General features: G+C 49.2%; 92 protein-coding genes, 2 tRNA genes, 1 pseudogene and 2 riboswitches. Of the genes and pseudogenes, 66 read left to right on the top strand and 29 right to left on the bottom strand.

From position 1 onward, the window contains the following. Positions 1-111: 111 nt before the first annotated feature. The gene (locus tag CGZ75_RS09565; protein ID WP_089523959.1) at positions 112-1,119 is read left to right on the top strand and encodes an alpha/beta hydrolase; all 1,008 of its coding nucleotides are present in this window, start codon (positions 112-114) and stop codon (positions 1,117-1,119) included. An 81-nt stretch (positions 1,120-1,200) separates the two neighbouring features. Here CGZ75_RS09565 and CGZ75_RS09560 read toward each other — a convergent pair whose 3' ends face one another. From CGZ75_RS09560 to CGZ75_RS09545, 4 genes are all read right to left on the bottom strand, one after another. Continuing rightward, positions 1,201-2,505, bottom strand: a complete 1,305-nt coding sequence (locus CGZ75_RS09560; protein WP_089523958.1) for a 6-phospho-beta-glucosidase — start codon at positions 2,503-2,505, stop codon at positions 1,201-1,203. A gap of 2 nt (positions 2,506-2,507) precedes the next feature. Next, a complete protein-coding gene (locus CGZ75_RS09555; RefSeq protein ID WP_089523957.1) occupies positions 2,508-3,515 on the bottom strand; it encodes an N-acetylglucosamine kinase in 1,008 nt (335 codons plus the stop codon). Continuing rightward, positions 3,512-4,525 carry a LacI family DNA-binding transcriptional regulator gene (locus CGZ75_RS09550; protein ID WP_089523956.1) on the bottom strand — a complete coding sequence of 338 codons (1,014 nt, stop codon included), beginning with the start codon at positions 4,523-4,525 and terminating at the stop codon, positions 3,512-3,514. Before CGZ75_RS09550 ends, CGZ75_RS09555 begins: the two co-directional genes overlap by 4 nt. Positions 4,526-4,843: 318 nt before the next feature. Further along, entirely contained in the window at positions 4,844-5,866 is a 1,023-nt protein-coding gene (locus CGZ75_RS09545) for a LacI family DNA-binding transcriptional regulator (RefSeq protein WP_089523955.1), read from the bottom strand. A 317-nt stretch (positions 5,867-6,183) separates the two neighbouring features. Here CGZ75_RS09545 and CGZ75_RS09540 point away from each other — a divergent pair, with 317 nt between their 5' ends. The 10 genes from CGZ75_RS09540 to CGZ75_RS09495 all read left to right on the top strand — a co-directional run bounded on the left by CGZ75_RS09540 (position 6,184) and on the right by CGZ75_RS09495 (position 16,894). Then, positions 6,184-7,518 carry a DUF4832 domain-containing protein gene (locus CGZ75_RS09540; RefSeq protein WP_089523954.1) on the top strand — a complete coding sequence of 445 codons (1,335 nt, stop codon included), beginning with the start codon at positions 6,184-6,186 and terminating at the stop codon, positions 7,516-7,518. 7 nt (positions 7,519-7,525) lie between these two features. Next, positions 7,526-8,824: an acyltransferase domain-containing protein gene (locus CGZ75_RS09535; protein ID WP_176444744.1), complete on the top strand. Its 1,299-nt coding sequence runs from the start codon at positions 7,526-7,528 to the stop codon at positions 8,822-8,824. Positions 8,825-8,836: 12 nt separating this feature from the next. After that, the gene (locus CGZ75_RS09530) at positions 8,837-9,916 is read left to right on the top strand and encodes a DUF4832 domain-containing protein (RefSeq protein WP_089523953.1); all 1,080 of its coding nucleotides are present in this window, start codon (positions 8,837-8,839) and stop codon (positions 9,914-9,916) included. A gap of 57 nt (positions 9,917-9,973) precedes the next feature. Beyond that, complete coding sequence (locus tag CGZ75_RS09525; protein WP_089523952.1) at positions 9,974-11,251, top strand: Gfo/Idh/MocA family protein; 1,278 nt, start codon at positions 9,974-9,976, stop codon at positions 11,249-11,251. A gap of 13 nt (positions 11,252-11,264) precedes the next feature. Continuing rightward, the gene (locus CGZ75_RS09520; RefSeq protein ID WP_089523951.1) at positions 11,265-12,188 is read left to right on the top strand and encodes an ABC transporter permease; all 924 of its coding nucleotides are present in this window, start codon (positions 11,265-11,267) and stop codon (positions 12,186-12,188) included. A gap of 2 nt (positions 12,189-12,190) precedes the next feature. Further along, positions 12,191-13,084, top strand: coding sequence for a carbohydrate ABC transporter permease (locus tag CGZ75_RS09515; RefSeq protein WP_245850759.1), 894 nt, complete (start codon positions 12,191-12,193; stop codon positions 13,082-13,084). A gap of 55 nt (positions 13,085-13,139) precedes the next feature. Beyond that, entirely contained in the window at positions 13,140-14,606 is a 1,467-nt protein-coding gene (locus CGZ75_RS09510; protein ID WP_089523949.1) for an ABC transporter substrate-binding protein, read from the top strand. A gap of 199 nt (positions 14,607-14,805) precedes the next feature. Continuing rightward, entirely contained in the window at positions 14,806-15,684 is an 879-nt protein-coding gene (locus tag CGZ75_RS09505) for a GNAT family N-acetyltransferase (protein ID WP_089523948.1), read from the top strand. Between the two features lie 134 nt (positions 15,685-15,818). Further along, the gene (locus CGZ75_RS09500) at positions 15,819-16,115 is read left to right on the top strand and encodes an antibiotic biosynthesis monooxygenase family protein (RefSeq protein ID WP_089523947.1); all 297 of its coding nucleotides are present in this window, start codon (positions 15,819-15,821) and stop codon (positions 16,113-16,115) included. 14 nt (positions 16,116-16,129) lie between these two features. After that, on the top strand, positions 16,130-16,894 hold the full coding sequence (locus tag CGZ75_RS09495; protein WP_089523946.1) for a DUF3891 family protein: 765 nt from the start codon (positions 16,130-16,132) through the stop codon (positions 16,892-16,894). Between the two features lie 61 nt (positions 16,895-16,955). On the opposite strand, the gene CGZ75_RS09490 is transcribed toward CGZ75_RS09495, so the two are convergent. Continuing rightward, positions 16,956-18,038, bottom strand: coding sequence for an AI-2E family transporter (locus CGZ75_RS09490; RefSeq protein WP_089523945.1), 1,083 nt, complete (start codon positions 18,036-18,038; stop codon positions 16,956-16,958). A gap of 211 nt (positions 18,039-18,249) precedes the next feature. On the opposite strand from CGZ75_RS09490, the gene CGZ75_RS09485 reads away from it, so the two are divergent. The 4 genes from CGZ75_RS09485 to CGZ75_RS09470 all read left to right on the top strand — a co-directional run bounded on the left by CGZ75_RS09485 (position 18,250) and on the right by CGZ75_RS09470 (position 21,110). Next, positions 18,250-18,915, top strand: coding sequence for a PspA/IM30 family protein (locus CGZ75_RS09485; RefSeq protein WP_089523944.1), 666 nt, complete (start codon positions 18,250-18,252; stop codon positions 18,913-18,915). Between the two features lie 87 nt (positions 18,916-19,002). Then, positions 19,003-19,509: a DUF4178 domain-containing protein gene (locus tag CGZ75_RS09480; RefSeq protein ID WP_089523943.1), complete on the top strand. Its 507-nt coding sequence runs from the start codon at positions 19,003-19,005 to the stop codon at positions 19,507-19,509. A gap of 134 nt (positions 19,510-19,643) precedes the next feature. Further along, a complete protein-coding gene (locus tag CGZ75_RS09475) occupies positions 19,644-20,369 on the top strand; it encodes a metallophosphoesterase family protein (RefSeq protein ID WP_089523942.1) in 726 nt (241 codons plus the stop codon). Between the two features lie 27 nt (positions 20,370-20,396). Next, positions 20,397-21,110 carry an HAD family hydrolase gene (locus CGZ75_RS09470; protein WP_176444743.1) on the top strand — a complete coding sequence of 238 codons (714 nt, stop codon included), beginning with the start codon at positions 20,397-20,399 and terminating at the stop codon, positions 21,108-21,110. Between the two features lie 41 nt (positions 21,111-21,151). Here CGZ75_RS09470 and CGZ75_RS09465 read toward each other — a convergent pair whose 3' ends face one another. Next, a complete protein-coding gene (locus CGZ75_RS09465) occupies positions 21,152-22,324 on the bottom strand; it encodes a GGDEF domain-containing protein (RefSeq protein ID WP_089523940.1) in 1,173 nt (390 codons plus the stop codon). Positions 22,325-22,490: 166 nt separating this feature from the next. Here CGZ75_RS09465 and CGZ75_RS09460 point away from each other — a divergent pair, with 166 nt between their 5' ends. Continuing rightward, a complete protein-coding gene (locus CGZ75_RS09460; RefSeq protein ID WP_089523939.1) occupies positions 22,491-23,633 on the top strand; it encodes a glycosyltransferase family 4 protein in 1,143 nt (380 codons plus the stop codon). Here CGZ75_RS09460 and CGZ75_RS09455 read toward each other — a convergent pair. Then, complete coding sequence (locus tag CGZ75_RS09455) at positions 23,630-24,679, bottom strand: YkvI family membrane protein (protein WP_089523938.1); 1,050 nt, start codon at positions 24,677-24,679, stop codon at positions 23,630-23,632. The two genes, CGZ75_RS09460 and CGZ75_RS09455, sit on opposite strands and share 4 nt — an antisense overlap. 151 nt (positions 24,680-24,830) lie before the next feature. Between CGZ75_RS09455 and CGZ75_RS09450 the strand changes: the two genes are divergently transcribed. The 5 genes from CGZ75_RS09450 (at position 24,831) to CGZ75_RS09430 (ending at position 26,864) form a co-directional block, all read left to right on the top strand. After that, the gene (locus CGZ75_RS09450) at positions 24,831-25,403 is read left to right on the top strand and encodes a xanthine phosphoribosyltransferase (RefSeq protein WP_089523937.1); all 573 of its coding nucleotides are present in this window, start codon (positions 24,831-24,833) and stop codon (positions 25,401-25,403) included. Positions 25,404-25,521: 118 nt separating this feature from the next. After that, a complete protein-coding gene (locus CGZ75_RS09445) occupies positions 25,522-25,851 on the top strand; it encodes a hypothetical protein (protein WP_089523936.1) in 330 nt (109 codons plus the stop codon). A 140-nt stretch (positions 25,852-25,991) separates the two neighbouring features. Then, positions 25,992-26,213, top strand: coding sequence for a hypothetical protein (locus tag CGZ75_RS09440; protein ID WP_089523935.1), 222 nt, complete (start codon positions 25,992-25,994; stop codon positions 26,211-26,213). A 22-nt stretch (positions 26,214-26,235) separates the two neighbouring features. Beyond that, complete coding sequence (locus CGZ75_RS09435; RefSeq protein WP_089523934.1) at positions 26,236-26,682, top strand: hypothetical protein; 447 nt, start codon at positions 26,236-26,238, stop codon at positions 26,680-26,682. 95 nt (positions 26,683-26,777) lie between these two features. Next, positions 26,778-26,864 (top strand) — tRNA-Leu (locus tag CGZ75_RS09430). Between the two features lie 55 nt (positions 26,865-26,919). Here the strand turns inward: CGZ75_RS09430 and CGZ75_RS09425 are convergent. Next, positions 26,920-27,348: an SRPBCC family protein gene (locus CGZ75_RS09425; protein WP_089523933.1), complete on the bottom strand. Its 429-nt coding sequence runs from the start codon at positions 27,346-27,348 to the stop codon at positions 26,920-26,922. A 346-nt stretch (positions 27,349-27,694) separates the two neighbouring features. Here CGZ75_RS09425 and CGZ75_RS09420 point away from each other — a divergent pair, with 346 nt between their 5' ends. After that, a complete protein-coding gene (locus CGZ75_RS09420) occupies positions 27,695-28,093 on the top strand; it encodes a RidA family protein (protein ID WP_089523932.1) in 399 nt (132 codons plus the stop codon). Positions 28,094-28,204: 111 nt separating this feature from the next. Here the strand turns inward: CGZ75_RS09420 and CGZ75_RS25155 are convergent, their stop codons facing one another. Together CGZ75_RS25155 and CGZ75_RS09410 are read right to left on the bottom strand one after the other, a co-directional pair. Continuing rightward, positions 28,205-28,792, bottom strand: a complete 588-nt coding sequence (locus CGZ75_RS25155; RefSeq protein ID WP_089523931.1) for a hypothetical protein — start codon at positions 28,790-28,792, stop codon at positions 28,205-28,207. Between the two features lie 121 nt (positions 28,793-28,913). Then, entirely contained in the window at positions 28,914-29,780 is an 867-nt protein-coding gene (locus tag CGZ75_RS09410; protein ID WP_089523930.1) for an AraC family transcriptional regulator, read from the bottom strand. Between the two features lie 82 nt (positions 29,781-29,862). On the opposite strand from CGZ75_RS09410, the gene CGZ75_RS09405 reads away from it, so the two are divergent. The 3 genes from CGZ75_RS09405 (at position 29,863) to CGZ75_RS09395 (ending at position 35,192) form a co-directional block, all read left to right on the top strand. Beyond that, complete coding sequence (locus CGZ75_RS09405) at positions 29,863-32,616, top strand: glycoside hydrolase family 78 protein (RefSeq protein WP_245850758.1); 2,754 nt, start codon at positions 29,863-29,865, stop codon at positions 32,614-32,616. A gap of 454 nt (positions 32,617-33,070) precedes the next feature. Further along, positions 33,071-34,261 carry a NupC/NupG family nucleoside CNT transporter gene (locus CGZ75_RS09400; protein ID WP_089523929.1) on the top strand — a complete coding sequence of 397 codons (1,191 nt, stop codon included), beginning with the start codon at positions 33,071-33,073 and terminating at the stop codon, positions 34,259-34,261. Between the two features lie 244 nt (positions 34,262-34,505). Continuing rightward, complete coding sequence (locus tag CGZ75_RS09395) at positions 34,506-35,192, top strand: polysaccharide deacetylase family protein (protein ID WP_245850826.1); 687 nt, start codon at positions 34,506-34,508, stop codon at positions 35,190-35,192. Positions 35,193-35,299: 107 nt separating this feature from the next. Here CGZ75_RS09395 and CGZ75_RS09390 read toward each other — a convergent pair whose 3' ends face one another. Next, positions 35,300-36,022 carry an SDR family oxidoreductase gene (locus CGZ75_RS09390; protein ID WP_089523927.1) on the bottom strand — a complete coding sequence of 241 codons (723 nt, stop codon included), beginning with the start codon at positions 36,020-36,022 and terminating at the stop codon, positions 35,300-35,302. 124 nt (positions 36,023-36,146) lie between these two features. On the opposite strand from CGZ75_RS09390, the gene CGZ75_RS09385 reads away from it, so the two are divergent. The 11 genes from CGZ75_RS09385 (at position 36,147) to CGZ75_RS09335 (ending at position 46,702) form a co-directional block, all read left to right on the top strand. Next, the gene (locus CGZ75_RS09385) at positions 36,147-36,530 is read left to right on the top strand and encodes a winged helix-turn-helix transcriptional regulator (protein ID WP_089523926.1); all 384 of its coding nucleotides are present in this window, start codon (positions 36,147-36,149) and stop codon (positions 36,528-36,530) included. A gap of 58 nt (positions 36,531-36,588) precedes the next feature. Continuing rightward, positions 36,589-36,672 (top strand) — tRNA-Leu (locus CGZ75_RS09380). Between the two features lie 118 nt (positions 36,673-36,790). Beyond that, positions 36,791-38,656: a cache domain-containing sensor histidine kinase gene (locus CGZ75_RS09375; protein ID WP_176444742.1), complete on the top strand. Its 1,866-nt coding sequence runs from the start codon at positions 36,791-36,793 to the stop codon at positions 38,654-38,656. Positions 38,657-38,819: 163 nt separating this feature from the next. Next, a complete protein-coding gene (locus CGZ75_RS09370; RefSeq protein WP_089523925.1) occupies positions 38,820-39,584 on the top strand; it encodes a response regulator transcription factor in 765 nt (254 codons plus the stop codon). Between the two features lie 129 nt (positions 39,585-39,713). Next, positions 39,714-41,015 (top strand): ABC transporter substrate-binding protein, encoded by a 1,302-nt coding sequence (locus CGZ75_RS09365; protein ID WP_089523924.1) that lies wholly within the window; start codon positions 39,714-39,716, stop codon positions 41,013-41,015. A gap of 30 nt (positions 41,016-41,045) precedes the next feature. Continuing rightward, positions 41,046-41,735, top strand: a complete 690-nt coding sequence (locus CGZ75_RS09360) for a hypothetical protein (protein WP_089523923.1) — start codon at positions 41,046-41,048, stop codon at positions 41,733-41,735. Further along, positions 41,716-42,648 (top strand): carbohydrate ABC transporter permease, encoded by a 933-nt coding sequence (locus CGZ75_RS09355; protein WP_089523922.1) that lies wholly within the window; start codon positions 41,716-41,718, stop codon positions 42,646-42,648. The genes CGZ75_RS09360 and CGZ75_RS09355 overlap by 20 nt, the downstream gene beginning before the upstream one ends. A 40-nt stretch (positions 42,649-42,688) precedes the next feature. Next, positions 42,689-43,495: a carbohydrate ABC transporter permease gene (locus CGZ75_RS09350; RefSeq protein ID WP_245850825.1), complete on the top strand. Its 807-nt coding sequence runs from the start codon at positions 42,689-42,691 to the stop codon at positions 43,493-43,495. A gap of 47 nt (positions 43,496-43,542) precedes the next feature. Further along, a complete protein-coding gene (locus CGZ75_RS09345; protein WP_089523920.1) occupies positions 43,543-44,886 on the top strand; it encodes an FAD-dependent oxidoreductase in 1,344 nt (447 codons plus the stop codon). Positions 44,887-45,268: 382 nt separating this feature from the next. Next, positions 45,269-45,910 (top strand): hypothetical protein, encoded by a 642-nt coding sequence (locus tag CGZ75_RS09340; protein ID WP_089523919.1) that lies wholly within the window; start codon positions 45,269-45,271, stop codon positions 45,908-45,910. A 63-nt stretch (positions 45,911-45,973) separates the two neighbouring features. Next, positions 45,974-46,702 (top strand): hypothetical protein, encoded by a 729-nt coding sequence (locus CGZ75_RS09335; protein ID WP_089523918.1) that lies wholly within the window; start codon positions 45,974-45,976, stop codon positions 46,700-46,702. A gap of 243 nt (positions 46,703-46,945) precedes the next feature. Here the strand turns inward: CGZ75_RS09335 and CGZ75_RS09330 are convergent, their stop codons facing one another. Then, positions 46,946-47,542 carry a TetR/AcrR family transcriptional regulator gene (locus CGZ75_RS09330; protein ID WP_089523917.1) on the bottom strand — a complete coding sequence of 199 codons (597 nt, stop codon included), beginning with the start codon at positions 47,540-47,542 and terminating at the stop codon, positions 46,946-46,948. 98 nt (positions 47,543-47,640) lie between these two features. Here CGZ75_RS09330 and CGZ75_RS09325 point away from each other — a divergent pair, with 98 nt between their 5' ends. The 3 genes from CGZ75_RS09325 (at position 47,641) to CGZ75_RS09315 (ending at position 50,469) form a co-directional block, all read left to right on the top strand. Then, positions 47,641-49,074 carry an MDR family MFS transporter gene (locus CGZ75_RS09325; protein WP_089523916.1) on the top strand — a complete coding sequence of 478 codons (1,434 nt, stop codon included), beginning with the start codon at positions 47,641-47,643 and terminating at the stop codon, positions 49,072-49,074. A gap of 96 nt (positions 49,075-49,170) precedes the next feature. Next, complete coding sequence (locus CGZ75_RS09320) at positions 49,171-49,542, top strand: c-type cytochrome (protein ID WP_089523915.1); 372 nt, start codon at positions 49,171-49,173, stop codon at positions 49,540-49,542. 36 nt (positions 49,543-49,578) lie between these two features. Further along, complete coding sequence (locus CGZ75_RS09315) at positions 49,579-50,469, top strand: divergent polysaccharide deacetylase family protein (protein WP_089523914.1); 891 nt, start codon at positions 49,579-49,581, stop codon at positions 50,467-50,469. On the opposite strand, the gene CGZ75_RS09310 is transcribed toward CGZ75_RS09315, so the two are convergent. After that, on the bottom strand, positions 50,434-51,159 hold the full coding sequence (locus CGZ75_RS09310) for an N-acetylmuramoyl-L-alanine amidase family protein (RefSeq protein WP_245850757.1): 726 nt from the start codon (positions 51,157-51,159) through the stop codon (positions 50,434-50,436). The two genes, CGZ75_RS09315 and CGZ75_RS09310, sit on opposite strands and share 36 nt — an antisense overlap. Before the next feature lie 134 nt (positions 51,160-51,293). Here CGZ75_RS09310 and CGZ75_RS09305 point away from each other — a divergent pair, with 134 nt between their 5' ends. Then, entirely contained in the window at positions 51,294-51,476 is a 183-nt protein-coding gene (locus CGZ75_RS09305) for a YqzE family protein (protein WP_089523913.1), read from the top strand. Here the strand turns inward: CGZ75_RS09305 and CGZ75_RS09300 are convergent. The 3 genes from CGZ75_RS09300 to CGZ75_RS09290 form a co-directional block, all read right to left on the bottom strand. Next, positions 51,473-52,486: a hypothetical protein gene (locus CGZ75_RS09300; RefSeq protein ID WP_089523912.1), complete on the bottom strand. Its 1,014-nt coding sequence runs from the start codon at positions 52,484-52,486 to the stop codon at positions 51,473-51,475. The genes CGZ75_RS09305 and CGZ75_RS09300 overlap by 4 nt on opposite strands. A gap of 229 nt (positions 52,487-52,715) precedes the next feature. Then, entirely contained in the window at positions 52,716-53,666 is a 951-nt protein-coding gene (locus CGZ75_RS09295) for a YqhG family protein (RefSeq protein ID WP_089523911.1), read from the bottom strand. Further along, a complete protein-coding gene (locus CGZ75_RS09290) occupies positions 53,663-55,483 on the bottom strand; it encodes a DEAD/DEAH box helicase (protein WP_245850824.1) in 1,821 nt (606 codons plus the stop codon). Before CGZ75_RS09290 ends, CGZ75_RS09295 begins: the two co-directional genes overlap by 4 nt. 261 nt (positions 55,484-55,744) lie before the next feature. Here CGZ75_RS09290 and CGZ75_RS09285 point away from each other — a divergent pair, with 261 nt between their 5' ends. The 3 genes and pseudogenes from CGZ75_RS09285 (at position 55,745) to CGZ75_RS09275 (ending at position 60,840) form a co-directional block, all read left to right on the top strand. Further along, entirely contained in the window at positions 55,745-58,459 is a 2,715-nt protein-coding gene (locus tag CGZ75_RS09285) for an adenosylcobalamin-dependent ribonucleoside-diphosphate reductase (protein WP_089523909.1), read from the top strand. Between the two features lie 143 nt (positions 58,460-58,602). Further along, a pseudogene (locus CGZ75_RS26460) lies at positions 58,603-58,743 on the top strand (hypothetical protein); the annotation flags it as partial. Between the two features lie 885 nt (positions 58,744-59,628). Further along, positions 59,629-60,840 (top strand): IS701 family transposase, encoded by a 1,212-nt coding sequence (locus CGZ75_RS09275; protein ID WP_089522685.1) that lies wholly within the window; start codon positions 59,629-59,631, stop codon positions 60,838-60,840. Between the two features lie 143 nt (positions 60,841-60,983). Here CGZ75_RS09275 and CGZ75_RS09270 read toward each other — a convergent pair whose 3' ends face one another. Further along, entirely contained in the window at positions 60,984-61,484 is a 501-nt protein-coding gene (locus CGZ75_RS09270) for a DinB family protein (RefSeq protein ID WP_089523907.1), read from the bottom strand. A gap of 53 nt (positions 61,485-61,537) precedes the next feature. Further along, a complete protein-coding gene (locus tag CGZ75_RS09265) occupies positions 61,538-62,347 on the bottom strand; it encodes a helix-turn-helix domain-containing protein (RefSeq protein ID WP_089523906.1) in 810 nt (269 codons plus the stop codon). A gap of 182 nt (positions 62,348-62,529) precedes the next feature. Between CGZ75_RS09265 and CGZ75_RS09260 the strand changes: the two genes are divergently transcribed. Continuing rightward, the gene (locus tag CGZ75_RS09260; RefSeq protein WP_089523905.1) at positions 62,530-63,339 is read left to right on the top strand and encodes a phytanoyl-CoA dioxygenase family protein; all 810 of its coding nucleotides are present in this window, start codon (positions 62,530-62,532) and stop codon (positions 63,337-63,339) included. Then, positions 63,317-64,249, top strand: coding sequence for a sugar phosphate isomerase/epimerase family protein (locus CGZ75_RS09255; RefSeq protein ID WP_245850756.1), 933 nt, complete (start codon positions 63,317-63,319; stop codon positions 64,247-64,249). The genes CGZ75_RS09260 and CGZ75_RS09255 overlap by 23 nt, the downstream gene beginning before the upstream one ends. Positions 64,250-64,802: 553 nt before the next feature. On the opposite strand, the gene CGZ75_RS26165 is transcribed toward CGZ75_RS09255, so the two are convergent. Continuing rightward, the gene (locus tag CGZ75_RS26165) at positions 64,803-68,591 is read right to left on the bottom strand and encodes a DUF7948 domain-containing protein (RefSeq protein WP_176444741.1); all 3,789 of its coding nucleotides are present in this window, start codon (positions 68,589-68,591) and stop codon (positions 64,803-64,805) included. 448 nt (positions 68,592-69,039) lie between these two features. Between CGZ75_RS26165 and CGZ75_RS09240 the strand changes: the two genes are divergently transcribed. Beyond that, a complete protein-coding gene (locus tag CGZ75_RS09240) occupies positions 69,040-71,469 on the top strand; it encodes a family 78 glycoside hydrolase catalytic domain (RefSeq protein ID WP_089523902.1) in 2,430 nt (809 codons plus the stop codon). A 653-nt stretch (positions 71,470-72,122) separates the two neighbouring features. Here CGZ75_RS09240 and CGZ75_RS09235 read toward each other — a convergent pair. Beyond that, positions 72,123-72,737, bottom strand: coding sequence for a hypothetical protein (locus tag CGZ75_RS09235; protein WP_089523901.1), 615 nt, complete (start codon positions 72,735-72,737; stop codon positions 72,123-72,125). A gap of 226 nt (positions 72,738-72,963) precedes the next feature. Here CGZ75_RS09235 and CGZ75_RS09230 point away from each other — a divergent pair, with 226 nt between their 5' ends. The 3 genes from CGZ75_RS09230 to CGZ75_RS09220 are packed head-to-tail and all read left to right on the top strand — an operon-like array spanning position 72,964 to position 75,510. Further along, a complete protein-coding gene (locus tag CGZ75_RS09230) occupies positions 72,964-73,980 on the top strand; it encodes a methionine ABC transporter ATP-binding protein (RefSeq protein WP_089523900.1) in 1,017 nt (338 codons plus the stop codon). Then, positions 73,973-74,635: a methionine ABC transporter permease gene (locus CGZ75_RS09225; protein ID WP_089523899.1), complete on the top strand. Its 663-nt coding sequence runs from the start codon at positions 73,973-73,975 to the stop codon at positions 74,633-74,635. Before CGZ75_RS09230 ends, CGZ75_RS09225 begins: the two co-directional genes overlap by 8 nt. Before the next feature lie 32 nt (positions 74,636-74,667). Continuing rightward, positions 74,668-75,510, top strand: a complete 843-nt coding sequence (locus CGZ75_RS09220) for a MetQ/NlpA family ABC transporter substrate-binding protein (protein WP_245850755.1) — start codon at positions 74,668-74,670, stop codon at positions 75,508-75,510. Positions 75,511-75,588: 78 nt separating this feature from the next. On the opposite strand, the gene CGZ75_RS09215 is transcribed toward CGZ75_RS09220, so the two are convergent. Next, positions 75,589-76,275 (bottom strand): DUF6273 domain-containing protein, encoded by a 687-nt coding sequence (locus CGZ75_RS09215; RefSeq protein WP_089523898.1) that lies wholly within the window; start codon positions 76,273-76,275, stop codon positions 75,589-75,591. Positions 76,276-76,607: 332 nt separating this feature from the next. Here CGZ75_RS09215 and CGZ75_RS09210 point away from each other — a divergent pair, with 332 nt between their 5' ends. Continuing rightward, complete coding sequence (locus tag CGZ75_RS09210; protein ID WP_089523897.1) at positions 76,608-80,696, top strand: carbohydrate-binding protein; 4,089 nt, start codon at positions 76,608-76,610, stop codon at positions 80,694-80,696. A 461-nt stretch (positions 80,697-81,157) separates the two neighbouring features. Here CGZ75_RS09210 and CGZ75_RS09205 read toward each other — a convergent pair whose 3' ends face one another. Beyond that, a complete protein-coding gene (locus tag CGZ75_RS09205) occupies positions 81,158-81,823 on the bottom strand; it encodes a universal stress protein (protein WP_089523896.1) in 666 nt (221 codons plus the stop codon). Between the two features lie 388 nt (positions 81,824-82,211). After that, positions 82,212-82,406, top strand: a riboswitch (cyclic di-AMP (ydaO/yuaA leader). A gap of 155 nt (positions 82,407-82,561) precedes the next feature. Next, positions 82,562-82,723: riboswitch (cyclic di-AMP (ydaO/yuaA leader) on the top strand. A gap of 114 nt (positions 82,724-82,837) precedes the next feature. Here CGZ75_RS09205 and CGZ75_RS09200 point away from each other — a divergent pair. The 6 genes from CGZ75_RS09200 to CGZ75_RS09175 all read left to right on the top strand — a co-directional run bounded on the left by CGZ75_RS09200 (position 82,838) and on the right by CGZ75_RS09175 (position 90,215). Further along, entirely contained in the window at positions 82,838-83,260 is a 423-nt protein-coding gene (locus tag CGZ75_RS09200; protein WP_089523895.1) for a hypothetical protein, read from the top strand. Positions 83,261-83,396: 136 nt separating this feature from the next. Then, entirely contained in the window at positions 83,397-83,477 is an 81-nt protein-coding gene (gene kdpF / locus CGZ75_RS26455; RefSeq protein WP_141136745.1) for a K(+)-transporting ATPase subunit F, read from the top strand. A gap of 25 nt (positions 83,478-83,502) precedes the next feature. Then, positions 83,503-85,170, top strand: a complete 1,668-nt coding sequence (gene kdpA / locus CGZ75_RS09190; protein ID WP_141136744.1) for a potassium-transporting ATPase subunit KdpA — start codon at positions 83,503-83,505, stop codon at positions 85,168-85,170. A 31-nt stretch (positions 85,171-85,201) separates the two neighbouring features. Then, on the top strand, positions 85,202-87,229 hold the full coding sequence (gene kdpB, locus CGZ75_RS09185) for a potassium-transporting ATPase subunit KdpB (RefSeq protein ID WP_089523892.1): 2,028 nt from the start codon (positions 85,202-85,204) through the stop codon (positions 87,227-87,229). A gap of 31 nt (positions 87,230-87,260) precedes the next feature. Then, positions 87,261-87,833 carry a potassium-transporting ATPase subunit KdpC gene (kdpC, locus tag CGZ75_RS09180; protein WP_089523891.1) on the top strand — a complete coding sequence of 191 codons (573 nt, stop codon included), beginning with the start codon at positions 87,261-87,263 and terminating at the stop codon, positions 87,831-87,833. 66 nt (positions 87,834-87,899) lie between these two features. Further along, a complete protein-coding gene (locus CGZ75_RS09175) occupies positions 87,900-90,215 on the top strand; it encodes a histidine kinase (protein WP_089523890.1) in 2,316 nt (771 codons plus the stop codon). Between the two features lie 83 nt (positions 90,216-90,298). Here the strand turns inward: CGZ75_RS09175 and CGZ75_RS09170 are convergent, their stop codons facing one another. Beyond that, the gene (locus CGZ75_RS09170; RefSeq protein ID WP_089523889.1) at positions 90,299-90,784 is read right to left on the bottom strand and encodes a hypothetical protein; all 486 of its coding nucleotides are present in this window, start codon (positions 90,782-90,784) and stop codon (positions 90,299-90,301) included. A gap of 215 nt (positions 90,785-90,999) precedes the next feature. Between CGZ75_RS09170 and CGZ75_RS09165 the strand changes: the two genes are divergently transcribed. The 4 genes from CGZ75_RS09165 (at position 91,000) to CGZ75_RS09150 (ending at position 95,327) form a co-directional block, all read left to right on the top strand. Beyond that, the gene (locus CGZ75_RS09165) at positions 91,000-91,899 is read left to right on the top strand and encodes a carbohydrate ABC transporter permease (protein ID WP_089523888.1); all 900 of its coding nucleotides are present in this window, start codon (positions 91,000-91,002) and stop codon (positions 91,897-91,899) included. Beyond that, a complete protein-coding gene (locus CGZ75_RS09160; RefSeq protein WP_089523887.1) occupies positions 91,899-92,729 on the top strand; it encodes a carbohydrate ABC transporter permease in 831 nt (276 codons plus the stop codon). The genes CGZ75_RS09165 and CGZ75_RS09160 overlap by 1 nt, the downstream gene beginning before the upstream one ends. A gap of 18 nt (positions 92,730-92,747) precedes the next feature. Then, positions 92,748-94,097, top strand: coding sequence for an ABC transporter substrate-binding protein (locus tag CGZ75_RS09155; protein ID WP_089523886.1), 1,350 nt, complete (start codon positions 92,748-92,750; stop codon positions 94,095-94,097). A gap of 186 nt (positions 94,098-94,283) precedes the next feature. Continuing rightward, positions 94,284-95,327, top strand: a complete 1,044-nt coding sequence (locus CGZ75_RS09150) for a LacI family DNA-binding transcriptional regulator (RefSeq protein ID WP_089523885.1) — start codon at positions 94,284-94,286, stop codon at positions 95,325-95,327. A gap of 21 nt (positions 95,328-95,348) precedes the next feature. Here CGZ75_RS09150 and CGZ75_RS09145 read toward each other — a convergent pair whose 3' ends face one another. Further along, on the bottom strand, positions 95,349-96,110 hold the full coding sequence (locus CGZ75_RS09145) for a DeoR/GlpR family DNA-binding transcription regulator (protein WP_176444740.1): 762 nt from the start codon (positions 96,108-96,110) through the stop codon (positions 95,349-95,351). 243 nt (positions 96,111-96,353) lie between these two features. On the opposite strand from CGZ75_RS09145, the gene melA reads away from it, so the two are divergent. The 5 genes from melA to CGZ75_RS09120 are packed head-to-tail and all read left to right on the top strand — an operon-like array spanning position 96,354 to position 101,532. Beyond that, a complete protein-coding gene (gene melA, locus CGZ75_RS09140; protein ID WP_089523883.1) occupies positions 96,354-97,655 on the top strand; it encodes an alpha-galactosidase in 1,302 nt (433 codons plus the stop codon). Positions 97,656-97,659: 4 nt separating this feature from the next. After that, a complete protein-coding gene (locus CGZ75_RS09135; RefSeq protein ID WP_089523882.1) occupies positions 97,660-98,601 on the top strand; it encodes a carbohydrate kinase family protein in 942 nt (313 codons plus the stop codon). 38 nt (positions 98,602-98,639) lie between these two features. Then, a complete protein-coding gene (locus tag CGZ75_RS09130; RefSeq protein ID WP_089523881.1) occupies positions 98,640-99,701 on the top strand; it encodes an SIS domain-containing protein in 1,062 nt (353 codons plus the stop codon). 18 nt (positions 99,702-99,719) lie between these two features. Next, positions 99,720-100,589: a class II fructose-bisphosphate aldolase gene (locus CGZ75_RS09125; RefSeq protein ID WP_089523880.1), complete on the top strand. Its 870-nt coding sequence runs from the start codon at positions 99,720-99,722 to the stop codon at positions 100,587-100,589. After that, the gene (locus CGZ75_RS09120) at positions 100,579-101,532 is read left to right on the top strand and encodes a 1-phosphofructokinase family hexose kinase (protein WP_089523879.1); all 954 of its coding nucleotides are present in this window, start codon (positions 100,579-100,581) and stop codon (positions 101,530-101,532) included. The genes CGZ75_RS09125 and CGZ75_RS09120 overlap by 11 nt, the downstream gene beginning before the upstream one ends. A 145-nt stretch (positions 101,533-101,677) precedes the next feature. Here CGZ75_RS09120 and CGZ75_RS24470 read toward each other — a convergent pair whose 3' ends face one another. The 4 genes from CGZ75_RS24470 to CGZ75_RS09105 all read right to left on the bottom strand — a co-directional run bounded on the left by CGZ75_RS24470 (position 101,678) and on the right by CGZ75_RS09105 (position 107,448). Beyond that, complete coding sequence (locus CGZ75_RS24470) at positions 101,678-102,172, bottom strand: hypothetical protein (RefSeq protein WP_141136706.1); 495 nt, start codon at positions 102,170-102,172, stop codon at positions 101,678-101,680. A 162-nt stretch (positions 102,173-102,334) separates the two neighbouring features. Next, complete coding sequence (locus CGZ75_RS09115) at positions 102,335-103,894, bottom strand: right-handed parallel beta-helix repeat-containing protein (RefSeq protein WP_245850754.1); 1,560 nt, start codon at positions 103,892-103,894, stop codon at positions 102,335-102,337. Positions 103,895-104,134: 240 nt separating this feature from the next. Next, positions 104,135-105,661, bottom strand: a complete 1,527-nt coding sequence (locus CGZ75_RS09110) for a choice-of-anchor Q domain-containing protein (protein WP_245850753.1) — start codon at positions 105,659-105,661, stop codon at positions 104,135-104,137. 251 nt (positions 105,662-105,912) lie between these two features. After that, positions 105,913-107,448 carry a choice-of-anchor Q domain-containing protein gene (locus tag CGZ75_RS09105; protein WP_245850752.1) on the bottom strand — a complete coding sequence of 512 codons (1,536 nt, stop codon included), beginning with the start codon at positions 107,446-107,448 and terminating at the stop codon, positions 105,913-105,915. Positions 107,449-107,925: 477 nt separating this feature from the next. Here CGZ75_RS09105 and CGZ75_RS09100 point away from each other — a divergent pair, with 477 nt between their 5' ends. Then, positions 107,926-111,246: a DEAD/DEAH box helicase gene (locus tag CGZ75_RS09100; RefSeq protein WP_089523878.1), complete on the top strand. Its 3,321-nt coding sequence runs from the start codon at positions 107,926-107,928 to the stop codon at positions 111,244-111,246. A gap of 57 nt (positions 111,247-111,303) precedes the next feature. Here CGZ75_RS09100 and CGZ75_RS26450 read toward each other — a convergent pair. Beyond that, positions 111,304-115,343: beta strand repeat-containing protein (locus CGZ75_RS26450; protein WP_425436460.1), on the bottom strand; the 4,040-nt coding region annotated here is incomplete at its 5' end.

Here is a 115,343-nt window from a genome sequence, read left to right as displayed (position 1 = left end):
CCAACCGCTCTTTCTGCGGTTGGCTTTTTTTGATCGAATACATTGATATAATGAGACTAATACGGTGATCGGCAACTGATCACGGGACCAGTAGAAAAGGAATGGGAACCGATGGCTGACTGGCTCATATGGATATTAATTGCGGTTGTGACGTTGGTTGCGTTATTGACTGCGGCAAGCTTTTATTTTTATCACATGGCGGTGAATCGTTCACCAAAGGATTATCTGGAGGATGACCCTGATCTCCCTAAGCTGCAGGAATCGGGAGCAGGAGCGGTCGGCATCCAAGGTTTGTCCGAGAACCAACTGTGGCTCCACAGCCGCAATCCGCAGAATACAACTTTGGTCTCCGGTGATGGACTAAAGCTGCATGCTTACTGGCTTCCAGCGCTTGGCGGTAGCCGCCGCACGGCCATACTGGCACATGGTTATTCCGGCGATGGGACCCAAATGGCGGGAATCGCGCGTTATTATACGGAGAAGCTCGGCTGGAATGTGCTGTTGCCGGATGCGCGCGGGCACGGCCTCAGCGAAGGTAGCTACATCGGCTTTGGCTGGCATGAGCGCAAAGATTATGTAGACTGGATCCGCTGGGTGATGAAACGTACAGATGAGGATAAGGCAGAAATTATTCTGCATGGAATATCGATGGGCGGAGCTACAGTTAGCATGGCTTCCGGCGAGAGTTTGCCACACCAGGTTAAGGCCATAGTAGCAGATTGCCCATACACGTCCGCGAAAGATGAGCTGCGTTTCCAGTTGAAGCGTATGTACAAACTGCCCGGCTTTCCTTTTCTTCAGACGACGAGTTTATTAACAAAGCTGCGGGCGGGTTATTATTTCGGTGAAGCTTCGGCGCTTGAGCAAGTGCGCAGGGCCAAAGTTCCCATGTTGTTCATCCATGGTGATGCCGATACTTTTGTGCCGACATGGATGGGTGTAAAGTTACATGAAGCCTGCTCTCAGCCGAAGCAACTGCTGTTAGTTGGGGGTGCGGAGCATGGGGCTGCTCGCCAAAAGGACCCAAATGGCTATGATACCGCCGTTTCCGCATTTTTGGAGCAATGGCTGCCCGGTACACTGCCTTTGCAAGCCGTGACTGCCAGGTCGGTGACCTGATCTTATCTCACCAAAAAAGCTTCCCTATCGGCGTGTTGGGCCGTTTGGGAAACTTTTTGCTCATACGAGGTTGTATACGGGTCAGGAACGGAAAAATTGCGGCAAGTAAGCTCGATTAGCCTCCAGCATTTCCTCCAGCAGCGCCTTGGCGACACTTACGGATGGAACGAGTGGATGATGGACCATCGCTTGTAAAGCGAGGCTGCGGTCTCCTGTCACAGCGGCTTTAATTGTCAGCGCCTCATAGGTTTTGACCGCTTGGATAAGCCCGCGCGATGGCTCTGGAATCGCTGTCAGCTGCAACGGCACGGGACCTGCCGAAGTTACGACACAGTTGACTTCGATGCAAGCATCATCCGGAAGGAAAGCGAGAATGCCGTTGTTTGGCACATTGAGCGTCTGCACATCCCCTGTACTGTTGTAAAGAGAGCGCATTAGATTGACGGCTGCCTCGGAATAATAAGCGCCGCCGCGTTGTTCGAGCTGCTTCGGCTTCTCTTGAAGATCGGGATCGCTGTACAGCTCGAACAGTTCCTTTTCAACACGTTTGACAACTTCGGCACGGTTGCCGCTTTGTGCGATGGCAGCCTGTTGTTCAGCGAGCATGGCATCCGTCATGTAAAAGTATTTCAAATAATAGGACGGTAAGGCCTGCAGTCCCTCGATGAATTCCGGGTCAAAGTCGGAGCCGGATACGTTTTTGGCCGCGAAGCTGTCTTCTCCAGACAGCAGCTCCGGCAGGCGGTCGACGCCGTCCACGAGGACACGGCTGACCCAATGCAGATGATTCAGGCCGACGAATTCGGCGTGGATGCGGTTGGTCGGCGTGTTGTATTTTTCAGCCAGCCATTTGAGCAGCCCGATAGGAGCGTTGCAGAGGCCGATGCTTTTGACCGTGGAATGTTTATGGATCGCTTCAGTGACCATGCCAGCTGGATTAGTAAAGTTGAGTAACCAAGCATTCGGTGCCAGTTCCTCCATGTCACGGCAAATGTCGAGCAGCACAGGGATGGTGCGCAGCGCTTTCATCATTCCGCCCGGCCCTGTCGTCTCTTGGCCGATGACTCCGTATTTTAGCGGGATAGCCTCGTCCTGCCCGCGCGCTTCAAGCATGCCAACTCGCATTTGCATGCTGACAAAGTCCGCGTCCTTAATTGCCTCGCGGCGGTCGGTCGTCAGATGGATTTCGATTGGTAAACCGGAGCGCGCCACCATCCGTTTGGCCAACTCACCGACGATATTGAGCTTCCAAAGCCCAGGCTCAATATCGACGAGCCATAACTCACGAACAGGCAGATGTTCATAATAGCGGATGAAGCCTTCAACCAGCTCTGGAGTGTAGGAGGAGCCCCCTCCGATAACGGCGATTTTTAAGCTTTTTGCCATGATCAGTCCCTCTTTTCGTTGGAAGTGTTTATCGGAATGTCACAGAACTCTCGGTATTCTCGCATGCGCGCGTACATCTCGGTTGTTATTTCCACTTTGTCAGCATCAAGAGCACCCCAGATTGCGCCGACAACGGGCTCAACATCGAGCTTGACGAGAGTTGCCTGCGGTGCGATTCGACTTAGTGTGGATGCGATGGGACCACTGATCCAGCCCCTATCGCCGCGAGTGAGCAGACTGCCAGCCAAGACGACATCAAAGGCAATGTTCCCCATGCCAAGCCGCTCGATTACGGCTTTGACAGAGAGCGCCAGCTCCTCTCCTTGATGTCTCAGAATGCGGATCGCTACAGCATCACCTTCGGCAGCCGCGCGGAAAAGCAGTCGAACGGCATCTGTAGGCACGCTTAGGTTGCGGTCCAAATAATCGTGGAACATCTCCTCAACAGAGCTGTAGCCGAGCATCTCCAGCAGCATCGGGGTCAGCAACGTCGGCTCTTCGCGGCCGTCCCAGGATCGTATAACAGAGCGAAAGACTTCAATACATAATCCCCCGCCGCCGCCGTAATCGCCGTACATATAGCTGAAGCCGCCACATTGATAGGTCTCACTCTGCGGATTTGTGCCTGCACAGTTGACGCCGGTGCCGCAGATGACCGACACCCCGTAAGGATGCTGTGTTCCGGCACGCAATCCGATAATCGTGTCGCATACAATCGTATAACGATTTTTGAAGCCGATGCTCTGGATGAGCGGATGCAGGATGTCAAAATCGGTTGCCCGGTCAGCTCCAGCCAAGCCGAAGTAGGCATGTGATACATCAGCAATGCTGAGGCCAGCCTCGCTGAGCGCTTGGGAGACGGCGGTATCCAGATTGCCCCGCGCGTCTTCATATCCATTCTGGTGATTGCCGTTCTGGGCTGTTCCTTTGCCGAGCGGCCGTCCTTCGACATCCGTGATAAGGGTGAAGGTTTTTGTTCCCCCGGCATCAACGCCAAGGTAATAGCTCATAGTGGACTCTCCTTTGAAAAGGATTGGGATAGCGCGGTGCTTTGCCTTACGATAAGCTCCGGTTGTAGTACGACCGGCTCAGGAGATGGCTTTCCTTCTAATTGCGCAAGCAGTGCCTTTACCGCGCTGCGCGCGATCGGCAGCACCGGCTGCGCGACAGTAGTCAACATCGGACGGAAGAGAGTAGCCAGATTCTGGTCATCATAACCGACGAGCGACAGATGGCGCGGCACAGACAGACCAGCCTCTTGGAGCGCATTCAAGACGCCAACTGCAATATAGTCGTCACCGCAGAAGACGGCTTCGGGAAGTCGGTCCTCGTTAATCCATCTCTTTGCTGCGTTATAACCAGTCTCCATTGAATAGGGGCCTTCTTCTATAAACAGGGGATCAAGGCCACTATCGGCAAGAGCTTTCAGGAAACCGTTCATGCGATCGATCGTGCTTTTATAGGCGGCGGGGCCGCTAAGATGTGCGATGGAAGTATGACCGAGCTCGACCAAATGCTGACCTGCGGCGTATCCGCCGGAGTAATGTCCAACCTCAATCGCCGACTTATCATAGGCTGGATTCTGATTGTCGATAATCACATAGGGAATTTCCTTTTGCTGGAGCTCAGGCACCAATGTGTCCTCCCAAGTAGGGGAAAGGACGATGATGCCGTCAACCCGATCCTTCTCCATCAAAAAGCTGCTGCCCGGCTCGCGATCGCTAGGGGATACCGACAAGGCGAGGAAATAGCCGTGCTCGGCCAACTCGTCATGCACTTCCTTGACGATTGCGTCAAACACGGAATCCTGCAGCGTAGAAATCAGCAGGCCGATGACTCCGGTTTTACCTTTGGCAAGAGACTGAGCCGCAGCATTGGGGCGGTAATCCAGCTCTTTCATCGCTGCCAGCACTCTTAGGCGATTCCTCTCCCGAACATTACCGGAGCCGTTCAGCACACGGGATACCGTGACAACGGACAAGCCGGACTTGTTGGCGACATCAAAAATACTCGGCTTCAATTCAGGGCCGCCTCCGATCTAAATCAAAAGTTAAACCGCTTAAACTTTTATGTAAAAAAAGAGTAACTTAAAATTATAACAGTGAAACTCGCTGCGCGAACTAATGAAAGTTAAAGCCCTTTAACTTTATGCTTTTATCTTATCTTAACGGTTCAAGTTTGACAACGCTCTCTTGATTGAATTTTTACTGACCGAGCTTAATCAACGTGGACTACAAGTGTTCCACTCGATGGACTACTTGTAACCACGCTGAAAGCCGGGTTCGCCACGAAGCTGGAACGCCCCCAACGTCGAATTAATTCGGTCCAACAGTTCCCCTCAAGTTGAGCTCCGCTCGATCAAACGCGTAGGTAAAATGACCTTCTTAGGAAGCATGCTATTTCTGTTAATACGGTCTAACAAAAGATCTACAGCTACGATCCCGATTTCATTGGTTGGCACATCAATTGTTGTTAGGGGTGGATTAGAGTATTTAGATACTTCAATATTGGATAAACCGATAACAGCTACTTTATCCGGCACCGAGATCTCATTGTTATACAAGTTGTTAAGGGCCGCCATAGCCATTAAATCACTCGCAACGAAAAAAGCAGTTGGCAAATTATTTGTTTGACATAAATGATTAACTATTTCGGTACAAATATCCTCGTCCCAAAAGCAATTAATAACCCAATCGGGATTTACGGACAATCCGGCAGCATGCATGCTAGAGTAGTAGCCGCGATAACGCCTGCTTTCTTTCAAGTTGCTCGAAGCGGCGCTTCCACCGATAAATCCAATATTCGTATGGCCTTTTTCGATCAAATGGTTAACAGCCAGAGAGGCAACATTGTAATGGTCATAACCTACATTGTCGATTTCACCACGTTCTGTATCAATGCCTACGATATGTGGAACCTGATTGCGCAAGTATTCATAGGTTTCGCTTTTTAAGGACTCCATAATAATAAGGCCCGTTATTGATTCATTAAAAGTATTAAACAAGATTTTTTTATCATCCAATTCAGGCCCCGTACGAATAAAGGCAATCGAATGCCCCGTATGAAGCAGTCTTTCCTCGATACCGGATAATATAGACATAAAATAGGGATCATTATATTTATTTTTTGTAACGCTTAATACACAACCTATTTTGATAGTTGTCTGCGAAGTAGAATCATCCTTGGCCCCTGCTTGACGTTTAGGACTTGAAGTAAGTTTATAGTTAAGCTGTGTAACAGCCTGCCAAACTCTTTCACGGGTTTTATCTGTAATTTTATAGGTTGTATCGTTGTTTAAAACTCTAGATACAGTAGCCGTCGACACGGTTGCTAGTTTGGCAACATCTCTAATCGTACTCATAAATAGGTACAGCTCCTTTAATAGGCTAATAGCGGTCATGATACGCTGTGAACGAGATTTGTTGCGTAAACGCTCCTAGCCGTTCGTTAATACATAAACGTAACAGGCGTATTAACCTATATAGTACCATACGGATAAGGTAGTATGTCAGGTGAACTAAACATTTAAATTTTTTAAAATTGGCTTGCAGCATGGAATTAAAGTGGTATAATTGCACCATGAATTACTAAACAAATCATTATTTAACGTAACAATCCACGTAACAAAATTCGGGTGTTGTTCACTGTAGAGTAGACATGGTTGGGAGCTGATAAGGCATGAATAAAGCAGTTACGGTATACCCTGCGATCATTGATGACTTAATAACGAATCCTGGCATTGGTTTTACTACAGCACCTGGGCTGATGAGCGACGTAGACGATGTGTATGACAATCGTGGGGAACAGGTAGAGAAGTATAAATTTACGCAAGACAGCAGAACGTACAATCATCCCGATAGTAAAGTCTATTTTTGCAGTGCACGTTGGAGAGATGTAGAAGTTGCCAAGGGTGAATACCGATGGGAAGTGTTAGAGCAGAAGCTGGATTACGCCAAATCCCTGGGTTGTACAGCTGTAGTACGATGTTCGCCATATGCACTAAACCAAGAGGATGATATTCCCGAGTGGTTCAGAACAGAAGTTCCAGAGGAGCCCGAATTTCCCTTCTGGAGAGTAGATCCCCATACAACACGTTATGTGGAGTATTGGTCCGACTTTATTAGTGCTTTTGCCGAAAAGTACGATGGTCATCCCGTTATTAGCTCTATTGATTTGACAATTGTAGGTGCATGGGGGGAAGGCGGAGGTACGGAGTTCCTGCAGCCAGAGTCAATTCAGCGCATTACAGACGCCTATCTAGATGGATTTAAAACAACACCGCTTCAAGCACTTTTGCATGATCCGCTGTCTTCAAGGATTATCAAGGACAGAAGAGCCAAAGTAGGCTTCCGCGTTGATTGTTTAGGAGATATGGGTGGTTTTCATGGAGAAGAATGGTCGCATATGAATGATTTTTATCCTCAAAATATACAGAACTTTCAAATGGCTGACGCCTGGCAGAGAGCGCCGATTTTATTTGAAGCTTGCTGGCATATGAATGATTGGCATATTCAGGGCTGGGATATTGAGTACATCATTGAGGAAACACTCAAGTGGCATATTTCTTCTTTTAACAACAAAGGGACTACCGTTCCGGAGCCATGGAAAGATAATATTGAACGCTGGCTGAAGAAGATGGGATATCGATATGAATTAAGAAAATTCACTTATAGTTCCGAAGTTAAGGCGGGCGGGGAGCTGGACATTGCTTCTCTATGGGCTAATGTGGGGGTTGCTCCGATCTATAACCAATATCCGCTTGTGCTGAGGCTAAGAGGCAAGAACGGGATATATACGCTTTATAGCAAAGAAGATATAAGGGAATGGCGGCCGGATGAGGATATTGCGTGGGAAGAAAGCTTCTCCATACCGAGCGAGGCTGCTGCAGGAGAGTACATGTTGGAGATTGGCATCGAAACCGGTGTAAAAGAAATTGGTAATATAAAACTTGCGATTGAAGGTTATACGGACGGATATTATCCAATGGGAACAGTAGTCATCGAAAGGGGATAAACATCGAATGGATAAGGAAGTTCGGCTGGATTTTAAAAAATCGGCTGAATACTGCAATTTTGATTATTTGCCCGAAGGTTTAGAGAATAAATGTAAGCGTTATCAATTAAATGAAAATAGCCATTTAATTCCACGCGAGTTTCTGTCTACTATTTTGGCTCAATATCAAATTCCTGAGCATACAGGGCAGTTGCTTGTTAACGGGCTTGAAGCTATTGAAAATGATGAAATTTTATTTCGTTTTACACAATTTTTAGTCCAGGATATGTGCACAGCGCGTATGCGCTGTGATGAAAGCTTTTATACAAATATGACTCCGGGATGCATGGGGCAGCATAGCGACTTATATTCATTTCTCTTGTTGCTTGCGTGTGTTGCTCCTTCCATGAAATTGTTGGAGGAGCGCGGCTTTCCCAAAATGTATTACGAGAACATACCGCATCAACCTCTCAAGGGCCAACTCGAAAAATTAGTTTTACACGGCGATGGTAAAGTGCAGGACTTTCCGTGGGATATGAATTTCTATACCTGTTCGATATTCCGATTGGATCGTTTCCTGTTTATCCCGCATCGATTCGATGATGAATTTACGGCTTATCGTCATGTGCAAACGCAACAAGTTATCGCGCTTCAGCATGGCGGATTAAAGTTCCGCAGTGATGGGCAACGGGATGGAATTAATGAGGTGTTTGATCATCGCAGTCCGTTCCTATCGGCTTGGGAAGAAACTGACGATGCGATCACTGCCAATCGAATCAATCCTATGGGATTCACCGAAAGAACAACGACAGTTATAAACAAGAGGGATTGGAATCCGGTTTTGCAAAGTGGAGATATCTTGTTAGCGCTCCATATCCCGGCCGGGCCCGGTTATACACCAGAGAGGCTAAAGAACTCTATGGCTATGGCCGTCGATCTATTTTCCAAATATTTCGCTGAGATACCTATCAAAGGGTTCTGGAGTGCAAGCTGGCTGTACGATGCTAAGTTATCACTTCTCTTGGACAATGAAAAAAGCAATATCGTGCTCGTTCAAAGACAGTTTTATAATTATCCAACCTTTGATGGAGATGGCATGCTGCGTTATGAGTTGTTTAAAAACCGAGAGGGAGATCCCGGTGATCATGCGGAACGATTTACGACCTCTTTGCAAAAGGCAGCTTGGACGTATATGGGCAATGGCTCCCGGTTCAATACAATCAGCATGATTGTATTGAAGGAAGAGATTGAAGGGATAGGAAACATGCCTTATATAACAGCCGCAGATATGGAAGATTTCTCTGAAACCGTTGACAGCCATTTATAGGGAGGCAATTGGATGGGGAGATATTCGCTTGAAAACTACGAAAAGTATAAAACGATAAAAATTCGACCTCATCCATTGCCTAGCAATGAAAATCATCAAAAAAATGGACAGTTCCAATATGTAACATGCTCATGGAAAGAGCTTGAGCCAACGAGAGGGGTATATCGGCTCCAGGAGATTGAGAAAGCTCTCCTTGCAGCCTCCAATCCAGTACTTGTACTCCAGCCGGATATTCCCCTTTGGGTAAAAGATCATCCCAGTGACTGTTTTGCAGCTTTTATAAGAAAAGTCGGGAGCTATATCGATTCAGAAGGGCGATTGGTTGGCGTTGTAATCTCGACTCTGGCTGACAGCAAGGAGGAATGGAATGCTTATATCGATTCTTTTGAGCATCAGAACCTCCTTGCTGATTTGCATAATGATATATTAATTCGTTACTTAAATGGCCGTAGATTTGGCTTGTTAGTAAAGTGCAACGAAGAGAACTGGATGAGATGCTGTGAGGCATTCGCTAAACAAAACCTACAGCATGTTTGGAAGGGAAGTCCGGTTGTCCTTCATGTAACCGATGATGGTTGTGGTCCTCATATTAGACGCGAGGCGTACCGATGGCACGCAAGTCATGCCAACTCCAACGCGGGGCTGGGATATAACCTTGCTTTGCGGAGGCTGACCCATCCAGAAACAGTATCCAGCAATGGCAGCTTGCCGCTTCGCTTCTGGTTTGTTAATACGGGCATCTCCACCATTTATGATGATTTTAGCCTATGGGTGAAGCTAGTGAAAGGGAATATAGCTCATGAGTTCCCCTTACAAGCGGCAACGGATTCTTGGTTAACAGGAGACTTTGTCCATAACGAAATTATACAATTACCGGTTATGCAGCCGGGAGAGTATACACTAAGCTTTGCCCTCTTTTTCAACAATCGAACCCATCTACAGCTGAATATTGGAGCCAAGGAACAGGGTGGATACTATGAGGCAGGCACGGTGAAGGTCGAAGTAACAAGTGTAGATCCACTGTTAAATATATGGGATTCATATTATCCAGAAGGATATTACCCATTGGAAGACCCTAAAGTTCCGGAATAGGAATGGAATAGGAATACATCGTCTGAGACATACACTACAGTGCTGGGGGTAGATGATTTGAAATTAGCATTAATCGGTGCAGGGCAAAGAGGGATGATTTATTCGGAATATGCTGCGCTAAGTGTAGACATTGTTGCGGTAGTTGAGCCGGATGATTGGAGACGGAAGGTTGCGGCAGAGAAGTTTGGGATTCCTTTGGAGCGACAGTTTAAATCGGTAGATGATTTTTATAAACTAGGCAAAATCTGCGATGCAATTATTATTGCTTCCATGGACAGAGACCACTTCGAGCAGACGATGAGAGCGCTTGATATTGGGTATGACATTCTATTGGAAAAGCCCATATCACCAAGTCCAGAGGAATGTTTGAGAATACAACAAAAAGCGAATGAAAAAGGCCGTAAGGTAATCGTGTGTCATGTCCTTCGTTATACAAACTTTTTTGCCGAAATAAAAAAAATCATCGACAGCGGAGAGCTGGGCAAGATCGTTACGATCCAGCATACCGAGAATATTGGGAATTTCCATATGGCTCATTCATTTGTAAGGGGCAACTGGAGAAGAAGCGACCTTGCAAGCCCCATTATTATGCAAAAATCCTGCCACGACATGGATATTCTCACCTGGCTGGTGAATAGCGATGCAAAGCGGATTTCTTCTTATGGTGACCTGACTTATTTTAAAGAAGAAAATGCACCGGCGAATAGTGCGGAGCGATGCTTGGATTGTGAAGTGGCCTCGGATTGCCGATTTGATGCACAAAAAGCGTATATGCCTGTGAGAGGACAGTGGCCTGCTACAGCTGTTACGGGGGATCAGACAGAAGAGGGATTATTAAAGGCATTGGAAACGAGCCCTTACGGACGCTGTGTTTATCGAACAGATAATAATGTTTGCGATCATCAGGTTTCGTTAATTGAGTTTAAAAATGGCGTAACGGCAACCTTTAATTTAAGCGGTTTCACAAATAAAATGCATCGCACGATGAAAATCATGTGTGAGCATGGTGAAATTACAGGAGATGACGACTTAAATGTAATTGAAGTAACAAAGTTTACTTCTAATGGCGCCCAGCAATATGAGCAAACGGTCATTCGGCCTGGTGCTGTAAATGGCGCGCATAATGGCGGCGATGTAGGGCTGATGAACGATTTCCTAGAGCAATTGGGAACCTCTGATTTCAACAGCAGATCCTCCATTAATCGATCTGTAGAAAGTCACATTATGGCCTATGCAGCCGAAGAAGCAAGAGTGAGCGGTGTCGGGATTGATATCGACCGTTTAAAGGAAGAACTGCAACAATCCTTACAGAATGATAGCTTGATAATTATGTAAAGGTAGTGATGCAATGAGTTCAGCTGTGAAAGGGTTTCTGTCTGAGATCATGAAAAACAGGCTGTTGTATCTCATGTGTTTGCCTGCTCTAATTGTGTTGCTTATGTTCAGCTATATTCCTTTTGCCGGAATATGGATGGCGTTTACCGATTTTAACGTCGTGGATGGAATATTTGGCAGTAAGTTTGTTGGACTGGATAATTTCAAATACTTTTTTTCTAACAGCATGGGCTGGAAGGTTATCTACAATACTTTGTACATTAACTTTTTCGGCATCATTTTAGGAATAATTGTTCCTGTTGGTATTGCCATTTTATTAAACGAAATACGACATGATTCATACAAACGGGTAGCTCAAAGCATGATGTTTTTCCCGTATTTTATCTCATGGGTTGTTGTGGGCGCTATTCTTTATGGTATCTTTTCGACGGATGTTGGTGTTGCCAACAATATATTAAAGTTCTTCGGCGCAGAACCAATCAGTTGGTATTCAGAGCCGAAGTACTGGAAGTGGATCATTATTCTTGCGAGTGTTTGGAAATGGAGCGGATACAGCTCTATTATCTACATGGCTGCAATGGCTAACTTCGATGGAAGTTTATATGAGTCGGCTAAAGTAGATGGCGCCAATAAACTGCAAAGTATTTTCTATTTAACAATTCCTATGCTTAAACCGACTATCATTGTTTTAACTTTACTGAGTGTGGGCCGGATCTTTTATGGTGACTTTGGCATGATTTACGGAATTGTTGGCAATAACCCGGTATTAGCTGACGAAGTAACGGTCATCGATACTTACGTTTATGCATCCATGCGATCCTTGGGCTTTTCTTACTCTACGGCAATTGGATTATTCCAGTCGGTTATGGGATTAATTCTAATTACTGCAGCCAATAAATCGGCCAAGAAAATGAATGATGGGGAGGGACTATTCTAATCATGGGAACCAATCGATTAGTTGGAGATAAACTGGTGATAAGCTTGGCCTACTGCTTAATTGGCCTGTTTGCACTCGTTTGTCTTTACCCTCTCATATTAACGTTAAGCGTTTCCTTTTCGGCAGAGCAGGAGGTTACAAGGAACGGATACTCCATCCTCCCTCAAAGCCCTACCATTGATACGTATAAGTATATATTTGTGAACAGTGGAGCAAAAATACTCAAATCCTACGGTGTTACTATCTTTATAACAGTAGTAGGTACGATAAGTGCATTGCTGATTACAAGTATGATTTCATTCGCTATATCGATCAAAAAGCTAAGATATCGCAATATAATTGCGTTTATCAGTAATTTCACCATTATTTTTTCAGCAGGCTTGATTCCATGGTATATGGTTAGCGTCAATTATTATGGCTTGAAAAACAGTATTTTAGCTTTAATAATTCCTTCTGTTTTTAGCGTTTGGAATATGTTCCTGATGCGAACCTTTTTTGCCAGCATTTCACCGTCTATGTATGAAGCCGCGGAGATTGATGGAGCTAATTATTTCACCATATATGTTAAGATAGCTCTTCCTCTAAGCAAAACAGCGCTACTGACGGTTGGTCTAATGTATGCGCTTAATTACTGGAATGATTGGTGGAATGCGCTTATTTTTATCAACGAGAAAGATTTATTTCCACTTCAATACTACCTCTACAGCATTTTATCCAATGTAAACGCGATCAGCTCAGGCCGTATTCCAACAGGAGCATCTGGAAGCATAACGTTGCCCGCAGAAACCGTTAAGATGGCTGTTACCGTCATCACCATTGGACCTATCATTTTCTTGTACCCTTACATTCAAAAATACTTTGTACATGGCATTATGGCGGGCGCAATAAAAGAATAAGGTTGTAGGCCTATCAAGGCTCAACATATATAGCCATTAAAGGGGAGGGTATTCAATGAAAAGGAGTAAAATGCTTATCTTTATGGTTGCAGCGTTATTATTAACGTCTATTTTAACAAGCTGCAGCGGTGACACGAAAGAAAGCGGCGGTGCAAAGCTCGAAAAACTCACTATATTGTACCCAGGCGATGAAAGCGAGCGAATGACTGATTTTCTTAAAAATGAATTTGCCGACAAGATGGCAACTGAGCTTGGCTTAAAGGTCGATGTTATATTTGTTCCATGGGCTCAATATTGGGAACAAAAAGATATTATGCTAGCTGCAAATGAACCCATTGATCTCTACTGGGATGGTCTGCCTGACCTTGCTGCAATGGTTAATAAAAAGCAAACTCAGCCGCTAGATGAATTAATTGAGAAGTACGGCCAAGATATGCTCAAAGTGTTGCCGATGGAGCAATTTAAAGGTGCCATGCTCGACGGTAAAATACACGGTATCCCATCCTCGTATGCCCCGTCCTCGGCTATGTATCAGCTGGTAGCCGTACGTCAGGATATACTTGAGGCAGTTGGTATGAGCGAAGTGAAGAGTGCTGATGATTTGAAAAAGTTTGCCACGCTTGCCAAAGAAAAGTTCCCTCAAATGAAAGGGCCTGCTGATATTGTCTTTAAGCCGCTAACTAGAAATTTTGCAGAAGAGCAATATAACTTTATTGCGGTAGAAGATTTGATCGTATTCGGCGAAGACACCAAAAAAGCCTATAGCTACTATGAAACAGAAGCTTTCCAGGAAGTGGCGAAGTTTAACCGCAGCATGTATGAAGCCAAACTTTATAACGAAGATTTAACGATTAAATATAATGAAAGAGATACACGTATGCAAACAGGCCTATACCTGTGGGTGGAAGGATCGCTAGGCAAGGAAATGGAAATCATTAGTTCTATTAAAGCTAATGCTCCGGAAGCAAAAGTTAAAACGTATCTATTGGCCCCGGAAAAACCGCGATATATTACAGCAACAGGCGGAGAGGTTTTGAGCGTGCCTGCAACGGCTCCAAACCCAGAAGCCGCGATCAAGTTTGTGAACTGGTTGTATAAATCGCAAGATAACTATCAATTTGCACTTTATGGTGTTGAAGGCAAGGATTTTGAAGTTGTAGATGGAAGAATTAAAAAGCTGACTGCTAATGAGTTTTTCTATGAATGGATGTTTAGAAACAAAAATTATCAATTGTTTGGACCGGATGTTGCACAAGAATCCATTGATAATTATAAGAGCTGGGATGACAATGCTATTGTATCCGCTTCACTTGGCTTCCGCTTTAACAATGAAAAAGTAAAATTAGTCGAAACCGCGCTTAAAGAAGTTGCAGGCAAGGACATGGCTGCTATCCGCTCAGGCTTTGTTGATTTTGAAACAGGGTATCCTAAGGCGATTAAAAAGCTGAAAGCAGCGGGAATTGATAAGTATGTAGCTGAGGTACAACGTCAGTTGGATGAGTTTTTGGCGAATAAGAAATAAGTGACAATAAGAGCATAAAATAAAGGCGCCACCTATTACGATTTTCTAATAGGTGGCGCTTTTATTTGTTTCGCAAAGAGCGCTTGGACTTAAAACTTAACAGCGAAACTCGCTGCGAGAACCCATCATTCTTCGCCTAATAAATGGTAGACTGGTGAAGAGATAGGGACACTTTCAGGCTAACAAAAGGAGCTTCACAATGATAAAAGATGCTCATGTATTGCAAGAAGAAGATGCGGCCCTTGCCGAACAGGCAGAGATCCAGGCCATGGTTGACCGGCTGCAAGCCGTGAAAGAGCGGCCGGGCAACCCCGAAGGGGTAGAAATTGAGCGAGCCGGAAGCGCAACGGCTTTGTACAGTACCGGTATGCCTTGGCCGCAGTTCAACTGTGTGAAAGGTGTACAAGAAACAATAGTGTCCGAGCTTGACCACTTGAAAGCTTTTTATCGCGAGCGTGGGCGACCGGTTAGGCTGGAGCTGAACCCGCATCAAGCAACGGAGGGATTGTTGACTGAGCTTGGTCGGCGTTGTTACAAGTTGATTGGACATCATGCCGGTATGTACAAGCGTTTTGGGCCAGTTGGGAATAAGGGCATTGACGGAACTAATTCAGAACGGAATGAAGGCGCATCGACACGCCCCTATCATTTCCCCGGAGAGTTGACCATCCGAAAAGCTTCCCGAGAAGACGCTGATGTCTACGCGCGTATTCATTGTTTGTCGACTGGACTTGGGGAAAAGGGTATAACTCCAGTTCGAACGAATAATGAGATGCTGATGGATTGTCCCGATTGGAGTTATTGGATCGGGGAACTCAGTGGCAACCCCGTTTCAGTTGGCGTTATGCATATGAAAGATGAGCTAGCGAATCTGACTTTTGCAGGTACGCTGCCGGAGTTCCGTGGGCGAGGGTTTCAGCAGGCACTAATCCAAGCTAGATTGAATGAGGCTGAGGCGCAAGGCTGTTCGCTGGCGGCAAGCCAGTGCGTTCCTTATTCCGGAAGCATGCGCAACATGCAACGGGTCGGTATGAACCTCGCTTTCATCCGTTCGATTCTTCTTTTACCGGTGGACTGAAGCTCTTAATGCGAACCTGAAATAGGTAGGGTCAGGGGATTTATGGTAAGATATTGGCATTCAAAATCTTACAAAACACGCCGATCTTACAGTTCTAATCCGACATTATTAATTCCACTAGTAGGAGGCCTATTATGATTCTCGAGCAAGCATTACTGCATGTCATCGCTGGACAGGAAGCGGAGTTTGAGCGTGATTTCCGCACGGCTTCCGCAATTATCTCCTCGATGCCGGGTTATATCCACCATTCGATTTCCCGTTGCATAGAACATAAGAGTAAATATTTGCTGCTTGTGGAATGGGAGACGCTTGAGCATCACACGGAGGGATTCCGCGGCTCGCCGGAATATCAGCAGTGGAAATCTCTTTTGCATCACTACTATGATCCGTTTCCCGTTGTGGAGCATTATGAAAAAGTCAGTTTGGACTAAGGAGATGAGAGCACATGATCGTGCGCAAAACAGAGCAGGCATTCATATTAATTCATCAGCATGACCATGCGGCTCTCTCGGAGCAGTTGGCCCGCTCGCTGGCGCCGGAGCTGCTGCCAGAGGGGTCGCGCCGGGCTGAAATTATTTATGCGGCAAGCCAGCATGATCGCGGCTGGATAAGTCTGGATGAGACCCCGGTATGGAATGATGCGGCCGGAAGGCCGTTCACGTTCGAGGATTATCCGCTTCTGCCAAAAATCGCTTTTTACAAGCGGGGCATCGATGAAGTTGAAGCCGTAAGTCCGTATGCGGGACTGCTTTGCAGCCTGTTTTACAGTGCTTTTTTTGTCCATATGGAGGGCGAGGCTTGTGAGGAGTTCCTGCGTCGCGAGGAGATACGGCAGCATCGGTTGACGATGAATTTGCGGACGGAGCAGCAGGAGCTCGATCGCGATCTAAAGCTGCTGCAACTGCTCGACAGCTTGTCCTTGTATGTGTGTCTGAACGAGCCCGGAGCGGCTGGAGAGAACGAGCATCCTTGGTATCGTGAAGGCTTCCCTGGTACGGAAGAGCTGATGCCTTCCGGTCGGAAGCTCAAGGCGTCCTGGCAGACCAAACAGCGCCTTCTCCTGTCGGAAAAGGCGCTTCAAGGTCCGGTATACACAACGCTACGATTCAAAAGAGTGCCGACGAGCCTTATCGAGGATAAAGGCATTGACATTGCCTATCGGCAATGCCCCATCGAAACGGCGGAATTGGTTTGGGACAGCTCTTCCTGAGAGCTGTCCTCCACTGAAGCTACCGACTGAAGCTATCCACTGAAGCCGTTGACTGACGCAATCATAAAACGCTGGCGTCCGGCTGCGATTTTCGCTCAAAGTGCTCGGCAATCTGCAAAATGATGATTTTGCCCATCATGTATACCGGAATCGAGATCATAATACCGACTATGCCGCTGGTCGCTCCGGCGATGAGCACAACGACAATTGTCGTAAGCGGGTGGATATCCATCGTTCTGCCATAAACGAACGGTGAAATGAGATTGCCCTCCAGTTGCTGCGCCAGCAGAAGAATGACCAGCACCCATATCGCGGTGCTGAAGGAATCCGTAAAGGCAATCAAGATTACTGGAATAGATCCAATAATCGACCCGATATACGGGATCATGTTCAGCACGCCGACAATGATCGCAAGCAGCAGCGAGTAAGGAAGGTCCACGAGCAGGAAACCGATATAGGCGAATGCCCCAAGTGCCAGGCAGCATATAACGCGGCCAATGACGAATTCGCTTAGCATTTTATCAATACGATTGAAGATCTCGATGGCGTCAGCGCGATACTTGGTCGGTGAAAACCGAACGAAGGATGTATATCCCTTGCGGTCTTCCTTGAGCATATAGTACAGCAAGACGGGGACTGTACCTACGACCAGACTCACTGTGGTCACGATGGAGACGGCGTTCTGCACATAAACGGAAGCATAGTTGATGGCTTGCTCAAGGTATTCCGACACCTTGGAGGATAGGTCGATTTCTCGCAGGCTGAAACCTCCAAAGCGTTGCTCTTGCAAATAGTCGATCTGGTCCTGCACTCCTTTTGCCAGAACGGGTAAATTCTCGACAAAACCCACTGTCTGCGACTGCAGAGTAGGCCATACGAGCACGATGAGCAGGGCAACAAGGGTGGACATGGCGATGAACAGCACAAGCACGGCAAGCCATTTGGGCAATTTCCACTTATGTAACTGAGTAACTAGCGGCCGTAACAGGTAATAGAAAAAGAAAGACACAACAAAGGGAAGAAGCAGGATGTTAAATGCAAGCATTACCGGCCGATACAGAAATTCCAGCCTAGAGAGCAAGTAAAGAATGACGAGAACAAGAATGATACTAATGCAAACCTGATAGAACCTTCCGATTTTCAACCCCAATGACCTCCGTTCGCAACATGTTTCTATTATTCTATGTATACCCTGGGATCATCCGAACCAACCCTAATTCGCATCTTTTTGGGAAGGAGTCTGAAAATGTAGAAACTTCCCCCCGTGGTCAGCGTATAAGGGGAAAGAGTCAAAGCATTAGTGTATAGTTATTTACAACTAAACTAAAATGGAAAATTTCGAGGAGGAATTTTGAATGTCTTTATTCAAACGCCTGCGCGACCTGACCCTGTCCAATGTGTACGCCTTGATCGACAAGGCAGAAGATCCAGTGAAAATGACGGATCAATATATTCGAGATATGGCAAGTGACTTGGAGGACGCGGAGAAGGCGGTTGCCGCCCAGATCGCCCTTGAGAAGAAATTTAAGAAGCTTTACGAAGAGCAGGAAGCTCTTGTAGAAAAACGTCTCCAACAGGCGCATGCTGCAGCGGAAGCCGGCAATGTAGACCTGGCTCGCAGAGCGCTGGAAGAGAAGAAAGCTGCTGAGTCGAAGCGCGACGAATACCGTGTTGCCTATGACACGAACAAGGCATCTGCGGACAATCTGCGTGATAAGCTGGCACAAATGCAGAAGCAACTGACCGATCTGAAGAACAAACGTGAGACGCTTGTCGCTCGTGCCAATGCCGCGAAGGCTCAGGTCCAGATCAACAAGTCGATGAACGGCTTCGGCTCTGACACCGCGATGGCAGGCCTTAAGCGCATGGAAGATAAAGTGCTCGGCTTGGAGTCCCAGGCAGAAGCCAGCAATGTGATGAATGACAAAGGGAAGTCGCTGGATGAGGAATTCGAGACTCTTGGCCGCGATAAAGCCGTCGAAGACGAACTGGCCTCCCTGCTGAAGCAATACGAAAAGTAATCTACTCCAGGGGCAGGCTCGCAGCAAAACTGCGGCTGCCCCTTCTACCTATGGTTTTTGCAACTTTCGGAGCAAGGGGGAAGAGAGATGAGCTTATTCAAAAGGGTGGCCAATTTGGTTCGCAAGCCTGAGCCGCCTAAGCAAGAGAAGAGTATTTTGACGGTAGGACCCGGCGATATATGTGAAGTTTCTCTTATTACTTACGAGGTTATCGGCCACACGCGGAATTTCCGGCGTAAAGAAACGTTTCTGACGCTCCAAGATGGAGCGGAGCTCCGTTATCTTCACATTGAGGATCGCGAGCAAACAGAGTACACGCTTTACACGCCGATTGACGGCCGGTTAGACTCCATCGAGGAAGTCCCTTCCACCATGGAGCTGGACGGCACGAATTATTATCTTGAGGAGCAGTATTCAAGCCCCGTTTCGTCACAAGGAAGATCCCCTCATGGGCCGTCCGGAGAGCTCCATATATGGCAATTCCAGTCCGATGACCGTAAACTTCTGCGTATTGAATGGCAGGAGGGAAGGTTTTTGATGTACGAAGGGGAGACAATCTTGTCCGCCGATGTTAAGGTGCTTAGAGGCGGATAGGTGGCGTGGATTGGTCCTTCTCGGAAGAAGGATTGGCTAGCGGAGCGAGTTCCGCTATTAAATTTCTAAGTTCAGCTTATATCTCAACCTTTTGCTCATATACGTGATAGTATCCGCTTGCAAGGAGGGATTCAATGGTTCGGATCGCGATCATATCCGACATTCATGGCAATATGCCGGCTCTGCGGGCGGTGCTGGACGATATCGACTCCCGTGGCATCGGCCGTATTTTCTGTCTCGGGGATCTGGCAGGCAAGGGTCCGGATTCAGCAGAAGCGGTAGATATCATCCGAGAAAGATGCGAGCGGGTCATTCGTGGCAACTGGGACGAATTTCTTGGCAATCCAACAGACATTGAGACGCTCAAGTGGCATCAACGTCAGCTCGGTGAAGAGAGGCTGCGTTATTTGCAGGAGCTTCCCTTCTGTGTGGAGCTTCAGCTGAGCGGGCGTTTAGTCCGGCTTGTTCATGCCTCACCTCAAAGCGTTTATCGGCGCATTCAACCCTGGCATTCGCTGGAAGACCGTCTCTCCTTATTCGAGCCCCCGGAAGCTGGCGGACAGGTTGCCGATGTGCTCGGTTATGGCGACATCCATCAGGCTTATTCACAGCATCTTGGGGGTCGTTTATTGTTCAACACGGGAAGCGCTGGCAATCCACTGGATCTCCCCCAAGCCTCTTACGCCATTTTGGAGGGCGTGGAAAACTCTTTACAGGCAGCTTCCTTTTCGCTACAGCTAGTCCGTGTCCCCTATGACATAGCGAGTGCCATACATGCCGCTGAGGAAGCCAATATGCCTGAGCTTGAGCTTTACCGACAGGAGCTGCTGACAGCGCGTTACCGTGGGTTGCCTTCTTAGGCGAATCGAATGGGAGGGGGACAACTGATGATTCGAGCCATATTGTTTGACTTGGACGATACGTTGTTAGACCGGGCAGAGGGCTTCCGCGAATTCGCAGAGCGATTAGCCGATCGATACGCCGACGTTTCTCCCGAAGAGCGGCCACAATGGATCAAGCGCTTGATTGAGCTGGATGAGAGGGGTTATAAAAGCAAACCACAGCTATTCCGCGAGCTGTTAGAGCAGTTGCCCTGCCGCAGCAATGCGGGATGGGAGGAGCTCTACGCTTTTTATGATCAGGAGTACGTCAGCAGCTCCCGGTTAATGCCAGGGGCTCGAGAATTGCTGGCGGCATTGCGGCCTTTTTATCGGCTCGGAATTGTGACGAACGGTCGGGACTGCATTCAGCGCGGTAAAATCGAACGAACCGGCATCGGCGGTTGGTTTGAAACGATCACTATATCGGAATCGGCAGGCTGCAAAAAACCTCATCCAGGCATTTTTGCTAGAGCTCTAAGCCAGCTTGGATCGTCACCTGAGCAGACGTTGTTTGTTGGAGACCACCCTGTAAATGATATTCAGGGAGCTTATTTCAGCGGCATGAAGTCAGTGTGGCTGAAGCATTCCCAGCCTTGGCCGAATGAGACAGCGATGCTGCCGGACGCCGTCATCACGGAGCTGTCGCAGCTGCCCGCGGCGATTCGTCTTGTCTCCGGGCAAACGGCTGCTTCCGAATACGGCCTGAGCAGCGGTGCTTAGGCGAACTGCTCTCACTCACCTAGCAAAAAGGCATCTCCCGATCAAACGGGAGATGCCTTTTTGCTTCTTGGACTGCGCGTCGGTGCATTCACGATCGTGACGCGATTTTTGCCAGTGGTTTTGGAGCGGTACATTGCCTCGTCCGATTCCTGCACGATTTGGTCTAAGCTAACTCCTTGGCGGGAGAAGCTGACGCCGATGCTTACGGTGACGATCGTCTCCTCCTCGATGCGCCGCCGCAGCGTCTCGGCAAGCTCTGCAACCTTCTCCTTGGTGCTCACTACAAGCAGCAGCTCTTCGCCGCCATAGCGGCCAGCGGAACCAATGCCTTGCACAAGCTCGCGCATCATCTCGGCGATCTGCTCCAGTACACCGTCCGCTCGATGATGGCCCTGTGTATCATTAAGCTTCTTGAAGTTGTCTATGTCGCAAAAGATAACGGCAATTCCCATGCCGTGTCGCATCAACTGCTCAGCCTTCTGATTAAAGTGCCGGCGATTGTAGAGCCCGGTAAGGCCGTCTGTAATCGAAGAACGGTAAGTAGTCAGCAAGCGCTCAACCACCCACTCGAACAGAAGCAGGAACAGCAGCGTAAAATAAACGACAGGCAGCATCCGCGAAATCATGAGCAGCAGCGGCAAGCTGCCCTGGAACACGTACCGATCGGTTACTAGCGCAAGATCCGCTGCAAAATAGAGAATCAGGCTGGCGGAATATTTGGTGCGCAGCTCGACGCCGCGGGTATCTAGCAGGATCAGGAAATTGACCAGAATGCCGTAGAAATCCAAGGCAACGAGCGGCATGATGCCATTGCCGGCCGCGCTGTTCAGCAGAATCGGATTCATCAGAATCTCAGCTCCGGCAATCAGAAAGGCCAGAGAAGCCATGATTACGAACGGTGTTCCTCGCAGCCTCGCTCCCGGATGGCTATATAATTTCATGAAGACAAAGTTTATAATAATAAAGGAAAAGATGCCGAGCAAACGAGTAGCCAACTGCAATATCGGCGGTGAATCGCTCTGGTCCATGCCGGTGAGCAGCATAAGCTGCCGGATCATAAGCAAGGACAGAATGAAAATGAGCAGCCGGTAAACCGGATGGCGGCGGTAGCTGCGGTAAAGCTTCACCCCCATGAAAATCATCAAAGCTAGCACGGTAATCGTGCTGGAAGAAGCGAACAGCTGGATGGCCGAAGTCTGAGGCCAATTGGTCATGGGAATACACTCCGTCTACTCAGCATGGGCTTGACATTGCAATGAATCTTGCAGGCGCGGCAGCGAGAATTGACCGCCATTAGCATATCGGCTGTTCACGCTTCCTTCATGAGAGGGAACATTTGTTCTATTATAACATGGCGAAGCTTTTAAGGAGACAGGTAAGATGGAAATATTACAGGCTTTATTTTTCCCTCCGGAGCAGCCCGGGGGCGTATCTTCGATGGTTCCTTATATGCAGGACCGCTTCAACAAGGTCGGCTGGCCTACAGACCTGTTTTCGCTTCCCAAGCGCATCAGGGGCAAGGGAACGGAGGAGGTTAAGCTCCATACCTTTGATATAGAGCTGTACCGGGATAATCCGATTGCCGCCAAGTATTTGCAGACGTTAAGCGACTATTTATGGTGGACGAAGATGCGGATTAAACGCAAGTATGATCTTATCCATGCCCATCATCCAGTGGCAGCGCTAGTTATGAAACAGGTGTTTCCAGACACTCCGCTCATCGTGACTATTCATTCCAGCTATGAGCGCGAGTTGATTTTGAACGGTAAAATTCAGGAAGGCGGGATCGAGCATCAATTCCTGACTTCGATCTATCGGGAATTGGAGCATGCAGCCGACCGGATTTTAACGGTGTCGGAATCGTTCAAGCTATACATGACCCCTCATATGGATCATCCTGAACAGGTCGGTATCATCGCCAACGGCTTTGACGAGCGGCGCTTCAAGCCGATCAGCCATGAGAATGAAGTTCCTCAGCTCATAACGGTATGCCGGCTTGTGCCGGCGAAAGGGCTGGATATTCTGTTCCGGGCATGCGCTGAGCTGAAGCAAAAGGGCCATCCGTTTGTGCTTCATATTATAGGCGACGGTCCGATTCGCAAAGAGCTAGAGGCGCTTGCGGTTGAACTGAACCTGTACGACGATATCATTTTTTACGGTTACATGCTTCATCCGGAGGAATTCATGCCGTTCTTCGACGTCTTCGTATTGCCTTCCCGCGCCGAGGCTTTCGGCAGCGTATTCGCCGAAGCCGCGTTATGCTGGCTTGCGCTAGTTGGCACCGATGTCGGCGGCATTGGTGAACAGATCGAAGAAGGTGTGAACGGTCTGCTTGTGCCGCCGGAAGATGCTGCGGCGCTGGCGCTCGCGCTGGAGCGTCTCATCGTAGATCCGACGTTCCGCTATCATCTGGCGCGGGCCGCCTGGGACAAAGCCAAAAAAGCCTACTCGCTCACGAGAGTAATCTCGCAATTGAAGCAGGTTTATCTGGATACGGCACCGGAGGCGGCAGGGGGCAATTAGCTCCCTCTTCTTTTTCCGGTTTTTTTGAGCATCATGAGCACAAGCCAACCTAGGCTGAACAGTCCGAACAACGGATAAAGGGTAGACACGAGCGGTCCAAAGCCAATCTGGCTGAGAAGATAACAGATGACAAGGATAATGAGCAGCAGCAGATTGCGCGGAATTGATACTCGTTGCTGAAGCTGCAGTGCCAGCCCATAAATATCGGCGATTAGCGTGGTGAAAATTTCCGAGAAGATGAGGAAAATGTAGATGAACTGGATGGCGTAACCCAGCTGCCGCGCGACGCCGCCCATTGGAATTTCAAATTGTTGGACTCCTGGCATATGCGAGGACAGAGCGATATGACCTGCAAGTAGCATGAAGCCGATGCCTATTCCGCCAAACAATGAACCCCAGCGGATTGCTTGGCGATCCTCTATTTGCGCTCCGAGCGGGACGAGGACGGCTTGCGCCATAGCAAGGTTGAAGGCGGTATAAAGCAGCGGTGCACTCCATATTCGCAGCAGTGAATCATCGGTGGTCATCGTTATCCAGCGATCCGCGCCGGGTGAGTTGAAGGTGTTGTAGAGCAGGATCACGGTAAACAGCAGCATGAAAGGGACAACGATGCTGTTTACGGTTAGAATTGCATTCATGCCGCGGCGCAGCATCAGGAAGCAGGCAATAAGGGTGACGACAAGACCGGTCTGGTAGGAGATGTTCCAGTTTTCATAAAAGATCGTCCCAGCTCCCGCCAACATGACAGCGTTGACGCCGAGTAGGACGACGAGCATGAAGTAGCTGACAAGTTGTCCGATTTTTGGCCCGAACAGTGCTTTGTTGAGGTCTTCGTATGATTTGGCGCCGATCTCACCGGCGAGCAGCATCATTTTGGCGCCGAGCCAGATGAAGAAAAAGGTAGAAAATGCGATCGTTAACACGGCCCACTGGCCGTAACGGGTGAAAAATTGCAGGATTTCCTGTCCTGTGGCGAATCCAGCACCGACTACGGTGCCCATGTACGTAAATCCGATTTGCAGCACGCGTCCTGTACGTCCCGGCATAGCTTCGCCCCCGATACTCGTAAGTCTGTCCTTACATCCTATGTCCGTTCGGGGACAGGCATGCCTTCAAGGCAAAAAGGCATGGCTTGCAGGAATCGCCAAGCTGTGATAATTTAACGAAAAGAATTCGGATGAAGGGACAAGGGTTGTTATGGAACTGTTGAAACAAAGGATCTTGCAGGAGGCGTCCATTATGTCCAGCGACGTTGTGATGCTCGATGCCATTCTCAACCATCAGGTTGACCCTGCGCTCACGATGGAGATGGGCCGCGAGTTCGCACGTAGATTCGCTGAGGATGGAGTGACCAAGGTCATTACGGTTGAATCTTCGGGCATTCCGGTGAGCTTCGCTACGGCTTTAGAGCTGAATGTCCCCCTATTGTTCGCAAGGCGCAAAAAAACATTGATTGCTGATCCCGATCATTATTCGGAGCGGGTTCCTTCTTTTACCAAGGGAATCGTGACCGATCTGATGGTATCAAAATCCCTTCTGTCGCCGGATGACAGGCTGCTGTTCATCGATGACATTATTGCCAATGGCGATGCAGCGAGAGGTCTCGTGCGTATTATTGAGCGCTCTGGAGCGCATCTGGTCGGACTCGGAGTTGCCGTGGAAAAAAGCTTCCAAGCTGGCGGCAGAACGCTTAGGGAAAATGGCATTCGAGTGGAATCCCTGGCCCGGATCAGCTCGCTGGACAACGGCCGGATTACTTTCGAGGATTAGCAGAAGGTTTGCCACGCTGGTGCTGTCCATCCAGGGAATGTAATTCTACCCTTTCCCGTTAGATACATTTACCCTATAATGGGGAAGAACAGAGATCTTCAAGGGGAGGCATAAGGCGATGGAAAACGTAAATCCCGGTTTCTTTGAAGCCAAGCTGTCCGCTGCCAAAATTCACTTCGAGCGTGCGCTCGATTGCAAGCATACTGAGTTTGACGATCTGTATCCGTACATGATCGAGCATCCTCAATTTTTCTGGTATAAGCGCTATGTAGCTTGGTCGGAACTGCTGACGATCGTTAAGCTCTGTGAAGAGCTGAGGGTAGAGTGGAACGGTCTGTTCACAGAGCGCCAGTCCGACTACATCTCCAAGCGAGTTATGAGTTCTCGTGTTCTAGATGAGTGGTACGAGACGAATGATACGAAGGAGCATGTCGGCAACGCAGAATAATCGCATAGCGCGACCTCCAGATATGCCCGGGGCAGGGCCTGGAGGTCTTTTTTTCATATTAGAGACAGTATTGCTTCATGTTATTGGTGTAGCCGCTCTGATGCTCGGAGATTGAAAATGTACATAAAGGGGTAATTGTAATGAATAACAACGTCGAAGAATCGCTGCTGGACGAATATCGCCAGTCGGGAGAGAAAGTCAGGGTTGTCCGGGATGAGATGGAGCAGAACGATGTCGTTGGCATCGTAGTGGCTTGGGATGACGATTCCGTCATGATCCGCAGGCCGAACAAAAGAGTCGTTAAGCTGAGCCGCAGTTATGTTTACCAGCCTGCATCATCTCCCCGTATCGTTCAATCCTGAACGACCAAAGGAGGTAATAAGTATGATGGTATGTCCGGAAGATTACGCAGTCATGAATCATGCTGAGCATAATGGAGTGACGATGGGCAAGTGTCCGATCTGCGGCATCGTTGTCATCGAGGATGAAGAGGGACGGCTGACAAGTGATGAGGGATTATATCCGTCGTCAGAGGAAGGCCGCGAGTTGAAGTTGCATGATTTGCCTTACGGCTCGTCGGCTCCTTCAAATGAGGCTGACGTAACTGCCTCAGTAGGGCAAGGATATCAATGTTATGGAATGCCGCAGCAACTGCCTCAGACGGCAGCTATGCAGCCATATGGCTATGTTCCTGAGAAGTACAGCAACAATACAGAAGACCAAGAGCAGGAAGAGCTGGCATATGCAACTGCGCCGGGTTACGGTGCTAAGGCCCCATCAGTAGAAGGCGATGGAGCGCAATACCGGGCTAATCCGTACTTCGTATTCTGAATTATGGAACTTTTCCCAGCGACATTGACTTGTCCTTCAGCCCCATGATAATATAATCAACGTTGCAGCGAAGACATCTTCGCAGCTTACACAATGCGGTCGTGGCGGAATTGGCAGACGCGCTGGCTTCAGGTGCCAGTGGTAGCAATACCGTGGAGGTTCGAGTCCTCTCGACCGCACCATATTTTATAATTCAACCCCAGAGATGTCTGGGGTTTTTCTTTTTGTTTGGCTATGTTAAAATTTACGTTTATGATAAGGGATACCTTCGCCATCTTCACAATAGGATTTGAGACTATAAAGGAAAATAGCCCAGTTGTAGTTACAGGAACGATAAAATGGCGTTACTTCTTTCCAGTTCGTATGACGCAAAGTAATCAAAGACTTCCCGTTCTTCTCTTGAATTTCAAAGGAAATAATCGTACCAATCCATTCTGGATCTGAATCTATACACTGCCAAACGACTTTTTTATTAGTGATCAATTCCTCTATTCTCATCTTAGTTATGTCATCGCTGCCAAATCGAAATTCATTAATAAAGCCAATCTGATTATTAATAATGAGTTCATTGGTCCATATTTCTGACAATCCTTCAGCGGTGGTCAAAGTTTCATACACCTTCGACGCTGGAACATGTACGGTTTGCAAGTGCTCGATATTTGCCATGTCGTACTCCCTTCTAACTGCAATAATTTAGGTTTGATGCTTATGATAACATATGATGGATATAAGAATTTCTTTTGGATTGCTATGTTGCAGTTATTGCAATTATTTGTTCAACTAAAGTTGCGTAACGAGCTTAATTTAGCTAGAATTATTGAATATCAAAATTTTGTCATTTCAAGAGAGAGGGGTATCCAGCCAATGAAAAAAAGATCCCTACTGTCCCTGCCTTTAGGATATGGATACTCCACTGCTGTTTTTTTCTAGAAGCCGTTGCAAGGGTGAAGTCTGTCCAAATTTCATCTTCTAGGAAGAACTGCAGAAAATTCTAAAATGGCGAGGGATAACAATGGAAAACGGAAAAATCACTAGAAAAAACCCATCAAGCATGCCAGCACCAGTAGGGAATTACACGCATATCACTAAAATTCCTAGAAATACGGAGCTTTTTGTGACATCCGGTCAAGTGGGTGTAGATCAAGATGGACAATTCCCGAATACATTAAATGAACAAGTTACTAATACGTTTATGAATATAAAAACGGTGTTGGGCTCTGAAGCATTATGTGCTGAAAATATTATAAAAGTGAACATATGGGCTACCGAGGAAATAGATTGGGAATTTTTATATTCAGAGTGGGATCAATTATTTAGCAATGATTATCCGGCAATGACAATCGGTTATATTGCGGCGTTAGGTTTGCCGGAGATAAAAATTGAAGTAGAAATATGGGCGGCTAAAGTATAAAGCTCAGTTGATTAAAGCCATGGAACGTCTGAAAGTAGACGTTCCATGGCTTTTTATTCTGACGATAAACGGTTAGAAAAGAGCTATCGCAAAGCGCTAGTAGTGCTTAAGCTAAGCTGTTCCAGCATGTCTTTGGATAAACGAGCGTAGGGCCATTAGACGGTAGGACAGCCGCTGCAACAAAATGCTTATATGCAGTTTTTCTTCATAGCCGGCCAGATAATACCGTCCCAGTAAATATTCTTCAAATTCTTTTTGCAGCTTATTGTCATATAAGAGCAGCGTTTTTCCTAGCACAAACGAAGTTTTCTGATTCCTTTTTTCGAGATACGCATCCATGGCTTGTCTGGATGCCTCTACATTTCCTAGCTGTCTTTCCACCGCCGCCAAGGTCAAGTATCTCCCCCATTGATTCAGTGAACGGAGAGATTGTCGAATCAGATCCGGCGCTTCAGACATTCTCGAGTCGCTCATATAGTAAGTAAAGCCGAGCAATCCTTGCCGCATAGCTTCCATATTGGGATCAAGCTTTCCTGTGATTGATAAGAGCACCGCGTTGGAAGCTTCATATTCACCTATGTTGCAGAGAAGGGAGGCTCGAAAAACCCGAACCTGGTTCAGCGCTTTAGGTTTGTTCCGGAATTTATGCTCGTGCTTGTCCAGTTCCTGAAAGGCTTGCTCGGTTTTGCCTGCAAGCAATAGTCGGTTGTACTTGAACGAACTGTAAATGAGGAAAAGAAACGAAGCGGGATCGCTTTAATTTTACAGCATCCGCATAAATATCCTGTTGATGGTAAGTGTAAACGCTGCAGGAAGCAGCTTATAAACTGCCTTGGCGTACCAATTTGCGATAGCGTCCCGGAGGACAACCGACAACTCGCTTGAACAAGGCGGTGAAATGGGCTGGGTCCTGATAGCCTACAGCCGAGCTGATAGCGGTTAACTTCCAATCGGTTTCCCGTAGCAGTCGGCAAGCTTCCTGGACGCGAAGCGTCTGCAAGTAAGCAATCGGCGACATGCCAGTGTGTTTGGCGAACAAGCGCTGGAATTGACGCTCACCGAGCCCAGCTTTTGCCGCTAGTGTACTCGTTGAGAGCGAGAGCGCGAACTGGCTATGGAGCAATTGCAGCGTTTCCTTCAATGCACCCGGCGATGGAGCTATGCTTCCAGGCTGCTCCTCTTGGAGCCGATGCAGGTGAAGCAGAAGCTCCAGCAGCACGGCATAAAGCGCTGCTTCCCATGCAGGCCGGCGGGCTGCATATTCGTAATGCAGACGCTGGAATAGCTTGCCGCATTCTCCATCTCTATCGCGGAAGTTGCGGATATGGACATGGGAAAGCAGTGCTTTTAGTGGAGCTCCACCAGGAAAGCCTTGTAGAAAAGGAGCCATTTTATCCGTATCTATGAGGCAATTGCGAACGACAAGCGGCTTGGACGGAGAGGGCGATGAAGGTCGGAACACATGGGAGACACCAACTGGAATCAGAATAATATCGCCTTGCGATACCTGGATGGAGCTTGCTTCCGTGTAATGAACGCCGCTTCCTTCAGATACATAGGAAATTTCCAGAAAATCATGGGTATGCTCGAACATCCCGAAACTCTCAACCGCCCTATTGATGTAGACTGGCAGGCTGCCTTCAAAAAAAGAGGAGCCTTGCAAGGAACCGATAACACGCTGGACCAAAGTGGCATTAGCTCCTCTCGATGTCGCATTCCCCCGTATCTAATGTCGGAAATACCTCGTATATGGGGATGGTATCCATTATATGATGAAAGCGATTACGATTGCTAGAAAAGCCCGAGAGGAGCTGAACGCTGTGACATTGACTGTAAAAGGTTTGACCTGTGAATATCGCAAACAGCCGCTTGGTATTGATACGGTGCATCCAAGGTTTAGCTGGAAGCTGGAAAGCACGGAGCGCGGAGCTCTGCAAACTGGCTACCGACTTCAAGTGACGACAACTCAAGATGGTTTCGAGAAGCCGCTCTGGGATACTGGACAGATCACTAACGGAGATTCGATCCAGATTCCTTATGAAGGACCAGCTCTGCGTTCTAGAACCCGATACTATTACCGCATACAGGTATGGGACAACAACGGTCAGCCGTCCCCCTGGAGCGAGACGGATTGGTGGGAGACAGCGCTCCTGTTCGCTGATGAATGGCAAGCCGAGTGGATTTCAGCGGACCCGCTGCTGCATGACCCGGATGATGAAGCCTCGCCGCTGCTGCGCAAAGAGTTCGAAGTGGTGGGAGAAATTGCATCGGCGAGGCTATATGCGACAGCGGCAGGCGTATACGAAATCCATCTGAACGGTCGCCGAGTCGGCGAAGACCTGATGACTCCGGGCTGGACCAGCTACAGCGACCGGCTGCAGTACCAGACCTACGATGTGACCGAAGAGCTGCGTCAGGGTGCCAATGCGCTCGGTGCATCGCTCGGCAGCGGCTGGTACAAAGGCGAGCTGGTTTGGGAAAATTCCAAAAATCACTATGGTAACGTGAGGGCTTTACTGCTTCAGCTGCATATCATTCGAACAGACGGCAGCGAACAGTTCATTACGAGCAATCCTTCCTGGAAAGTCTCTACAGGAGCGTTGCTCGCATCTGAAATTTATCATGGTGAAGTGTATGATGCGAGGCTTGAGCCTCGAGGCTGGCATAAGCCGGGCTTCGACGACTCCGCCTGGAGCTCCGCGGTTGAAATTGTGCCTGGAGTAGGCAAACTTGTCGCGCAGGAGAATTTACCGGTGCGAGTGACGGAGAGAATCTCGCCGGTCTCCCTGATCCAAACGCCTAACGGCGAAACGGTGCTCGATTACGGACAGAATCTCGTTGGACGGATCCGCCTGCAGTTGGACCTTCCGGCAGGAACAACGATAACTTTATATCATGCGGAGATTCTCGATCGAGATGGTAACTTTTATACAGGCAATCTGCGCTCAGCGAAGCAAATGCTGACTTATACGTCGGCAGGTAATGCGAAGGAAAGTTATGCTGCAGCGTTCAGCTTTTATGGATTCCGCTATGTAAAATTAGAAGGGTATCCGGGCCAGGAGCTGGGAGAGGTTTCTCTGGAAGGCTTCGTCGCCGAAGTGATGCATACCGACATGCCGGAGACGGGGCGGTTCGAATGCTCAAGCGGGCTGATCAATCAGCTTTTCAGCAATATCCAATGGGGCCAGCGAGGCAATTTCTTGGATGTTCCGACGGATTGTCCTCAGCGGAATGAACGGCTCGGATGGACGGGAGATGCGCAGGTGTTCGTGCGCACTGCGGCATTCAACTACGATGTCGGATTATTTTTTGCCAAATGGTTGAGGGATCTCAGGGCGGATCAGCAGCCGGATGGAGGCGTTCCGTTCATCATCCCGGATGTGCTCCATCAGCATTCATCCTCGGCTTGGGGCGACGCTGCGGTCATCTGTCCGTGGACAATTTATCAATGTTACGGAGACAAGCGGATGCTGGAGGAGCAGTTCGACAGCATGAAAGCATGGGTCGAGTATATTCGCAGACAGGGCGAGGATGAGTACCTCTGGAATACGGGTTTCCATTTCGGGGACTGGCTTGGGCTGGACGCCAAAGAAGGCAGTTATGTAGGAGCAACGCCAAGTGATCTGATCGCTACAGCGTTTTATGCCTATTCGGCTTCGCTTGTGCGGGATGCTGCTGTTGTGCTTGGCAAAGCGACTGAAGCGAAGCGTTATGCGGAACTGGCGGAGAGGGTGCGTGCAGCATTCAGCCGGGAATTTATTACACCAGGTGGAAGGTTGGCTGCTCCGACCCAGACGGCTCATGCGCTCGTGTTGGCGTTTGGATTAGTTGAAGGAAGTGCGCGCGAGCGGACGGCAAAGGAGCTTAACAAGCTGGTGACGAATCAGGAATTCCATCTGACAACTGGTTTTGTCGGTACGCCTTATCTTTGTTTTGCCCTTTCCGATAATGGCTATCATGAAACGGCGCTGAAGTTGCTGCTGCAAGAAAGCTATCCTTCCTGGCTCTATTCCGTCAATAAAGGTGCAACGACGATCTGGGAGCATTGGGATGGCGTGAAGCCGGATGGAACGTTCTGGAGCGACGATATGAATTCGTACAATCACTACGCTTATGGCGCGATTGGGGAGTGGATGTACCGTCGTGTGGCCGGTATTGACATGGATGAGTCACAGCCGGCTTATCGTGCTATCCGCATTGAGCCTTTATTCGGAGGAGAGAAGCTGACCTATGCCAAAGCGGAGCTGGATTCACCATATGGGCTTATCCGTTCCGAATGGCGCAGGGAGAGCGGCAAGCTTGGTCTGGAAATTGAAGTTCCGGTGAATACAACCGCGACGGTTCGGCTTCCAGTTGCCGATGCCGGCAGCATTCTGGAAAGCGGCTTGCCGATTGGCGAAGCGGGGGGCATCGAGCTGATGGAGAGCGAGGAAGGTTTTATTTCTGTTCGGGTCGGCTCGGGCTGTTACAGCTTTGTTTTGAAGGATGAAGCTTTAGCTGCTGAGGTGCAGAGCGTTTCATAGGCCTTTAGTGAGATCATCGTTGACAACCTTATAAAAATAATGATATATTATTATTTCTGATTGCGCTTTCATGGCGGAATTGGCATACACGCTAGCTTCAGGTTCCAATGCCAGCAATGGCATGGAGATTGTAGAAAATAAATGATTGGGTTTATCAGAAAGCCGGTTGCACTGGAACTTTCAGCGCAACCGGTTTTTTGCGTGAAAGGAGAGAGGTATGGGGAAAACTAATAGCTCTTGCCAGTCGGAAGCTATTGGATAGATATGCATCGATAAATTGCTGGGAGTAATAGAGGCGATGGGCTGGGCGAATACGATTGGACCTATTGCTGCAAATTATAAGGAAGTTTGCGCGATGTCTAAAATGTACATGATGACAGTTACCGCCGGTTTCAGAGACACGGCCCAAAACATATGCAAAATGCTTTAAAAGCGAATTCAGGAGGTACTTAAAGTGAAATATTTGATTGTTATTGCTGGATTGTTAACCGTATTTGGATTGAGCTACTTGGCGAGCAAGGATCGGGGCCGCATTCGCTATCGGCCACTGGCGCAATTAATTATATTGCAAGTTATTCTGGCGTTTGTACTGTTGAACACAACAGTCGGTGAGACGTTGGTTCGTGGATTTTCTTCCGTGTTTGAAGCGCTGCTTGGTTATGCGGCGGAAGGCATCAATTTTGTGTTCGGCGGAATCGTGAACGAAGGCCAAGCCACACAATTTTTTATGTCGGTGCTACTGCCAATTGTGTTTATTTCTGCGCTGATCGGCATTTTGCAATATACAAAAATACTGCCGTTTATTATTAAATATATCGGCCTTGCACTCAGCAAGGTAAACGGCATGGGTAAGCTGGAATCGTACAATGCGGTTGCTTCCGCTATTTTGGGGCAATCCGAAGTGTTTATTTCCGTCAAGAAGCAGATTGGTTTGCTGCCGGAGCGCCGTATGTATACGTTGTGTGCATCCGCGATGTCGACGGTCTCCATGTCTATCGTTGGGGCGTACATGACGATGATCGAGCCGAAATATGTCGTAACGGCGCTTGTACTGAACTTGTTCGGCGGTTTTATTATCGCATCGATTTTGAATCCGTATACCGTGTCGAAGGAAGAAGACATTCTTGAGGTTACCGATGAGCACAAGCAGTCCTTCTTTGAAATGCTGGGCGAGTATATTATGGACGGCTTCAAGGTGGCAATAGTGGTCGCTGCGATGCTGATCGGTTTTGTCGCTCTAATTGCGATGATCAACGGCCTGTTCGGAATGTTGTTCGGCATTACGTTCCAGGAAATTTTAGGCTTTATCTTTGCGCCTGTCGCCTTCCTTATGGGAGTTCAATGGAGCGAAGCCGTTGAAGCGGGCAAAATCATGGCCACCAAATTGGTGTCCAATGAATTCGTGGCGATGCTTGATTTGGCCAACATCACAAAAGAAGGCACAATGTCCTCACGGACGATTGGCATCGTTTCCGTCTTCCTCGTCTCGTTTGCAAACTTCTCTTCGATCGGCATTATTGCCGGTGCTGTAAAAGGGCTGCACGAGCAGCAGGGGAATACGGTTGCCCGCTTCGGTCTCCGGTTGCTGTACGGGGCCACGCTGGTCAGCATGCTTTCGGCCACGGTCGCCGGCGTGTTCCTTTAAGTAATTCCAACATCTTTGTCAGATGTGAAAAGCAAGGGCTTATTACGATGCTGCATGTTTGGTGCAGCGTTGTGATAGGCCCTTTTTTTGAGTATGAACTTTCTTCTACCCACATAGTTCAAGTCTCTAAAAACCATACTAATGATGTATTTTTAGACATCAGCCGTATTTTAAGTAAAGGGGGATTCTCTTGTCATCGAAATCAATTAGGCTCCTTATGCTCTGCTTTGCGTGTTTTTTTATAATGAGCGGTTTTGCCGGTGGTCCCAATAAACATGATCGTAGTTATTATGAAGCCCGTGGAGACGTAGTATGGGAAGTGCCTATGGATGAAAAGTGGATAGCCTTGACATTCGATGACGGGCCGAATCCGAAAACAACACCACAAATTCTGGATTTGTTGAAACAATATAAGGCGAAATCCACTTTTTTTGTTATCGGATACCGGCTTGATAAGTATCCTGAAATTGCCGCACGTGAAGCTGCGGAAGGACATGAAGTGGCCAACCATACGGATACTCACGTTTATTTCAAGAGTGGGATCAGCGAGAAAACCATTGTAACCGAATTGGACAACGTTCAGAAAAAAATAAAAGCCATAACGGGACAATCTTGTCCATGGTTTCGGCCACCGGGCGGTTATTATAACGATACGGTCATTCGAATGGCTAAGCAAAAAGGCTATACGGTTGTATTATGGTCTTGGCACCAGGATACGAAGGATTGGAGCAGCCCTGGAACAGGCAGAATAGTCAATAAGGTTCTTAATAATGCACGTAATGGCGATATCGTGCTGCTGCATGATCATGTCCACGGATCCACACAAACGGTTGAAGCTTTGAAACTCATCTTGCCTGAGCTGAAAAAGAGGGGTTATCGCATGGTAACTGTCTCGGAACTGATGGCACATAAGAAGCAAGTAGAGAAGTGAACTCTCTTTTGACCGGAGGAAACCATCCTAACCTATCGGGACATCTGTTAAAGAAATACAGGCGCTGACCTCAGCAGAGGACAGCGCCTATTTGTTGGGATGATTCTTTAACCCACTTGCATCGTAGGAGCCAAAACAATCTCGCGGATGTTTACATTTTGTGGTTGGCTGAAAGCAAAATAGATCGTTTCAGCCACAGTCTGAGGAGAGAGTCCTCCTTGAATGGAATTTTTCCATTCATTATAGCCACTTTTGATTTCTTCATTAGTTGTATGACCAAGCAGCTCTGTCTCGACAACCCCAGGAGCAATTGTGATAACACGCACATTGTGCTTTGCAACTTCTTCCCGGATGTTCTCACTCATGGAATGAACGGCAAACTTGGTGCCTACATACGCTGCGTGATCTGTAAAGGTTTTTTTGCCCGCGATGGAGCTGATGTTAATAATCGTTCCTGTTTTACGCTCAATCATAGAAGGGAGAACGGCTTGCATCCCTTTCAACAAACCAAGCACATTCACGTCGAACATATCCTTCCACTCTTGACTGTTCTGTTTACTTACGTCGCCGAGCAACATAAGTCCTGCATTGTTAATCATAGCTTGAATGGGGCCAAACTTATCTTCTGCTTGCTGAATTGCGCTTTTTAGCGCTTGTTCGTCAGTTACGTCCACTTTGGCTTTCATGACCCGCTCATCTTGAAAATGATCCAGACGCTCGATTCGCCGGGCAATCAACAGAACGTTATGGCCTTTTTCCAGAAAATATTGTGCGGTCGCTTCTCCGATGCCTGAGGACGCCCCGGTAATAGCTACAAATCCTGTTGTCATGTGATCTAACTTCCTCTCTACTTTTCATGTTAACTTAAGTGTATAATGTAAACTCTTACGAGAACAGTATGCACTTCTAGGTTACTAAGTAACCTGTATGTGCATTAGGTAGGAGGAGTTACAGATGGAAAAACAGGATGATGCTCAATTAAATGCAGCGCCGAGCTATAAATATTTAAATGAATTTGATGCAACTATGCAAATGATTCAGGGCAAATGGAAAGTGATGATCCTTTATGAGCTGCACGAACAATCTGCAAGACGATTTGGGGAACTACTGAAATACATTCACGATATCTCCCATAAAACGTTGACTAACCAACTCCGTGAATTAGAAGCCAATGCACTCATTATCCGGACCGTTTATTCTGAAGTTCCGGCACGTGTTGAATATAAACTTAGTGATAAGGGCCGCTCGCTGATTCCTCTGCTGGAAATGATCTGTGACTGGGGTTTGACTCATGTTGACCGGAATGAAATACAGCGTTTGTTATGTGATGATGAGTAATGAGTAATTTTCGTTGACAAGCCTATCCAAGACATGGTATATTCTTTCTTGTGATTGCGCGGTCATGGCGGAATTGGCAGACGCGCTGGCTTCAGGTGCCAGTGGTAGCAATACCGTGGAGGTTCGAGTCCTCTTGACCGCATTATAAAAAACACTCCAGAGATAATCTCTGGAGTGTTTTTTGTTATACAGTAGAGCAATATTCTCCTATAATTAGGAATTCGGACAGGGAGGGTTAGAATAGAAAGAGGTGGATGTTGATGAAAATCAGAAAAAAACCTTGGTATACGCTGCTTCCTCCTCTAAGCCAATGGAGTCTGCGATCCAAGACACTGCTTATTTTCCTACTGCTAATCGCTACTCCTCTGAGTTTGCAGGGTTCTTTGACCTACTACGACTTTTCCTCTTCCACCGAACGCAGAACTGCGGAGTATTCAGCACAGCTCGTCGGCCAAATTAATCAGAATCTGGACCGTACCTTAAAGGAAATGCAGCATCTTTCGATAATGCCCATGTATGATCCAGAGGTACTCGCAATTCTCAGAAAATACAGCAGTCCGACCCTAGCCGATAGGCGACCTTCCGTTGAAGAGCTAGAGAAGATGCTGCTGCATATCGCCAGCGGCACTTATGACCGTCCGGAAATTCGCGGCATTCATATTTTTGCAGGCAACGGTTTCACCTTTTCCAACCTCGACGCCAATACGATTCAACTGTTCAACGATCCTTCACAACAAAGCTGGTACGAACGGGTACATAAGGCTGATGGGGCCTGGACGTTGATCCCGACGCATCAACCCTCTTATTACCTGGAAAGAGACCCGCAGGACTATTTTTCCGTTGCCCGCCTTATACGCGAGCCGAACACGAATCGGACGTTGGGACTCATAAAAATCGACTTGAAGCTAGATGTATTCCGGGGGATTCTCTCCAATGTTAAATTCGAGGACAAAGGAAGTCTGGTCGCGGTTAACAGTCGTACCGAGCTTTTTTTCTTGGAAAATGGACCTGGGCTGCCACCTGACCGTTATGAAGAGCTCGCCAGTGCTGCAGCCTTACCAAACGAGTCGACCGTCCGCCGCATGGAGCTTGGGGGAAAGTCCTTTTTGACCATCTCCGATTACTCGGACTACTCGGATATCAAAATCGTCCGTTTTATCCCGCTAGAGTCGCTGCTGAAGGAAACCAATGCACTGCGCACCAAAACGATGTTGATCGGGATCGTTTGTCTTGTTTTGGGAGGGGGGCTTGCCACTTATTTTTCCTATCGACTGAACCGTCCCCTCGCTGCGCTCAAAAACAAGATGAAACTCGTTGAGCTTGGCAACTTCAAGCAAAGCGTGCAGGTGGAAACAGGGGATGAGATTGGGCAGCTCAGTCACAATTTCAACCGAATGGTAGAAGAAATCGACCAGCTGGTCGAGGAAGTATATGTGATTGGATTACGCGAGAAGGAAGCAGAGCTAATTGCGTTGCAAAGACAGATCAATCCCCATTTTATTTACAACACACTTGAATCGATTCATATGCTTGCCGTCCAAGGCCAAAGCGAACGTGTATCGGATATGGTGACAGCGCTCGGGCGGATGCTCCGTTATACGGTAGGACATGAATGCCAGCTCGTACAGCTGCGAGAAGAGTTGGAAACGGCCGAGGCTTATGTGAGCATTCAGCAATTACGGTATGGGGACCGGCTGCAGATTCTATTTGATATTGAACCCGAGCTGTTGCCGCATGAAGTGCCTAAGCTAATCATTCAGCCCATGATTGAAAATGCCATCTATCATGGCATTGGCGACTATGACGGGGGAAAAACGATCTGGGTTCACGCCGTCAGGTTTGAAGACTGTTTGCTGCTGACAGTCCGTGATGACGGACGGGGGATGTCTGAAGCGGAGCTTGCGAGCTTGCGTCAATCTCTTAATCGTCCGGTTGCGGTGGCATCCACTGCTGAACAACGAAGGGATGGACATGGTGTAGCACTGCGTAATATCAGTCAGCGACTAGCATTAATGTACGGGCATGCCTATGAGCTGCATGTAGACGCAAGCCTCGGGGCAGGTACGGCATTTACGATTACGATTCCGCTACCACTAAAAGAGGTTGTTCAAAAAGGCCGCCATTGATCACGATGTAAACTAGGAAGCGAACTCGACATCGAATCTTGTCTTCACCTTCGAAGTCCGGTGCTCATGTAGGTTTGCCAACCTCCTTCTTCTGGTTCACACAACCTTCTCGGTGCTGAATGGCGATCTTTTTGAACACGAACTAAAAGGGGGGAAACATTAAATGATACGCGTTATGCTCGTTGAAGACGAGGAAGTGATTCGCAGGGGCATTGCTTCGTTGATTCATCAGGTTTCACCCCATTTTAAAGTTGTGAAGGAAGCGGCGCATGGCCGTGAAGCACTCCAATATCTGAACCAGAACGCCATTGATGCGGTCATTACGGACATTCGGATCGGTGAAATAAACGGTCTGCAGCTGCTGGAGAAAATCCGCGAGAAGTTCGAGGATATGCCATTCCTAATCATTAGCGGATACAGTGACTTCAGCTATGCTCAGAGGGCGCTGCAATATGGGGTGTCTGATTATTTGCTGAAGCCTATCGATCGGAAACATCTGGTGTGCGCGCTCGACAAAATTCAGGCGGTTCTGCTTAAGCGCAGCGGTAAGAGCCCTGAACCTGCGGAATGCGCAGAAGTTCCAGAGGAGCGGCAAGGCCCAGAGAGACGGCGCTTGATTCGCAAAATTATAGAATACATCGAGGCCCATCCGGAAGGAGACTTGCGGCTGCCGACGCTGGCTGATTTTGTACATATGAACCCAGCCTATTTAAGTGTGCTGTTCAAGCAGGAAACCGGCATTAATCTATCTGATCAGATCGCGACCGTCCGTATTGAACGTGCCAAATACTTGCTTTCCCAGACTGAGTTGAAAATTTATGATATTGCCCGATTATCTGGTTATCAGAGCCCCAAACATTTCATGCTTGTATTCAAGCAGTTGGTCGGTGTAACGCCCAGCACATTCCGTGATCAGCAGACGACTTAACCTCTAGTTTTGTCCATTCCTCTAAAAAAACCATACCAAATCTAAAACATGCGTGATTTCTCCTGTTGTCAGCAGTCCGTACAATTAACATGTGGGGATGGAGCCTATTTACTTAGAGGGGGAGAAGCAATGAAGCGAAAGAGGATTGGTTATCTCGCATTGTTCCTTGCAATGGCAACAACCGCAACCGCGTGTAGCGGCAATACGAACGGTGAGACAACAACACCAACGGATTCTAGCGGCAAAAAGGTTGAGTTAAAATTTGCGACTTGGGGAAATCCCGCGCAGCTTGAGCTGTACCAAGGCCTGTTTGCCAAGTTCAACGAATCCCATCCGAACATTGAAGTGAAAATCGACTCGATACCGTTCGCTGATTATCAGCAGAAAATTTCCGTACTTGCTGCCGGGAGGGAGCTGCCGGATATTGCGTGGATCTCTGAACGGATGGTTCCGCAATTTATGGCCAACGATATTTTGGGAGATATCACTGATGTGGCAGCGGATCCAACCTTTAACAGGGATGACATCATTCCATCAACATTGGATCTGTTCCGGAAGGATGGTAAGCTTTACGGAGTGCCATTCTCGACACCGCCTAGCGTTGTGTTTTATAACAGGGATCTGTTTGAGAAAGCGGGGCTTACCTCACCCAATGAACTAGCAGAGCAAGGCAAGTGGACATGGGAAGAATTCGTCAAGTCGGCAAAACTCATCTCGGACGGTCCGACCTCAGGCCGGACGTATGGGGCTAACTTTTTCCGAGACTGGAAAACTTGGATTATGCTCGCTTCCTATTCTTGGTCGAATGGTAGTGCTCCTTTCAAAGAAGATATGAGCAAATTCACTTGGAACGATGCCTACGGCGTAGAAACGCTTAAAATGCTCCAGACCATGATGTTCGTTGACAAGTCCCATCCGAAGGCTGGTGAGCAGGTCAGCTTTGAATCCGGTAAATTAGGCATGATTTTTGATAATTACAGCTTTGTTTCGAAAGCGCGTACAATTAAAGATTTCAAATGGAGTATCGCGCCGATGCCATCTGGCTCCCAAGGCACGGTTCCGATGATGGGGCAGGCCGGTTATGTGTTGTTCAAGGAAAGCAAACATCCGAAGGAAGCAAAGGAACTGATCAAGTTCCTCGCCGGGCAGGAAGGGATACAGACGACATCCGCGTTTTTTGTACCACCACGCCAGTCGGTGCTGGGCTCGGACGCTTTCTTGAAGCAGGAAGGTAACCCTGATCCGGCCGATATCAAGCAGGCTGTCATCGATGAGATGCCGAAAGCTAAAGTACAACCAGGCCATATCCAGTGGCAGAAGATCGATACGGAAATTTTATCAGGCTTCGACCGTTTGTTTGGACAGTCCGGTGCTCCTGAAGAAATATTGAAAGGGATCAAGGAGAAGGTTGACCCACTGCTCAACAAGTAAAGAGGTTGTGCAAAAAGGAGCTGGTGTTTAATGAATCGGTTTAAACAATCTTTAACGAGTGATAAGCTGCAGTTGTTCGTAAGTTTGCCGGCCAATGATCCTGTTCTCGCTCAGGCGGCGCTAGCTGAAGGCGCTGACGGTTTGAAGGTTCATATTAACGTTGAGCATCGAGCTAGCGGTATGACATTCGGGTCACTTGTTGATAATCAGGATGCGATCTCTGGGATCCGTTCCCTGTACGACGGACCGCTCGGAATTGTGCCGGGCGGATCCATTGAAAGCGTCAACCAAGAGGAAATCGAAGCGCTGCCTGAGCTTGGAGTAGACTTTACGTCCATATATGCGTTCCATATGCCATCATTCCTATTACGTTTCCCGAAGCTTGCACGCACCTTTGCTATTGATAGCAGCTTTGATCCTCGTTTTCTGGAAGGTGCAGCATCATTCGGAGTTGAGGCGCTTGAAGCTTCCATCATTCCGGGCGAGGAGTATGGCATGCCTCTCAGCTTTGCCGATCTACTCAAATATCGCTGGCTGGTAGAACATACGAAGTTGCCCGTCATCGTGCCATCCCAGCGCAAAATTGTACCCGCTGATGTCCCGGCACTAATCAATAGCGGCATTAGGGTGCTGCTGATCGGTGCAGTTGTTTTCGGCAATGATGCCGACGGCATCCGTCGTGCGGTTGCGGAGATGCGTAATGCAATCGACCGTAGTTAACCGCGAGGCTGGGGTTAAAAAGAGGCGCAGTCGGAGTCCGCTCGATCGAGATGCAAACCGGACGGGTTGGCTCTTCGTTGCACCGATGGTGCTTGGATTTGCATTGCTTCTGTTTATACCACTTATGATGGCGTTGTATATGAGTCTGACGGATTGGCCGCTGCTGGGAAAGGCTTCATTCGTCGGGTTGGATAACTACCAAGCCATTTTTAGCGACAAAGAGTTTTGGAAGGTGCTGGGCAATACTCTTTACTTTGCTGCTGGTCTGGTCCCGCTTAACATTGGATTGGCTCTGTTATTGGCGCTCCCTCTGGCGGGTAAGCTGCCCGGGATGGGCCTATTCCGAACTGTCCTATTCATTCCCGTGATGACGTCTCTCATTGTTTGGTCGATTGTCTGGAAGTACATGTTTGCGACTGACTCTGGTTTTATCAATCAACTACTCCAACTGCTCGGAGTGACAGGACCGTCCTGGCTTTATGATGAAAGCTTAGCGATGCCGGTTGTCATTATTACGAGTGTTCTCAAAAATGTAGGATTAAACATGGTGCTGTTTATCGCAGCATTACAGCAGGTACCGGTGCACTTGTATGAAGCGGCGAAGCTTGATGGCGCCAATAAATTCACCACCTTTTTCCGTATTACGCTGCCCATGATCACACATACCTTGTTCCTGACAATCATCATGACGATAATTGGCTCGTTTAAAGTGTTCGGGCAAATCTATGTGATGACTCAGGGGGGGCCGGTGGGCAGCACAGAGGTATTGGTGTATTACATTTGGGAAAAAGCGTTTAAGCTTTATGAATTTGGCTACGCCTCTGCTTTGGCCTATGTTTTGTTTATTATTATTTTAGCGCTTACACTCCTCCAATGGGGTTTAAGAAAGAGGTGGGTCATGCATGAGGGCTGACCACTTATCCATACGGCGCTGGGACCGATTAAGCGGATTGATGCAGTATGCGTTTTTAACGGTCGTATCGGCCGTCATGCTTATGCCGTTCCTATGGATGGTCTCGACATCACTCAAGGAGCCTGCCAAAGTATTCTTATTTCCACCGCAATTCATTCCGACTCCAATACGCTTGAGTAACTACACGGAAGTGCTGCAGAGCATTCCCTTTCATCTGTTTTACTGGAACAGTGTTTATATTGCTGCGCTTGTTACACTGGGTACTATTTTCTTCGCTTCGCTGGCCGGGTATGCCTTCGCTCGAATTCCGTTTTGGGGGCGCGGCGTCGTATTCCTCCTGTTGTTAAGTACAATGATGATTCCGAATGAAGTAATTGCGATTCCTATGTTTCTGTTTCTGCGTGAGATTGGTCTGATTAATACCCATGTGCCGCTTATTTTACTTCCGATCTTCGGCGCTGGCGGCGTATTCGGCGTGTTTGTCATGCGCCAGTTTTTCCTGGGCATTCCCAAGGAGCTGGAGGAAGCCGCGATGGTGGACGGTTACTCTCGTGCGCAAATCTATAGCCGAATTATGATGCCGCTAGCCAAACCGGCAATTGCAACATTAGTGATTTTTACATTCCTAGCTTCATGGAACGATTTCTTCGATCCGCTGATTTATATTAGTGATAGAGAATTGATGACACTGCCGCTTGCGCTATCGCTGTTTACCGATGAATCCGGGACTGCGTGGCATCATCTGATGAGCGCCTCCGTCATGGCGACGCTGCCGCTACTCATCATCTTCTTTTTCGCTCAAAAGCAATTTATTGAAGGAGTGTCCATGACGGGACTGAAGGAATAACACCAGGATTAATGATAGGTATGTCGGTTGGAGGGAGGTTTGGCAGCATGAAAAATAAGTTTGAAGCAGATGTAATTGTTATCGGCGGGGGGCCAGCTGGTTTATGTGCAGCCATCGCCGCAGGACGCCAAGGGGCCTCCGTCATCTTGATCGAACGGTATGGCTTTGTAGGCGGGATGTCTACAGCGGCTTCCGTTTATCCGTGGATGACCTTCCACACCGCGCAAGGTGAGCAGGTCATTAAGGGCGTGGCAGAAGAAATAGTTAGCCGTCTAATGGAGCGCGGCGGTTCACCTGGTCATCTGCGCGATACGATCGGTTTCACGTATAGTATTACCCCCTACGATGCTGAGATTTTTAAAGTACTGGCTGTTGAGATGCTTAAGGAAGCTGGTGTCAAACTGCTTGCTCACAGCTTTGTTGATGAGGTGTTTGTATCGGATCGGATCATTCAATCGGTGCGGCTGACCGGTAAGTCGGGCAGGATTGATGTTTTTGGCAAACAATTTATTGATACAACTGGTGATGCTGACGTTGCTTATTTAGCTGGAGCGGCCACGGTCAAGGGACGGCAGGAGGACGGGCGCACACAACCGATGACGATGAAATTCCGTATGCGTGGTGTAGACCTGAGTGCGGTGCGTCAGGCGATTCAGGACAATCCGGATAACTTTTACCCCAAAACGCTTTTTGCTGAGCTGGATCAGCTCCCGCTAACCGCCGTTTCCGGTTTCTACGCCGAATGGAAAGCGGCCAAGGTACCGATTAACCGTGATCAGGTGTTGTTTTTCACAGGACCGGCTGACGACGAAGTGTTGGTCAACTGTACCCGAGTGCAGGGCATGGACGCCACGGACATTGAGCAGTTGACAGAGGCTGAGGAAGAAGGCCGCAAACAAGTGTTGCTTATGGCCAAATTTATGCAAGATTATATTCCTGGCTTCGCCAAGGCGTCCATCTCATCAGTTGGTGCACAGATCGGAGTCCGGGAGTCGCGGCGCATTGATGGGCTCTATTGTTTGACGATTGGGGATGTTGTCCAAGGACGGCGTTATACCGACGGAATTGCACGCAGCGGCTATCCTGTCGATTTGCATGACCCGACGGGTAAAGGTGTTGCAGCTTCTTTTATCGAAGGAAGCGGTGCTTATGACATTCCATATGGTTGTCTTATTCCAAAAGGTGTAGATAACTTGCTCGCTGCTGGCCGCTGCATATCAACGACACATGAAGCACTTGCCACGACAAGGCTGACGCCAAGCTGTATGGCTACCGGAGAAGCGGCCGGTACAGCGGCTGCGCTTGCCATTGCGACGAACACGGCATTGCCCGCTGGGGTAGATATTGAAAAGCTGCGGGATGTGCTGCGGAAAGGGAACGTTGTGCTGTAATTGGGGATGTGCGAGTTATTCCTTCTTATGCATGGCGAATGTGCTGGGGCTCCTTCTTGGATGCCCTTTTTTATGTACTTAATTAGGCTCATTGCGGGAGGCTGTTCCACCGCAGGGTGACCGAGCCGGACCGGCGTCTATGCTATGTCCCGGTCTCACCCCGACAACTGATTTGCAACGCTTACAAGCGATTGGCCTCTGGTAGCGGCGTTCCCACCGTTGCGATTGAGGGCATCTATATGAGGCGTCCGTTTGAGCTCATGAACTTAAGTCATGAGCTTTATTTGTTTGCGTCCATAACTTCCCACTATTTTAATAACAGTTTAAAAATTATTATATAATTCTATTAAATAAAGGTGGGATTACTGTTTTAAAGGAAAAAATGAAATCTTTATCTATTTTAGGTGTTTTGGTAGCTACATTCTCTATCCCATCATTAAACTCGGTGGTTTATGCTCAAGATGAGGCCAATTTTAGAGCACCAGTTGAAAAAACAATCAATGGTGTGTTGTATCTGGATGGAATACCTGTTCTTCCTGACAATTACAAACAATTAAAAGATGAAGAGCTAAGTGAAGAGCCGGAATTCATAGAAAGTGATGTAGTTACTCATAGTTTAAAGGCTTTAAGGGGTGTAAATTCATGGTCTAAAGTTTCCGAAGCTAATTCCTACTCAGGGCATGATTATGATCGCTATAATAACCATACTTCAAAATCTGTGAAAATTAGCCTTAAAACAATTTCTAACATGACGGCTTCAATCTCTGGTTCGATTGAATATGGGTTTAGTGCAGTTGCCCAAGCTCAAATGCAAGCAACAATTGGGAATACTTACACTAAAGAATTTATGCAGGAAGCTACTGTACCGGAAAATTATGTTACTGAATTAAAAAGTGCTAAGAAAACTTTGGAACAAAACTACAAATATACTGATACTGGATTTTTTTTGGACAAACGCTATTCAGCTTCTAGTCTAGACCATAGAGGTAATGAGTATTGGATTTTCTCAAATAAAATAAAGTAGTAAAAAATAGTTAAAAGAGCATTCCTTATTAAGGAATGCTCTTTTAACAAGGAGGATTTGTTGTTGAAGAGATCAAGATGTATCATTATCTTTACTTTATTGTTTCTAGCAATCTTAGCGGGTTGCAAGACAACAACACCAGAACAAGAGGAGCAAACGATATATAAAGAAAATATTGCCCAAATTGAACAATTTGTAATGAAAGAAGAATCTTATCTTTTTAATGATGAGGATTTTACAATTTATTTCCCTTACGAAATTAGCTTTATTAATAATATTCAAAAAGTACAATTGTATTTGGACAATGAACTCGTTCAATCAATAAATAATCAGAATGAAATAAACACCCTTGACACAAATAAGTTGATATTAAAAACGAATGGAAAAAATAAAAGTTTTAATAATATTATAATATTTGATGGTGATAATAATAAGATTAAGCTAAAGACGGGAAAGTTTGTGTTTGATGGGAAAGACAATACAGAACAAATTCCTGAACAAAATCAGATTTACTTAATAGGCAGCTCATTTAAACAAAATGGAACAAATGTTACGATGAAATATGAGTTAACTAGAGTTGATGGTACAGAAGTACTAGTTAAAGTTCCTGACTCGTTAATAGGAATAGTGAGTAAACCTAAGACAAGGTTACTAGAAAAAAAAGAAAAATCAAACATCTACGAAATTACATTCGAGTTAAATAAAACGTACTATGAACAAAGGAATATTTTTAATATTAGTTTTGAAGTGATTAGTGAACAAGTATTCAACGATAAATTAGTAAATCGTTAATTCCAATTGCAATTAATGATATAAACGAATAAAAGTGTATAGCACTTTTATATATGCAGATTCCATGTAACACGCATCCATGTGTTGGCAAATCCTAATGCCGTAAATGCGCATGTACCACATCAATGTTACTTGGTAAAAGTTAACTTCTCTCACCTTAAAGTCCTCCATCCAAGGAGGGCTTTTTATGTTTAATGAATTCTCCCCAGAACTGAGAATTGATTGAGTTTTTTTTACCCTCTTTTACTTCGCTACAAGAGGCAAAAACACCTCATCCACGATTTCGGTTATGGTTTCTTCCGACATCGGTTTACTATAGAGCAGCAACTCATGCCGGGCGAGATCAACGGGCAATGTCAAAATACGAGATTTGATGGCGTCCGGGCGAATTTCACCTCGTTCCACAGCTCGCTGTAGCAAAATTGTCATTGTTCGGTTTTGCCGGCCATGGGGAAAGAGCAATGCAGCAAGTGAGATATTTCCTAATTCTGCCATAAGTCCGAATAAGGCGTCCGAAACGGTCTCCGTAATATTTTTATTCATCGACCTAAGCATGCTCAAAAGATCATCCCGCAAATTCCCTGTATCCGGGACTTCCTCTAAAGGCAACGGTACCCGCGCGTGGATTGCAGCCAGTACAAGTTCAGCGCGATTAGGCCAGCGTCGATAAAGGACGGCTTTGCTTGTCCCGGATCGTTCCGCAACTCCTTCCATCGTGAGATTCGAATATCCCACAGTAGAAAGCTCCACCTGCACCGCTTTTAAAATAGCGGCCTCGAGCTCCTTGCCCCTGCGCCTTGTCTTGGTACTATCAACGAGTTGATCATCCGAAATTTTCATTCTGATTCTCCTCAAATAAAAGTCGTTGCGTTTCTTATAATGATAGCATATCATAAAAATAAGAAACGAATAGTATCTTAATTCGAGGAGTGAGTAGGATGGGAAAACAAGCCGGAGTGGCTCTTGAGCAGGAAAGGCAGGAGGCTGCTTCCAAAAAAATGATGTGGATACTCGTCATCGGTATTCTAGCGCCCTTGTTCGATACGACGATTACGAATGTTGCCATCGATACATTGGCTCGTGATCTCAACGCCACGATGTCGACCATTCAATGGGTCATGACGAGTTATCTGCTTGCGCTTGGAATGGTAATTCCACTTACAGGTTGGGCAGTAGAGCGCTTTGGCGGCAAACCAATGTGGTTGTTTTCTTTGACTGTGTTTCTGCTCGGCTCCATTCTGTGCAGCTTGGCGTGGAATGTAGAAAGCCTGATTTTTTTTCGCATCATTCAAGGAATCGGCGGCGGTTTGCTGATGCCTATTATGCAAACGATGGGAGTGCGCGCTTCCGGCGGACAAAAAATGGGCAAAACGATGGCGGTTGCTGGATTGCCTGCACTGCTGGGACCGATACTGGGGCCGGTGCTGGGCGGTTTAATTATAAATAATTTAAGTTGGCGCTGGATTTTCTTTGTGAACATTCCGATTTGCATCGTAGCTATAATTATGGCTTGGAAAAGATTGCCTAAAGACGAATCCGAAACGAATACTCAGAGACTCGACCTGCTGGGACTTTTGCTGCTTTCCCCGGCAATTGTTCTAATTATTTATGGATTAGGAGAGGTAGGCACCAACAACGGTTTTGGCCATGCCGCCGTCCTCGTTCCCTTCGTAGCAGGCGTACTGTTATTGACTGCTTTTTCCATACACGCCTTCAGAAAAGCAAACTCAGCTCTTATTGATTTAGCTCTGTTCAAAGTACGTTCCTTTACGGTTTCCTCCATGTTGTTGTTTTTATCCGGCCTTACGACCTATGGATCGATGCTGCTGCTGCCGCTCTACTATCAGCAAATTCGCGGTGAATCCGTGCTAATTTCTGGACTGCTGCTCGTTCCTCAAGGAATCGGCATGCTGCTCACCCGCACGTTAGCGGGCAAATTGACAGATCAAATCGGTTCCCGCCCCGTTGTGCTGGTTGGAACTATTCTAGTCCTATTAGGGACGTTGCCTTTTGTGCAAGCAGGAACCGATACCAACCTAATTTATTTGTCAGTGGCTCTTATCATAAGAGGTGCTGGCCTTGGGGCTATTTTCATGCCCGTCATGGCTTCTGCTTACCTCGACTTATCAACGAAACAAGTTCCGCATGCGAGCAGCACTACCCGTATTATGCAGCAAATTGGAGGAGCTTTTGGTGCTTCCATGATCGCGATTATTTTGCAAAATCAACTTGCTGCACAGCCGACTCAAGATATTGCTGCAAGAGCAATTGCTTTTGATCAAACGTTCCTGTGGTCGTTATGTTTTACGGCTTTGGCGCTTATTCCAGCAGCGTTGCTGCCCAGGGTGAAAAAGGTGAGTTCTGTAAAATAGCCGAAATGCAGACCGCCGTTTCGTTTCCGATGAGCAGTATAGGAGAGGAGCCGAATGGAATAATACGCTTATCGTTGACGAAAGCGGTGGTAGCGGATGAAAAATCGAGTATGGTTGCATTTAGGATTAACTCTGATTATTGCTGTATCCCTGGCTGGATGCGGCGGTGGGTCGAATGTAGGTAATGAAGGTAATGTCGGGAATGTAGGCAATGTAGGCAACGAGAACACGAATCGAACATCGGAATCGGAGCCGCCGACAACTTATAAGGAGAACTGCATGTCCTGCCACGGTGGCGAGCTTCAAGGAGGAATGGGCCCTAGCTTGCAAAAAGCTGGAGCCAAGCTGACGAAGGATCAGCTTGCTGTCATCATCACGAACGGAAGAGACGGGATGCCGAGCTTCAAGGATCGGCTCAGCACCGAGGAAATTGACAACTTGGCGGCTTGGTTGGCCGAGAAAAAATAAAGGGCAAATATATAACGAGGACAGGGAGGGACAATAATGCGAATTATCGCTCGTTTGCTCGCTGCGACGCTCGTCGCGCCATTGTTGCTAACGGCAATTCCGGACGGAGGTCATTATTGGACGGCCAACGCGGAAGGTGCTGGTCTGAATGGGACAAAAAATGCAGCCCTGTACGCTGAGAAGAGTACAGCCCTGCATGCGGAGCAGAACGCTAAGCCGCCTGTTTTAAGCAGGGTGGCGATTGTCATTGATGATTTTGGTAACAAAATGAAGGGAACCGAGGAGATGTTCCGGTTACCGGTGCCGATCACAGCAGCGATCATGCCATTTTTGGTGACAACGCGCGAGGATGCTGAGAAAGCCCATAGTCTTGGACTTGACGTCATTGTTCATATGCCGATGGAGCCGAACCAAGGTAGGCGATCGTGGCTGGGACCAGGAGCGCTCGTAAGCACGATGACCGATGCCGAGGTTAGGGAGGCTGTTGAGAAAGCAATTGATTCGGTGCCGCATGCAACGGGCATGAACAACCATATGGGCAGCAAAATTACAGCAGACGAGCGCATCATGCGCGTTGTGCTCACGGTTTGCAAGGAGAGGGGGTTATTTTTCCTTGATAGCCGTACCACGTACAAAACGGTTGTGCCCAAAGTTGCTGCACAGATTGGTGTCCCGCTGCTGCACAATGACGTTTTTCTCGATGATGTAGATTCGGCAAGCCATATTTCGAGGCAACTCGCTGTTCTCAAAAAGCTTACCACGGAGCAGGGGGACTGTATTACAATCGGCCATGTTGGCGCTTCCGGGCTGCTAACTTCAGCGGCGCTGCGCCAAGCGGCCTCTTCGATGGAAGGAATTCGCTTTGTGCGGGCATCGGAGCTGCTGCCGGCTTCAGCGGAAGAGAAGCTTGTATTGCCGCAGTCCTGAAGCGATTGCTTCGGCGATTTGCGTTTGGCCCTGTTCAGACGTAAGCATGTCGCGGTCATCCTCATTGCTGATGAATCCCATCTCAACGATGACAGCTGGCTGCTTAACGGTATTCAGTAAATAAAACGGGTTGCCAGCTCGCGGCAGCTCGTTTGTTTTTTGCTGCTGATTGAGTGAATCTTGAATGCAAAGAGCAAGCAGAACGCTTTCTCCACGATTTTTCTGGTGAAGAACGACGGGTCCATGTGCTGCACCCCGTTTGGAAAAGTTCACATGCAGGCTGACCAGCATGCCGGTGTTAATCTCCTGGGTCAAACCTGATCGCTGTGACAGATCCTTCTGGTGTCTGGAGCGGCTGCCGAGCCAGCGATTATCATCGCTAAGAGCATAATCTCCGCTGCGGTTCAGCACGGCGCTGACCCCGAGCTGCTGCAGGCGGACGAGCAGTTTTTTGGATACAGCCAGATTGATGTTTTTCTCCAGTAAATCCTTATGGAAAGTACCACCGTCTATTCCACCATGTCCGGCATCGATCAAAACTTCCGCATAAGGCAGCGCACCCTGATAGCTGAGTCCGCGCATCTCGCTCGGCGCTTCGATAATAGGAGCGGGCTGATCAGCCGCCGCAGCTGTGGACCCTGCAAGAAGCCAAGCAGCAAGCGCTGCTCCGGCCATCGTCCATACCTTCATCTGACAAGTCCTCCATCCGCATCGTGTATTTCTTCCTATTTTTCCACATTGATGCAGAACTATGCGCGTTTGAAGGACATCGTTGGCGGAAATACTAGGCGTAGAAGGATAAATCGCCAGAGGAGGGAGCTCATATGGATTCTCAGGAATGGATCAAGGATATGACGGTGAGACTCGTTACCTATGTAGAAACACCACGCACCGTTCACAAGCAGAAGCGCAAGCAGCGTAAGCAGAAACGGGAACCTTGGTTAACTCGCTGGTTCGGCATGTCAGGTATGGGAATAAGTCTTTGGCTGCGTGGATTCAAGCGTTAAATGGATGGCGATGACGGTCGCACGGGATAAAATACCCCATTCGCCGCCGCATCGCTAAGGGGCCAGTAACGGACACCTTGGGAGCCGGCCATGACAAACGCACCGTAGTTGCGACCGTCCGACCAGCTATGATAACCGGCCGCTTGGCCGATCAGCCTGACAGAATCGCCGTATAACTCGGCCGAATAATCAAGCAGTTTGCCGCTACGCAGCAGAGTGAGCAGCTTCTGCTCGGTTGGTTTAGATAGGCCAGGCTGCAACATCCAGGAAAGTCGCTCAAGCGGATCATCACCCTGGAGAGAAACAGCTTGCTTCAATTGCGGAAGAGGCGAGCTGGTGGAGATAGATGTGGTCGCAGCAAAATGATTTTTGTTGGAATTATTGGAAGCGCTATCATTATGAAGGGCATAATCGACCTTCTCAGTGGCGGCGGTCCATATGGATGCTGCTTGTTTCCATTGGACATCATTAATAGGAAGAATTTCGCCAGACCAAGCATCAGCATAGGAATGTTTTCCATTGGCATCGGTCAATTGCCATACAGCTGCGGCAGGAGAGAGGTACAGCTTGCTTATGCTCTTCATTGAGCTCAGCTTGGCTTTACGAATGCCAGCCTTCAGTTTGGCCGAATGAAACAGCGGGCTGTCGCCCGCACCGTATTCACCAAGAACATAACCGCCATTTTCTTGCGCGTGTACGATCATATAACCTACAGGGCGACCGCTGCCCGCCTCTTTTACAGTTGCCATCCAAGAATGGCCACCGGGACCAAGCGACTCCAGTGCCAGTGAAGCGCCCCTCCAACTAGCGAATTCTGGCTGAGCGGAAAGCTCTTCTTGCCAAGCTGCGGCTTGTTTTTTCAACAATTGCATCGATTCGCTATTCGGCGCTGTAGCCTGAACCATACTACGGCTTAGTGTATCAGAAGAAGCGGAAGCCGTCGTTGTAGCCACACTGCATAGGAGCAGAGCAAGTACAGCAGCGAAAGCTGCTTTTGTATGAAAATTCATTCCTCGTATGACCTCCTTGACGTTGATGATCTCGGGCGATTCTGACCCATTACAGCGGCTAGCTCAGGCTTAGCCAGGACAAGTCTGTTCTTTTATTGTAAACAGACCTGCTGGCGAAGACTGTTGCTTGCTGTCTAAGGACAATTGCCTCTTCTTGGCGCTCTCTATCGCATAAGCTCACAACAACGGCAGCTGGGTACGAATCCCCCCGGATTCCGCTTTAAACCCTCTAATCTATGCCTTCGAGATGAAAAACTCCGCAGTTAATAGCCGACACGGTGACCCGAGGTTCGTATTGCCAGCGAATCTCTTCTTTCCGATTCTCATACTGAGTAGCTATGGCTTCCCGTTGCTCTTCTTCCGCGGATTCCAGCATTTTTTCGTAATAATGCGCCAAAATCACCAGCTCCTCGTCGAGCCTACGGGCGGCGCCCTCGGCCCATTTGAAGTCCGCCGCACGCAGCTTGCGCTCCAGATGAGTTTCGACTACGGTCAGCGCACGGGCGAGTGTCAGGCCATTGCGAGCCGTATGCACATTGGCCGGGAGCTTCGGCGTCAGGCGCAGCGCCGCCAGGCGATCATGGAAATTTTCCTGAATATTGCCCGTTGCGAGTGAGATGCCGTAGGAGTGAATTTCCTCGCGCTTCATGTCGCAAGCGAACTCCACCCGCAAATTCACGCCTAACCACGCGGTATAAGCGATGGAATCAAACGGATTCAGCGAGCGGCGCTCCGGTTCCTGGAACAGATACACATAACTTCCGCCAACTCGGGCGGCTTCGAACAGCTGATCTAGCTTGCGCGAGCCAAAATAAAGATCCTCCCGCGGCGTACGTACGCCGGTTATAGAGCCATGCACAAAGCCGATGGAGCGGCTCAGCGCGCTTTGTGCCGCTTGCTCCATCTCCCCAAGCTCAGCTGCAGCCTCTGTCTCGGCTTCCGCTTGGCGAAGCTGCTGCTCGTCGTAACGCTGACCGTCGGTAACGAATAAATAGGTCATCGTTTCCGGCTCCACGCCAGCCCGGTCGACGTAACTCCAATAGTAAGGGCGATTGGTCAATTCCCGATCGGCGGCAGGGGAGAGCTTGACGGTCATGTGGGCGGGTGATTTTTCGACGATATGGCATCCCGTTGCCTCAATATATTTCGTTAAAAAACGCTGTACCTGTTTATCATTCACGGTGAATCCACCTCCACGATCGTTGAAGCACCGTCCAACATCCGATTGATCGCATGGCGGCGGGCGGCGCGTGAGCCTCTGCGTGATGGAGTGGGGGCTGATTCGCCATCTTCCGGCAGCGACTCGGTTGCCATCTCCTCCGGCTCTTCCGCCAGCTTGCGGATGGAATGGCCGAGATGTTCAATGCCCTGCGCGATTCCCTGATCGTCGCGGGCTTCAAGCAGAACGCGGGCCAGCCGTTCCTCCATTGATTCTTCTTTTTCAAACTTTTCCAAAATATGATCAAGTTCACCAATGACGGATTCAAACATATCGATTTTCTCATGCAGCAGGTTTACGATATGCTCCTCAATTGTGCCCAGCGTGCACAGATTGTAAATCTGCACATCCTCGGTTTGGCCGAGCCGATGGACGCGCCCGATTCGCTGCTCAACTCGCATTGGATTCCAAGGCAGGTCAAAGTTGATGATGCGGCTGCAAAACTGCAGATTGATGCCTTCGCCGCCGGCTTCTGTGGCGATCATAACTTGAGCGCGACCGCGGAACAGGTCCATCATCCAGTCTTTTTTGCCGCGTCCCATGCCGCCACGATATGGAACAGCTGTAATGTCCGAGCCTCGGAAATATTGCAGCAAATACTCCTGTGTTGCCCGATATTCCGTGAAAATAATGGCCTTGCCATCGCTCTCGCGGACGAGCTCCATCGCTTTTTCTGCTTTGGTGTTGGACTTGATCTGCTTGATGACCTCAATGAGCTCCCAAATCTTGCCGCGCACGGGGGAGTCCTCGGCGGTTTTTTTGAACATATTCACAAGTGTCAGGAAAACGGAGTCGCGGCTTGAGCAAACCTCGCGCTGCAGCGTCACCAACGAAAGCATGCTCGTCAGATTCCCGCCGCTCTCCTCATAGCGCTCTTTCACAAAAGCGGTGACGGCCTCGTACAAGTCCATCTCCTCTTTGGAAAGATGGAGCGGAATATTGCGAACAATCCGCTTCGTGAATTTAACGTCGCCCTCGCCTCGGCGATTGCGGATCATGACTGAGGATAGAGCCTCCTGCAGCTGACCTTCGTTTTTCGGCATGCGTTTGCCCACGACAAAGTTGGAGGCAAACTCGCCATGTCCGCCGAGCTGGCCCGGCTTGAGCAGCGTGATCAGATTGTACAGCTCCTCTAGATCATTCTGGACCGGCGTGGCGGTGAGCAGCAGACAGTATTTTTTGCGCAGCTGCGTAATGAACTGGTAGTTGGTCGTTTTTTTATTTTTGAGCTTATGCGCCTCGTCGATAATCAGCATGTCATAGTCGGTCCCCAGCAGCAGCTCGCGATGCGGGTCGCGCTTGGCGGTATCGATGGAGGCGACAACAACATCGTAGTTCCATGTATGTGCCCTCTTTTGAGCAATAGCGGTAATACCGAATTTGGTGTTAAGCTCGCGCACCCACTGCAAAACGAGCGATGCGGGCACGAGAATAAGCGCTTTGCGCACAAGTCCCCGGACAAGATATTCCTTGAGGATGAGTCCGGCCTCGATCGTTTTGCCAAGTCCGACCTCATCCGCCAAAATCGCTCTACCACCCATATCATGCAAAACGCGCACAGCGGTTTCGGTCTGATGTTTCATCGGCTCAAGTCCGTTCAGGAAACGAATACACTGCAGCTCTTCGAAGCTCTCGATGCGGCGAGATTGCTCGGCCTCCATGGCCAGCTGATATAAAGTCCAATCATCCCAAGGCCCGTTGCGGTCAATACGGGCTTGCAGCTCCTCGAACCAGGAGCGATCCATACGCAGGTCGACGAGCGGATGCAGCCGTCCCATTCCGCCCTCTTTGACGGTTCGCGTCATCTCTATCGGCCCCTCTCTTTGTCTTCAATGCTCCCAGTATGCCCCAAGAAAGGCGGTTCAATAAGCATTTCAGATGCAGATTAATAAGAACATGCAAATCAATATCTAGTAGGGTATACTTAAGAATAGGCACGACATATGGACTTTTCATCCGAGAGATACAGCTTCAACGTCCTTATAGGTAGTACATTCTAGTATCAGAATCAGCATAACCAAGGGAGAGTGGCTTATACGATGGCGACAAAGCTTACGAGCCTTGAAGGGCTCAGCGAAAAGATATTTCTTGATCGCTACGCCTGGAAAAAGGCTGATCCAAAAGAAACAAAGGTAGGCGACACAGTACTTGTGCTCACTAAGGATGACCCTAAATTTCCGACGAAGGAAGTCGGCGAGGTCATCAATCGCAGCGGCAATAAAGCGACGGTACGGACGCGCAGCGGAGCTGTTGTGGAATCGGATGTTGAGAAGCTTACGCTGACAGCTGAAAAAACACCGGAGGAAATGTGGAACCGGCTCGCTAAAGCAATGAGCTCTGCTGAGCCGGATGCAGAGCGTCAAAAGTTGTGGGAGGAACGCTTCCGCTACATATTGGAGGATTGGAAGCTCGTTCCGGGCGGCCGCATCGCGGCTGGGGCGGGAGCAAGCGACGAGCTGACGCTTTTCAATTGTTACGTCATTCCATCTCCGCATGACAGCAGGGGCGGCATTATGCAAACGCTGGCCGAGATGACCGAAATTATGGCGCGCGGCGGCGGAGTTGGCATCAACCTGTCCTCTCTTCGTCCGCGTAGGTCGGTCGTCGCCGGGGTGAATGGCTCTTCCAGCGGCTCGGTTAGCTGGGGCGGACTTTTCAGCTATACAACAGGCTTAATTGAGCAAGGCGGCAGCCGCCGCGGCGCGCTGATGCTGATGATTAATGACTGGCATCCCGATCTGATGGATTTCATTACCGTGAAGCAGAAGATGGGCGAGGTGACTAACGCCAACCTGTCTGTCTGCGTCAGTAACGGCTTCATGAAGGCGGTCAAGGAAGACGGCGAGTGGGAGCTTGTTTTCCCGGATACCAAAGATCCGCTGTACGATGAGCATTGGAATGGTGATCTAGCGGCATGGCGCAAGCTGGGCGGAACCGTGCTGCCGTATCACACGGTCAAAGCGCGCGAGGTATGGGCGACGATTATGGAGTCTGCTTGGAAATCGGCCGAGCCCGGCGTAGTGTTTATGGAATACTATAATGACATGTCTAACAGCTGGTATTTTAACCCGATCATCTGCACCAATCCTTGCGGCGAACAGGGGCTTCCAGCGTGGGGTGTCTGTAATCTGTCAGCGATCAACCTGTCCAAGTTCTACGATGAGAGCCGTCATGACGTAGACTGGGAAGAGCTTGGGCGCGTTACACGTTGGTCGGTGCGTTTCCTCGATAACGTCATCGATACAACGCCGTATCATTTTGAGGAAAACGAGCGGAATCAGAAGAACGAACGCCGCGTTGGTCTCGGATCGATGGGGCTAGCCGAACTAATGATCCACCTTGGCATTCGTTATGGAAGCCCGGAATCCCTGGAATTCCTTGACCGTCTGTACGCATTCATCGCACGCGAGTCCTACCTGGCTTCGGCTGAGATCGCGGCGGAGAAGGAAGCATTCCCGGCTTTTGATGCGGAACTGTATTTGCAGAGCGGCTTTATGAAAAATATAGTGGAGCGCTTCCCGGAAGTTGGCGAAGCGGTGCGCTCCAAAGGCATTCGCAATGTCACCGTGCTGACGCAGGCTCCAACAGGCAGCACCGGTACGATGGTTGGCACCTCGACCGGCATCGAGCCTTACTTTGCCTTTGAATATTTCCGGCAAAGCCGGCTCGGCTTCGACAAACAGCTTGTGCCGATTGCACAGGAGTGGAAGGATGCTCATCCGGGCGAAACGCTTCCGGAGCATTTTGTCACCGCGATGGATCTGTCGCCGGAGGATCATATCCGTGTACAGGCTGCAATCCAGCGCTGGGTCGACAGCTCGATCTCGAAGACAGCCAACTGCTCGGCTGACTTCACCATCGAGGAGACGACACGGCTTTATGAGCTGGCCTATGATTTAGGATGTAAGGGCGTCACGATCTATCGTGATGGTAGTCGGGATGTTCAAGTGCTGAGCACGGCGAAAGAAGAGAAGAGCGCTGAAGCGGGGGAGAGCGGAGCGGAACCTGAAGCTGCAGGAGCAACTATCCTAGAGAGGGATTCTGCGAAGGTTGAGGATTCCTCGAGTGAAACTGCTGCACATACTGAATCGGTCCCTACGGTGGCGAAGCAAGCTGTACAAGCTTCAGCTGTTTCGGCGGGCAAAGTTATCGACAATGAGTACAAGCGCCGTCCGCAGATTTTGCGCGGAGCGACCTACAAAATCAACACGCCGTTCGGCATGGCGTACATTACGATCAACGACCTAAACGGCACGCCGGGAGAAATCTTCCTCAACGTCGGCAAAGCCGGATCCGACGTATTCGCAATGGCGGAGGCGCTCGGCCGCGTCTGCTCGCTGTTCCTTCGATATGGCGATCACGGCCAGAAGGTTGAGCTGCTGACCAAACATCTCAAAGGCATTGGCGGCTCCGGCGCAATCGGCTTCGGTGCGAACCGCGTGGAATCCATCGCGGACGCTGTTGCCAAGGCGCTGGAGATGCATGTCAGCTTCTCGCGCGAGGAAGCCGCGGCGACATATGCCAATGAAGCGGGGCTCGCCGCCGCTCAGGAAGCTCCGGCTTTGGCAGATGATCCTTCGGCGGGATACGAAAGCGGCTCGATTGGATTGCCCAATGGGGCAACCGCAGGACATGCTGCCCATACAGGCGCAACCGGCTCGCTGGATTTATGCCCTTCCTGCGGCAGCGCAGCTCTGCTGAACGTGGAAGGCTGCAAAACCTGCGGCAACTGCGGATACAGCAGATGCGGATAGGTTTGGGGTAAACAACAGGTTAACTTAAAAAGCGATCATTGAGAGGAAGTTAAACCTACTCAATGATTGCTTGTTTTGTTTTACTAGGCTTTTTGGTTACTACTTAGGTACCTCAAAATTTAGCTAGAGCGCACTATTCGGACGACCAGATCCCGTTTGACAACAACCAAGCGAAGCGAGACTCGCGTTTGGTTGTTGTCAAACAGAAGGTTTCCGGGAGTTTTCGAACGACGGAAGGAGACCGGCGATTCGCTCGACGCGCCGTGTGGTTTCGACGATCATGAAGCAGTAGCTGGAACTGCTCCTTCGCTTGTCTCAGCTTTGTCGGGACAACTACGGCTTAATTAGGCCTAAGTCGTACCACCAAGTCAGTCGCCTATTGATGTCGTCCTGCACAATTTGTATGATTCTTCACTCAACCTGCATTCGGGCCGTGCTGATTTGTTGGATTTTGTACGATAAATCGTACAAGTTAGCTGGGCATAGACGACGAAAGTTCGGTTTTGTATGTTTTATCACACAAAGTGTTGAAAAGTGGCGGATCCAAACCGTTTTTTGTACGATAAATCTTACAAAAAACGTTGCGTTGCCCGCGAAATACGAGTTCAAACCCTATTCCATTCAAATCGAGAGGAGAAGCACGCCCCGATGATCCTGCAGAGCGCAGGATTATTCGGACGTTTTTCGTTTACCTATATAGGTACCTAAGTAGTTACGCTGTTTTTCCAATAGATAGTTGCTTTCTTATCGCTTTATTATTAAGGTTTTTTTGCCACGCCTATTGATTAACCAGGTGTTGGAAAAATATTTGTCTTACATTTATCCAAAAACATCGAAAGGGCCACTCTCCTTTCGGGAGACGCATGTTGAGAAGAGCGAATCGGTTTTCTCCGGGTAGGTCGGTTACATTTGGAGACAAGAATCTCAAACTTGCTGAGAATGACCCTGCTATTTTAAGTGGAGTATTTAACTATCAAATCAAAGAGTGGAGTACGGTTTTTAATAAATTTGAGGGCAATAAACATAATTTTGACCAGGGTTATCTTGAGTACTATAAATGAGCAAATTCACTTCCAGTAAACTGTAAAACAAAAAAGAAGAGAGACAAAGCATTCTCCTTGTGGTAAAAAGTAGTCACCACAACTGATTTTCACCAAGGAGAAATTGCTATGTCTCATACTGCCATCCTACCCGATCATGCCGCGCTTCGCAATTACTTGTTACAACACCGGTTACCGCTGTATTTTTCTAAGCCGGTCGTGGCACATATCGAGACATACATGGCGGCGGCTGCAGCGAAAGGTTTTCGTGGCAAGGTAGTGGATCTAGCCGAGTATAGTAGCTGCCACCGTACGACACTTGGGCATTTTCTGGCCGAAGGCAAGTGGGATGAAGCGGTGTTGCAAAACAAAGTCAAGGTCGAATCACTTCGGTACGTGGTTCAAATAGCCAAGCAGACAGCAGAGCCGCTGTTTGTTATTCATGATGATACGATCTCCAAGAAGACAAAGCCTTCGTCACAGGCGCAATCTCCGATGGAGCAGACCGGGTTTCATCATTCTCACTTGGAAGGAAAAGTGGTTTGGGGCCATCAAGTTCAAGCGACGGTGGTCCAAAGTAACGACACTTCTTTGATCCATTCCATTGACTTGTACGACAAAACGAAAACGAATCCCGACGGCACGGTGTATACAAAAATAGATCATGTGTGCGATATAGCCGCTACGCTGCCTCTTCCGCCTCATGGCGGTTACGTGCTTGTGGATTCTTGGTTCACTTGCTCTCGCGTAATCGACAGCTACGCCTCTGCTGGCTACCATCTTATTGGTGGTCTTAAAACCAATCGGATTATCTACCCGCAAGGGATCCGTATCTCCCTAAAGGATTTTTCCGCCCATATCCGCAAAGAAGACGTTCGCCTTGTGACCGTGAACGGAACTTCATACTGGACATACCGATATGAAGGCGCCTTGAACGATATTGAAAATGCTGCCGTTCTGCTGTGCTGGCCGGAGCAAGCGTTTGGTGTGCCTAAAGCGCTACGCGCTTTTTTGTGCACGGATGTTTCCTTGGATACGGAAACGATTTCCATGTATTACAGCAAGCGTTGGCCCATTGAGATTTTTTTCCGCCAGTCCAAAAACAATCTTGGCTTCGATACCTACCAGGTTCGTTCAGCAACGGCATTTACCCGCCTGTGGGCGTTGCTGGCTTGGACACATTTGTACTGTACTACAGGGTTAGGGCAACCCTGCCCTTTTGGCGAAGGATTGCGTACGGTTCGGAAGCAAGTCCAACTGGACCGACTTCAGTTTGTCTACGATTGCGGCAAGAACGGCATTCCATTTCACGTAGTTCGTGAACAGTTCAAGTTGGCTTGACCTATTTTGGGATTTTTTGTATCCGTTTTTGCTCATTTATAGTTGAGTATAAGCATAAGGTTCAGAGAGAAATGGGTACTATTTAATCTTCTTGTTCAAATAAAGATGCAGCTCGTATCAATCAGGATACGAGCTGCATTTTTTTAATGGCCCAATTTAAACAGACGATCTGTTCCGTTTTGAGTGATTTTGGTCAACAAGATGATTTGGCCTGTGTGATAGGAATAATGTTCGACGGTCTTATAGATGCAATCAAGCACCGAAGTGGTGGTAGGAGGGATGTTAGACTCTTCAGAAAAGATAATTTGAACTTCTCGTGATAAGTCAGCAGAACTTAATCCCTGCAAAACACGGCGAGATTCCTCTCTAGTAGTGCTCATTTTTTCTCTTAATTCCCTAATGGATAGGCCATTGGTTAGCGTGAATTCCGAAGATCTATTCCTTACATAAGGAGTTCCTCCAATTGCGTTTACGATATGATGATATTCATTTTCTGTAATATGGATACACAAATTTGCAACTGAATTCAAATCTACTCTTGGTCGGTAAAAAATTAGCTCATCGGTCAGTCGATCGAAACATTTGTTTATATGCTCTAGCTGCACATCAAGGATGGAGAGTGATTTTTCAATAAAAGCATCCATAGTTTTCGCCTCCTTAAAAAAGGTACACCTAGTTCATTGTGCATATCCTTATTTCATTCCTTAACCCGAAAGCTTTTGCCATAAGCGCTTGGAGTCACGGACATATACTTGCGAAACTGCCGGGTAAAATGGTTATAATTCTGAAAGCCTACGAGATGAGCCGCTTCGGCGGCAGTCCGATTCATATGGGCGATCAACAGCGCAGCCTGCTTAATTCGCATCCGGTTTAAAGCCTCCACTATAGACTCCCCAGTATTCTCTTTAAAAAGATGCGACAGTCGCGATTCGGAAAGCCCGACGCTGCGGGCCAACTCCTCGATTCGAACTCGCTCTTGCATCCGCTGAGCAAGCAAATGAAGCGTATCTTCGATTCGCGAATCCAACCCGCTCGTTTGCTGTTTGACCAGCAGCATTAATACCTCACGCAGCGCCCCCAAACATAACTCATGCCAATAAGCCCCGCGCTCCCGGGAGTCGGAGATAACACGGCGGAATGCATCATAAATGCGGTTCCGAACCGCCTGCTGTTCAATTTCACGATTGGTCAGCGCTTCGCTTGGAAGCAGATTTATATCCATATGCCCGTCGACAAAATGAGCCCAGACAAAATGCCAGTTCTCACCTTTTGGCGTGCCGTATCGATGAGGCGTTCCGGGTTTCAGTAGTGTGACATCTCCGGCTTTGACACGCTGCTCGCGGCCGTCTAGGTCGAAGTACCCTTCGCCGTCCAGCGTGAACGTAATTAACCAATCGCTCATTCCGTTGGGGCGGATCGTTTCATAGCTATCGGATTCGTTAAAATGTCCGGCAATAACGACTCCGCTGGCCTGTTTATCAAAGGTGGAAGCACGGTCCAGCTTCATTGGCAATCATCCTTTTCAATTTTGAGATGGTTAAGATTAGCTTATTTGAAGGGTCTGGTGCACACAAGTACATTCTGCAAAAATAGCAGAATCGTATGAATAATCAGCAGCATTCTTCCTTCTGCAATGCGGCCTGGCAGCCGTATACTGAGGTTATACCGCAGGATAGGGAGGGCTAATATATGAGCTATAAACTTCGTATGCTGACAGATGAGCAGAAGCAGATGTTTGCAACGGAAGGTTATGTAATCGTCAAAAACTTGTTTACAGAGGATCAGCTCTTGGAAATGGAACAGACTTTCGAGGATATCAGTCATAAGGTGGTTCCGGGGTATTTTGAGCCGGAGCTGCAGCAGGAATCGAGCGATCCTTTGATGCGTTATCCTCGGGTGATGCATCCGCATCACTTCAGTGAGACCGCGAAGCGTTATATGCTGCACCAGCCGGTGCTGGAGGTGTTAACCGATTTGTTCCAAGAGGAGCCTTTGGCAGCTCAGAGCATGTTCTACTATAAACCTCCCGGCGCGCGTGGGCAGGCATTACATCAGGATAATTTTTATTTAAAGGTTGAGCCGGGCAATTGTATCGCCGCATGGACGGCGGTTGATCGGGCGGATGAAGAGAACGGCGGGCTGCTGGTCGTGCCCAAAACAAGCAATTATGATATCGTTTGTCCTGAACAATCCGATGAAGCAGAGTCGTTTACAAAGCATTATGTTAAGCCGCCGAAGGATAAAAAGGCGATTCCAGCGGTGCTGGAGCGTGGGGATGTGCTCTTTTTCAACGGGAACCTGATTCACGGCTCCTACCGCAATAAAACAAAAGACCGTTTTCGCCGATCTTTTATTTGCCACTATGTAAACGCTTCGGCTACCCGCATAGGATCGCATTACAACCCGTTATATCGTGGCGATGGGACCACCTTAGAACTGGAGTCTAATCCCGATGGTGGCCCTTGCGGAGTGGAACATGAGTCGCCATATGCGCACTAAGCCTGAACCTCGGCTTGAGGTGTTGATGTCCTGGTGGGGAATGACAGGATTGGGCGACGAGGGCGGCGGCGAATGGAGTATGGAGGAAAAGATACGGCGCATCGCCGAAGCGGGTTATGACGGTATTCACGGCATGCTGCCGGAAGGTGAAGAGGCTGAGCTCTGGCAAAGTCTGCTGGATCGGTACGGTCTTTCTTTTAGCGTTACCGCTCATTTGAGATCGGCGGAGGAACTGAGCGAATTTTTGCATAAAGCGAAAAGCTTCGGCAAGGTCGACTTTGTGAATGTTCAGGTTCTGAAGCCGTTTTTGACCGGTGAGCCGGCAGTGCGGATGCTTAGTGAAATGGCGAAGCTGTCACGGACTGCGGCGATGCCGACGTATATTGAAACGCATCGCGGAACGATTACGCAGGATCTGCTGCGAACGGTGGAGTATATGCGCAACCTTCCCGAGTTGGAGCTCACGATCGACTTCTCCCATTATGTCGTTGCAGGAGAAATGTGGAGCGTATCGGATGAAGCCGAGCTGCTGCTGCAAAGTCTGCTCCCCCGGACGAAGAGCATCCACGCGCGAGTATCGAACGGGGAGCAGGTGCAGATTGACGTTCCATTGGATGAGAACATCGTTCTAAAGGTCGCTGGAGGTGAAACGGAAGAGCCGATGCTGAGCCATTTTCTGAACTGGTGGCTCTGCGGAATGCGCAACTGGCGTAAGTCGGCGCAGGCTGGTGACATGTTGCCGTTCGTATGCGAGCTAGGGCCGCCTCCGTATGCGATTACGCTACGCGGTCAAGACGGAACGAAGCGGGAGGCAAGCGATCGGTGGTCGCAGTCTCTGCTGTTTGCAAGGCTTGCTCGGTCGTTATGGAAGCAGGCCAATGAAGATAAAATTGAATTAACACAATCTTAAACCAATAAATAAGCAACCGTGGTTTCGTTCCGTACGGAATGGGGTCACGGTTGTTTATTTCCGCACAGCGATAAGATCAGAGCTATCTTTATTTTGTTCTAGATCGACTTAATAACATTTTCACAAATGTTATACAGATAAGAATAAATATAAGAACAACATTAAAAGTGAATAGAGCAGGCTTCTTATAGATTGTTTCCCAGAATAGTGGGAGTATATCTACCCGAGAATCCCTTTCTAAATAGACAATAACCCAAATTTGATAAACTTTTGATATTATATAGCCTAGTAGTAGACCAATGAAGCCAGCAAGATAGTAGTACGGGTGAATTTTTGTTCTCATTCATCTTCTCCCCTCTCTCCCTTAGGGATGCATAACAAAAAGCTACAGTATATTATAACCTATGCCTTTTGTTATGTAATATCTAAACTAGCGCAATTGAACTTTAGATAAGCACTCGATTATCGGTATTGATATTTGCCTACCCACACAAAAAGAAACGGTACGAACTGACTTCCGTCAGAATCGTACCGTTAGGGGAAGTTAATGGTCTTAATAACCGGATAGCTGTCTTTTAAGCGAGGAGAGCAGCAAAAGCAGTCTTTTTCCGTCTCTTGCGGATATTTGCCCATTCACAATGAGTGAGTGAATACGTTGTGCCATAACACGGATTGTGGACAATGCGCTTCTGCATTTGCCATGCTTCAATTGATTGATGAGTTTATCTGCTTCGCAGATGAGGAATTGGCGGGACTGCTCCGGCATCGGAGTAATTCTAATCAGGCAGCGAAGCTCTGCCGCTCTTTTGAGCCCGAAAGGCACAGCAAGCGGTTTTGGCGGAAAGGAGCAATGCACCGGCTTTTTACAGCATGGCTTTTTGGGACGGCATAGCTTTTTGTTGAATGAATGGTTGAAGCTATTGTTAATATTGATATTGAGATTAATTACTTGACCTTCACCAGTTGCTCCTGTTGCGCCAGTAGTCCCTGTTGCCCCAGTTGAACCGGTAGCGCCAGTCGGTCCTGTAACTCCTGAAACGCCGGTGGATGGTCCCGTTGGTCCTGTAACGCCCGTAGCTCCAGTAAAGCCGGTCGATCCAGTGGCGCCAGGATCACCGGATACACCCGTCGATCCAGTGTTGCCCGTTGCGCCGGTTGATCCAGAAACACCCGTGGCGCCAGTCACGCCTGTGGCTCCCGCGGCGCCAGTCGCCCCCGAAGCACCCGTCGAGCCCGAGGCGCCAGTCGCGCCCGTAAACCCAGTCGCGCCCGCAGCGCCAGTAGCGCTCGTAACACCAGTCGCACCCGTAACACCAGTCGCACCAGTCGCGCCCGTAGCAGCGGTCGCGCCCGAAGCACCCGTGGCGCCCGTCGCGCCCGTGGCGCCCGTAGCAGCGGTCGCGCCCGAAGCACCCGTGGCGCCCGTCGCGCCCGTGGCGCCCGTAGCAGCGGTCGCGCCCGAAGCACCCGTGGCGCCCGTCGCGCCCGTGGCGCCCGTAGCAGCGGTCGCGCCCGAAGCACCAGTCGCGCCCGCGGCACCAGTCGCGCCCGTAGCGCCAGTAGCGCCCGTAGCGCCAGTCGAACCAGTCGCCCCCGTGCCGCCAGTCGCGCCGGAAGCACCAGTCGCGCCGGTAATACCCGTGCTGCCCGTAGCGCCAGTCGCACCCGTAGCGCCAGTCGCCCCCGTAGCGCCAGTCGCGCCAGTCGCGCCAGTCGCGCCAGTCGCGCCAGTTGCGCCTGTAGAGCCAGTTGCGCCTGTAGAGCCAGTGGCGCCTGTAGCACCAGTCGCGCCAGTAGCACCAGTCGCGCCAGTAGCGCCAGTAGCGCCTGTAGCACCAGTAGCGCCTGTAGAGCCAGTCGCGCCTGTAGAGCCAGTCGCGCCTGTAGAGCCAGTCGCGCCTGTAGAGCCAGTCGCGCCTGTAGAGCCAGTCGCGCCTGTAGAGCCAGTCGCGCCTGTAGAGCCAGTCGCGCCTGTAGAGCCAGTCGCGCCTGTAGCACCAGTCGCGCCGATAGCACCAGTCGCGCCGGTAGCACCAGTCGCGCCCGTCGCGCCGGTAGCACCAGTCGCGCCGATAGCACCAGTCGCGCCGGTAGCACCAGTCGCGCCCGTCGCGCCTGTAGCACCAGTCGCGCCGATAGCACCAGTCGCGCCGGTAGCACCAGTCGCGCCCGTCGCGCCTGTAGCACCAGTCGCGCCGATAGCACCAGTCGCGCCGATAGCACCAGTCGCGCCGGTAGCACCAGTCGCGCCCGTCGCGCCGGTAGCGCCCGTCGCGCCTGTAGAGCCAGTCGGCCCCGTTGTGCCTGTTGGCACAACAGAAGTATCGAGAATTTTCGTGACGAAGGCATCGCCTAATCCGCCAAAAGTCGGCTGAAATGCATTCAAGACAGGAAAGTCTGTGGAGCTGGTTTCACCGGTTATATACGCGCTTCCCGCAGAATCGGAGGCAATGCCAAAGCCGCGATCAAAGTTGGATCCTCCAAGAAAAGTGGAATAAATAAACGTTCCAAAAGAGGTCATTTTGGTAACAAAAACATCGCCCGATCCGGCATAGCCTTGAATAGGGTCAAAAACGGGGAAATTCGGTGACTGCGTAATGCCCGTTATATAGGCGTTTCCTAGTGTATCCGTCGCTATACCGAAACCTTCGTCGCTTCCAGTCCCCCCTAAATAGGTGGAATAGACGAATTCCGTACCCGATGGATTAATTTTAGTAACAAAAACATCGTCGCTGCCGCCCAAAGTTGCTTGAATGGGGTTAAACGTTGGAAAGTCCGTAGAGCTTGTTGATCCAGTAATATAAACATTTGTAAATTGATCAACTGCAATGCTTTCGGCTATTTCGCCACTGCTGCCTCCGATAAAGGTCGAGTATATAAGTCCCGAACCAGCAGCATTAAATTTGGCGACGAAACCATCTGTATTTCCTCCGCCGTAGGTGGGCTGAATGGCGTTTAGGATCGGAATATCCCCGGTAGTCGTTCCGACGATATAAGCCTGCTGAAAGCTATCCACGGCAACGCCGTCACCATTAACATTCGTCGTGACTGGTCCACCAAAAAAGGTGGAGTAAACGAGTGTATTGCCAGCGGGACTAAATTTGGTAAGAAAAGCCGACTGACCCTGCAGTATGGGCTGAAAGGCGTTTAATATAGGAAAGTCCGGAGAAGTGGTTGTTCCTACTACATACGCGCTGCCGTTTGCATCCACTGCGATGCCAAAGCCCTCATCAGAAAATTCACCGCCAAGGTAAGTGGAGTACAGAGGCAAGTTGCCCGCAGGATTAAGCTTAAATACAAACGCGTTATCATCAGGCGGCGCGATACTTTGAAAAGCATTAATCGTAGGAAAGTTGCCGGACCCTGTAATTCCGGTTACATACACATTGCCCGTTGCATCAACTGCGATGGCTGTACCTTGATCATTCCCAGTTCCGCCTAAATAGGTGGAATAGATCAACGTATTTCCTGTCGGGCTCAGCTTCGTAATAAAAGCATCGAAAAATCCGGCATTACTTGGCTGAATAGCTGCTTGGGTCGGAAAGTTCATGGATAATGTCTGGCCTGTCACATAGGCATTCCCGCTTGAATCTACGGCAATTCCATCTCCTTCATCTTCTGAAGCGCCACCTAGGTAGGTGGAATAAATCAGTACGGGGTCAATGACAAGAGGGAGCGCCGTATTGTAGTTTTCGGTTATTTTAAAGCCGACTTGATTCGTGTCCAGAAGTACATACCCGCCGTTTAATTGCTGTTTGCCCTCTGCAAGATTCTGATAAATAAAAGGCAGCTGCAGTGTCACGGGTTGGCCGTTGGACGTTACGACAAGGGTCCCGCCCTCTACAATCTCGATGGAATCGGCACCTTCAAAATTCAGCGCAATATGTTCTGGATTACCTCCGGGAGCTACGATGAAATCGAACTCCAAGAAGTTTTCATTACCATAGAACACCATGTCAATTCCGGGATAGATCCCTGTATACTGCACTTTTTCATAAGTGGGAATATCGGAATGCCACTGGGAAAAGTCGTCGCCAATGATGTAGTTTTTCTTGCCGGGCAGCAGATCGAGTCCGCTTATGGAGGGCTCAGGGTTTGAATCCGCGAAATACATCCGCAGCCCCCAGGTCTCCCACTGCTGCTTGTTGTCGGCTTCAGACACCATTGGCTTGGCAAACATCATGGCGACATGGGAAGGTGTGAAGAAAAAGGCAGCTTTCTGGGCTTTCATGAGATAAGCGACTTGAGAATCGGTCTGGCCCGCATTTAACTCGAAGTGAATCGGTATTTTTCCGTACGACGAGGACAGGCGTTTATGTCCCAGTCCTAACGCTTTAGCCATAGCTGCACCTCCTGTGTTACTGGGATGGATATTATTTGATATATTCCATGGGACAGTAACCAGTAAGGGCAAGTAACTAGATATTTCAATTTTAGGCATGTGCACATTAGGAAATGCTCCGAAATGAGGTTCTAGGCGATTGCAATAAAAAAGCCTGTCTTTTAGTTAGATGTCCTTATTTCCTCGATTCCCAAAGATTTTAGACTAACTCTCGAAGATTTGAAAAAACGTGGAATTTCAGCGCGGTACAATGATGGTATATATAACGACAGATGAAAAACATCAAAAAAGTTCAAAAAATGTTGAGCGCTATAGCGGGATTATTGCTAAAATACATTAAGAAATTAGCCTATGTCATCCCCTAAAGGGCTGATGGATTCCAATTGTTTGAACCGACAATTTAACGGGCCGGCAAACAGCCGGCTGTTTCCACGGAGGGAAGAGCATAATGAAAAGCGTTACATTTCCGAGATTTGAAGCTGTCAAGGACTACTCGGAGAGGATTGTTTGGTCAAACTCGACAAAAATCATTTGGCATCCCCAAGACGTTGAGACACATTTTGAGCAGCCGCAAAACGCTTTTTGTTATTTCCGGAAGACGTTCGACGCATCTGAGGGACTGGAAGAAGCTCGCATTCGGATCTTTGCCGATTCCAAGTACCAGCTATTCGTAAATGGGGAATACGCGGGAAGAGGTCCAGGCCGCAGCGATCCAAGGTGGCAGTATGTGGATGAAATTGATATAACGTCGTTCATTCAATCGGGTAAAAATATAATTGCCGTGCACGCCCTGCACTATGGATATGGAACAGGCCAGTCGATTCACCGGATTCCTGCCCTCGTTGTGGAAGCGAATTTGCTGTTCGCGAGCGGCGAACATAGTGTCATTTCAAGTGATGAGAGCTGGACATGCAAACATGCAGATGCTTATGACAGTGCAGCACCGCGAATCAATGGATGCCAGGGACCGATCGAAATCTATGATTCAAGGCTGGCGCTCTCTGGATGGGAAGGGCTGGAATACAACGACAGCGCTTGGCAAAGTGCAAAAGGTCGGGGAATTCAACTGTCTCCATTCTGGAACTGGATTCCTCGCAGTATTCCACTGCTCGAAGAAGGTGAAAAATCCGCTGTTACGATAGCGGCGAGAGGAGAGCTTGCGGAGCATTATAGGCCGGCGGACAAGCTGCATCATCAAATTTTAGCGGAACAATCCAGCATGGAGATGAGCGTGACGGCGGAACCGTTCCGTGATGAGGTTGTTTTGGAAGCGTCCCCAGAAGGAAGAGCATCGGTTATTACGTTCGACATGGGTGGCATGGATGCGGGATATTTGCAGCTTCGTCTGTCTGGCTCAGCGGGTGATATCGTGGATGTCGTATATGCCGAGCAGTTATGGGAAGGCAAAGCGTTGATCAATCTTTCAAACAACCGATCGATCGACCGCTTTATTTTAGCCGGAGGTGTTCAGGAGCTAGAATCAGCTTTCGTTTGGCGTGCTTGCCGTTTTATCCAGTTCACGGTGCGCAATTCCAGCGGTCCTGTCACGATTGAACGGGTTGGCCTGCGGACGAGAAGATCCCCGCTAACAACCGTAGCTGATTTTCATTGTAATGATGATAAGCTTCGTCAGATTTGGGATATTTCCGTCCATACGCTCCGCCTGTGCATGCAGGATGGATTCCTCGATTCGTCGAGCCGAGAGCAGCAGCAATGGATGGGGGATGGCCGTTGGCAGGCGATCTTTAACTATCATTATTCGGGCGAATCAAGCATGCACCGCAAGCTGCTGGAACAGATTGGCCAGTCTCAGGATTGGATGGGAATGACAAAAGCAAGATACCCGGATGGGCATCATAACTATCCGCCGATTCCTTCTTTCTGTCTGGCGTGGGTTAGCTCTTTCGGCGAATATGAGCTGTATTCAGGGGATCACAGCTTGCTGCCTCAGTGGTGGCCGAATCTTATTCAGGCGCTTCGCTGGTTTTCTGCTTATACGAATAAGGACGGATTGCTTGAAAACGTGCCTTACTGGCCGTTCATCGACTGGGGAGAAGGCCCGGAGGGACCAATTCCGGATGACCAACGGGGCGGTATCGTAACGGCGCTGAATGTGCAATATGTAGAGGCGCTTGAGGCCGCCGCTCGTTATGCTAGGCAGCTGGATGACCAAGAGGCGGAAGTTTATTATACAAAAATGGCCTCCAGATTGAAGGAGTCGATTGTCTCCTTACTTTGGAATGAGCGCGTTGGGGCTTACGCCGATTGTATGGTCGATGGTGTGCTGAGCGAGAGTATTAGCGAACCGACTAATGCGCTGGCAGTTCTTCTGCTCCATGGGGAGGGGGAACGGTTGCGGCAGATCAGTAGAGCTGTCTTTTCGCAAGCTGCCAGCGGCCGCGTCGTCAAAGGAAGTCCGTATTTCATGTTGGTCGTTTGCCGAGCTTTGATCAAGCTGGGAGAAACACGGCGTGCGCTTGAGCTAATTCAGGAACGATACGGGATTTTCCTTGATGCCGGGTCGGACACGATTTGGGAGCGCTGGACTTTGTTCCATGAGGAATCGAACGGTTCCGTTTCGTACTCCAGTGCAAGCCATGCTTGGGGAGGAGCCCCGATTGTATTTGTATACGAAGGTATATTCGGAATCAAACCGCTTGAGGATGGCTATCGCAGCTTCTCTATGAATCCTGAGCCATGTGGAATAGAAAGCATTAAAACAACGCTTCCAGTGAGCGGCGGCGAAATCGGAATGAGCTTGGAGGCTATTGATGCCGGAAGCTGGCGATTAGAAGTGTCGATTCCTTCAGGTTATACGGGAATTATCTGTGGCAAATCGTACGAAGCTGGCAAACATACCGTAACGATATCGTCTTAATTGGTTAACCCGATGTCTGCTTTAGGATATCGGGTTATTTTTTTACGCTGATAGAGCCGAATCGTTCGAGACAAAGGGCTCGTTTCAAGTTATAATCAATTAAAATTCCATATACTGGAGGTTTCTGTGAAATGGAGCTAACGGTTCGTAAGATGGGAGCAGGCGATATTCAACAAGTACAAGATGTGGCAAGATTTGAATTGAATAGGGTTTGAACTCGGTTTACGTGGGCAACGCAACTTTTTTTGTACGATTTATCGTATAAAATTCGGTTTACAGCCGCCTCTTTTCAACACTTTGTGTGATAAAACATACAAAGCCCAGCTTTCGTCGCCTATACCCAGCCATTTTGTATGATTTATGGTACAAAATCCAAAAAATCAGCACGGCCCGAATGCATGTTGAGTGAAAAATCATACAAAGTGTGCATTAGAACGATCGATCCCCATAACAGATGCCCCAAGATTGTGAATTTTTTTAGCTAGATCCCCCGTACCGCATTCCAAGTCTAATATTGCTCTCCAGCCGTCGGCTCAAGTACATCAATAACTTGTCTGCCATAATTTGAAACATATGCTATTTAACTATCGTATTTTTCGGCGTTGAAATTATTTTCGTTAGAATATTGGATAGGCTTCATAGTGTACACCCTCCTAAACTTCAGTTGTTTTGCTGTCAAAAATCCGTGCTCGGACATCGTTTTTGGAAATGAAAACAGGTTCCCCATTTTTATCTATGCAGTAAGCGATAGGAATTGAGACATCGTTATCTCGAAAAGAGCCGTCTGCATGGCTCGTGCCAATAATCATCGTGTTATAAGTCACCGCTATTTTCTTGGCTTCGCTTATCCATTCCTCGAATTGTTCTTCACTGAACATACCGACGCCGATAGGATGAACAATCAAGTCAACCATGTTTGGATCTTCACTTTTCATTCCTTGGACCACCAATTCATCACAAAGGATATGCCCTATTTTAAGGCCCTCTATTGTTACGAAAGACGTTTGGCTGTACTTTACTCGATCCAAAACAATTTCACCCGAGCGATTAATAATAATAGCTCTATCCTTAGGGCTATCGCTCAGCCTTCTGTGCCCACCAATTAATATCTTTTGATGGCTTTTTGCTAAATGACAAGCTTGTTCCACATTTTCATTCAAGTAACCCTCTGGAAAAATGACAGCGTCAACGGAAGGATGAGTTAGCAATTCGCTTTCGAGTTGTACAATGTTCTTTTCAAGTTTTGGCTGTATGATTAGAAATTTCATGATAGCCCTCCTTATCATGTAATGAATATACCATATGGCGGTACCCAGGAAATGGATAAACTAGTAAGAGAGAAAAAAGGAGTTCAAAAGAAATAGAAAAAGGGAAAATATAATTGGCATGCACCTTATTTATTTGTTATATTAATTCACAGTGAATTAATCGGGAATACGAATAGCTAAATAGAGATATTAGAAATAGGCAACTAGAGTTCCAGGAGGGTCGAGATTGATAAAGCTCATTAACTTACACAAGCAGTACAAAACGAATAAAGGCACAGTCACTGGCGTCGACCACGTCAATCTTCATATCGCTAAAGGTGAAATATTTGGTATCGTCGGTTATAGCGGCGCGGGTAAAAGCTCGGTGCTGCGTTGCATCAACCTGCTTGAGAAACCAACCTCTGGCAAAGTGCTGGTGAACGGCGTTGACCTCACGGCTTTGGGTAAAAACGGGCTGAGATTGGCTCGTCAAAAGATCGGTATGATCTTTCAACATTTCTATCTTATTGGAAGCAAAACGGTATTCGAGAACGTTGCGTTTGCATTGGAAGCGGCGGACACGCCACAATCAGCTATTCAGAGCAAAGTGACGGAGCTGCTTCAGCTCGTTGGACTTGCGGATAAGAGGGATAGTTATCCTGCTCAATTGAGCGGAGGTCAAAAACAACGTGTCGGTATTGCTCGCGCTTTGGCCAATAATCCTCAAGTGTTATTATGCGATGAAGCCACGTCAGCGCTTGACCCGACGACCACACAATCTATTTTGTCACTGCTTCGAGAGATAAATCGTAAGCTTGGGCTTACAATAGTACTTATCACACATGAGATGGAAGTAGTGAAGGAGCTATGTCACCGAGTTGCTATTATGCAGGATGGCAAAGTGATAGAGGCTGGCAGTGTATATGAGATTTTCGCAAATCCGGTACAGCCTCTGACTAAGGAATTTATTAATAGTGTGCTGGAATTTAAACTGCCGATGAAACTATGGGAGAAGCTTAATCCATCCAGTAAGGTGTTAAAGATTTTGTTTCGTGACGATGCGGCAGAACAAGCCATTATTTCAGATTTGCTGAAAAAGAGCGGCATTCAAGCGAATATTTTACATGGGAAAATCGATTATATTGGTGAAAAACCTCTCGGAACCTTCATTATGGAAGTGACCGGTACGAATGAGGAAGTCGATTCAGCTATCCGTTACTTGATTGATCGTTCTTGTATTGTGGAGGTGATTGAGCATGCTTAACTCCTTTATGGAAATACTTCCCGATATGATAAAAGCGTTTAACGAAACGCTCTACATGGTAGGTGTATCGCTGCTAGTTGCTTTCGTTCTAGGTTTACCGCTTGGTGTATTGTTGTTTATTAGCAGTAAGGGATTGTTCTCTGAGAACCGTGCTCTGAATGTGATTTTGGGCGTGATTTCGAATATGGTACGTTCAATCCCATTCTTAATTTTACTCGTACTTCTGCTGAAATTTACTCAATTTCTACTAGGCACTACGATTGGGCCAGCAGCAGCAGCTGTTCCACTCTCGATCGCGGCCATTCCTTTCTACGCGCGTTTGGTAGAAAATTCACTTAGAGAAGTGAACAAAGGAATCATTGAAGCAGCTATCGCAATGGGCGCAAGACCATGGCTTATTATCCGCAAGGTACTGCTGCCAGAAGCAAAGTCAGGTATGATATCGGGTCTTACGATAACGGCGATCAGCTTGCTGGGCTTCTCTGCAATGGCGGGTACGGTTGGCGGCGGCGGTATCGGAGATCTCGCTATCCGTTATGGTTATTATCGTTATGATAATGAAGTTCTGTTCACAACGGTTATTTTGCTTATCGTCGTTGTTCAAATTATTCAATTTATTGGAGATTGGGCTTCTCGTAAAGTAGATAAACGTTAAAATAAAACAACTTAGACAAGGGGATCCTATCATTGAAAAAGCAATTGAAGGTCGTTACATTGTGCATCCTGGTGATGACGGTGCTGGCTGCATGCAGCAGCAACAATAAGGAATCAGCTTCTAATGGAGGAACTGCCGAGCAGAGCAAAACGATTAAAATTGGAGCGACAGCTGGTCCATACAGTGATATGGTTAGCAAAGCGATTACACCTCTGATGGAGGAGAAAGGTTACAAGATCGAAGTTGTTGAGTTCAACGATTATGTTCAGCCGAACAAATCGCTGGATAACGGATCGATCGATGCTAACCTATTTCAACACATTATCTATTTGAACAAGTTTTCTAAGGATAATAAGCTTGAACTAAGTGCTGTTAGTAGTGTCCCAACTGCACCAATGGGCCTTTACTCCAATAAAATCAAATCCATTGATGATATTAAAGAAGGAAGTACTCTTACGATTGCGAACGACCCTGCTAACCTAGCACGCTCGCTTCTGCTGCTTCAGGATATTGGGCTTGTTACAATTAAAAAGGATGCAGACCCAGCGACGATTTCCGAAAAGGATATCGAGACCAATGTAAAAAATCTTAAAATAACATCGCTCGAGGCTGCTCAGCTTCCGCGGACGCTGGACAGCTCCGATCTAGCCGTTGTTGCAGGTAACTTTGCTCTTGCAGCGGGTATGAAACTGGCAAGTGCCCTGCAGCTTGAGAATATGGCTGAGAATTACCGTAACGTTGTAGCTGTAAGAACTAAAGATGCTGAGGGCCAAATGGCCAAGGATCTGAAAGAAGTTATTGAATCTGCAGCATTCGAGAAAACGATGGATGAGCAATTCCAAGGTTTCTCGAAACCAGAATGGATGACGAAATAATAGGATGAATAAATAAGAGCGTGCTGCTCATGCAGCGCGTTCTTATTTTTTGGGTAATCGGATTGAAAGAAATCTTTATCATGGAAGATTAATTATTAAAGCGGGACGCACGCCGTCGCGAGCTAAACTGACATTCGCATAACTGCGAATACTGCTGCTTGGACCGACAAAACATGCACGTGAAGGCTTGTTTCCTTGTGTTCTCAGCCACCACCAGGAGCAGCCTGCTTCTTCGCCGTCTCTGATGATATAGTTATCTTTGTCCGTTTTATCATATACGTATAGGTTACATCCATCTGGTTTTTTCGTTTTAGCAAAATCCGTTCCAACGGCACGCCGTAAATCCTTGCTGTGCAGATCAGATAATTGTTTTATCTCAGATACACTAAGCAAAAAAACCTTGTCCGCCGTATCCGGGCTATTTTCTCCGTTGTTAGTACAAGGAGTCGTTTTTATAAATTCTTTTTCGGCGGCATTGAATGCGGTGTTGTAGAACTCAACGTTCAGCCATTCGCGCAAATCACAATCACGCCACGTAATATCTACGGAGTCATGCCACGTAATATCCGCGCTCTTGCCGTGATACCGCTTGCAGTCCAAAATGTACTCGCTCAAAACAAACAATTCGCTTTCTGAATTTTGAAGAACACGCCATTTTATCGGCAGTTGTTTACCGTCCCTTGTTTGAGGATACATGCCAAAAGTAATGATTTCGCCGGGCTTTAAACTCCGGTTCGGAGTGAAAGCAAGATTTCCCTTTTCCAATAAGATGCCCTCCTTATTTTTTCCTTCTAACTTTAATGCTACAACATTCATGCAAGATTTCGTTTCATAGATCAAGAATCCATGTGCGGACTGTAAGTGTATCCTTTAATATTGTCATCGTAGTTTAAGGTATGACTTTAAGGAAAGATGCGCTAAACTCCGTAATCATAAGTAGGAGCGCATTCTCAAAGTTAGATTAATTGGATAAATGTCAGATATTGAATATAGGATCAGGCCGATATTTTTGACAGAATGAAGGCGTTATCATTTTCAAATCCAGAGGAGGAGCGATTTAACGTGAATGAATGGACTGAGATGAGGGGGACTGAAAAATGAAGAAATGGATGGGGAGAATACTTGTTATTGCATTGCTTGCATCGCTTTTAATGCCTGTAATGGCTCCAAAAGTAGAAGCGGCGCCGTATCAAAACGAGAATAACAATCGAGTGGAGTTGAACTTTAATACGGATTGGCTATTTTTCAATAGCAACGTGCCGAACGGCCAATCGACTGATTTAGATGAGAGCGCGGCGGCTCAAGTCAATTTGCCGCATTCTAATTCCGAACTGGAATTGTTTGATGTTACGCCTTCGGAATGGCAGACGGTCAACTGGTACCGGAGACATTTCTCGCTTGCCGATACATATGCGGGCCGTCGTGTGTCCGTTGAGTTCCAAGGAGCGGGACAGATCAACAAAGTATACGTTAATGGCAAGCTTGCGGGCGAAGGCAGAGGCATTCATACTTCGTTCACCGTTGATATTACGGATTATGTGCAGTTCGGCAACTACGACAACGTAATTGCGGTGCAGGTGGATAATCAGTCCCATGAAGGAACAATGCCTTATTCAGGAGATTTTTATTCTTTCGGCGGCATTCACGGCGACGTCAAGCTGCAAATGACCGATCCGGTGTATGCCACACAGCCTTATTATGTGACAACTCCAAACAGCGGCGGTGTGAATGTGACCGGCTCGGTTAACATCCGCAATGAAAATCCGTCCAGCCGTGACGCGGTCGTTAAAGCTTCTCTTGTGGATGCAAGCGGCGAAGTTGTTGCTGTTTCCGAACAAACGGTAACGGTAGGCGCGCGCGCCGAGACGAAGTTTGATTTTGTTCAGCAAGTCGCCAACCCGCGGCTATGGACCATCGACGATCCGTATCTCTATAAAATGAAGGTGCAAACTCGGATCGGCTCTGCTTACGTCGATGAATTGTCGACCAATATCGGCTTGAAATGGGTTGCGATTACAGGGGACAGCACAAGCAAGACGAGTAAGTTTTTCCTAAACGGTGTGGAAACAAAGCTGATCGGCTACAACAAGCATAATCAACAGCCGTATCTCGGCAACTCCGGTCCGAATCGGCTTCAACGCAAGGATGCACGGATGCTCAAATACGAGCTTGGAGCGAACGTTGTCCGTACCTCTCACTACACGACCGATCCGGAATTTTTAGATGAGGCGGATAAAATCGGTTTGCTTGTTGAAGAAGAAGCCTTTGGCATGAATACGTTAAACGACGTGCAAAAGCCGTTGTTTGAGCAATCGCTTAGCTCGATGGTGTATCGCGACCGCAACCACGCCAGTATTTTCATGTGGAGTGTAGTGCCGAATGAAACGCTTACCATCGGCCCTTGGCATACGCAATTAAATACCTTGGTCAAAAGCATCGATCCGTCCCGTCCGACCGTGCAGGAAATGGTTCACGGGGATTATGAGCAAGTTGCCGACGTATATTCTTCGCATAATTATTCCCCGCCGAGTGCCGGGTTCAACACGGGTAAATTCCCGCACTGGATCGGTGAGTACAACAACTCGCTTGGCTCCTCTTTTGTCGTGCCAGGCGATTCGGAAGGCCGCAAGCTGAAGCAATTGCTTGACGATGCGACCAAATTCCAGACGTTTTACAGCTCGCCGCAAATAGCCGGCCTGCTGCACTGGGAGTCGTTCGGATATATTACACCGTTGGTATACGATCAGTTTGGCAAAAGCGTGAATAACTACCGGGCCGCAGGCGTTACCGGACCATACAGGGATTCGCTCAATAAATACTGGCTCGGTTATTTTTATCAATCGCAGATGGCTCCATCCGTAGTTGGCGATGTGCTGCACATCGCGAGCGAGTGGAAGTCGGACTCCAATAAGAAGGAATTCTACGTCATCAGCAATGCGGCAAAAGTAGAACTGTTTCATAATGGAGCATCACTCGGCAAAACGGTTCCTAACTATGTTACAAGCTCGAAACAGGGAATGTTTAAGTTTACAGTGAATCAAGATTTAGTATGGTCGCCAGGTTCGGTACTCGAAGCCAGGTCTTATGATGCAAACGATAATCTGCTCAAAACGTACAAGAGGTTCGCTTCCACGTATGACGGAGCCGCTTCATTGAAGCTGAATGGCACTACCGGCAATGAGCTTATTGCCGATGGCTCCGATGTGGCTTGGCTCATTCCCGAGCTGCTCGACGCGAACGGACAGCGTGCGTATTACGGCGATGCCAATGTGAGAATCAAGGAGCTGTCGGGTCCGGGAGCAGCGATCTTTACGACGCCAAGCAGAAGCGATACGCTGCAAATGACGGACGGCTTGACCGGTTTTTATATCCAGTCCAAGCTGCGCCAGACAGGCACGGTTAAAGTCAAAGTTGAAGCTGATCTTGGCGCAACGGTCAACGATAGCGTATATGGCACAGGTACGAATCAGTTCAAATTCGCAGGTCCGGGCTGGACGGTGCAAAGTGGCAAGACGGGCCGTTTCAACGGCGATGAGCGCGTGGTTACAGGTGGTGTTGCAGGGGACACCTACGCTGAAATGACGTTCACAGGGACGCAAATCCGCGTATACGGCACAAGAGCAATAAATATGGGTATCGCTTCGGTTGAGATTGACGGCCAGGCGAAGGGAAACATTGATTATTACAGCGCCTATGGTGAAGTGCCAAGCCAATTGGTTTACACAAGTCCGGAAATGGCCTATGGCACACACACGATTAAAATCAGTTACAAGGGCCAAATGCATACCAGTACTGCTCAACTCGCCGGAAAAGAGCCGGCTCCTACCGGATCAGGCATCAATATCGACCGTGTCAAAATAATGGATGGGCAATATGAATTGACCTCCAATGAGATTCAGCTTAATTCGGTTGCAATGAACGACACGATCGTTCCTAGACCGGCTGCCGGAGCGCCAAAAGCGGCAGCATTCTCCGCCTCTGTCGTATTCCAGGCTGAGCAAGCATCCCGTTCGGCAGGTACTGTTATCGCAACTACGGAAACGGGTTTTACGGGCACTGGGTATGTCGACATGAAAGGTACGCAGGGATATGTAGAATGGACGGTTCCGGTAACCCAATCGGGCCGTTATCCGCTGCAATTCCGCTACAAGAACACTGGCGTCGACCGTAAAGCGGATATATCCGTTAACGGCAGCGTTGTTGCCGCCAAGATGTCCTTTATGGAGACCGGCACGGCTGGAGCGGGCGATTCTCCTTGGGGAGTCGTAACGACGACGCAGTATTTGAAAGCGGGCTTGAACAAAATTCGGCTGGCGTCTGTCGGAAACAGCACCGCCCTCATCGATCAGCTTGAGGTGCTTGGCTTGCCTCAGCCGCCTGCTGCTCCAACGCCGCAACAGGTTGTGCTGCAGGCGGAGAATGGAACGTTTAGTACGGGTGCCAGCGTCAAAAATCTTGGTTCCGGCTGGACGGGCAGTGGTTTTGTCAATTTTAACAATGCGCCTGGTTATGTGGAATGGAACACAACGATTCCATCAGCTGGCGACTACTTGATTGATACCGCCTATGCTTATGGCAGCAGCGGCTCAACTACCATGAAGCTGACCATTGATGGAGTTGCTGTAACTCCAGACATCAGCTTTCCTTCGACAGGCAACTGGAACACAGCTTGGGGCAAAACACAGGTGACTGTACCGCTAACTGCCGGAGCACATACAATCAAGCTGGAGACGGTCGGCAGCTACTATGTAAATTTGGATAGCATTACGGCTACGGAAGTTACGGTTCCGCCGACGCCTCAGCTTTTTGACATGTCGCTTCAAGCGGAAACCGCAGCTCGATCCGTTGGAACAATCGGTTCGGCAGGCACTGGCTGGAACGGCACCGGATTTATCAATTTCTCCGGCGGAGAAGGGTATGTGGAATGGACGGCCGAATTTCCCGAGTCCAATTACACGCTTCGTTTCCGTTATGCCAACGGAAGCACGAGTCGGCCGATGAAGCTGCTTATCGACGGCAAGGAAGTCAGCGGCTCGCTTGCTTTCCCTGGCACCGGCCACTGGAACCAGAATTGGTCGGAGGTGACTTTTACAGCGGACTTGTCCAAAGGTACGCATAAGATCCGTCTCGTCACGGACGGCTCTAGCGGGGCCAATCTGGATCAATTGAGAATTAAGGAAAACTGAGACATAAGCTTTATTGATAAGCCTGAATAACAAAGGTCTGGCAGGAGATGAACTCTTGCCAGACCTTCGTTGTTTCTATGAGGAGCGACAGGACGCTCTACGAATTAAAAACGGTGAGGGTGTTGCTTGAGCTATTCCACTGAATCGGCGCAGTGGAGGATATATTCAAGACAGCATAACGCACGTTAAGATTGATACGTTCTGCACGAAGTGTAAATTGAATGCGGCCTATTTCGGCGTTATTGTTGTTCGGATTGAGAACTTCTGTACACAACTTCGGTTTCAGCTGGATATGAACGGCTCCAATTCTACTCCTATTCTTATATAGAGTATGAAGAAGAAGGATGGGATGACATGGACATGTATCTCTCTATTTGATCTTGGTATATTGTTTTTCGGCTAACCCAATCGTAACTCCCATCGGTGTAAAGAACAAATAAAAATGTCGTAAAAATTAGAGGTTATACCTTTTTCGGTTTTTCCAAAAACGGTGGGAAGGCAGCGTCAGCGACAACCCCTTTGCGGATCTTGAAATAAGCAAAACCAGCGCCGTTTTTGAGCTTGAGCAGTCCGCTGTCGAACTCCGTATTCAGGTTTTTGAAAAAGACGCCCATCGCTACCGTTCCACTGTCCGGGAGTGAATGGCTAAGCTCATATTCCGCTCCCGCCCGCCTAACCGTCACATGAATTCCTCGCTCATGCGTCTCTTCCAGCTCGTCATCCATACGCTGAACCGCAACGATATGCAGGTCGATCTTGCCTACCCGGCGCAGCAGCTCATTGGTGAAAGAACCGCGAATAAGCTCTTGCCAGCGGGATTGCGCAGATTGTCCCACGATGATCCCGGTAATCTGCCGCTTTCGAGCGATCTCTGCGATGACAGCAACAGCAGGGCGCGAGCTAGCATGCTCGACGAAAAATAAAGCGCCTGATTCCGCGCAGCGAATCCGCCAGAGGTTCAAATAGGCTTCCTGTTTCTGACTGAGCTCCTCCATGCTGACCGGGATGACACTCAGCACATGCAGGGGGCAGTTCAGCCTTGCAGCCAGTTCAACGCCGCGCCGAATCAGCCGTTCGCCATTCGGTCCATAATAGACACAGACCATAATTTTTTCCTTGGTCGTCATAAATTGAACTCCTCCTCTCTGATTCGGGAAACCAGTCATGTACATGAAATATTTTTTTAAATGCAACATTCACGCCATCATCATACGAGCCACTTGTGAAGGAAGTAAAACGAACCATCAATGGAAAAACGGCCATATATAAGCAAATTCCGGGTATGGTAGCGGATACAATAATGTTGTTTGAGACTAGGGAATGAGATCCCTTTCTATAGCTCGTGATTACGATGATCCCATGATAATAAGAGAATACGAGAGAATGGGAGAGTAAAATCGAGTTTGATCCGCCTTTTTTAGGTGCAGCGGGCTTGCAGGATTGAATTTGAACGTATGCCGACCTTTACAATCGCAAGCTTGCGGGCGTAAGATTCGTCTCAAGTTAGTTGACCAGCATTTTACAACGCTAAATTTCCAAACGGAAAACGGGGGAACCACAAGATGGCTAGAATCCGATGTGAGAGTCGGAGCTCTGCCATACGGGGTGAATCTAGCAGAAACGGAGCCATGGACATCCATTTCTGCTAGTAGGGCGACTCTCACCGCCCGAATCCGACAGCTAACTTCGTAAGCGTAGGTAGGCCGGGTTTTGGAAACAAGACCTGACCTAGATAGAGAGAGAGGATGATGACGCTTGTGATCGCTTGCGACCACAGGGGCCTCTGCCTCTGTGGTTTTTGGCTTATTAATAACGTCTGAATTGCGATTCAGGCAACCAGCCGCTGAATGCCAGGAAACATCTACCACAGTAGATCGTTATCCTGGGAACGGGGGAACCATCGAAGAGGAATTTCGAATTCCGCTTCAGGGGTGAATCGAGCCGCAGCCGCGATGAGCGGGGCTCGTAGGGCGACTCTTCCGCCCGAATCCGACAGCTAACCTCGTAAGCGTCCTGTAAGAGAGGCAACAATTGTCGCTTTAGACACAGCTTGTTTTCCTGTGCCTATGAAGCTGGCGAAAGGACCTCTTCTTTTCGTACAGCTTCTTTTTGTTGCCCGCAAAAGGTGGAGGAGATCATGCATGTATCATTCTGAAGAACGAAATGAAGAACGTATTCTAGTATCCCCAGCGACCGCAGCTGGTGTGAAGTTTCTTGTCATGCTTAACCTGCGTAAGCTCCCTTGTGCCGCTCTGGTCAACAATGATCGAGAGCGAGAGAGCATGTTGCAGCTTGGCATCGAACATATCGTTCAAGTAAATACCTCAGAAAAGCAAAACTCGGTTTTTCCCGAATTTCCAGTTGGCAAAGTTTTTCTGTTCGAAAGCAGCTTGGCCTTATGTTGCCGCTATCTTCAGTTATGCCGTTCCTGGACAGGAAGAAGTATTTACGTAATTACTCAAGCTCAGCATTCAAGGCTGATTTTCCGAGGCGTCGGAGCTGATTATGTCATTCACACGAACGGCGGCGACGTCTCTTATTTGATCCTGGACGAGGCCAATTAACGGCTTGCTCAGTTGGAAGGGGTAGAGCTTCAATGATGGATGTATGGATGATTGGACTTGTGGTCGTATTAAGTGTTGGCCTGATTGGATTGTTGCACTGGGTCGACAAGCAGGTAGTGGAAGGAAGGGAAAAGAAATGATGTGGACCCTTGGCGTTATTATTGCTGCTGTGTTCGTTTATCTGACATACGTGCTGCTTCACCCCGAAAAATTCTGACGTATAGAAGGAGCTCTCATTCATGATCGCATGGATTTCAATCGGAATTACTTTGCTGCTTGTTGTGCTGTTGGCAAGGCCGACAGGTATGTATGTGTATAGCGCGTTCAGCGCCGAAGGAACAAAGCTCGATAGATTTTTTGGACCTATTGAAAGAGTAATCTACCGTCTGAGCGGCATTCGACCGGAAAATCAAACCTGGAAAACGTACGCAGCCGCCGTCGTGATTAGTAACGGGTTAATGATGTTGCTCGTCTACACGGTGTTCCGGACGCAAGCTTATCTTCCGCTCAATCCGAGCGGTATCGCCAATATGGAGCCGCGATTAGCATTCAATACTGCGGTTAGCTTCATGGCCAACACGAATTTGCAGCATTACAGCGGGGAAAGTGGATTGTCCTATCTTTCGCAAATGATTGCGATTGTGTTCATGATGTTTGCTTCCCCGGCCACCTTGCTTGGTGTCGTCATGGCGTTCATGCGGGCGCTCTCCGGCAAGCCGATGGGTAACTTTTTTGTCGATCTGACTCGCTCCATCACTCGAATTTTCCTGCCAATAGCCATTGTGTCGGCGCTCATCTTCGTGGCGCTTGGCGTGCCGCAGACGCTGGAATCAACGACGGTTGCTCAGACGCTGCAAGGCGAGGAGCAGTCCATCGCGAGGGGGCCGATGGCTTCATTCCTAGCGATCAAGGAGCTTGGCAACAATGGTGGTGGATTCATGGGCGTGAACTCCGCGCATCCATTCGAGAATCCAGGGGCAATCAGCAACTTGTTGCAGATGATTTTGATGCTGCTGGTCACGACCTCGCTGCCTTTTGTTTATGGGAAAATGGTCGGCAATCCAAAACAAGGCCGCGTATTATTCGTATCGATGGCCATGCTGTTCATAGTCATGCTTGGAACATCGCTTACCGCCGAAAATGCGGGGAATCCTGCTCTCAATGCGCTTGGCGTTGATCAGCAACAGGGCAGTATGGAAGGCAAGGAAACGCGCTTCGGCGTCACGCAAACCGCGCTGTATTCGGTGGTAACAACCGCTTCAGAAACGGGCGCTGTTAATGGTATGCATGACTCGCTTACACCGATTGGCGGCATGGTGCCGCTGGTGAACATGATGCTCAACACCGTATTTGGCGGTGTCGGTGCTGGGTTCATGAACGTACTACTTTATGCGTTAGTCGCCGTTTTCTTGTCGGGCCTGATGGTCGGCCGCACGCCGGAATTCCTGGGCAAAAAGCTGGAAGGCAAGGAAATGATGCTTATCGCTTTAACGCTGCTCATTCATCCCATTCTTATTCTGGTTCCTTCCGCCATCGCCGTATTTGCTTATCCAGAAACGATTTCGAATCCCGGCTTCCACGGCTTGACTCAGGTGATGTATGAATTCACATCATCGGCTGCGAACAATGGCTCCGGATTTGAAGGACTCGGGGACAATACTCCGTTCTGGAACATTAGCACCGGCCTTGTGATGTACTTCGGCCGCTATCTTTCCGTGATTACGCTGTTAGCTGTAGGCGGTTCGTTAGCTGCCAAAAAAGCGGTACCGGAAACGATCGGAACATTCCGCACGGATAGCGCACTTTTCGGCGTTGTATTCCTGGGCACAGTGCTCATCGTAGGAGCGCTCACGTTTTTCCCAAGCCTGGTGCTGGGACCGATCGCAGAGCAATTGACCCTGAAGCCGTAATGGCAAAGGCATAGAAGAGGAGACAAGAACGATGAGCCATCGAAAAAAGGCGCTTAACGGAGATATCATCCGGCAAGCGCTGAAGGAATCCGTATTGAAGCTTGACCCACGAGTTATGTTCCGCAATCCCATCATGTTTGTGGTGGAGATCGGTTTTGTCATTACTTTGTTCCTGTCGTTTGCCCCGAATGCCTTCGGTGGAAATACACCGGCATGGTTCAATATTACGGTAGCTATTATTCTCTTAATTACGTTATTGTTCGCCAACTTTGCCGAAGCATTGGCGGAGGGACGGGGAAAAGCGCAAGCCGATTCGCTCAAGCACTCCAAAAAAGATATCGTTGCTTATAAGGAATCAGGAGGCACGCTGCGCGAGGTTCCTTCAAGTGAGCTGCGCAGGGGAGATATTGTTCAGATCGAAGCTGGGCAATGGGTTCCCGGTGATGGCGAAGTTGTGGAAGGTCTTGCTTCCGTTGACGAATCCGCCATTACCGGTGAATCTGCACCTGTTATCAAAGAAGCCGGAGGCGACTTCAGCTCGGTAACTGGAGGCACTAAGGTGCTCAGCGACTGGATCAAGGTGCGGATTACAAGCGATCCCGGAGAGTCTTTCCTGGATCGTATGATTTCGCTTGTTGAGGGCGCGAAGCGGCAGAAGACGCCGAATGAAATCGCACTTAATACGGTGCTGACATGTTTAACGATTATTTTCCTAATTGTAGTCGTGACGCTTCCTTTCTTCGGTAATTATCTTGATGTCACGCTGGAAGTTCCAGTGCTTATCGCGCTGCTCGTCTGCTTGATTCCAACGACAATCGGCGGTTTGCTGTCCGCCATCGGCATCGCCGGAATGGATCGCGTAACTCAGTTCAACGTCATTGCCATGTCGGGCAAGGCGGTTGAAGCTGCGGGTGACATTAACACGATTATTTTGGATAAAACAGGAACAATCACATACGGCAACCGGATGGCCAGCGAATTCATCTCGGTTGGCGGAACGAATGACTCGGCAGTGGCCGAATGGGCTGTTGTCAGCTCGCTGAAGGACGAAACGCCAGAAGGTCGCTCCGTGCTTGAGCTGGCTAAAAAGATGGGCTTGCGCGACAATCAGTCGCTTGCGGCGGATGGAGAATGGATCGAATTCCGGGCAGAGACGCGGATGAGCGGCATCAATCTGACCGACGGACGCAAGGTGCGCAAAGGCTCTGTGGACGCGATAAAAAAATGGGTGGTTGAGCAGGGTGGAGCCATTCCAAATGACCTTGATGTTAAAAGCGACAAAGTAGCTTCAGCGGGCGGAACGCCGCTTGCTGTGGCCGTGGATGAGCGGCTGCTCGGCATTATTTACTTGAAGGACACCGTTAAGCCCGGCATGAAGGAACGGTTTGAGCAGATGAGGCAAATGGGCATTAAAACGATCATGTGTACCGGGGACAATCCGCTTACCGCCCAGACGATTGCGAGAGAAGCTGGAGTGGATGATTTCATCGCGGAAAGCAAACCGGAGGACAAAATTGCCGTTATCAAGCGGGAACAAGCCGCTGGCAAGCTGGTCGCGATGACCGGCGACGGCACGAATGATGCACCGGCACTTGCCCAAGCCGATGTTGGTATCGCGATGAACAGCGGCACGACGGCGGCGAAGGAAGCAGCGAATATGGTCGATCTGGATTCCGATCCCTCCAAAATCATTGAGGTAGTCGCGATTGGCAAGCAGCTTTTGATGACGCGCGGCGCGCTCACGACGTTCAGCATTTCCAATGATGTGGCCAAGTATTTTGCGATCATTCCGGCGATGTTCATGGCTGCCATTCCGCAGATGGAGGCACTGAACGTAATGAGACTTGATTCGCCGATGTCGGCCATCTTGTCTGCACTTATTTTCAACGCGATTATTATTCCGCTGCTTATTCCACTCGCTATGAAAGGAATCGCCTACAAACCGACGAGCTCCGCGAAGCTGCTGCAGCGCAACTTGCTCGTTTATGGATTGGGCGGCGTCATTATTCCTTTTGCCGGAATTAAGCTGATTGATCTTATGGTGCAGATATGGGTATAACATCCGTCTTGCAAGGAAGGAAGTCAATAGAATGAATATTTTAACGATAAGTTTGCGACTCAGCCTGGTGCTGATGGTGCTTACCGGCCTGCTCTACAATATGGCTGTAACAGGCATTGCTCAAGCGCTGCTGCCCAAAAAGGCGGACGGAAGCCTGATGTACAACAAAGAAGGCCAACTGATCGGCTCGGAGTTAATCGGCCAAAACTTCACGGATCCAAAGTGGTTCCACGGCAGGCTGTCGAGCATCAGTTACACTGCGAACGGTTCCGGCACGCCGAACTATGCTCCATCCAACCCAGATCTATTGACCAGAGCTAATCAGTCCGTTCAAGACTGGAAATCCGCGAATCCGGATGTTCCTGTCAGCAATTTGACGATGGATCTGATTACGAACTCCGGCTCGGGCCTTGATCCCCATATCAGCCCAAAAGGAGCTCAGGCGCAAATTCCGCGCATTAGCAAATTGACCGGATTGCCGGTTTCCGAACTAGAATCTTTGGTCAGTAAACATACTGCTTCCAGGCAGCTTGGCATTTTCGGAGAGCCGACTGTCAATGTATTAAAGCTTAATCTAGCGTTGCAGCAGGCGACGCAGAAATAAAAGTTGATGTCCCCGCTCATCTTTTTGTGATGAGGCGGGGCATCGCTGTTGCTGGGAGGAACCGGCATGGAGCCGTTCAAGCGCAAGTCAGCGGATGAAATTCTAGCTTCGATCATGAAACTGCATCGGGGCAGGTTGAATATTTTGGTAGGGGCGTTCAGCGGGTCGGGCAAAACGTATCATATGTTGCGAGAAGGACATGAGCTCAAACAGCAAGGGCTGGACACCGTCATCGGTGCTCTCACCGGCTGGGAGAGAACGGAAACCGCCTCGCAGATCGGGGATTTGGAAACGGTACCCGGTATACCATGGAGCAGCCAGGGGACAACTCGCATGGATCTTGACCTGGAGCTGCTGTTGAAGCGTAATCCTGAGGTTGTGCTCGTTGATGATCTGGCTCATCGCAACCGAGAATGGGCGCGTTTCCCGACGCGGCTCGAAGAAATCGAGATGCTGCTGGGCCGCGGAATCAGCGTTATCACCACGGTCAACATCTACGAGCTGGAGGGCGCTGCTGCTATGGCTCACAGCTGGATGGGCATTACGGTTCCTCATCCGGTGCCTTCGCATACTCTGGAGCTGGCCGATGAAGTGAGGCTGATCGACGTGACGCCGGATACGCTGCTGGAAAGAGCGGCGGATGGGTTGCTGCAGCCGCTCTCTCCGGAGTGGGTGCATCGCGGCAACATGGCCAAGCTCAGGGAGCTGGCCTTGCGGATGGTGGCTGAAGGAGTAAATGGCACGCTGGAGAGGCATCGCGAGGAGCTTGGGCTGGTCGGTTCATCCGGCATTGCGGAGCGGATTCTGGTGTCGGTCCAATACCATTGGAATGGGTCCATTCTTGTACGGCGAGGGCAGCAGGTAGCCAAGCGGCTGGGCGGAGATTTGAAAGTCGTTTCGTTTATTCAAACGGGCAAAAGACTGCCTATCGAGGCCGAGACTTTCCGCAAGTCACTCATCCTGCTTGTCAAAAAAGTCGGCGGTTTTTTTGAAGAGTTGCCGATCAGCTCTCGCAGGCAGCTACCAGGCAGGCTTATGCGTTATGCGGTGCAGCATAAGGTTACACGGGTTGTGCTCGGTCATTCCCGGCAGAGCATGTGGCAGGATCTGTGGAAGGGTTCTGTCGTTAATCGTTTGCTGAAAATTACGCGTAATATCGATCTTCTTTTTGTTGCGGACCGCACGGATCTGGAAGGAGAGCGTATTCTGCCTGCGCGCAGCCCCAGCAGACTGCCGAAAAACCGCTATCGGCGGTTGACAGATTTTGAGATAAAGGAAGAGATTGGTCAGATTCGCCGAGGCAGCTTCAAAATTTATATCGGAGCAGCACCAGGAGTAGGAAAAACCTATACGATGCTTCGGGAAGGCAATGAGCTGCTGAAAAAGGGAGTCGACGTCGTCATCGGCCTGCTGGAGACGCATGGGCGAGCGGGTACGCTTGCTCAAGTGGGATCGCTTTCAACCATTCCAAGGCTGCAAACCCGGTACCGCGGGGCGTTACTGGAGGAAATGGACGTTGAGGCTATTCTGCTGCGCAAACCCGAGGTTGTGCTGGTCGACGAGCTGGCTCATACGAATATTCCAGGAAACGTTCGAAAAAAGCGTTATGAAGATGTGCTCGTTCTACTGGAAGCCGGAATTTCCGTCATCTCAACGATGAATGTTCAACATCTGGAAAGTCTGAACGATGCCGTTGCGCAAATCGCAGATGTTGTTGTTAGAGAGACCGTGCCGGACCGCATCTTGCGGCAGGCCGACGAGGTTCAGCTGATCGATGTGGCTCCACGAGCGCTGCAAGAGCGTATGAAAGCAGGCAAGGTTTATGCTGCGGATAAAGTAGAGGAGGCGCTGGGCAGGTTTTTTAAACTTGGCAATCTCATTGCGCTCAGAGAGCTGGCGCTGCGGGAGCTTGCCGATGATGTGGATGAGCGTCTTGAGGCTTGGAACAGACGCGACTCTCTGCGCGGGCCTTGGCGCCGGGAAGAGGTCATCATTGTTTCGGTAACGGCTGGACCGAGCGCCGAGCGCCTCATTCGTCGCGGTTTTCGCATTGCTTACCGGCTGAAGGCTGATTGGTACGTCGTGTTTGTGCAAAAAGGACAGAAGAAGGATGCCGAAACTGAAGCAAGGTTAGATAAGCTTCGGCAGCTCGCCGAACGGCTGGGAGGATCGTTTCAGATTTTGCCCTCATCGGGTAGTGATACGCCAGCTTCGCTGCTGCTCGCCTATGCCGTGGAGAAAAAAGCGACTCAAATTATTGTAGGTCAGCCTGGTAGTATGGGGCTGCTGAAATTGAAACAGCGGGCTTTTGTGCCCGCCTTGCTGCGCGGGGCCAGACATCTAGATGTACTGGTTGTCGCCGATTACGGTCCTGTCCATTAATATTCCCTGAGATATACAAAACTGAATATACAAAGAAAAACAAGCCTTCAGAATCCCTTCTAAGGCTTGTTTCACATTGTTCCTTAACTATTCGTAAATGTTACTGTGGTGCCATTTATACTGAACCTGAGCGGAGTGTCGAAGTTTACGATGTCAAAAGTGTTACTGCCAAAAAGTTTCCCATTTGTCTCCAGTCTAATTGTAATTTCACTTACGGCATTCCCTGTTTGATCCAAAATTGCCCAATAGGTTTCACAATGATAGATGTTAGGAAATGATTTTTTTACTCCAATGGAAGCTGAGCCGCCATTTGCATTGATGATAGAAGGAGCAGCCGTTACGCAGCCGCTCCTAGTTTGGGAGACCAGCTCGAACGCATAACTCGAGTTGTTTTTAATGGTAAAGGTTACTGTTGAAAGGGCGCCAGGTTGCGGATCATCAGTTGCCGCCGAAGGTTGGATAAAGACGGAAAGAATGATAACAAGGAGAATAAACAGGACAAGAATGATGCCTACACTGGAGGTGGGGCAGTTGCCGGAAATTTTTATTTCTTTTTCGGGATGTTCCATTCTAATCTTCCTTTCATTTGTGCTCTCATCATGGAGTTGTTAATACTAGGTTATGAGAAGGATGCAGAAAGGGAACGGCATATATCCTATAACCTTCCACAAGAGAGAAAGAAATATTTCAGCAAATTCATTGACTAATGGAATGTTTTTGCGTAAATTATAGATATAATTTGCGCAAATAACTAGTTCCGGTTAGCAAAGGAGTGAGCAAATAAGTGGTCAAAAAGTGGAAGGAAGACGGAGCGTTTCTATTATTCATAACCCCTTGGGTAATTGGTTTTTTATGTTTCTTCGTCGGTCCAGCGGCGGCAAGTCTGACGTACAGCTTTGCAGATTACAACGCCATCACCGCTCCAGATTGGATCGGGTTCGACAACTATACCCGGCTTTGGAGTGATGAAGTTTACTTGGAAAGTTTGCGCAATACGTTGTATTTCGTGTTTGTAGGTGTGCCAATTACCGTTACATTCCAAATTTTGCTGGCGTTGCTCCTTAATATCGAACTACCTGGAATTCGATATTTCCGTACGCTGTATTACCTTCCTTACCTCGTTCCACCTGTTGCAACCGTTGTCATTTGGATGATCTTGTTTGGTTCTGGCGATGGTGTTGTAAATACGCTAATCCAAGGTCTTGGCGGCGGTCGAGTTGATTGGATGAACAGTGAGGCGTTGATCAAACCTGTCATCATTACGATTGGCATGTGGATGTCCGGCGGATCGGTGCTCATATTTCTCGCCGGGCTAAAGGGCATTCCGTCCTCGCTATATGAGGCGGCTCGTATTGACGGCTCCGGCAAAGTTCGTACTTTTTTTGCGATTACGCTGCCGATGTTGACGCCTTCTATCTTGTTTACTGTCGTTATGCAGGTCATTTATTACTTCCAGATGTTTACGGAAGCCATGCTGCTAAGCAGAGGCGGTCCCGACTATGCCTCGCAAACCTACATGATGAATACGTATCAGGTTGCCTTCCGCGATCTGAACTTCGGCTACGCCATGGCGCAGTCATGGGTTCTGTTCCTGATCATTCTGGTCATTACAGTAGTTCTGATGAAATCCTCCAACCGCTGGGTTTACTACGAAGGTGACGAGAAAAAGGGAGGTAAACCCTGATGCACGCTACAAAGTTATTATCCCGAGCTTATTCTTATATTTTTCTAGTTGTAGGATTACTTATTTTCATCGGTCCTCTCTTATGGCTCATTTCTACGATGCTCAAAACTCAGGCACAGACCTATGTTTTCCCTCCAGAGCTGCTGCCTGATCCGTTTACGTTAGGCTCGTTCAGTCGTTTGTTCGAAACGATGACACTAATGCCTCGTTGGATTATGAATTCCTTTATCGTAGCGTCGATAAACGGGCTTGGCACGATTATTTCCAGCTCGCTCATCGCGTTCGGGTTTGCAAGGACAAAGTCCCGCTTGCGCGCACCATTGTTTGTAATTGTGCTCGCCACACTGATGATTCCGTCCCAGGTCACACTCATTCCCATGTACATCTTGTTTAGCAAGATCGGCTGGTACGATACTTGGCTGCCGCTAACGATTCCAGTCTTGCTGGCAAGTCCATACTTTATCTTTTTGTTCCGTCAATATTTTCTCACTTTGCCTAGAGAACTTGATGAAGCAACCTATGTTGATGGCGGGAACTATTGGACAATTTACAGTCGGGTCGTTCTGCCGCTCTCCGGGCCAATTCTCATCTCAGGTTTTATCTTTTCCTTTGTTTTCACCTGGACCGATTATTTCACCCCGCTTATTTTCATTCAATCCGAAAAGCTGCAAATGATGAGTGTCGGATTGCAATTAATTATGGGCAAAAACGCTCAAGATCTCCCGATGATGGCCGCAGGCTCGTTCTTGGCCTTGCTGCCGATCGCCATTATATATTTCTCTGCGCAAAAATACTTCGTTGAAGGCGTGGTTATGTCGGGAATCAAATAAAAAAAGGGAGTGTATTTCATGGTTAAAAGAGGGTCGGCAAACAAATCGAAATGGCTTATTCCGTTGTTAGGTATTCCTCTGGTCATGTCAGCATGCGGGAACAACTCCGGCGAGACTCCATCTTCTACGAATTCCGGCGGCAATACGACAGAGAAAACAAAAATTACGTACATGCAATGGGGCACGCAGGAAGAGATCAATCAGACCAAGGAGCTGCTGAAGCAGTTCAACGCGAAATATCCGGATATTGAAGTTGAAGTAACATCCAAGGATTGGGAGACATATTGGACGGCGATAACAGCTCAGGCTGCAGCCAAAACGCTTCCAGATGTATTCAAGATGGATGAGGCTTACTTGGATAAATACGCCAAGCTAGGCGCAATGAAGGATTTAACTAGTCAGATGACAGACAACGCCTTTGATGCCAGTCAGTTCGAGCCGAACGTGCTCAAAAAGCTGCAATCAGGCGGCAAGCAGTATGCTCTTCCACGTGATGCCAACACGATCATTATGTACTACAACAGAGGGATTTTCGCTGATGCCAAAACCAACCCGTCAGGCGTTAAACCGCCAGTTGGGGAAATGACATGGGATGAGTTCATCAAGCTTGCGCAAAAAATGACCGTGGATAAATCGGGTAAAACGGCGGATGAAGCAGGTTTTAATAAGAAAAACATCGTTCAATGGGGACTTGTTATGGATGCTGCCCTATCGGCGGATTCCGTGCTGGAATCCCAGCTCTGGTCCAACGGAGCCAAGCTAGTCAATGATGACCAATCATTTGCGATGGAATCTCCAGAGGCGATGGAGGTGCTGAATACGTTCAGCAGCTACATTACGGAGCTGTATGCCGTACCTAACTATGGCCAGTCGCAAACACTTTCCAAAGATCCTTTCCTGTCCCTATCTACCGGTAAGGTTGCAATCAGCTTTGGGGGAAGCTGGAACGCGACGGAGTACAAACAAGCTGGCATTGATTTCGAAACACTGCTCCCGCCAAAATTCAAGGAAGAAAAAACGGTTGTTCAGGTAACGGGTAACGCCATTAGTCCTACGACGAAAAAAGAAAAAGCGGCCTGGACACTCGTCGACTGGATGTCTGGAGCCGATGGACAAATTGCTCTGGCTAAACAGGGGCAGTCCATACCGGCTAACAAAAAGGCAGCAGAGGCTTTCCTCGCACAGGATGACGGTTATAACAAACAGGTATTCATCGATTCTCAGAAATACGCTATTCCGGTACCGTTCTTTGATGGAAAAGAGAAATTGCTGTGGGAAATCATCCCTCAAAAACTTTCCAATCCGATGTCCGGAAAAGGAGATATCGAGAAAGCGGTCCAAGATATTAAAAAGGCTTACGGAAAGTAGAAACTGGCAACCAGGCATCGATCCTGCTTCTTGGGCTCGATGCCGTTGCCGCATTGTATGCCTTTTGACACAAAGGAATTATATCTCTCGGCCTAAGTTGACAGCTATTAAATATAGCCCGTATGATGGAATTATTAATTATTTGCGCAAACGTTTACTCTCATTAGACAAAGGAGTGCAAAAAAAGTGACAACGCTGAAGGATGTAGCTGAGCGCGTTGGGGTTTCCATATCGACGGTATCGAGAGTTGTTAATAATGAAGCTTCTCATTCCGTCCGGTCGGAAACACGCAGAAAGATTTGGAATGCCGTGACTGAGCTTGGATATCAACCTACCAAATCCGCTAAAAATCAGGAAGGCGACAAAAAACATCCAGCCGTGGGATCACCAGTTGGCTGCATCTTGGCCGTAACACAGAATAAGTACAATCATCCTTATTTTTCGGGAATTCTGGAAGGAATTGAAAAAGGAATTGCTGAGATGGGGTATGAGCTTGCATTTGTGCAATCGGTGGACGATCTCCGCAATCCGGCCGTATTGAACCGCATTCTCTATGAAAACACGCCGGACGGACTGATTCTCGTGGAAGGTTTGGAGCCAGACTTGTACGCGCAGCTTAAAAAGAGGATTCCGCATCTAATTGGCGTTGATGTAAGCGATCCTGGAATTCCGCGTATTACCTATGATCGGGTGGAGGCGGCGAAGGTGGTCGTTCAGCATTTGCTGCAGCAAGGTCATCGTCGAATTGCCTTTATCGGCGGTGCGGGGTTATCACATACAATAGAAAAGGAAAAACGATACAGAGGGTATCGGGAGGCGCTGTGGGAGGCCGATATTTCAATCGATCCGGATTGGGTTATTGATTGTGGCTGGGATGTAGAAAAGAGCTATCAACGGACCAAAGAACTGCTGAAAAATAAAGAAAATCGCCCAACAGCTATATTTGCCGCCAGCGATATGATCGCGATTTCAGCTATGCGGGCAGCGAACGAAAGCGGCATGCGGATACCCGACGATATTGCCTTTGCCGGCATTGATAACATCGAGATGTCCGCTTATAGCTCGCCTCCGCTTACGACCGTTCATATTCCGAAGCTCGAAATCGGAAATATTGCCGCCAAAACGCTGATTGATTACATTGGGGGACGTTATCCCGTTCCCGTTAAAATTTCGGTTCCATTTGAGCTGAAGATCCGTCAATCTTCGGTCAAGGAGCCCCGAAACAGCTAATTCCAAACCTGTAGTTCTGCTTTACAAAATCCGGATGCCTGCATCTTTAAAAGGCTCCAGCATTTCGCGAACGGCTCCCTTGTCGGTAACCAATCCTGATATGGCACGCCATTTGTCGATCAAAAAGAGAGAACTGCGTCCAAGCTTGCTGTGATCAGCTAAGGCGTAGGTTTCCAGAGACTGCTGGATCATCTTGCGATTCGTATTGGCTTCCAGTTCATTAAACGTCGTGAGTCCCCGCACAGGATCAACGCCGTCTGCTCCGAGAAAAGTCTTCTGAATCGTAATTCGCTCCAAAATCGTATCGGCAAGTGGACCCGACAGCTCGTAACTGTGTGTACGGTTGACACCGCCGGTCAGAATCAGCTCCAGGCCTGGTACACCTGCAAGCTCAAAGCCGATATTGAGCGCATTAGTAACGACCGTCAAGCGTTCAAACGGCTGTTGAATGATCCGGCGAGCGACAAACATACATGTTGTGCCGCCAGTAAGTCCGATGACATCCCCTTCTTGGATAAGGGCATAAGCTTTGTCAGCGATTTCCTTCTTCTCTTCCGGGTTCATCTCCATCTTGCGATAAAATGGAATCTCCTTGCGGATGCTCTCCAAAACGGCTCCGCCGAACATCCGGACAAGTCTTTTCTCCTGTTCGAGCGTCTCCAGATCCCGTCTGGCTGTTGCTTCAGATACTCCGAATATTTCCATTATCTCCGTTGCAGTAATAGATCCTTGTTCTTTAAGTAGAGCAATGATTCCATCACGGCGTGCAGCAATCTTGCTCATGCAGTATATCTCCTTCATACCCGAGTCTTCGCTAAAAGGCGGCTCGGGTTTCTTTAACATTATATCGTACTTACTAGCAATTTCAGAATATCACAAACGATTATCCTCGTCCACAAAAAGAGTGAAAACGATCAAATTAATGAGCGTATTTGATATAAAATCTCAAAAAATGAGTTGACTCGATCAAAATTATGTTAAATAATGAATTTGAGCAATCAATTTCATTCAATGGAGGGTATGACGTTGACGCGAATCTCGATTATTGGTTCGGGAAGCATGTTTACCAAATACTTGGCATCCGATATTTTGCAAATTCAAGGGTTTGAAGAAGGCGTGTTTGCCCTGGTCGACGTGGATGCCCGAAGGCTAGAGTTGTCGGTTAAGCTGGTGCGTCGTCTGATCGAATTAAGCGGAAAAAATTGGACGGTTGAAGCGTCGACAGATCGCAGGGAAGTCATTGCGGGTTCCCGATTTGTCATCAATCAGATCGAGGTGGCCGGACTTGAGACGGTTCGCAATGAGTTCGAAATTCCGCTTCGATACAACGTCAAGCAATGTATCGGTGATACTCTCGGGCCAGGTGGACTATTCAAAACACTACGCACGTTGCCGGTATGGCTGGAAATCGTTCGGGATATAGAAGAGCTGTGTCCCGATGCCCTCATTCTTAATTATACGAACCCGATGTCGGCCGTTACTCTGGCGACCTCTAGAGTGACGAAGTTGCCTGTCATCGGCCTCTGCCATTCGATTCAGCATTCCTCCCAACAGCTTGCCCGTTATCTGGACGTTCCTTATGAAGGGCTGGACTGGCGTTGTGGCGGCATCAATCACATGTCCTGGTTCACCCAACTTGAAGTTGACGGCAAGGATCAATACCCGGCGTTGATTGAGAAAATGTCCGACGAAGCTTTCCTTGCCAAAGATCCGGTGCGCTTTGACTTTGCCCGCCATTTTGGCGCGTTTGTCTCGGAATCAAGTGGCCACTTCTCCGAATATATTCCTTACTATCGCAAGCGACAGGATTTGATTGACCGCTACTGTGCGGCCGGATACAACGGCGCAACTGGCTTTTACGCCAATGAATGGCCGGTCTGGCGCAAAGAAATGGACGAAGAAATCGAACGGATGTTGTCTGGGGAGCAGGAAATCAAGCTAGAAAAAAGCGACGAGTACGCAGCGGTCATTATCGACAGCATCGTCAACGAGAAGCCTAATGTCATTTATGGCAACGTGCCGAATCGTGGCTTAATTGAAAACCTTCCTTTTGAAGGGGTCGTGGAAGTCGCTTGCCTCGTGGACAAAAAAGGAGTTCAGCCGACCCAATACGGTCGTTTGCCAGAGCATTTGGCAGCGCTTTGCCGCAGCAATATGGCCTTTTTCGAATTAGCTGTGCAAGCCGTACTAGAAAAAGATCGCGAGAAAGCATTGCAAGCGCTATATATTGATCCTCTGACAGCAGCAGTTTGTTCACCAGCTGAAATTAAAAGCATGTTTGAAGAGCTTTGGGAAGCCGATCGTCTCTACTTGCCGGATTGGAAGTGAATACATGAAAAGTTCAAAAGTCATTGTCATCGGAGAACTCAACGTTGATCTGATCTTTGCGGGAACCGGAATCCGTCCCGAGCCCAATCGCGAGAAACTTGTGGATGAGTTCCGTCTGGCGCTAGGCTCTTCCTCTGCCATTACGGCGGCGGGGCTGGCCGGGCTGGGCCTCGAAGTAGAGTTGGTGTCGATCGTCGGAGACGATGAATTCGGCAGATTTTGCATCAATGAGCTTGCCGGTTATGGAGTCGGCGTAGGCAACATCAAGCTGGACGGCAGCCTTCGCACAGGCGTGACCCTTTCTTTAACCGATGGAAGCGACCGGTCACTGCTCACTTACCTTGGCTCGATCGCTTCCGTCACTCCCGATCTCATTCCAGCATCCCTGTTTGAAGGAGCGTCTCATGTCCATTTTGGCTCTTTTTATTTGCAAGAGGGCATGCGTCCGCACTGGGCGGAACTGTTTCGCAGGGCGAAGGAGGCGGGACTGACAACTTCCTTTGACGTCGGCTGGGACCCCAGTGAGCAGTGGGACCGGGAGCGATTGAAGGAGCTGTTGGCATGGACCGATTGGTTCTTGCCAAGCGAAGAAGAGGCGCTAGCTATATTCGAATGCAGCGATGTTAAGGAGCTGGTGGAGCATTTGCCCCAGCGCCGTGGATATGTAGCGGTGAAAAGAGGCTCTGCCGGAGCGCTTGTCATCGGCCCGGACGGCAGTTTGACGGAAGGCAAAGCAGTTAAGGTCGTGCCGGTCGACACGACCGGTGCCGGGGATTCTTTCAACGCCGGCTGGATAACAGCTCGTCTGTCAGGGAAGTCGGATAGTGAGGCGCTGTTTTATGCCAATGCTTGCGGGGCGTTGTCTACGCTGCGCATCGGTGGCGCAGGTAGTCTGAATTTGCAAGACTTGAATCGTTTTTGCGAGGCCGAGCGCCAGCCTGAATAGGAGCATCAGCATGATGATATCGAGGAGTGACAAAATAGATGAAGGAAATCATGGGAGTTCACACATACCGGGAAATATCCGAGCAGCCGCAGGCGCTTAAGGAAGCCTATGAGGAAGCGCTTCGCCGCAAGGAATGGGCCGAAACATATTTGGGTGATGCCGAGGTTCAGCAAACTTTGTTTCTTGGATCGGGCTCTTCCTATTACCAAGCGATTACGATGGCTGCGACTTATCGTTCCTGGCTGAAGCGGCCGGCAACGGCTTTGCCTTCCTCCGATCTGTTGTTGATTCGGGAACAGGTAGTGCTTGAGCAATCTAGAACGGTAGCAATCGGCGTATCACGATCGGGTGAATCCACCGAGGTAGTTAAAGCGCTTGATTCGGTCAAGGAGCTGCCGGACTGGCGGCTCGCTGGTGTGACTTGTTATGCAGAAAGCTCCATGGCCAAGCTTGGAGACAGCCTTGTGTCCAAGCTAGGTGCAGAGAAAAGCACAGTCATGACCAAATCTCTCGCTAGTATGATCGTCGGCATGCAAACGGCAATTGCTCTTGTATCCGATCGATCCGGGGAGCATCTGCAGGAGCTGGATCAGCTTGTACAGGCGCAAGAGGAGCGGGTGCGGGAAGGGGAGCAGCTTGCGCAAGCGGCCGTATCCGCCCGGAATTTCGACCGCACAGTATTCCTCGGCATGGGAGCGATGTTCGGCATCGCGGAGGAAGGCTGCCTCAAGCTTAAGGAAATGTCCAATACATGGACGGAGAGCTTCGGAACGCTGGAATTCCGGCATGGTCCAAAGTCGATCGTAGACCAGCATACCTGCGTGATCGTACTTGTATCCGATCGGTCCCGCGAAGCGGAGCTTAAGGTTGCGCGCGAAATGCAGGACTATGGAGCGTATGTTGTCGTAGCTGCCTCCGCTGCAGGAGAAGACACTGCTTTCGCCGATGCGTTTGTGGAAACAGGCCTGGTTGGCGGCTCTGACGAAGCACGCGCCGTCGCGGCGCTTCCGTTCCTTCAATACTACGGTTATTTTACAGCGCTGAAGCGCGGCAATAATCCCGACGAACCTCGTAATCTCACGCAAGTTGTTCTTATTTGATCATCAGGAGGAATAACGATGTCTTTGGTCTCATCCACTCCGCTGCTTCAAGCCGCGCGCGCAAACGGTTATGCCGTTACCGCATTTAATGTTCATACGCTAGAAATGCTTCAAGCCGTCGTCGAAGCGGCGACGGAGCTGAACGCTCCCGTTATTTTGCAATCAACAATGGGTACGGTTAAACATCTTGGAGCTGATTATATAGTTACTGCTGCGCGGGTCGCGGCTTCCAAGACGCATGTCCCGGTCGCCCTGCATTTGGATCACTGCCATGAGTTCGAGATGATCGTCCAATGCATCCGCGCTGGATATACGTCCATTATGATCGACGCCTCCATGAAGCCCTTCGCGGATAACGTGGCGGATACAAAACGTGTGGTTGAGCTGGCCATGGCAATTGGCATCAATGTGGAAGCTGAGCTTGGCAAAGTCGGTGGCGTCGAGGACGACATTACGGTTGAGGACCATGAAGCGACACTGGCCGATCCAGAGGAATGCGAGCGTTTTGTGGCGGCAACCGGTGTTGCAACGCTGGCACCTGCTATCGGCACCGCGCATGGCATCTATAAAGGTGTGCCGAATATCGACTTTGACCGAATTGGGCGTATCGCTTCCCGCGTCGGGGTGCCGCTTGTTCTGCATGGTGGCTCCGGCATTCCGGAGGAGCAGGTGAAGCGGGCAATTGCGCTTGGCATGGCCAAAATGAACGTTGCAACTGAACTGCGAATCGTCTTTTCGGATGCGATCAAAAAGGTGTTCGCGGACAATCCCGCTGTGGACGATCCCCGCCATTATTTGAAGCCGGCGAAAGACGCGCTTCGCGAGGCCGCCAAAGAAAAAATCCGCATGTGCGGCGCGGTTGGCCGCGCGGTGGGTCATGTATCCTGAGCTTAGGTCTTCCATTGTGTGCGGAGCTCTGAATCCCGCTGTGGACAAGAGGCTCCATGTTCCCAAACTATCCATTGGCAGCGTGCAAAGAGCGACCATGCAGGAGTCGACACCAGGTGGCAAAGGGCTGAATGTTTCCAGAGCTGCCGCCTCCCTTGGCGCACAGGTCACAGCGACCGGATTTTTGGGAAGAGACAACGGAGAGTGGATTCAAACCTCTCTCTACGAATCTAGAATCGAGCAGGATTGGCTGTATGTTCAAGGACTTACGAGAATGTGTTTGAACTTAATTGATGATTCAAGCGGCATCTCAACCGAAATTCTGGAATCCGGGCCTGTTGTAAAGGAAGAAGAGGCGCAGGAGTTTTTCGGTCGATGGGAGGCGCTGAGCACGCCGGACGAATGGATGACGCTGTCGGGGAGTTTGCCGAAAGGGCTGGATGATAGTTATTACGCCGAGCTGATCGCTATATCCCGTTCCAAAGGAGCCAATATTGTCTTGGATACGAGCGGAGCGGCACTAATTCAGGGAATTGAGGCGGGTCCGCATACGATCAAGCCTAACGAAGAGGAGTTCAGGCAGTGGACCGGAGCCGATCCGCGTAATAGGGCCGCTGTGCAGCAGCTTATGTCCGAGCTTGTCCTTAAGGGAGTTAAAGTACTAATCGTTTCGCTTGGCAAGGAAGGATGCATCGCAGCAACAGCGGAGGGCGAGCTGTGGCGAGCTGTTCCGCCTGCGATCAACGCGGTTAACGCCGTCGGCAGCGGCGACTGTTTTGTCGCCGGCTGGACTGTGGCGAATGCGAGAGGGTTCACAGTTGCGCAGTCCTTGCGGTTAGCGACGGCAGCGGGCGCCGCCAATGCGATGTCCAGCAGCACAGGTATGATCAGTATGGCAGACACAGCAAAGCTGTCTGTGTTGACGCAGGTAGAGCGCTGGTAGGATTAATAAGAACAACAATAGGCCGCCGTTTCGTTGTCTACTGATAACGAAGCGGCGGCCTTGTTTTTTGTTATAGCAAATTTTGCGCTTTACTGGTCATGTCTATTTCAGAAACTCTTGAGATTCAGAGAAAGGTTCGAGCTAGTTATAATAATACGGGAGCGTCTGTAAGGGTAAGATTTGTACCGTTGATTGTATAGGTGACTACAGTAGAAGTAAATCGGTCCATGACCCATCCTGAGTATGTTCCCGCTCTTCCTGATACCAATGTTGTTTCCATAACACCGACACCAGTGCCTCCAAGCACTATGCCAAATCCGGCATAGGCTGTACGTGTTAGTGCTAAAACAGAGCTTACCTCAAATCCATAATAAGTGTTCGGTGGAATTGCTACGTGAGCCGGTGGACCCGGCGGTTCAAAATCCCCTCTACTAAGCGTTAACACTACAGATGAACTGGAGTCATTTGTAAGCCTAAAATTTCTTGAAGATGCAATGGAGAGATCTTCATCGACGCCGCTATTATTAAATGAAGATCCGCAAAATACGCTAACTACAATAACCAGCAAAATAAATAAAACAAGAATTATTCCGAGAGTTGACCCTTTGAAAGTGCTGACAACGGCCTGTTCTTTGTTCATTCTCTATTCCTCCCAATGATGTTCTATCATCATAATATGAGGAAGAAATAGGAAGGTTCGGGCTGTCCTCAGATAGAGCCGTTGAGTTAATGAAAAAAAAAGCCATAGCGGCACAGGATTAAATCCTGAGCATCGCTATGGCTTTTTACATGCTTGAAGATGTTACTTTACTTCATAAGCCCCGATATCAACCGAGGAACCGGCAACCCGTGCTTTACCGGCCAGATCGGTCGCGCCGATAATTGCCGTAAGCTTTTCCCCTTTGTTTATAGCTGGGGAAGAAGTGTTCAGACGGTAATCGCGAGCGGCTGCGTTCACGAAGAGTGGATTGGCAAATACGGAGTTTGCATCGTTTTTAGTGGCCTTTTTATAGGCGGCAAAGTTTTTGTAGGTACTGTTTTTCCATGTCCATTCCGATCCATTTGCTCCGCCAGTTCCATAGTAGAGATTAAAATTCACCACGTTGCCGCTGTTTTTGGCATATTGATTCTGAATCATAATGTTGGAAGAGCTGGCAACCAGGATGTTGTTTTTGATGATGTTGTTTCTGGTATCGTATTGAAGCAATATCTGGCCGCCCTCATAGCCGATCGTGTCGTTCTGGACGAGCGTATTGTTGACAATTTTGCTGTCGACGGTGGAGCCGCGTGCCGTATCGTAACCGCCGATCGCAATGCCGGTATAGCTGTTTCCGTAGATCAAATTGTTGCGCAGCGTAATGCCGCTGGTGGATTTGCCTTGATGCTCGCTAGCGAGCTCAACGCCGATGTCATTGTTGTAGCTTTTGTTGCGTTCAATGACAACGTTTTTGCCGCCATCAACATAGATTCCGCCGGCGGAATACTGATCGTTCGGAACAGGGCCGTAGGACGGATTTTTCGTAGCGGTAGTGTTGTAGACGGTGTTGCCGCTTACGAGTCCGTTGCGGGCTTGATCGTTTTGGGGAGCGGTACCCTCGAAACCAATGATGTCGATTCCGATGTTATCGTTGTCATGGACGAGGTTATTGGTCACCTTGAACGTATCAACGTTGCCATTCAGAACGAGCGCCTCGCTTGATCCAAGCACGAGATTCGACAGTTCGTTTCCAGTAATCGTAATATTTTTCAAAGCGGTGGATTCGGTTCCGTAAACGGCGATTCCGTGCGCGTTCCGGCCGGACCAATCGTCGCCGTCTCTTCTTACTTTGGCGTTGCTCTCGATACGATGCACTTTATTTCCGCTCAGCTCAATATTGCTGCCAGATCCGAATATGGAGATTCCCATCGGCACTTCGTCATATACAGAAGTTTTAAAGTTGCGAACCTCAAAACCTTTAAATTTGATATTGCTGGCATTGGAGATTTCGACGAGACCTTCGCTCTGATCGGAAACTTTAAGGCCGCTTCCATCGATTACGGCTTTTTCATTAGAATAGCTCTGGAAGATGATTGGGGCGGCAGCTGTGCCGGATTTGGTAATTTTCAGCTTCTGATTGTAAGTACCGCCACGCACATATACGGTATCGCCAGGAGCAGCTGTATTGGCAGCTTTCTGAATCGTTTTAAAGGCGGAGCCTGTGCTCGTTCCCGAATTGCTGTCACTGCCTGTTGGCGAAACATAATAGGAGGAGCTTGCATGTACGATAGATTCATTCCCGGCAAACTGGAAGGTGGAGATAGCTGTTGCTGCAGCGGTAGCCATGAGGGCTAGTTTCAATCTTTTTTGTGTGTGCTTCATCATGGAGTCTCCTTTTATCGATAAATGAGTTTAAAATGGCGGACCTGCACTAGGTTTATATCATTTATGCAAATATACTGTCAACTTCAAGAGCCTACTCAAGCTGACTTTTGTTACTATTTTCATAGAAAAACAAACTAAAACTATTATAAATGAAATATTTTTAATATAACTGCATTGCAATGATGCTAACTTGGAAAAAAGAAAGGCTGCTCCACGATGGGGCAGCCTTATTAAATAATATTATTGTTTCTCGTACGCTCCGATATCGACGGTGCCGCCAAGAACTCGTGCGTTGCCGGCAAAATCATTGGAGCCGATAATCGCAGTATCCGTGCTGCCGGCGTTAATGGCCGGGGAGCCAGTGCCGAGAGTGAAGTTGGAGCTTGTTGCGCCTACGAACAGAGGGTTGGTTACCACAGAGTTCGCATCGTTGCCGGTTGAAGACTTGTACGTGCTAAAGTTTGTATAAGAGGACGTTTTCCAGTTCCATTTCAGGCCGGATGTCCCGTTTACACCGTAGTACAGGTTGTTGTTCACGATATTTCCGCTGTTTTGGGTGAATTGATTTTGGATCAAAATGCCTGAAGAGCTGGCAACCATAATATTGTTTTTGATGATGTTGTTTCTGGTGTCGAACTGAATGAGCAGCTGGCCGCCGTCATTGCCGACGGTATCATTATTGTAGAGAGTGTTGTTGACAATTTTGCTGTCCACTGTGGAGCCCCGCTCGGTATCGTAACCGCCGATGGCGATTCCTGTGTATCTGTTGTTGTAGATAAGGTTGTTGCGGACGGTAATGTTGGAGGTGGATTTGCCCTTCCATTCACTTGCTACCTCGATGCCCATATCATTGTTGAAGCTACGGTTTTGTTCAATGACCACGTTTTTGCCGCCATCTACATAAATGCCGCCTGCACAGTAGCAGTTGCTCTCATAAGCGGGGTTATTTTTAACGGCTATATTCGAAATACTGTTGCCGCGAATAACACCGTTGCGAGCTTGGTCATATCCGTTAGGTGCTGTTTGCTCAAAGCCGATAATATCGATACCGATGTTGTCGTTATCGCGAACGATGTTGTTCGTAATCGAGAACCCGTCTACGTTGCCGTTAAGTACCATGGACTCGCTGCTTCCCAATACGAGATTGCTCAGCGTATTGCCATCAATCGTAATATTGCTCCAAGGGGTTGTTTTTGAGCCGTAAACGGAAATACCGTGAGCGTTTCTGCTGCTAGAAGAAGTGTTTTTAATATTATTTACGTTATTATTCCGAAGTTCGATGTTGCTGCCTGAACCCTCAAGGGCAATACCTACCGGGACGGCTCCGGAGCTTGACGTTTGGAAGTTGCGAATTTCGAAGCCTTGAACTTTGATGTTGCTGACATTCGCCATATGGACAAGGCCCTCGCGGCCGCTGACGGACAAGCTGCTGCCGTTAATAACAACTGCGCCATTATTATAGTTTTGGAATGTAATTGGCGAACCAGATGTTCCAGACTTGGTGATTTTCAGCTTTTGATTGTACGTGCCTGCCATAACCAATACGGAATCTCCGGCATTAGCCGTATTGGCGGCTTTTTGCAGCGTTTTGAAAGCGGCGCCTGTGCTTGTCCCTGCGTTGCTGTCGCTTCCCGAAGTGGAAACATAATAGGAAGTAGCAGCGTGTACGGTAGTTGCAGGACCGACCAATTGAAAAGCTGAGACGGCGATTGCCACTGTGGTCACCATTGCTCCCAGTTTGAAACCTTTAAATCTGGTCTTTGTCATAAATCATTCTCCTTTTTTCGTTAAAATAGTCATCTTATGCCGATCTCTGGCTGTCGTTGCTGCCGATTCACCTCCTTATGAAAGCGTACTAACAATTGCGCAAAAGAAAAGAAAAAGTTGCGCAAAACCCTGCAACTTGTTTATAACATTTTCCAAATTGAGTGTCAACGCTGAAAAAATAATTTAAGTCGATTTTTGGCGGAATAAAAAAGGCTGCTTCTGGAGTTGAAGCAGCCTGATAGGGGAGCGAATTATTGTTTTTCGTATGCGCCGATATCAACTATGCCGCCGAGAACTCGCGCGTTGCCAGCCAGATCGGTGGAGCCGATGATGGAAGTATCCGTATTGCCTGTGTTAATGGCCGGAGATCCTGTATTCAGCGTAAAGTTTGTTGTTGGGCTTGCTAGCTGCGGGTTCGCTACGATGGAATGGGCATCGTTGCCGGTTGAAGATTTGTACGTGCTAAAGTTTGTATAACCAGAAGTTTTCCAGTTCCATGTTAAGCCCGATGTTCCGCCAACGCCGTAATAGAGGTTGTAGTCCACAACATTGCCGGAGTTTTGGGTGAATTGGTTTTGGATCAAAATTTTGGACGAGCTGGCTACCAAAATATTGTTTTTAATGATGTTGTTTTTGGTATCAAATTGAATAAGCAGCTGACCGCCTTCTTGACCGACCAAATCGTTGTTGTAAAGGGTGTTGTTGACGATTTTGCTATCTGTAGTGGAGCCGCGCTGGGTATCGTAACCGCCGATGGCGATTCCCGTGTAGCTGTTATTATGAACCAGGTTGTTGCGCACGGTGATAAAAGAGGTGGATTTGGTCGGCCATTCGCTGGCCACTTCAATGCCGATGTCATTGTTGTAGCTGCGGTTGCGTTCAATGACCACGTTTTTGCCGCCATCGACATAAATTCCGCCTGCCGAGTAATCCGTTGATGGGTAGGAAGGATTCCCTTGAACGCTGACATTATAGATGTTATTGCCGCTAACGACGCCGTTGCGAGCTTGGTCGAGGGATGAATTAGGGGCCTTTCCTTCAAACCCGATAATATCGATGCCGATGTTGTCGGAGTGATGGATGGCATTGTTGGTCACGGAAAACCCGTCGACGTTGCCGTTCAGCACAAGCGCTTCACTAGATCCTAATGTGAGGTTATTTAGCGTGTTGCCGTCAACGGTAACATTGCTCCAGGAAGTCGTACTCGTTCCATAAACGGCGATTCCGTGGGCATCCCGTCCTTCACGGTCGCTGCCTGTTGGTGTCGCTGTGCTTGCGATATGATGAACGTTGTTATTTCGGATTTCAACATTGCTGCCGGCGCCGGTAGCAAATATTCCGACAGCCGCATTCCCATTTGTTGAGGTTTTGTAATTGCGGATTTCAAATCCTTGAACTTTAATGTTGCTGGCGTTTGTAATTTGTACAATGCCTTCCATGCCGCTTACGGATAGGCCTGTGCCGTCGATAACGGCAACATCGGTATTGTAGTTGCGGAATGTAATTGGTGCAGATGAAGTTCCGGAGTTTGTAATTTTCAGTTTTTGATTGTATGTGCCTGCCAGCACATAAACGGTGTCGCCAGGCCCTGCTGTGTTGGCGGCTTTTTGCAGCGTTTTGAAGGCAGAGCCTGTGCTTGTGCCTGCGTTGCTGTCACTGCCGGAGGTTGACACATAGTAGGAGGCAGCCGCGTGGACGGCCGGTGGGGCACCAATTAGTTGAAAAGCAGTAAAAGCGATTGCCGCTGCGGAGACCATAGCTCCGATTTTAAGGCCTTTTGGTTTCATAAAATACTCTCCTTTGTCTAATGGGTTAACATTGCTTGTGCCGATACCGGGCTGCTGTTCTTTTTCATCACCTTCTGCGAGAAATAGGGTGAAATTTTGGAGTTTGCGTGATAATTGCGCAAATTTACGCAACTCGGTTATATCATTTTGCATATTTCAGTGTCAATCTGATTTTTTTTATTTTTCAGGAAGCGATTTGATGGACGAGAGTATTTAAAGACGTGAATTAGTTATTAATTTTAATTAAAATATTAAAAAATAAATTGAAATGAATCGGGGGAGTGTTGATTTTTCTTGATATTCATGAATTAATCGCCTTTTTTAATTTCCACATATTTGTAGCTGAGGAACTGTGTTTTAACTGTTCTGATCCATGCGAACAGTTCCCAATTCCATGGTATGATAAAGAGAATTGCAACCGGACCGAAGGCCTGTCCTTGTTGGGCCTGATCGGGTGGAGGAAGGAAGACGCAAGGTATGCAAAAGGAACAATGGAGCGAGTCCGAAATTCAGCTGCGCTGCGGCAAGCTGTCGAGCCGCAAGGGCAAGGAATTGGCTGCGGATGGGCTCGTTGTGATACAGGAATGGCTTCCGGGGGCGGACCGCCTGTCAGCAGACATTTTGGGCAAAGACGCCGCAAGGGTGGAGCTGGCTTTTGGCAAGCATGGGCTGACTGAAGCAAGCTGCAGCTCCTGTCCGTCTCTCGGTTCTTATGATAAAAGCTGCAAACATATCGCTGCGGCCCTGTACGCCGTAAGGCAGAGGGAGCAGGGAATGCCGCGTGCCGCTGCGCAAAACGGCGGGGCAGATGCAGATCATGGGGATCATGCAGATCATGCCGATCAAGGTGAGCGTCTTCATCGTTCGGAGAAGCAAACGGAGCCTGTTCCAGCAGCACTCGCCAATGTTATGGCTGCTTTTACCAATCGTCAGCGTGCCGATTCGGCATTGATTCGTCCGGCTTTATTTGACCAGCGCGAGACGCTCGGAATGAGATTGAAGTTCCAGCCTAGGGTCATGCGAGAGACGCTGCTATTGGCCGTTAGCCTCAACGTTTTTGTTGAAGGAGGCTGGCAGCCGATTTACCGTTTGAGAAGTTTTTTGGAGAGAGTGACAGAGGGGCGCGCGGCAACGATAACCCGGAGATCGGCCTATGATCCGGAGAGGCACCGGTTCGCAGAAGGGACGGCTGCTTTGATTCGCCAATTGGGAAGGATTGTGTCTACGGAAAAGTTGCTTCGATCGGAGGCGGACGGGCTGAATGGTCTTCGGCGAGAGGAGCTGCTGGAAATTCCTCCGGCGGAGTGGCCCTCGTTGTCCCGGCTGGCAGAGGTTTGTTCCGAAGCCCGTTTGCGCCAAGGAGAGCATGAGCAGTCTTTTGCCCCGGACCGTACCGGTTCGATGGGAATTAGCTTTGAGCTATCTTCCGGTTTAAAGGGAGGGGGAGTTCTTGCGGCGGAAGGGCTTGATGAATTGCTCGTTTTGGACGCATACGGCATCGTGCTTCAACGTGGCAAGCTGCATGAATGCGGTGGCGAGATTTGCGGGAGGCTGGCGGCTCTGCAACAGCTGTTTCGAGCGTCCTCGAATGCAGGGATCAGTCTAAACCGGGATCAGCTGGAAGAGCTGAGCCGGCATGTGCTGCCCGGGCTTGGAAGGCTGGCGGAGGTGCGGTTAAGCGGTTCAATGGCGGAGCGGATCGAACATCCGCCTTTGAAAGCAAAGCTGTATTTGGATCGAGTGAGGGACAGGCTGCTGGCGGATCTGGAATTCCAATATGGAGAGGAAATGTTTCGGCCCTTTCAGCAAGAAGAGCGGCGTGCAACCGGCAAGCTGCTCGTCCGCGATTGCGAGAAGGAGTATGACATTCTGGAGCTTATGGGCGAAGGCCGAATGAGCTTGACCGAGCGCGGCTGTTTTTTGGACGGCGAAGAGGATGAGTTTCATTTTTTATATACGGTGCTTCCGCGATTGGAAGAGTTTGTGCAGGTGTACGCGACAACAGCGGTGAAAACGCGGCTTCATGTGCAGGCACAACCGCCCATCATCCGTGTCTATCCTGACGAGCGCACCGATTGGCTGGAATTCCGCTTTGAGTTGGACGGAGTTCCCGAGTCGGAAATACGCGCTGTGCTGCTTTCGTTGGAAGAAAAGCGGCCGTACTATCGTTTGCGCAATGGGTCGCTGCTGCCGCTGCAGTCAGAAGCTTACCAGGAAATGATTCGTTATATTAATGAGACGGGTTTCACCTATGCTGATAAAACTTCATATGGGTACCGGATGCCGGCGCCTGCGGGAGTGCCTTTGCTCGAAGCGGCGGCTTCCAGTCCGGTTGTTCACACCAGTGAGCAGGCCAAACAGCTGCTGCAGACGCTCAAGGGGGCGGGACAGGCGAATTATCCGCTTCCGGCTCAGCTTGACGATGTTATGCGAGATTATCAGAAGGCCGGTTACCAATGGATGAAGACACTGGCGGCTTACCGGTTCGGCGGCATTTTGGCAGATGAAATGGGGCTTGGCAAAACGCTTCAGGCCATCGCGTTCATGATGTCCCTGCTCCCGGAAATTCGCGCTGAGCGGCGGCCTGTGCTGGTCGTATGTCCCTCTTCACTTGTATACAACTGGGCAGCCGAGCTGGAACGTTTTGCTCCGAACATGCGTGTGCTGATTCCGGACGGCGCCAAAAAAGAGCGTTTGCGAAAGCTGGACTCTATAAAAGAGGTGGACATTGTTGTTGCCTCCTACCCGCAGCTTCGCTTGGATGGGGAAGCGTACGCGGCATATCCCTATACTGCGCTTATTTTAGATGAGGCCCAGAGTATCAAAAACGAGTCGACACTTACCGCAAAAGCAGTGACTCAAGTGAGCGCAGAGTACAAATTTGCTTTAACCGGAACGCCGGTGGAAAATCACGCAGCTGATTTGTGGTCCATTTTCCATGCGGTATTCCCTCGTCTCTTGGGCAGCAAAAAGCAATTTGAGGAGCTTCGCAGGGAGGAGCTTGCTGCGCGGGTACGTCCCTTCTTGCTGAGAAGGCTGAAGAGCAGCGTATTGGCAGAGCTGCCAGATAAAATCGAGACACTCCAAAGCGCAGAGCTGCTGCCAGAGCAGAAGAAATTGTATGCCGCTTATCTTGTGCAGCTGCAGCAGGAGACTCTGAAGCATATCGATAAAGACGAATTGGAGCAAAATCGCATCCGTATTTTGGCAGGCATAACAAGGCTCAGGCAAATTTGCGGTCATCCCGGCTTGTTCGTGGAAGATTATGCGGGAGGTTCGGCCAAGCTGGAGCAGCTGGTCGGATTGGTCAAGGATGCGCTGGAGTCCGGCCGCCGCCCGCTCGTATTTTCCCAATTCACCACAATGCTAGGCATCATTCGCCGGAGGCTCGAGGATTCAGGCTTGGATTGTTTCCAGCTGGACGGCTCGACGCCGGTCCGAGACAGAGTGCCGATGTGCCGCCGTTTTAACGAAGGGGAGCGGGATGTATTTTTGCTGTCCTTAAAAGCTGGAGGGACCGGCTTGAATTTAACGGGGGCGGATACGGTCATTTTATACGATCTGTGGTGGAATCCGGCTGTGGAGCAGCAAGCGATGGACCGGGCGCATCGAATGGGGCAGAAGCGGGTCGTGCATGTCATTCGACTGCTTGCGCGAGGCACGATTGAGGCTAAAATGCATCAGCTCCAGCAGCGCAAGCAAGGGCTGATGGAGGAGCTTGTCCAGCCGGGCGGGATGGAATCGGATGGTTTATCCGATGCGGAGCTGAGGGAGCTGCTCGGTTTAGCAGGACAATAATGGAAAAACTCCGGTTGGCCGCTTCGGAAGCGGAACCGGAGTTTTTTTTGCGCGGAATCAGACCATTTGGTGCACGGACCAGGTCGAGACGGAGGAGCCCACGCCGCCTAGGTTGAGGTTCACCGTCAGGCCGTTCGCGACGTAAAAAATGCCGATTACATCGCCTGCATTTAATTCATATTCGCCTGTCATCGTGACGGTGGAGGAGCCGAGAATAGCCCTCAGCGTGAGCAGTAGCAGTATATTTACGTCTAGGATCGGGAACAACCCTGTGACCAAGTCCGTAGTAGTTGGAGCAGTTCTTCGTATGATAAACGCCGGGTTGATTGCAGCGCCAAGTGAGATGGATAGTGCTGCCGTAGTTGTGTAGCTGAGCGTTGCTTCGATGGAGTAACGACCGGTCACAGGAACGGTATAGTTGCCGGTTGTTGCGTTGAATCCCGTACCATTGTAAAACGGTAATGTGGTAGACCAGTTCGTTAACTGAGCACTGGTTGTTGCCGTGCTTGGCGCTCTGGTTGCTGAAAAGCCATTGGCTAAAATGTTAGGGCCTGTGGCGCCGGTAAAACCGGTGGAACCAGTAGCTCCGGTAGTTCCGGTTCTACCGGTGGCTCCGGTAGGACCTGTGGCGCCAGTAGCCCCGGTGACAGAAGCTCCAGTGGCGCCAGTGGAGCCAGTGGCCCCGGTAGCTCCAGTGGCGCCTGTGGAGCCAGTTGCGCCGGTAGCCCCAGTGACTGAAGCACCAGTGGCACCTGTGGAACCCGTGGCCCCGGTAGCCCCGGTGACCCCGGTGACCCCGGTGATAGAAGCTCCAGTGACGCCCGTGGAGCCAGTTGCGCCGGTAGCCCCGGTGACAGAAGCTCCAGTGGCACCTGTGGAGCCCGTGGCCCCGGTAGCCCCGGTGACCCCGGTAGCCCCGGTGACCCCGGTGACCCCGGTAATAGAAGCTCCAGTGGCGCCCGTGGAGCCAGTTGCGCCGGTAGCCCCGGTGACAGAAGCTCCAGTGGCACCTGTGGAGCCCGTGGCCCCGGTAGCCCCGGTGACCCCAGTGACCCCGGTGATAGAAGCTCCAGTGGCACCAGTGGCGCCTGTGGAGCCGGTAGCGCCGGTAGCGCCGGTAGCGCCGGTAGCGCCGGTAGCCCCGGTCACGCCTGTAGAGCCGGTAAAGCCAGTCACGCCCGTAGCGCCCGTAAACCCAGTTACTCCGGTCGCCCCAGTAGAGCCAGTAACGCCTGTAGTCCCAGTCAAACCTGTCGAACCGGTAGCCCCAGTGGAGCCAGTAATGCCAGTAGCTCCAGAAGAACCGGTGTTTCCGGTAGCCCCCGTGAACCCAGTCAATCCAGTCGTACCAGTAATGCCTGTGGTTCCTGTATCGCCCGTAGCGCCGGTAACTCCTGTAACCCCAGTCGTGCCTGTAAAGCCGGTGTTGCCTGTTTCTCCAGTCTGCCCAGTGCTGCCTGTGGATCCGGTGATCCCCGTAGCCCCAGTTAATCCAGTACTGCCCGTAGAGCCCGTAGTGCCGGTTGCTCCAGTTAAGCCCGTAGTTCCTGAGGATCCGGTGCCGCCTGTAGCGCCAGTTGGTCCAGTGTGGCCAGTAGCTCCTGTGAACCCAGTCGGTCCAGTCGAGCCTGTAGGACCGGTATCGCCAGTAGCCCCTGTGGATCCAGTCGCTCCCGTCGAACCAATAGAACCGGTAACGCCGGTGAATCCGATGCTGCCCGTAGTGCCCGTGATTCCAGTCGGTCCAGTCGCACCTGTAGAGCCAGTGTCGCCCGTAGCGCCAGTAGCTCCTGTAAAGCCAGTCGAACCAGTACTGCCGGTCGCACCATTGAACCCAGTCGCTCCAGGTGAACCAGTAGCGCCGGTGGTTCCAGTGCTGCCAGTAGAGCCAGTCAGTCCAGTCTCGCCCGTAGCTCCGGTCGAACCTATAGAGCCGGTGTCGCCAGTGAAGCCAGTCGCTCCTGTGAGTCCAGTCGCTCCAGTCGTTCCCGTGGAGCCGGTGTCACCTGTCGCCCCAGTAAAGCCAGCAGCTCCTGTAAATCCAGTCGCACCGGTAATGCCGATAGTTCCGGTGCTGCCAGTAGTCCCCGTGAACCCAGTCACTCCGGTCGAACCAGTAGAGCCGGTGTCGCCAATAGCGCCAGTCGATCCAGTGCTGCCAGTCGCTCCTGTGAGCCCCGTAGCTCCGGTTGAACCAGTAGGGCCAGTGTCGCCAGTAACGCCCGTAGCCCCAGTCAAACCAGTGGAGCCAGTGTCACCTGTACTGCCGATCGTTCCGGTGAACCCAGTTGCCCCAGTCGAACCTGTAGAGCCAATGTCACCAGTAACACCGGTTGGTCCGGTGCTGCCGGTAGTCCCTGTGAACCCAGACGGTCCAGTCGAACCTGTAGAACCGGTGTTCCCAGAATCTCCTGTAAAACCAGTTGGTCCAGTTGAACCTGTCGCCCCAGTAAAACCCGTAGTTCCTGTAGAGCCGGTATCACCAGTGGCGCCGGTCGTTCCGATGCTGCCAGTAGTTCCCGTGAGTCCGGTCGCGCCAGTCGAACCTGTAAAGCCGGTGTCACCAGTAGTGCCAGTCGGTCCAGTGTTGCCAGTAGCCCCTATGAAACCAGTAGCTCCGGTCGAACCTGTAGAGCCAGTGGCACCGGTTGGACCAGTGTTACCAGTAGCTCCGGTCGAACCTTTAGAACCGGTGTCGCCAGTAAAACCGGTAGTTCCGGCGCTGCCAGTAGCTCCCGTGAACCCAGTCGTTCCAGTCGCACCTGTAAAGCCGGTGTCGCCAGTGGCGCCGGTTGGACCAGTGTTGCCAGTAGTTCCGGTGAACCCAGTCGCTCCCGTCGAACCAGTAGCGCCGGTGGTTCCAGTGTTGCCAATCGCTCCGGTGACCCCCGTAGCTCCGGTCGCGCCTGTAGAGCCGGTGTCGCCAGTGAAGCCAGTAGTTCCGGCGCTGCCAGTAGCTCCCGTGAGCCCAGTCGCACCTGTAGAGCCGGTGTCGCCGGTGTCGCCCGTGGAGCCGGTTGGACCAGTGTTGCCAGTAGTTCCGGTGAACCCAGTTGCTCCCGTCGAACCAGTAGCGCCGGTGATTCCAGTGTTGCCAGTCGCTCCGGTGACCCCCGTAGCTCCGGTAGCACCTTTAGAACCGATGTCACCAGTGAAGCCAGTAGCTCCTGTGAGTCCAGTCGCTCCAGTCGTACCCGTGGAGCCGGTGTCACCTGTCGCCCCAGTAAAGCCTGTAGTCCCAGTAGAACCGGTGTCGCCAGTAGCGCCGGTTGCACCAGTGTTGCCAGTAGCTCCTGTAAATCCAGTCGCACCGGTAACGCCGGTAGTTCCGGTGCTACCAGTTGCTCCCATGAGTCCAGTCGCTCCGGTCGAACCTGTAAAACCGATGTCGCCCGTGGAGCCGGTCGGCCCAGTGTTGCCCGTAGCGCCCGTGGCCCCAGTCGAACCAGTATCTCCAGTAGCGCCGGTCGTCCCGGTGTTGCCAGTAGTCCCCGTGAACCCAGTAGCGCCGGTCGCACCTGTAGAACCGATATCGCCAGTAACGCCGGTGGAGCCGGTGCTGCCAGTAACTCCGGTGAATCCAGTTAATCCAGTCAAACCTGTGGAACCAGTAGCCCCAGTGACACCAGTAAAGCCTGTAGCTCCGGTGTAGCCCGTGGAGCCGGTCGTTCCGGTAAGTCCGGTCGCTCCAGCGGAACCAGTAACACCAGTGACTCCCGTAGCTCCGGTCAAACCAGTAGAGCCCGTGTTACCAGTAGTTCCGGTGAGTCCAGTCGATCCCGTCGAACCAGTATCGCCGGTCGACCCGGTGTTGCCAGTAGCGCCCGTGAACCCAGTCGACCCAGTCGAACCAGTCGAACCAGTTGAACCTGTAGAACCTGTAGAACCTGTAGAACCTGTAGAACCTGTAGAACCTGTAGAACCTGTAGAACCGGTAGAGCCAGTAGAACCTGTAGAACCTGTAGAACCTGTAGAACCGGTAGAGCCAGTAGAGCCAGTAGAGCCAGTAGTGCCGGTCGTTCCCATGAGTCCAGTCGCTCCGGTCGAACCAGTAGAACCGGTATCGCCAGTAGCGCCGGTCAGTCCAGTGTTACCAG

It is taken from the genome of Paenibacillus herberti (assembly GCF_002233675.1).
Taxonomy (GTDB): Bacteria; Bacillota; Bacilli; order Paenibacillales; family Paenibacillaceae; genus Paenibacillus_O; species Paenibacillus_O herberti.
Note: the sequence above shows the minus strand (reverse complement) of the source record. Positions and strands in the feature narration are given on the sequence as shown.

What these genes read in the sequence shown, in the direction of transcription:
- CGZ75_RS09290 (WP_245850824.1), bottom strand. Translation starts at nt 55,483, where the DNA reads ATGGGACGGCTGCATCCGCTCGTCGACCTGCGTATGGATCGCTCCTGG.
- CGZ75_RS09470 (WP_176444743.1), top strand. Translation starts at nt 20,397, where the DNA reads ATGATTCGAGCCATATTGTTTGACTTGGACGATACGTTGTTAGACCGG.
- CGZ75_RS09375 (WP_176444742.1), top strand. Translation starts at nt 36,791, where the DNA reads ATGAAAATCAGAAAAAAACCTTGGTATACGCTGCTTCCTCCTCTAAGC.
- CGZ75_RS09445 (WP_089523936.1), top strand. Translation starts at nt 25,522, where the DNA reads ATGGAAAACGTAAATCCCGGTTTCTTTGAAGCCAAGCTGTCCGCTGCC.
- CGZ75_RS09385 (WP_089523926.1), top strand. Translation starts at nt 36,147, where the DNA reads ATGGAAAAACAGGATGATGCTCAATTAAATGCAGCGCCGAGCTATAAA.
- CGZ75_RS09495 (WP_089523946.1), top strand. Translation starts at nt 16,130, where the DNA reads ATGATCGTGCGCAAAACAGAGCAGGCATTCATATTAATTCATCAGCAT.
- CGZ75_RS09450 (WP_089523937.1), top strand. Translation starts at nt 24,831, where the DNA reads ATGGAACTGTTGAAACAAAGGATCTTGCAGGAGGCGTCCATTATGTCC.
- CGZ75_RS09330 (WP_089523917.1), bottom strand. Translation starts at nt 47,542, where the DNA reads ATGAAAATTTCGGATGATCAACTCGTTGATAGTACCAAGACAAGGCGC.
- CGZ75_RS09260 (WP_089523905.1), top strand. Translation starts at nt 62,530, where the DNA reads ATGAGCTATAAACTTCGTATGCTGACAGATGAGCAGAAGCAGATGTTT.
- CGZ75_RS09210 (WP_089523897.1), top strand. Translation starts at nt 76,608, where the DNA reads ATGAAGAAATGGATGGGGAGAATACTTGTTATTGCATTGCTTGCATCG.
- CGZ75_RS09545 (WP_089523955.1), bottom strand. Translation starts at nt 5,866, where the DNA reads ATGAGTACGATTAGAGATGTTGCCAAACTAGCAACCGTGTCGACGGCT.
- CGZ75_RS09100 (WP_089523878.1), top strand. Translation starts at nt 107,926, where the DNA reads ATGCAAAAGGAACAATGGAGCGAGTCCGAAATTCAGCTGCGCTGCGGC.
- CGZ75_RS09305 (WP_089523913.1), top strand. Translation starts at nt 51,294, where the DNA reads ATGGATTCTCAGGAATGGATCAAGGATATGACGGTGAGACTCGTTACC.
- CGZ75_RS09110 (WP_245850753.1), bottom strand. Translation starts at nt 105,661, where the DNA reads ATGACAAAGACCAGATTTAAAGGTTTCAAACTGGGAGCAATGGTGACC.
- CGZ75_RS09485 (WP_089523944.1), top strand. Translation starts at nt 18,250, where the DNA reads ATGTCTTTATTCAAACGCCTGCGCGACCTGACCCTGTCCAATGTGTAC.
- CGZ75_RS09125 (WP_089523880.1), top strand. Translation starts at nt 99,720, where the DNA reads ATGTCTTTGGTCTCATCCACTCCGCTGCTTCAAGCCGCGCGCGCAAAC.
- kdpF (WP_141136745.1), top strand. Translation starts at nt 83,397, where the DNA reads ATGATGTGGACCCTTGGCGTTATTATTGCTGCTGTGTTCGTTTATCTG.
- CGZ75_RS09315 (WP_089523914.1), top strand. Translation starts at nt 49,579, where the DNA reads ATGCGAATTATCGCTCGTTTGCTCGCTGCGACGCTCGTCGCGCCATTG.
- CGZ75_RS09175 (WP_089523890.1), top strand. Translation starts at nt 87,900, where the DNA reads ATGGAGCCGTTCAAGCGCAAGTCAGCGGATGAAATTCTAGCTTCGATC.
- CGZ75_RS09505 (WP_089523948.1), top strand. Translation starts at nt 14,806, where the DNA reads ATGATAAAAGATGCTCATGTATTGCAAGAAGAAGATGCGGCCCTTGCC.
- CGZ75_RS09265 (WP_089523906.1), bottom strand. Translation starts at nt 62,347, where the DNA reads ATGAAGCTGGACCGTGCTTCCACCTTTGATAAACAGGCCAGCGGAGTC.
- CGZ75_RS09425 (WP_089523933.1), bottom strand. Translation starts at nt 27,348, where the DNA reads ATGGCAAATATCGAGCACTTGCAAACCGTACATGTTCCAGCGTCGAAG.
- CGZ75_RS09320 (WP_089523915.1), top strand. Translation starts at nt 49,171, where the DNA reads ATGAAAAATCGAGTATGGTTGCATTTAGGATTAACTCTGATTATTGCT.
- CGZ75_RS09475 (WP_089523942.1), top strand. Translation starts at nt 19,644, where the DNA reads ATGGTTCGGATCGCGATCATATCCGACATTCATGGCAATATGCCGGCT.
- CGZ75_RS09145 (WP_176444740.1), bottom strand. Translation starts at nt 96,110, where the DNA reads ATGAGCAAGATTGCTGCACGCCGTGATGGAATCATTGCTCTACTTAAA.
- CGZ75_RS09460 (WP_089523939.1), top strand. Translation starts at nt 22,491, where the DNA reads ATGGAAATATTACAGGCTTTATTTTTCCCTCCGGAGCAGCCCGGGGGC.
- CGZ75_RS09500 (WP_089523947.1), top strand. Translation starts at nt 15,819, where the DNA reads ATGATTCTCGAGCAAGCATTACTGCATGTCATCGCTGGACAGGAAGCG.
- CGZ75_RS09370 (WP_089523925.1), top strand. Translation starts at nt 38,820, where the DNA reads ATGATACGCGTTATGCTCGTTGAAGACGAGGAAGTGATTCGCAGGGGC.
- CGZ75_RS09340 (WP_089523919.1), top strand. Translation starts at nt 45,269, where the DNA reads ATGAAATCTTTATCTATTTTAGGTGTTTTGGTAGCTACATTCTCTATC.
- CGZ75_RS24470 (WP_141136706.1), bottom strand. Translation starts at nt 102,172, where the DNA reads ATGAACAAAGAACAGGCCGTTGTCAGCACTTTCAAAGGGTCAACTCTC.
- CGZ75_RS09480 (WP_089523943.1), top strand. Translation starts at nt 19,003, where the DNA reads ATGAGCTTATTCAAAAGGGTGGCCAATTTGGTTCGCAAGCCTGAGCCG.
- CGZ75_RS09440 (WP_089523935.1), top strand. Translation starts at nt 25,992, where the DNA reads ATGAATAACAACGTCGAAGAATCGCTGCTGGACGAATATCGCCAGTCG.
- CGZ75_RS09240 (WP_089523902.1), top strand. Translation starts at nt 69,040, where the DNA reads ATGAAAAGCGTTACATTTCCGAGATTTGAAGCTGTCAAGGACTACTCG.
- CGZ75_RS09360 (WP_089523923.1), top strand. Translation starts at nt 41,046, where the DNA reads ATGAATCGGTTTAAACAATCTTTAACGAGTGATAAGCTGCAGTTGTTC.
- CGZ75_RS26165 (WP_176444741.1), bottom strand. Translation starts at nt 68,591, where the DNA reads ATGGCTAAAGCGTTAGGACTGGGACATAAACGCCTGTCCTCGTCGTAC.
- CGZ75_RS09255 (WP_245850756.1), top strand. Translation starts at nt 63,317, where the DNA reads ATGAGTCGCCATATGCGCACTAAGCCTGAACCTCGGCTTGAGGTGTTG.
- CGZ75_RS09515 (WP_245850759.1), top strand. Translation starts at nt 12,191, where the DNA reads ATGGGAACCAATCGATTAGTTGGAGATAAACTGGTGATAAGCTTGGCC.
- CGZ75_RS09310 (WP_245850757.1), bottom strand. Translation starts at nt 51,159, where the DNA reads ATGAAGGTATGGACGATGGCCGGAGCAGCGCTTGCTGCTTGGCTTCTT.
- CGZ75_RS09120 (WP_089523879.1), top strand. Translation starts at nt 100,579, where the DNA reads ATGTATCCTGAGCTTAGGTCTTCCATTGTGTGCGGAGCTCTGAATCCC.
- CGZ75_RS09350 (WP_245850825.1), top strand. Translation starts at nt 42,689, where the DNA reads ATGCAGTATGCGTTTTTAACGGTCGTATCGGCCGTCATGCTTATGCCG.
- CGZ75_RS09405 (WP_245850758.1), top strand. Translation starts at nt 29,863, where the DNA reads ATGATGAAAGCGATTACGATTGCTAGAAAAGCCCGAGAGGAGCTGAAC.
- CGZ75_RS09540 (WP_089523954.1), top strand. Translation starts at nt 6,184, where the DNA reads ATGAATAAAGCAGTTACGGTATACCCTGCGATCATTGATGACTTAATA.
- CGZ75_RS09345 (WP_089523920.1), top strand. Translation starts at nt 43,543, where the DNA reads ATGAAAAATAAGTTTGAAGCAGATGTAATTGTTATCGGCGGGGGGCCA.
- kdpB (WP_089523892.1), top strand. Translation starts at nt 85,202, where the DNA reads ATGAGCCATCGAAAAAAGGCGCTTAACGGAGATATCATCCGGCAAGCG.
- CGZ75_RS09565 (WP_089523959.1), top strand. Translation starts at nt 112, where the DNA reads ATGGCTGACTGGCTCATATGGATATTAATTGCGGTTGTGACGTTGGTT.
- CGZ75_RS09235 (WP_089523901.1), bottom strand. Translation starts at nt 72,737, where the DNA reads ATGAAATTTCTAATCATACAGCCAAAACTTGAAAAGAACATTGTACAA.
- CGZ75_RS09365 (WP_089523924.1), top strand. Translation starts at nt 39,714, where the DNA reads ATGAAGCGAAAGAGGATTGGTTATCTCGCATTGTTCCTTGCAATGGCA.
- CGZ75_RS09435 (WP_089523934.1), top strand. Translation starts at nt 26,236, where the DNA reads ATGATGGTATGTCCGGAAGATTACGCAGTCATGAATCATGCTGAGCAT.
- CGZ75_RS09270 (WP_089523907.1), bottom strand. Translation starts at nt 61,484, where the DNA reads ATGGATGCTTTTATTGAAAAATCACTCTCCATCCTTGATGTGCAGCTA.
- CGZ75_RS09170 (WP_089523889.1), bottom strand. Translation starts at nt 90,784, where the DNA reads ATGGAACATCCCGAAAAAGAAATAAAAATTTCCGGCAACTGCCCCACC.
- CGZ75_RS09300 (WP_089523912.1), bottom strand. Translation starts at nt 52,486, where the DNA reads ATGAATTTTCATACAAAAGCAGCTTTCGCTGCTGTACTTGCTCTGCTC.
- CGZ75_RS09455 (WP_089523938.1), bottom strand. Translation starts at nt 24,679, where the DNA reads ATGCCGGGACGTACAGGACGCGTGCTGCAAATCGGATTTACGTACATG.
- CGZ75_RS09275 (WP_089522685.1), top strand. Translation starts at nt 59,629, where the DNA reads ATGTCTCATACTGCCATCCTACCCGATCATGCCGCGCTTCGCAATTAC.
- CGZ75_RS09555 (WP_089523957.1), bottom strand. Translation starts at nt 3,515, where the DNA reads ATGAGCTATTACCTTGGCGTTGATGCCGGGGGAACAAAAACCTTCACC.
- CGZ75_RS09520 (WP_089523951.1), top strand. Translation starts at nt 11,265, where the DNA reads ATGAGTTCAGCTGTGAAAGGGTTTCTGTCTGAGATCATGAAAAACAGG.
- CGZ75_RS09205 (WP_089523896.1), bottom strand. Translation starts at nt 81,823, where the DNA reads ATGACGACCAAGGAAAAAATTATGGTCTGTGTCTATTATGGACCGAAT.
- CGZ75_RS09200 (WP_089523895.1), top strand. Translation starts at nt 82,838, where the DNA reads ATGTATCATTCTGAAGAACGAAATGAAGAACGTATTCTAGTATCCCCA.
- CGZ75_RS09160 (WP_089523887.1), top strand. Translation starts at nt 91,899, where the DNA reads ATGCACGCTACAAAGTTATTATCCCGAGCTTATTCTTATATTTTTCTA.
- CGZ75_RS09325 (WP_089523916.1), top strand. Translation starts at nt 47,641, where the DNA reads ATGGGAAAACAAGCCGGAGTGGCTCTTGAGCAGGAAAGGCAGGAGGCT.
- CGZ75_RS09115 (WP_245850754.1), bottom strand. Translation starts at nt 103,894, where the DNA reads ATGATGAAGCACACACAAAAAAGATTGAAACTAGCCCTCATGGCTACC.
- CGZ75_RS09225 (WP_089523899.1), top strand. Translation starts at nt 73,973, where the DNA reads ATGCTTAACTCCTTTATGGAAATACTTCCCGATATGATAAAAGCGTTT.
- CGZ75_RS09465 (WP_089523940.1), bottom strand. Translation starts at nt 22,324, where the DNA reads ATGACCAATTGGCCTCAGACTTCGGCCATCCAGCTGTTCGCTTCTTCC.
- CGZ75_RS09105 (WP_245850752.1), bottom strand. Translation starts at nt 107,448, where the DNA reads ATGAAACCAAAAGGCCTTAAAATCGGAGCTATGGTCTCCGCAGCGGCA.
- CGZ75_RS09535 (WP_176444744.1), top strand. Translation starts at nt 7,526, where the DNA reads ATGGATAAGGAAGTTCGGCTGGATTTTAAAAAATCGGCTGAATACTGC.
- CGZ75_RS09155 (WP_089523886.1), top strand. Translation starts at nt 92,748, where the DNA reads ATGGTTAAAAGAGGGTCGGCAAACAAATCGAAATGGCTTATTCCGTTG.
- CGZ75_RS09135 (WP_089523882.1), top strand. Translation starts at nt 97,660, where the DNA reads ATGAAAAGTTCAAAAGTCATTGTCATCGGAGAACTCAACGTTGATCTG.
- CGZ75_RS09355 (WP_089523922.1), top strand. Translation starts at nt 41,716, where the DNA reads ATGCAATCGACCGTAGTTAACCGCGAGGCTGGGGTTAAAAAGAGGCGC.
- CGZ75_RS09560 (WP_089523958.1), bottom strand. Translation starts at nt 2,505, where the DNA reads ATGGCAAAAAGCTTAAAAATCGCCGTTATCGGAGGGGGCTCCTCCTAC.
- CGZ75_RS09390 (WP_089523927.1), bottom strand. Translation starts at nt 36,022, where the DNA reads ATGACAACAGGATTTGTAGCTATTACCGGGGCGTCCTCAGGCATCGGA.
- CGZ75_RS09420 (WP_089523932.1), top strand. Translation starts at nt 27,695, where the DNA reads ATGGAAAACGGAAAAATCACTAGAAAAAACCCATCAAGCATGCCAGCA.
- kdpC (WP_089523891.1), top strand. Translation starts at nt 87,261, where the DNA reads ATGAATATTTTAACGATAAGTTTGCGACTCAGCCTGGTGCTGATGGTG.
- CGZ75_RS09510 (WP_089523949.1), top strand. Translation starts at nt 13,140, where the DNA reads ATGAAAAGGAGTAAAATGCTTATCTTTATGGTTGCAGCGTTATTATTA.
- CGZ75_RS09130 (WP_089523881.1), top strand. Translation starts at nt 98,640, where the DNA reads ATGAAGGAAATCATGGGAGTTCACACATACCGGGAAATATCCGAGCAG.
- CGZ75_RS09285 (WP_089523909.1), top strand. Translation starts at nt 55,745, where the DNA reads ATGGCGACAAAGCTTACGAGCCTTGAAGGGCTCAGCGAAAAGATATTT.
- CGZ75_RS09530 (WP_089523953.1), top strand. Translation starts at nt 8,837, where the DNA reads ATGGGGAGATATTCGCTTGAAAACTACGAAAAGTATAAAACGATAAAA.
- CGZ75_RS09395 (WP_245850826.1), top strand. Translation starts at nt 34,506, where the DNA reads ATGAGCGGTTTTGCCGGTGGTCCCAATAAACATGATCGTAGTTATTAT.